This window comes from Polynucleobacter sp. AP-Melu-500A-A1 (assembly GCF_018882125.1).
Lineage (GTDB): Bacteria > Pseudomonadota > Gammaproteobacteria > Burkholderiales > Burkholderiaceae > Polynucleobacter.
Genome location: NZ_JACVOZ010000004.1, coordinates 57672 through 173014, shown reverse-complemented (window position 1 = coordinate 173014; position 115343 = coordinate 57672). Strand labels below are relative to the sequence as shown.

116 protein-coding genes (2 of these 116 cut by a window edge) are annotated in these 115343 nt (G+C 43.5%); 27 read left to right on the top strand and 89 right to left on the bottom strand.

What is annotated here, in order from left to right:
• The 8 genes from ICN38_RS10430 to ICN38_RS10395 form a co-directional block, all read right to left on the bottom strand.
• A protein-coding gene (locus tag ICN38_RS10430; RefSeq protein ID WP_216257030.1) for a cytochrome c precursor crosses the window boundary here: on the bottom strand, positions 1-298 show its 5' portion. The gene continues 221 nt to the left of window position 1, outside the view; the window shows 298 of its 519 coding nt (coding positions 1-298); it begins with the start codon at positions 296-298; its stop codon lies off the left edge, out of view.
• Positions 299-341: 43 nt separating this feature from the next.
• Positions 342-1022: a hypothetical protein gene (locus ICN38_RS10425; protein WP_216257029.1), complete on the bottom strand. Its 681-nt coding sequence runs from the start codon at positions 1020-1022 to the stop codon at positions 342-344.
• Positions 1023-1115: 93 nt separating this feature from the next.
• Entirely contained in the window at positions 1116-2618 is a 1503-nt protein-coding gene (gene mqo / locus ICN38_RS10420) for a malate dehydrogenase (quinone) (RefSeq protein WP_216862749.1), read from the bottom strand.
• A gap of 31 nt (positions 2619-2649) precedes the next feature.
• A complete protein-coding gene (locus ICN38_RS11620; RefSeq protein WP_370624396.1) occupies positions 2650-3078 on the bottom strand; it encodes a hypothetical protein in 429 nt (142 codons plus the stop codon).
• A gap of 479 nt (positions 3079-3557) precedes the next feature.
• Complete coding sequence (locus ICN38_RS10410; RefSeq protein WP_216257027.1) at positions 3558-4298, bottom strand: outer membrane protein; 741 nt, start codon at positions 4296-4298, stop codon at positions 3558-3560.
• Between the two features lie 61 nt (positions 4299-4359).
• Positions 4360-4746 carry a hypothetical protein gene (locus ICN38_RS10405; RefSeq protein ID WP_216257026.1) on the bottom strand — a complete coding sequence of 129 codons (387 nt, stop codon included), beginning with the start codon at positions 4744-4746 and terminating at the stop codon, positions 4360-4362.
• A gap of 23 nt (positions 4747-4769) precedes the next feature.
• Positions 4770-6458: a thiamine pyrophosphate-binding protein gene (locus tag ICN38_RS10400; protein ID WP_216257025.1), complete on the bottom strand. Its 1689-nt coding sequence runs from the start codon at positions 6456-6458 to the stop codon at positions 4770-4772.
• A gap of 97 nt (positions 6459-6555) precedes the next feature.
• Complete coding sequence (locus ICN38_RS10395) at positions 6556-6984, bottom strand: hypothetical protein (RefSeq protein ID WP_216257024.1); 429 nt, start codon at positions 6982-6984, stop codon at positions 6556-6558.
• Positions 6985-7321: 337 nt separating this feature from the next.
• On the opposite strand from ICN38_RS10395, the gene ICN38_RS10390 reads away from it, so the two are divergent.
• Positions 7322-7948: a TetR/AcrR family transcriptional regulator gene (locus tag ICN38_RS10390; RefSeq protein WP_216257023.1), complete on the top strand. Its 627-nt coding sequence runs from the start codon at positions 7322-7324 to the stop codon at positions 7946-7948.
• Between the two features lie 13 nt (positions 7949-7961).
• Here ICN38_RS10390 and ICN38_RS10385 read toward each other — a convergent pair whose 3' ends face one another.
• From ICN38_RS10385 to ICN38_RS10355, 7 genes are all read right to left on the bottom strand, one after another.
• Positions 7962-8429, bottom strand: a complete 468-nt coding sequence (locus tag ICN38_RS10385; RefSeq protein WP_216257022.1) for a DUF2127 domain-containing protein — start codon at positions 8427-8429, stop codon at positions 7962-7964.
• 20 nt (positions 8430-8449) lie between these two features.
• Entirely contained in the window at positions 8450-10843 is a 2394-nt protein-coding gene (locus ICN38_RS10380; RefSeq protein WP_216257021.1) for a bifunctional diguanylate cyclase/phosphodiesterase, read from the bottom strand.
• Positions 10844-10877: 34 nt separating this feature from the next.
• Positions 10878-11768 carry a DUF4434 domain-containing protein gene (locus ICN38_RS10375; RefSeq protein ID WP_216257020.1) on the bottom strand — a complete coding sequence of 297 codons (891 nt, stop codon included), beginning with the start codon at positions 11766-11768 and terminating at the stop codon, positions 10878-10880.
• The gene (locus ICN38_RS10370; protein ID WP_255562824.1) at positions 11768-14332 is read right to left on the bottom strand and encodes a tetratricopeptide repeat protein; all 2565 of its coding nucleotides are present in this window, start codon (positions 14330-14332) and stop codon (positions 11768-11770) included. Before ICN38_RS10370 ends, ICN38_RS10375 begins: the two co-directional genes overlap by 1 nt.
• Entirely contained in the window at positions 14332-16542 is a 2211-nt protein-coding gene (locus ICN38_RS10365) for a glycosyl transferase family protein (RefSeq protein ID WP_216257018.1), read from the bottom strand. Before ICN38_RS10365 ends, ICN38_RS10370 begins: the two co-directional genes overlap by 1 nt.
• Before the next feature lie 2 nt (positions 16543-16544).
• Entirely contained in the window at positions 16545-17645 is a 1101-nt protein-coding gene (gene wecB, locus ICN38_RS10360) for a non-hydrolyzing UDP-N-acetylglucosamine 2-epimerase (protein ID WP_216257017.1), read from the bottom strand.
• A gap of 179 nt (positions 17646-17824) precedes the next feature.
• Positions 17825-18433 carry a glutathione S-transferase gene (locus tag ICN38_RS10355; protein WP_216257016.1) on the bottom strand — a complete coding sequence of 203 codons (609 nt, stop codon included), beginning with the start codon at positions 18431-18433 and terminating at the stop codon, positions 17825-17827.
• 91 nt (positions 18434-18524) lie between these two features.
• Here ICN38_RS10355 and ICN38_RS10350 point away from each other — a divergent pair, with 91 nt between their 5' ends.
• Positions 18525-19622, top strand: coding sequence for an amidohydrolase family protein (locus tag ICN38_RS10350; RefSeq protein ID WP_216257015.1), 1098 nt, complete (start codon positions 18525-18527; stop codon positions 19620-19622).
• Positions 19623-19649: 27 nt separating this feature from the next.
• Here ICN38_RS10350 and ICN38_RS10345 read toward each other — a convergent pair whose 3' ends face one another.
• The 7 genes from ICN38_RS10345 to ICN38_RS10315 all read right to left on the bottom strand — a co-directional run bounded on the left by ICN38_RS10345 (position 19650) and on the right by ICN38_RS10315 (position 27156).
• A complete protein-coding gene (locus tag ICN38_RS10345) occupies positions 19650-20636 on the bottom strand; it encodes a tripartite tricarboxylate transporter substrate binding protein (protein ID WP_216257014.1) in 987 nt (328 codons plus the stop codon).
• A 1-nt stretch (position 20637) separates the two neighbouring features.
• A complete protein-coding gene (locus tag ICN38_RS10340; protein WP_216257013.1) occupies positions 20638-21633 on the bottom strand; it encodes a tripartite tricarboxylate transporter substrate binding protein in 996 nt (331 codons plus the stop codon).
• A gap of 30 nt (positions 21634-21663) precedes the next feature.
• On the bottom strand, positions 21664-22893 hold the full coding sequence (locus tag ICN38_RS10335; protein WP_216257012.1) for a CaiB/BaiF CoA-transferase family protein: 1230 nt from the start codon (positions 22891-22893) through the stop codon (positions 21664-21666).
• An 11-nt stretch (positions 22894-22904) separates the two neighbouring features.
• On the bottom strand, positions 22905-23783 hold the full coding sequence (locus ICN38_RS10330; protein WP_216257011.1) for an enoyl-CoA hydratase-related protein: 879 nt from the start codon (positions 23781-23783) through the stop codon (positions 22905-22907).
• A 146-nt stretch (positions 23784-23929) separates the two neighbouring features.
• On the bottom strand, positions 23930-24658 hold the full coding sequence (locus ICN38_RS10325) for an SDR family oxidoreductase (protein ID WP_216257010.1): 729 nt from the start codon (positions 24656-24658) through the stop codon (positions 23930-23932).
• A gap of 44 nt (positions 24659-24702) precedes the next feature.
• Entirely contained in the window at positions 24703-25671 is a 969-nt protein-coding gene (locus tag ICN38_RS10320; RefSeq protein ID WP_216257009.1) for a tripartite tricarboxylate transporter substrate binding protein, read from the bottom strand.
• Positions 25672-25734: 63 nt separating this feature from the next.
• Positions 25735-27156: an amidase gene (locus tag ICN38_RS10315; RefSeq protein ID WP_216257008.1), complete on the bottom strand. Its 1422-nt coding sequence runs from the start codon at positions 27154-27156 to the stop codon at positions 25735-25737.
• Between the two features lie 234 nt (positions 27157-27390).
• Here ICN38_RS10315 and ICN38_RS10310 point away from each other — a divergent pair, with 234 nt between their 5' ends.
• A complete protein-coding gene (locus tag ICN38_RS10310; protein ID WP_216257007.1) occupies positions 27391-28281 on the top strand; it encodes a TrmB family transcriptional regulator in 891 nt (296 codons plus the stop codon).
• Between the two features lie 6 nt (positions 28282-28287).
• Here ICN38_RS10310 and tcuA read toward each other — a convergent pair whose 3' ends face one another.
• The 12 genes from tcuA to ICN38_RS10250 all read right to left on the bottom strand — a co-directional run bounded on the left by tcuA (position 28288) and on the right by ICN38_RS10250 (position 41154).
• Positions 28288-29784 carry an FAD-dependent tricarballylate dehydrogenase TcuA gene (gene tcuA / locus ICN38_RS10305; protein WP_216257006.1) on the bottom strand — a complete coding sequence of 499 codons (1497 nt, stop codon included), beginning with the start codon at positions 29782-29784 and terminating at the stop codon, positions 28288-28290.
• Positions 29785-29798: 14 nt separating this feature from the next.
• Positions 29799-31214, bottom strand: coding sequence for an MmgE/PrpD family protein (locus ICN38_RS10300; RefSeq protein WP_216257005.1), 1416 nt, complete (start codon positions 31212-31214; stop codon positions 29799-29801).
• Positions 31215-31276: 62 nt separating this feature from the next.
• Entirely contained in the window at positions 31277-32068 is a 792-nt protein-coding gene (locus ICN38_RS10295) for a phosphosulfolactate synthase (RefSeq protein WP_216257004.1), read from the bottom strand.
• 2 nt (positions 32069-32070) lie between these two features.
• On the bottom strand, positions 32071-33276 hold the full coding sequence (locus ICN38_RS10290; protein ID WP_255562819.1) for a 2-methylaconitate cis-trans isomerase PrpF family protein: 1206 nt from the start codon (positions 33274-33276) through the stop codon (positions 32071-32073).
• Between the two features lie 7 nt (positions 33277-33283).
• On the bottom strand, positions 33284-34243 hold the full coding sequence (locus ICN38_RS10285) for a tripartite tricarboxylate transporter substrate binding protein (RefSeq protein ID WP_216257003.1): 960 nt from the start codon (positions 34241-34243) through the stop codon (positions 33284-33286).
• Between the two features lie 146 nt (positions 34244-34389).
• Positions 34390-35052: an RraA family protein gene (locus ICN38_RS10280; protein ID WP_216257002.1), complete on the bottom strand. Its 663-nt coding sequence runs from the start codon at positions 35050-35052 to the stop codon at positions 34390-34392.
• A gap of 126 nt (positions 35053-35178) precedes the next feature.
• The gene (locus ICN38_RS10275; protein ID WP_216257001.1) at positions 35179-35955 is read right to left on the bottom strand and encodes an enoyl-CoA hydratase/isomerase family protein; all 777 of its coding nucleotides are present in this window, start codon (positions 35953-35955) and stop codon (positions 35179-35181) included.
• A gap of 15 nt (positions 35956-35970) precedes the next feature.
• The gene (locus ICN38_RS10270; RefSeq protein WP_255562818.1) at positions 35971-36414 is read right to left on the bottom strand and encodes a MaoC family dehydratase; all 444 of its coding nucleotides are present in this window, start codon (positions 36412-36414) and stop codon (positions 35971-35973) included.
• 26 nt (positions 36415-36440) lie between these two features.
• Positions 36441-37640, bottom strand: a complete 1200-nt coding sequence (locus ICN38_RS10265; RefSeq protein WP_216257000.1) for a CaiB/BaiF CoA-transferase family protein — start codon at positions 37638-37640, stop codon at positions 36441-36443.
• A gap of 31 nt (positions 37641-37671) precedes the next feature.
• A complete protein-coding gene (locus tag ICN38_RS10260) occupies positions 37672-39330 on the bottom strand; it encodes an FAD-binding protein (RefSeq protein ID WP_216256999.1) in 1659 nt (552 codons plus the stop codon).
• Between the two features lie 16 nt (positions 39331-39346).
• Positions 39347-40345, bottom strand: a complete 999-nt coding sequence (locus ICN38_RS10255) for a tripartite tricarboxylate transporter substrate binding protein (RefSeq protein WP_216256998.1) — start codon at positions 40343-40345, stop codon at positions 39347-39349.
• Between the two features lie 113 nt (positions 40346-40458).
• Positions 40459-41154 (bottom strand): nitroreductase, encoded by a 696-nt coding sequence (locus ICN38_RS10250; protein ID WP_216256997.1) that lies wholly within the window; start codon positions 41152-41154, stop codon positions 40459-40461.
• Positions 41155-41333: 179 nt separating this feature from the next.
• Between ICN38_RS10250 and ICN38_RS10245 the strand changes: the two genes are divergently transcribed.
• Together ICN38_RS10245 and ICN38_RS10240 are read left to right on the top strand one after the other, a co-directional pair.
• A complete protein-coding gene (locus tag ICN38_RS10245; RefSeq protein ID WP_216256996.1) occupies positions 41334-42062 on the top strand; it encodes a hypothetical protein in 729 nt (242 codons plus the stop codon).
• A gap of 40 nt (positions 42063-42102) precedes the next feature.
• Complete coding sequence (locus ICN38_RS10240; protein WP_216256995.1) at positions 42103-43038, top strand: tripartite tricarboxylate transporter substrate binding protein; 936 nt, start codon at positions 42103-42105, stop codon at positions 43036-43038.
• A gap of 45 nt (positions 43039-43083) precedes the next feature.
• Here ICN38_RS10240 and cynS read toward each other — a convergent pair whose 3' ends face one another.
• Genes cynS through ICN38_RS10220 form a run of 4 tightly spaced genes read right to left on the bottom strand, consistent with a single transcriptional unit; the run spans position 43084 to position 46659 of the window.
• Positions 43084-43527: a cyanase gene (gene cynS, locus ICN38_RS10235; protein ID WP_216256994.1), complete on the bottom strand. Its 444-nt coding sequence runs from the start codon at positions 43525-43527 to the stop codon at positions 43084-43086.
• A 27-nt stretch (positions 43528-43554) separates the two neighbouring features.
• Positions 43555-44421, bottom strand: a complete 867-nt coding sequence (locus ICN38_RS10230; protein ID WP_216256993.1) for an ABC transporter ATP-binding protein — start codon at positions 44419-44421, stop codon at positions 43555-43557.
• Positions 44411-45274 carry a nitrate ABC transporter permease gene (ntrB, locus tag ICN38_RS10225; protein ID WP_216256992.1) on the bottom strand — a complete coding sequence of 288 codons (864 nt, stop codon included), beginning with the start codon at positions 45272-45274 and terminating at the stop codon, positions 44411-44413. The genes ICN38_RS10230 and ntrB overlap by 11 nt, the downstream gene beginning before the upstream one ends.
• Before the next feature lie 11 nt (positions 45275-45285).
• A complete protein-coding gene (locus ICN38_RS10220; protein WP_216256991.1) occupies positions 45286-46659 on the bottom strand; it encodes a CmpA/NrtA family ABC transporter substrate-binding protein in 1374 nt (457 codons plus the stop codon).
• 332 nt (positions 46660-46991) lie between these two features.
• Between ICN38_RS10220 and ICN38_RS10215 the strand changes: the two genes are divergently transcribed.
• Positions 46992-47459 (top strand): nuclear transport factor 2 family protein, encoded by a 468-nt coding sequence (locus tag ICN38_RS10215; protein WP_216256990.1) that lies wholly within the window; start codon positions 46992-46994, stop codon positions 47457-47459.
• Between the two features lie 27 nt (positions 47460-47486).
• Here ICN38_RS10215 and ICN38_RS10210 read toward each other — a convergent pair whose 3' ends face one another.
• From ICN38_RS10210 to ICN38_RS10200, 3 genes are read right to left on the bottom strand one after another with little or no spacing between them, the layout of a single operon-like run.
• On the bottom strand, positions 47487-47993 hold the full coding sequence (locus ICN38_RS10210; protein WP_216256989.1) for an HPP family protein: 507 nt from the start codon (positions 47991-47993) through the stop codon (positions 47487-47489).
• Complete coding sequence (locus ICN38_RS10205) at positions 47990-48421, bottom strand: DUF2452 domain-containing protein (protein ID WP_216256988.1); 432 nt, start codon at positions 48419-48421, stop codon at positions 47990-47992. Before ICN38_RS10205 ends, ICN38_RS10210 begins: the two co-directional genes overlap by 4 nt.
• Positions 48422-48459: 38 nt before the next feature.
• Positions 48460-48873, bottom strand: a complete 414-nt coding sequence (locus ICN38_RS10200) for a DCC1-like thiol-disulfide oxidoreductase family protein (protein WP_216256987.1) — start codon at positions 48871-48873, stop codon at positions 48460-48462.
• Between the two features lie 62 nt (positions 48874-48935).
• Between ICN38_RS10200 and ICN38_RS10195 the strand changes: the two genes are divergently transcribed.
• Positions 48936-49631, top strand: a complete 696-nt coding sequence (locus ICN38_RS10195; protein WP_216256986.1) for an SDR family oxidoreductase — start codon at positions 48936-48938, stop codon at positions 49629-49631.
• Positions 49632-49643: 12 nt separating this feature from the next.
• Here the strand turns inward: ICN38_RS10195 and ICN38_RS10190 are convergent, their stop codons facing one another.
• The 3 genes from ICN38_RS10190 to ICN38_RS10180 are packed head-to-tail and all read right to left on the bottom strand — an operon-like array spanning position 49644 to position 51619.
• Positions 49644-49814: a DUF2256 domain-containing protein gene (locus tag ICN38_RS10190; RefSeq protein ID WP_216256985.1), complete on the bottom strand. Its 171-nt coding sequence runs from the start codon at positions 49812-49814 to the stop codon at positions 49644-49646.
• Positions 49815-51353, bottom strand: a complete 1539-nt coding sequence (locus ICN38_RS10185) for a cryptochrome/photolyase family protein (protein WP_216256984.1) — start codon at positions 51351-51353, stop codon at positions 49815-49817. It abuts the gene before it with no gap.
• Complete coding sequence (locus tag ICN38_RS10180; protein ID WP_216256983.1) at positions 51350-51619, bottom strand: TIGR03643 family protein; 270 nt, start codon at positions 51617-51619, stop codon at positions 51350-51352. The genes ICN38_RS10185 and ICN38_RS10180 overlap by 4 nt, the downstream gene beginning before the upstream one ends.
• A 62-nt stretch (positions 51620-51681) precedes the next feature.
• Here ICN38_RS10180 and ICN38_RS10175 point away from each other — a divergent pair, with 62 nt between their 5' ends.
• On the top strand, positions 51682-52029 hold the full coding sequence (locus tag ICN38_RS10175) for an HNH endonuclease (RefSeq protein WP_216256982.1): 348 nt from the start codon (positions 51682-51684) through the stop codon (positions 52027-52029).
• Between the two features lie 6 nt (positions 52030-52035).
• Here the strand turns inward: ICN38_RS10175 and ICN38_RS10170 are convergent, their stop codons facing one another.
• The 21 genes from ICN38_RS10170 to ICN38_RS10070 form a co-directional block, all read right to left on the bottom strand.
• A complete protein-coding gene (locus ICN38_RS10170; protein ID WP_216256981.1) occupies positions 52036-52716 on the bottom strand; it encodes an RraA family protein in 681 nt (226 codons plus the stop codon).
• Between the two features lie 27 nt (positions 52717-52743).
• The gene (locus tag ICN38_RS10165; protein WP_255562817.1) at positions 52744-53703 is read right to left on the bottom strand and encodes a tripartite tricarboxylate transporter substrate binding protein; all 960 of its coding nucleotides are present in this window, start codon (positions 53701-53703) and stop codon (positions 52744-52746) included.
• A gap of 29 nt (positions 53704-53732) precedes the next feature.
• A complete protein-coding gene (locus ICN38_RS10160; protein ID WP_216256979.1) occupies positions 53733-54698 on the bottom strand; it encodes a tripartite tricarboxylate transporter substrate binding protein in 966 nt (321 codons plus the stop codon).
• A complete protein-coding gene (locus tag ICN38_RS10155) occupies positions 54698-55684 on the bottom strand; it encodes a zinc-binding dehydrogenase (protein ID WP_216256978.1) in 987 nt (328 codons plus the stop codon). Before ICN38_RS10155 ends, ICN38_RS10160 begins: the two co-directional genes overlap by 1 nt.
• A gap of 36 nt (positions 55685-55720) precedes the next feature.
• Entirely contained in the window at positions 55721-56536 is an 816-nt protein-coding gene (locus ICN38_RS10150) for an enoyl-CoA hydratase (protein ID WP_216256977.1), read from the bottom strand.
• Positions 56536-57726: a CaiB/BaiF CoA-transferase family protein gene (locus tag ICN38_RS10145; protein ID WP_216256976.1), complete on the bottom strand. Its 1191-nt coding sequence runs from the start codon at positions 57724-57726 to the stop codon at positions 56536-56538. Before ICN38_RS10145 ends, ICN38_RS10150 begins: the two co-directional genes overlap by 1 nt.
• 41 nt (positions 57727-57767) lie before the next feature.
• A complete protein-coding gene (locus tag ICN38_RS10140) occupies positions 57768-58781 on the bottom strand; it encodes a D-2-hydroxyacid dehydrogenase (RefSeq protein WP_216256975.1) in 1014 nt (337 codons plus the stop codon).
• Positions 58762-59658 (bottom strand): amidohydrolase, encoded by an 897-nt coding sequence (locus tag ICN38_RS10135; RefSeq protein WP_216256974.1) that lies wholly within the window; start codon positions 59656-59658, stop codon positions 58762-58764. Before ICN38_RS10135 ends, ICN38_RS10140 begins: the two co-directional genes overlap by 20 nt.
• Before the next feature lie 4 nt (positions 59659-59662).
• Complete coding sequence (locus tag ICN38_RS10130; RefSeq protein ID WP_216256973.1) at positions 59663-60637, bottom strand: tripartite tricarboxylate transporter substrate binding protein; 975 nt, start codon at positions 60635-60637, stop codon at positions 59663-59665.
• 125 nt (positions 60638-60762) lie between these two features.
• Positions 60763-61548: a class II aldolase/adducin family protein gene (locus ICN38_RS10125; RefSeq protein WP_216862747.1), complete on the bottom strand. Its 786-nt coding sequence runs from the start codon at positions 61546-61548 to the stop codon at positions 60763-60765.
• A 58-nt stretch (positions 61549-61606) separates the two neighbouring features.
• Positions 61607-62965 (bottom strand): MmgE/PrpD family protein, encoded by a 1359-nt coding sequence (locus ICN38_RS10120; RefSeq protein ID WP_216256972.1) that lies wholly within the window; start codon positions 62963-62965, stop codon positions 61607-61609.
• A gap of 3 nt (positions 62966-62968) precedes the next feature.
• A complete protein-coding gene (locus ICN38_RS10115; protein WP_216256971.1) occupies positions 62969-63943 on the bottom strand; it encodes a tripartite tricarboxylate transporter substrate binding protein in 975 nt (324 codons plus the stop codon).
• Between the two features lie 46 nt (positions 63944-63989).
• Positions 63990-65135 carry an acyl-CoA dehydrogenase family protein gene (locus ICN38_RS10110; RefSeq protein ID WP_216256970.1) on the bottom strand — a complete coding sequence of 382 codons (1146 nt, stop codon included), beginning with the start codon at positions 65133-65135 and terminating at the stop codon, positions 63990-63992.
• A gap of 44 nt (positions 65136-65179) precedes the next feature.
• Positions 65180-66130, bottom strand: a complete 951-nt coding sequence (locus ICN38_RS10105; RefSeq protein WP_216256969.1) for a D-2-hydroxyacid dehydrogenase family protein — start codon at positions 66128-66130, stop codon at positions 65180-65182.
• A 30-nt stretch (positions 66131-66160) separates the two neighbouring features.
• A complete protein-coding gene (locus ICN38_RS10100; RefSeq protein WP_216256968.1) occupies positions 66161-66949 on the bottom strand; it encodes an alpha/beta fold hydrolase in 789 nt (262 codons plus the stop codon).
• A gap of 9 nt (positions 66950-66958) precedes the next feature.
• Positions 66959-67984, bottom strand: coding sequence for a tripartite tricarboxylate transporter substrate binding protein (locus ICN38_RS10095; protein ID WP_216256967.1), 1026 nt, complete (start codon positions 67982-67984; stop codon positions 66959-66961).
• A gap of 15 nt (positions 67985-67999) precedes the next feature.
• A complete protein-coding gene (locus tag ICN38_RS10090) occupies positions 68000-70051 on the bottom strand; it encodes a 3-hydroxyacyl-CoA dehydrogenase NAD-binding domain-containing protein (protein ID WP_216256966.1) in 2052 nt (683 codons plus the stop codon).
• 9 nt (positions 70052-70060) lie between these two features.
• Positions 70061-70879 (bottom strand): alpha/beta fold hydrolase, encoded by an 819-nt coding sequence (locus ICN38_RS10085; protein WP_216256965.1) that lies wholly within the window; start codon positions 70877-70879, stop codon positions 70061-70063.
• A 20-nt stretch (positions 70880-70899) separates the two neighbouring features.
• Positions 70900-72996, bottom strand: coding sequence for an acetate--CoA ligase family protein (locus ICN38_RS10080; protein ID WP_216256964.1), 2097 nt, complete (start codon positions 72994-72996; stop codon positions 70900-70902).
• Between the two features lie 9 nt (positions 72997-73005).
• Positions 73006-73803 (bottom strand): enoyl-CoA hydratase/isomerase family protein, encoded by a 798-nt coding sequence (locus tag ICN38_RS10075; RefSeq protein WP_216256963.1) that lies wholly within the window; start codon positions 73801-73803, stop codon positions 73006-73008.
• Between the two features lie 22 nt (positions 73804-73825).
• On the bottom strand, positions 73826-74773 hold the full coding sequence (locus tag ICN38_RS10070; RefSeq protein ID WP_216256962.1) for a tripartite tricarboxylate transporter substrate binding protein: 948 nt from the start codon (positions 74771-74773) through the stop codon (positions 73826-73828).
• Between the two features lie 115 nt (positions 74774-74888).
• Between ICN38_RS10070 and ICN38_RS10065 the strand changes: the two genes are divergently transcribed.
• From ICN38_RS10065 to ICN38_RS10055, 3 genes are read left to right on the top strand one after another with little or no spacing between them, the layout of a single operon-like run.
• Complete coding sequence (locus tag ICN38_RS10065) at positions 74889-75665, top strand: IclR family transcriptional regulator (RefSeq protein ID WP_216256961.1); 777 nt, start codon at positions 74889-74891, stop codon at positions 75663-75665.
• 5 nt (positions 75666-75670) lie between these two features.
• A complete protein-coding gene (gene pcaF, locus ICN38_RS10060) occupies positions 75671-76873 on the top strand; it encodes a 3-oxoadipyl-CoA thiolase (protein WP_216256960.1) in 1203 nt (400 codons plus the stop codon).
• A 12-nt stretch (positions 76874-76885) separates the two neighbouring features.
• Complete coding sequence (locus ICN38_RS10055) at positions 76886-78493, top strand: MFS transporter (RefSeq protein ID WP_216256959.1); 1608 nt, start codon at positions 76886-76888, stop codon at positions 78491-78493.
• Here the strand turns inward: ICN38_RS10055 and ICN38_RS10050 are convergent.
• From ICN38_RS10050 to ICN38_RS10040, 3 genes are read right to left on the bottom strand one after another with little or no spacing between them, the layout of a single operon-like run.
• Positions 78490-79458: a tripartite tricarboxylate transporter substrate binding protein gene (locus ICN38_RS10050; RefSeq protein WP_216256958.1), complete on the bottom strand. Its 969-nt coding sequence runs from the start codon at positions 79456-79458 to the stop codon at positions 78490-78492. The genes ICN38_RS10055 and ICN38_RS10050 overlap by 4 nt on opposite strands.
• Complete coding sequence (locus ICN38_RS10045; RefSeq protein ID WP_216256957.1) at positions 79455-80666, bottom strand: CaiB/BaiF CoA-transferase family protein; 1212 nt, start codon at positions 80664-80666, stop codon at positions 79455-79457. The genes ICN38_RS10050 and ICN38_RS10045 overlap by 4 nt, the downstream gene beginning before the upstream one ends.
• Positions 80663-81607, bottom strand: coding sequence for a hydroxymethylglutaryl-CoA lyase (locus ICN38_RS10040; protein WP_216256956.1), 945 nt, complete (start codon positions 81605-81607; stop codon positions 80663-80665). Before ICN38_RS10040 ends, ICN38_RS10045 begins: the two co-directional genes overlap by 4 nt.
• 59 nt (positions 81608-81666) lie before the next feature.
• Between ICN38_RS10040 and ICN38_RS10035 the strand changes: the two genes are divergently transcribed.
• The 6 genes from ICN38_RS10035 to ICN38_RS10010 all read left to right on the top strand — a co-directional run bounded on the left by ICN38_RS10035 (position 81667) and on the right by ICN38_RS10010 (position 86496).
• Positions 81667-82383 carry an IclR family transcriptional regulator gene (locus tag ICN38_RS10035; protein ID WP_216256955.1) on the top strand — a complete coding sequence of 239 codons (717 nt, stop codon included), beginning with the start codon at positions 81667-81669 and terminating at the stop codon, positions 82381-82383.
• 53 nt (positions 82384-82436) lie between these two features.
• Positions 82437-83309: a CoA ester lyase gene (locus ICN38_RS10030; protein WP_216256954.1), complete on the top strand. Its 873-nt coding sequence runs from the start codon at positions 82437-82439 to the stop codon at positions 83307-83309.
• Positions 83310-83327: 18 nt separating this feature from the next.
• Positions 83328-84584: a U32 family peptidase gene (locus ICN38_RS10025; protein ID WP_370624395.1), complete on the top strand. Its 1257-nt coding sequence runs from the start codon at positions 83328-83330 to the stop codon at positions 84582-84584.
• Positions 84585-84886: 302 nt separating this feature from the next.
• Positions 84887-85105, top strand: a complete 219-nt coding sequence (locus ICN38_RS10020; RefSeq protein WP_216256953.1) for a hypothetical protein — start codon at positions 84887-84889, stop codon at positions 85103-85105.
• 69 nt (positions 85106-85174) lie between these two features.
• On the top strand, positions 85175-85846 hold the full coding sequence (locus ICN38_RS10015) for an alpha/beta hydrolase (RefSeq protein WP_255562816.1): 672 nt from the start codon (positions 85175-85177) through the stop codon (positions 85844-85846).
• Positions 85847-85878: 32 nt separating this feature from the next.
• A complete protein-coding gene (locus ICN38_RS10010) occupies positions 85879-86496 on the top strand; it encodes an SOS response-associated peptidase (protein WP_216256951.1) in 618 nt (205 codons plus the stop codon).
• Here the strand turns inward: ICN38_RS10010 and msrQ are convergent.
• From msrQ to ICN38_RS09975, 7 genes are all read right to left on the bottom strand, one after another.
• Positions 86493-87038 carry a protein-methionine-sulfoxide reductase heme-binding subunit MsrQ gene (msrQ, locus tag ICN38_RS10005; RefSeq protein ID WP_255562815.1) on the bottom strand — a complete coding sequence of 182 codons (546 nt, stop codon included), beginning with the start codon at positions 87036-87038 and terminating at the stop codon, positions 86493-86495. The genes ICN38_RS10010 and msrQ overlap by 4 nt on opposite strands.
• Before the next feature lie 130 nt (positions 87039-87168).
• Positions 87169-89394, bottom strand: a complete 2226-nt coding sequence (locus ICN38_RS10000) for a xanthine dehydrogenase family protein molybdopterin-binding subunit (protein ID WP_216256949.1) — start codon at positions 89392-89394, stop codon at positions 87169-87171.
• A gap of 10 nt (positions 89395-89404) precedes the next feature.
• Positions 89405-89902, bottom strand: a complete 498-nt coding sequence (locus ICN38_RS09995; RefSeq protein ID WP_216256948.1) for a (2Fe-2S)-binding protein — start codon at positions 89900-89902, stop codon at positions 89405-89407.
• Positions 89903-89992: 90 nt separating this feature from the next.
• Positions 89993-90760 (bottom strand): substrate-binding domain-containing protein, encoded by a 768-nt coding sequence (locus tag ICN38_RS09990; RefSeq protein WP_216256947.1) that lies wholly within the window; start codon positions 90758-90760, stop codon positions 89993-89995.
• A complete protein-coding gene (locus tag ICN38_RS09985) occupies positions 90757-92223 on the bottom strand; it encodes a hypothetical protein (protein ID WP_216256946.1) in 1467 nt (488 codons plus the stop codon). The genes ICN38_RS09990 and ICN38_RS09985 overlap by 4 nt, the downstream gene beginning before the upstream one ends.
• Entirely contained in the window at positions 92223-92606 is a 384-nt protein-coding gene (locus ICN38_RS09980; RefSeq protein ID WP_216256945.1) for a hypothetical protein, read from the bottom strand. Before ICN38_RS09980 ends, ICN38_RS09985 begins: the two co-directional genes overlap by 1 nt.
• 2 nt (positions 92607-92608) lie before the next feature.
• A complete protein-coding gene (locus ICN38_RS09975) occupies positions 92609-94054 on the bottom strand; it encodes an LVIVD repeat-containing protein (protein ID WP_216256944.1) in 1446 nt (481 codons plus the stop codon).
• A 362-nt stretch (positions 94055-94416) separates the two neighbouring features.
• Between ICN38_RS09975 and ICN38_RS09970 the strand changes: the two genes are divergently transcribed.
• Entirely contained in the window at positions 94417-94632 is a 216-nt protein-coding gene (locus ICN38_RS09970) for a hypothetical protein (protein WP_216256943.1), read from the top strand.
• Here the strand turns inward: ICN38_RS09970 and ICN38_RS09965 are convergent.
• Both ICN38_RS09965 and ICN38_RS09960 read right to left on the bottom strand, forming a co-directional pair.
• A complete protein-coding gene (locus ICN38_RS09965; protein ID WP_216256942.1) occupies positions 94598-94921 on the bottom strand; it encodes a 4a-hydroxytetrahydrobiopterin dehydratase in 324 nt (107 codons plus the stop codon). The two genes, ICN38_RS09970 and ICN38_RS09965, sit on opposite strands and share 35 nt — an antisense overlap.
• Positions 94922-95647: a pseudouridine synthase gene (locus ICN38_RS09960; protein WP_216256941.1), complete on the bottom strand. Its 726-nt coding sequence runs from the start codon at positions 95645-95647 to the stop codon at positions 94922-94924. It abuts the gene before it with no gap.
• A gap of 107 nt (positions 95648-95754) precedes the next feature.
• Between ICN38_RS09960 and ICN38_RS09955 the strand changes: the two genes are divergently transcribed.
• The gene (locus tag ICN38_RS09955; RefSeq protein ID WP_216256940.1) at positions 95755-96303 is read left to right on the top strand and encodes a DUF2889 domain-containing protein; all 549 of its coding nucleotides are present in this window, start codon (positions 95755-95757) and stop codon (positions 96301-96303) included.
• On the opposite strand, the gene ICN38_RS09950 is transcribed toward ICN38_RS09955, so the two are convergent.
• The 4 genes from ICN38_RS09950 to ICN38_RS09935 form a co-directional block, all read right to left on the bottom strand.
• Positions 96300-97070, bottom strand: coding sequence for an SDR family NAD(P)-dependent oxidoreductase (locus ICN38_RS09950; protein WP_216256939.1), 771 nt, complete (start codon positions 97068-97070; stop codon positions 96300-96302). The genes ICN38_RS09955 and ICN38_RS09950 overlap by 4 nt on opposite strands.
• A gap of 24 nt (positions 97071-97094) precedes the next feature.
• The gene (locus ICN38_RS09945; protein WP_216256938.1) at positions 97095-98024 is read right to left on the bottom strand and encodes an MBL fold metallo-hydrolase; all 930 of its coding nucleotides are present in this window, start codon (positions 98022-98024) and stop codon (positions 97095-97097) included.
• 33 nt (positions 98025-98057) lie between these two features.
• On the bottom strand, positions 98058-99020 hold the full coding sequence (msrP, locus tag ICN38_RS09940) for a protein-methionine-sulfoxide reductase catalytic subunit MsrP (RefSeq protein ID WP_216256937.1): 963 nt from the start codon (positions 99018-99020) through the stop codon (positions 98058-98060).
• Positions 99021-99151: 131 nt separating this feature from the next.
• A complete protein-coding gene (locus ICN38_RS09935; RefSeq protein WP_216256936.1) occupies positions 99152-101386 on the bottom strand; it encodes an NADP-dependent isocitrate dehydrogenase in 2235 nt (744 codons plus the stop codon).
• Between the two features lie 258 nt (positions 101387-101644).
• On the opposite strand from ICN38_RS09935, the gene ICN38_RS09930 reads away from it, so the two are divergent.
• Entirely contained in the window at positions 101645-102817 is a 1173-nt protein-coding gene (locus ICN38_RS09930; RefSeq protein WP_216257069.1) for an MFS transporter, read from the top strand.
• Here the strand turns inward: ICN38_RS09930 and ICN38_RS09925 are convergent.
• Positions 102814-103830, bottom strand: a complete 1017-nt coding sequence (locus ICN38_RS09925) for a DUF6352 family protein (RefSeq protein ID WP_216256935.1) — start codon at positions 103828-103830, stop codon at positions 102814-102816. The two genes, ICN38_RS09930 and ICN38_RS09925, sit on opposite strands and share 4 nt — an antisense overlap.
• Before the next feature lie 81 nt (positions 103831-103911).
• Here ICN38_RS09925 and ICN38_RS09920 point away from each other — a divergent pair, with 81 nt between their 5' ends.
• Positions 103912-104259: an FKBP-type peptidyl-prolyl cis-trans isomerase gene (locus tag ICN38_RS09920; protein WP_216256934.1), complete on the top strand. Its 348-nt coding sequence runs from the start codon at positions 103912-103914 to the stop codon at positions 104257-104259.
• A 74-nt stretch (positions 104260-104333) separates the two neighbouring features.
• Here ICN38_RS09920 and ICN38_RS09915 read toward each other — a convergent pair whose 3' ends face one another.
• Positions 104334-105284 carry a transglycosylase SLT domain-containing protein gene (locus tag ICN38_RS09915; RefSeq protein WP_255562814.1) on the bottom strand — a complete coding sequence of 317 codons (951 nt, stop codon included), beginning with the start codon at positions 105282-105284 and terminating at the stop codon, positions 104334-104336.
• Between the two features lie 573 nt (positions 105285-105857).
• Here ICN38_RS09915 and ICN38_RS09910 point away from each other — a divergent pair.
• Complete coding sequence (locus tag ICN38_RS09910; protein WP_216256932.1) at positions 105858-106874, top strand: DNA/RNA non-specific endonuclease; 1017 nt, start codon at positions 105858-105860, stop codon at positions 106872-106874.
• Here ICN38_RS09910 and ICN38_RS09905 read toward each other — a convergent pair.
• Entirely contained in the window at positions 106866-107108 is a 243-nt protein-coding gene (locus tag ICN38_RS09905; RefSeq protein WP_216256931.1) for a DUF3820 family protein, read from the bottom strand. The two genes, ICN38_RS09910 and ICN38_RS09905, sit on opposite strands and share 9 nt — an antisense overlap.
• A gap of 153 nt (positions 107109-107261) precedes the next feature.
• Between ICN38_RS09905 and ICN38_RS09900 the strand changes: the two genes are divergently transcribed.
• The 4 genes from ICN38_RS09900 to ICN38_RS09885 are packed head-to-tail and all read left to right on the top strand — an operon-like array spanning position 107262 to position 110003.
• Entirely contained in the window at positions 107262-108176 is a 915-nt protein-coding gene (locus ICN38_RS09900) for a DUF6662 family protein (protein WP_216256930.1), read from the top strand.
• Positions 108177-108196: 20 nt separating this feature from the next.
• Positions 108197-108751, top strand: a complete 555-nt coding sequence (locus ICN38_RS09895; RefSeq protein WP_216256929.1) for an FMN-binding protein — start codon at positions 108197-108199, stop codon at positions 108749-108751.
• The gene (locus ICN38_RS09890; protein ID WP_216256928.1) at positions 108748-109569 is read left to right on the top strand and encodes an FAD:protein FMN transferase; all 822 of its coding nucleotides are present in this window, start codon (positions 108748-108750) and stop codon (positions 109567-109569) included. The genes ICN38_RS09895 and ICN38_RS09890 overlap by 4 nt, the downstream gene beginning before the upstream one ends.
• A 14-nt stretch (positions 109570-109583) precedes the next feature.
• Positions 109584-110003 carry a hypothetical protein gene (locus ICN38_RS09885; RefSeq protein WP_216256927.1) on the top strand — a complete coding sequence of 140 codons (420 nt, stop codon included), beginning with the start codon at positions 109584-109586 and terminating at the stop codon, positions 110001-110003.
• 84 nt (positions 110004-110087) lie between these two features.
• Here ICN38_RS09885 and ICN38_RS09880 read toward each other — a convergent pair whose 3' ends face one another.
• Together ICN38_RS09880 and ICN38_RS09875 are read right to left on the bottom strand one after the other, a co-directional pair.
• The gene (locus ICN38_RS09880; protein ID WP_370624399.1) at positions 110088-110405 is read right to left on the bottom strand and encodes a metalloregulator ArsR/SmtB family transcription factor; all 318 of its coding nucleotides are present in this window, start codon (positions 110403-110405) and stop codon (positions 110088-110090) included.
• A gap of 1 nt (position 110406) precedes the next feature.
• Positions 110407-111279, bottom strand: a complete 873-nt coding sequence (locus ICN38_RS09875; RefSeq protein WP_216256925.1) for an MBL fold metallo-hydrolase — start codon at positions 111277-111279, stop codon at positions 110407-110409.
• Between the two features lie 79 nt (positions 111280-111358).
• On the opposite strand from ICN38_RS09875, the gene ICN38_RS09870 reads away from it, so the two are divergent.
• Positions 111359-112174, top strand: a complete 816-nt coding sequence (locus ICN38_RS09870) for a sulfite exporter TauE/SafE family protein (protein ID WP_216256924.1) — start codon at positions 111359-111361, stop codon at positions 112172-112174.
• Positions 112175-112248: 74 nt separating this feature from the next.
• Here the strand turns inward: ICN38_RS09870 and ICN38_RS09865 are convergent, their stop codons facing one another.
• The 3 genes in view from ICN38_RS09865 to ICN38_RS09855 are tightly spaced (at most 30 nt apart) and all read right to left on the bottom strand, a layout consistent with a single transcriptional unit that may run on beyond the window.
• Positions 112249-112977, bottom strand: coding sequence for an ABC transporter ATP-binding protein (locus ICN38_RS09865; RefSeq protein ID WP_216256923.1), 729 nt, complete (start codon positions 112975-112977; stop codon positions 112249-112251).
• A 30-nt stretch (positions 112978-113007) separates the two neighbouring features.
• Positions 113008-114936 carry an ATP-binding cassette domain-containing protein gene (locus ICN38_RS09860; RefSeq protein ID WP_216256922.1) on the bottom strand — a complete coding sequence of 643 codons (1929 nt, stop codon included), beginning with the start codon at positions 114934-114936 and terminating at the stop codon, positions 113008-113010.
• 2 nt (positions 114937-114938) lie between these two features.
• Positions 114939-115343 carry the final stretch of a branched-chain amino acid ABC transporter permease gene (locus ICN38_RS09855; RefSeq protein ID WP_216256921.1) on the bottom strand. 474 nt of this gene lie beyond the right edge of the window, so only the last 405 of its 879 coding nucleotides appear in the window; its start codon lies beyond the right edge, outside the window — the gene reads right to left on this strand; it ends in the stop codon at positions 114939-114941.

Genomic DNA, 115343 nt, shown 5'->3' with positions numbered 1-115343 from the left:
TAGCAAAATTAACCCATTGATCCTCAGTTAAATTCTGCATTAATAAGCGTAAGTTCGCAGGATAAGAAACTCCCCAGGGACCCTTAAAGCCAATTGCATTACCAGTGAGCCATTGACTAGTTGGAACATTTCCACCCTTCTCTGCATATCCAGGCGTATGACAATCATTGCAGCCTGTAATCCTAACAATGTATTCCCCATTGGCCACGGCATCCTGCGATGCATATACGTTACATTGCAATCCAAAAAAGATTGCAATCATCAAAAAGAGTTTGTTTAAGGTGGAATATTTAATCATTAGGAATTATGGCATGGGAGGAAGGTTGATATATCAAGCAGCACTATTTTCTAAAGTCAGTCACTGGAAATGCGAATATCTCTTTTGTGTAAGTTTCTATGACATAACTAAATGGCACATTTTGATCGGTAAATAAAATTGCTTGATGCTGTAAAACCGAATCTGGAATGGTTATATTGCTCTGTTGATAGGTCAACATGCGTCCCTGTTGCTCCCAATTTTTTGGTAATGGCTGCCAGAGTAAGTCCACTTTTTCAGTCTGGCGGTGAAAATTTAAATCACGAACAGCTACCCCAAAAGGAGTATCAGTATCAGTCAATAAAGCGTTCATTTCAGGTGTTAAACGTGCAGGTAAATACCAGTTATCTGCTTCGGATAAAACATGCTTTCCACAATAGAGCTTAACCCGGCGGTATGCGATGGAATCGCTAGCCGTTGCTTGTAACATCTTACGTATTTCTGGGCTAACTTCTTTACTGAGACCTGTATCCCGTATTGCAATAATTTTTGGGTTATCTGCCATTTGGTGATCTTCACACCAAGCTTGAAGTGTCCGTGTAGCGCTTTTACTTCCAAGAAGATTTGCATTTAACGTTTGTAGAATTGCATAGGCCTCAAGCTCAACCCGAGAATACTCGCTTGAACTTAGTTCTTCGCTTGTTTTTGAATTAACTACACCACTAAGAATTACCGATAGCAATACCAGAATACGAAATAAGTTCATTAACTACCTTCTTCAATTTAAAAACCTAACCTAAGCGTATCTTATTTCACTGGCAAGAATATGAGACTCACCCTCAATCACTTGCAATGTGCACTATTCAATATTATGCAGACCCAAAACTGCTGCTGTTTCAGCCCTCACTTTATTGCACAGAGCTTCATTAGTAGTCAAGGAATCTCCATACGACTGAATGATAGTCTGCATTTTTTGCTTCCAATTATCTGGGAGCAAGCCTGTTGGCCCCATCTTCTCAATCACATTGATCATGATGTAAACCGCAGTAGAAGCTCCAGGCGATGCGCCAAGTAAGGCAACCATAGAAGAATCTGCAGACTCTACAATTTCTGTACCAAACTCCAGTATTCCTATCTTCTTCGGGTCTTTTTTGATAATTTGCACCCGTTGACCTGCGGTTTCTTCATACCAATTCTTTGAATCAACATGAGGATAAAAATCTCTTAGGCTATCAAAGCGTGCATTTTTGCTTTGGAGTACTTGTTTTACTAAATACGTCACTAGAGAAAAATTGCTGAGTCCAACAGCCACAAGTGGAATGATATTTCCCAAGCGAATCGATTTGAATAAATCGAGATAGGAACCTTGCTTAAGAAACTTGGTAGAAAAACCAGCATAGGGCCCAAAAAGAAGGGATCGCTTTCCATCAATAATTCGTGTATCCAGATGGGGAACAGACATTGGGGGAGATCCTACGGATGCCATGCCATAGACTTTAGCTTCGTGCTGGCTGACAATCGCCTGATCATCACATCGTAACCAGATTCCCCCCACTGGAAAACCAGCATAACCAACTGCCTCCGGAATTTCTGACTTCTGCAACAAGGTTAATGCTGCCCCACCGGCACCTAAGAATACAAATTTCGCTTTAATAAGCCGCGTATTTCCGGTACCTTGGTTTCTAATAGTGAGATACCATCGACCATCGGGGTTGCGATTTAAATGAGTCACCTTCTCCAAAAAAGAAACTTTAAACCCACTAAGCGTTTTTAAGTACATCAATAATTTCGATGTTAATGAGCTATAGCTCATATCAGCGCCACTAATAATTCGAGTAGCTGCGATCTTTTCCTTAGGATTTCTGCCCCGCATTACCAGCGGTGTCCACTGTGCAATTTGAGCAGGATCCTCCGAATACTCCATCCCTCGAAAACAATGGTGTGCACTCATTGCAGCATGGCGTTTTTTTAGAAAACTGACATGTTCATCACCCTGCACAAAGCTCATATGGGGCACTGGATGAATAAAAGTACTGGGATCTTTAATTGCACCTTTTTGGATAAGATAGGACCAAAATTGTCTTGAAAGATCAAACTCGGTATTTACCTCTAGAGCCTTAGAGATATCGACACTCCCATCCGGCTGCAAGGGGGTGTAATTCAGTTCACAGTTTGCTGCGTGACCAGTACCAGCATTATTCCAGCTGTTTGAACTTTCTAGTGCTTCATGCTCTAGTGTTTCTATTAACTCAATTGTGAGATCTGGAGCAAGCTCCTTCAAGAAGACGCCTAAAGTAGTGCTCATAATTCCTGCGCCAACCAATGCGCAATCCACTTCAGTGATGTCTTGCTGATTACTCAATTAAAGTCCCTTACTAAAGTTTTAGTAAAGCTTAGCGCAGCGGCACAGCTGAATCAATCTGCCATAACTCAAGTGCCTTACTTAATGCCTCTGGAGAAATGGCATTGGGACCCGAAAATGGAGTGTTGTAACTAAGAATTAAAAAGAAAATTAATCCAATAGATATGGAGAGTAAAGAAATCATTACTAGATGCTGACGCTTTCCTGGCATGGCATGAAGACATTGATAAAAAATAAAGATGAGGGCGCCGAGCCCTAAAGTCAACATCATGGAGTGATCTAAGGCTGACTTTGCGCTGGTAATACGCTCTAAGCGCAGTGCGTAATATTCCGATATTAATCTGAGCTCCTCCTGCTGCGCAGCCATCTCGGCATTATTCAGTGGGATATGGTGAAGTAAGCGAATCTGAAACTGATGGAAATCATTGTAAGCATCGTGATCAAATTGGCTTTTTGACATCAACGGCCACTCTTGCGTAATGACTTTTTTTGCATATCCAGTCAGAAGCTTAGCACTGGGATCTCTAAATTCTGGCTTGAAAGCATCCAATGTTCTGTAAATAGTAGTAAGCGTTGTAGCCTCTTTTGAAACTACAGAATCGATGTGATTGTAATTTTGCCATGTAGAGACGCAAATAAAAGCTAAGGTCAATCCAAAAGTCGTGCCAATTGCGAATGAAAAAATTGCTGGGTAACCATTATTTTCAAATTTAAAAAAGGATAAATATTTTTGAACTATAAAAAATAGAACTAAAGTACTCACCAGAAAGATTACTAATACTAATAGGAGGGTACTTAGAATTGTAGGCATGACTTTGAATTGAAGCTTTTTAATTGAAATGATTGCTATCAGTATAGCGACCTGATATCAATTTAGTCCTAATACTAAATAGAATTTTTCTCTGAATAATGCCCTTAGGCAATTAATCGTAAAACATATTAGAACTTGTATCCTATACCAAGGAGCGCTTGATAGGTGTTTAGACTAGGGCTATTGCTCACGGTGTAACTAAGTCCGTTAGTAGCTGAAAAACTAGGCTTACCATAACTCATGTAGTTTGCCTCAGCAAAACCATAAAAACCATTGGCAATCATTTGCTTATAACCGAGACCAAGAACATAACCACTAACAGTTGCACTAGGATTTTTACTCCATGCAGTAAGCGGATCTGTGCCAGTAGATTTAGTGATGGTATTTGGATAGGTTTCTTTCATGGAAACTGAGCTATATCCTGCCTTTAAATAAACCAGCTTATCTTTATCAATGACATATCCTGGTGTAACAAAAATATTAAATCGGTTAGAAGTCTGTAATTGATATCCATTAATTGTGGCAGGAACGTTGTTAACACCACCGGTAGGACTGTATGAACTAAAGGTAGATGTTTGTTGACTAAGTGCAGAATAATCAGCACCTAGGCCTAATAGCCAATTTGGTGATGCAGACAAGTAGTAGCCCAACCCAATGATGAGTGGCGTACCACTTGAGCTCTGATTACCCGTCGACCATGCATCTGGAGTTTTTTGAGTTGTATTTGATCCTGAACTATTTAAGTTAGAGTAAGAATTACTCTCATAGCCAGTCCCCACTTGACCATAAGCACCCTCAAACGCTGATTGAGCCATTACTGATGAAGTGATAAAGCTTGTAGCAATCATTGCTACTAGTTGTTTATTCATTTTTATATCCTTATCAATAGCTTGTGCCAAAAACTATTGTATAAAAGTTAAGGTTGTTTTCTTATTGCCTAGTAATTCCGTGACAATCTGCTACTGGCCCTGCTGATTTATCGTAACGATCGGTAGTTGTGGATGCAAAACAGACTGACATTTCATTTGGACCAGCCATCTTAAAGGTATAAGTACCATCTTTATCGGCCATCGTGCCGCTGACTAAATCACTACTAAAAGATCCAACGATCTGAACTGTATGCCCAGCAATAGTGAATACACCAGCAAATGCACGATTAGACTGTTTGTCAAATTTATAGGTGACTGTTATGCCAAGGAAACGAACTTCACCTGGCTCGCCGTTTGGATAGTGACTGCCACCTCCAATAACGGCATCATTTGTCTGGCCTACCCATGTGCCGATTACATTAGGTGCTTGTTTTGTTGTTTCAGACATACTTACCCTTTCAATGAGAAAAATTAAACTCTTGCGTTTGCTTTTGCGACATGACTACCCCACTCTGCCAATTCTTTAGAGCAATCATCACGAGAAAGTGGGCACTCAATTAAAACAGGCCCTGCTTTGTGTGTAATTGCTTGACTAATAGCAGCAGATAGATCGCCTGCTGTTTTTACCTTAATCCCCAGACCTTTACCCTCACCAGCATTAAACATATTCATTAGGCCCGCATAGTCCCAATTTTTAATCTTGTTATAAGGTCCATCGTGCAATTCCACCTCGATGGTATATCCACCGTTATTCATCAGAAAAATAATAGGATTGACTTGATAGCGAATCATGGTTGATAGCTCTTGTGCCGTCATTTGAAAGGAACCATCCCCTATCAAACTAATCACTCTTGTATCTAGTTTGCTAGCTAAGGCAACTCCTAGAGTTGCCCCAGTAGACCAACCAATGGAGCCATACTGCATTTGCACATGGTAGCTTGCCCCTTTTGGTAAATGCATTGCTTGTCCATTAAACCAAGAATCACCCGTCTCTAGAATTAAACTCGTCTCTGGATTAATTATTCCTTGTATTTGCCTTCTCAACTCTCGTAGGTTTAATACGTCAGTGGGTGCGGCAATCATCTCTGGGGCAATAGGTTCTTTATAACGTTGCCACTCAATCATTGAGGCATCTTTTTTAGACACCTTAGTTGCCAAGGCATTTAAAAAATCTGCCATATACACCTGAGAAAATACACCCTCAGGCATGCTCACTTGATCAATGCCTATATTGATTGCGCTATCCATCTTATAGAGCGCAGTCCATCCAGTCGTTGTGTAATCAGTTTGCTGTACTCCAAGCAATACTTGGCAGTCACTTGACTCAATGATTTCTGAGCAGTCAGGGCTGCTTACCTCAGACCAGTATGTCCCAATAAAGTTGGGATGATCCTCTGAAAAGATACCTTTAGCATCAGGGGTTGTGGCTACAGCAGCACCTACCGCATTCACCAAGGCTAGAACCGCATCACCTGCTTGAGCTGGGCGAACCTTCACGCCAACTACCAATGCTGGCTTAACAGCATTATTGATGCACTTTGCAGCTGCTTCTACTGCAGCTGCTAATGCGGCCGGATTACTTTTGGAAGCCGGAATCGGAAATAGCATTGAAGTAGGCGCTGGAATATTTAAGCCCGTAAGATTGCAAGCAATCTCCAGATAAACAGGTTTTTTCTTAGTCAAGCAAGTAACAATTGCTTCATCAATCATTCTTGCTGCATCTTCTAAATGGCGAATATTAAAAACTGCTGCTACTACAGGGGCATAGCATCGCTCAGCTTGATAGAGATCTAATTCACCGATCGTATGATGAATTCTGTGGTGATCGTGGGCATCATTTGAATTAGGGCCGCCTGATACCGCTAATAAAGATAAATCGTCGCCATAAGCCCCTGCAACAGCATTAATTAAACTGAGGCCACCAACAGTGTAGGTAACAACCGCCGCTGAAAAGCCCGAGGTGCGAGCATAGCCATCTGCAGCATATCCAGCATTGAGCTCATTGCAACAACTTATCATACGTAGACCGGGTGTGGCCAATAATTGATCTAATAAAACCAAAGTAAAGTCACCTGGCACGGTGAAGAAATCTCGTAGACCAGCTTCAACCAATCGCTGCCCAAGATAGGAGCCGACCGTGACTTGTTTTATATCATTCATTACGAGATGCTTTCAATATTGGAAGTGAACTTTTGCAGCCATACTAGCAAGCTTTTACTGCAAACATGTAATAAAAGCTTGCCGGCTTCAATGGATACTATTTTCTAGTGATCTCATGACAATCTGCAACAGGTCCAGCGTTCTTATTTGCAGGATTAATGGTGGTAGTTACAAAGCAGAGAGCAATTTTGTTGGGGTCAACAATCTTAAATGATGTGGTTCCCTGTGTTGTAGCAAGAGCGCCACTAGCGAGATCTCCAGACAAAGAGCCAACAAATGGAATGGTGCTGCTTTTAATTGTAGCGGCGCCTGAGAAAGCTCGACCCTCTTGCTTGTCAATCTTATAACTTATTTTTTCTTTCAAAAAGCGAACCTGTCCTGAAGTGCCTCCAGGATAAATTCGTCCCTCACCAATAACAGCATCATTTGTTTCGCCGTTCCACGTACCAATTAAATTTGGCGCCTGTTGTGCAAATGCATTCATTGAAAAACCAAGGGTAGCAAGAAGAATTGTTAATAGTTTCATTGTGAGGCTTTCTTTCATTAACTTTAGAGTTGAAAATCAGCGCCCAAAGAAGTTGTAAAGCAAATATCTAAGGGCTACGGTAACACTTCAAGAATATCTCCTATGGCGAGCTCTAAATTACTATAAATGCCAATATTTGGTGCATTAGATTCCGCATAAAATTCATAGGAAATCTAAAATAACATGAACCATAAATTCTTCTTGCTCTTTTTTTATTCTACCTAACCCCCCTTATTTATTGACTCCCAAGGAAGGTTTCAGGCTCTGCTCGGTTTTGGAGAACAATAATTTAACTATTCGCTTAAAATTATTTAATTGACTAAATAGAGTGTATTGAATGCCAAGTAATTTTGACGCCTACTTTAACTATCCATCCAAACAAAAGAGGGGTGAGGAGCGCGTTGAAAAAATTTTGGACTCTATTGAAAATGCATTAGAAGAAAATCCCGACTGGGAATTCAATACTCGAAACATCGCCCAAAGGGCTAAGATCTCTTCAGGGGCGATTTATCATCACTTTCCTTCAGTAGGAAGTCTTTTTGCTAGCCTCTTTATCCGTAAAGTTAAAAAGACGCAGTTAATCACAATTGACCTTATTAATTCACTGGGACCGAAAGTAACTCTAGACGAAGTTTCGGATCTCCTAGTTGACCATACATTTATGGTGTGGAGTAAGGGAAGTCTGCAAATTAAGAAAATCGTAATTGAATATTTCTATCGGAATGCAAAGGAGCCCGAGCTTTTGTATTCTTTTATAGATGTCCTAGTGCCACACTTTCAAGCTTTTGTAGCCCGTAACACTACCAACACCATTAGAAATATTGCCAAGGAAGAGTGGCCTCTGATTTTAAGAACTACTCAAACTGCAGTATCAAGTCCTTTTATTGAAAGACAGGCAATTGCTGGTACCGAAGCCCACAGACAGTTTGCTAAAGACTGCTTACGTAGACTATTAGCAAAATAAATTGGCAGAAACACTAATTTCGCCTTCGTTTAATGATGAGTACCGCTACTAAATAGATCAATACTGCAATATTGACTAGGGCAATAATCATCAGCGCTCCAGAATATTGTGAAAGGAATTGGCGGCCTATAGCGGCGAGGCTTATGAGGCCGGTAAGGACCGCTAGATACTCCGCCCACGTTTTATCCAGAAATATTCCTACAGCCTCTATAAAACGAATTGCTGAGTATGCCAAAGCGGCTGTAATAAGCCCAAAGACAGTCGATTGACTAAAGCTATTGAGCCATTCTGACGCTGATAATAAAAGCGGCGCTATGACATTGCTATTACTTAAGAAATGAGCTCCAGCTTGACATGCAGGCCATTGACTTGCGGTAGAGCAATATAAGGAAAAAGCCAGCAATAATGCCCCAATACCTCTAATCAATTTAAAACAAGCAATCACTTTGAGACCTAAAAAATACTTTGCGCTATACATCATATAAAAAATCTTTAATGCAACTAAAGTAATTGTAGGGTTTGGCTTGGCCTACCAAAATACCAGCCCTGGAAGTATCCGCACCCTTTGGCGTGCAGAATTTCAAATTGCTCCTGGGTTTCCACTCCTTCGGCAATTACTTTCATATTAAGGCCTTTTGCAAGATCTAAAATAGCATCAACGATCACTTCATTCGCCTTAAGATCACCTAGACCAGAAACAAATTGCTTATCAATCTTGAGATATTGAAATGGTAGGTCGGCCAGATATTTAAGAGAAGCATAGCCAGTTCCAAAATCATCTAGCGCAAATTGGACACCGTGATTTTGTAGTTGAGCCATCACTTCACCAGCTAAACGTACATCCGAAACGAAAACATTCTCAGTCAATTCCAGGCTTAGACGGGCTATTGGAATATGATGAATTTCACACAGGTTAATCAACTGGTCTGCAAAGCCTGGGCTGAGGAGCTGATATGCACTGACATTTATCATAATCGAGAAGTTGCGTGAACTTTCTGCAGCGCTCCATAGCTCATGATTATTTACTACTTGTCTAAAAATAGATTGGCCAACCTTAACAATTAATCCATTATCTTTTGCGAAGGGAATGAAATCATCCGGCATAACCACACCGCGAGTGGGATGATTCCACCTCGCTAAGGCCTCAAATGCAATACATTCTTGATTGCGATCAACTATTGGTTGATATTCCATATAAAACTGATCTAACTCAGATGCCTCATTCAACTCATCAACTAAATTGATTGACTGATTAAATTCCGCTTGCATATTTTCATCAAAGAAACGATGGCTCACACCACTATCCTTCTTAGCGGAATACATTGCTAAATCTGCAAATTTAAGAATGTCATCAAACTTTGCAACCTCCTCCCCAAAAATTACCAGGCCGCTGCTAACTTTAATAGCTGCCTGTATTCCATCATTCAATTGCAGTGGCTCTATTAAATTAGCCTCAATACGAGCAATGATTTGTTCCAACATTTGGGTGGCGTTACTTTTTGATGAGCCAACCTGCTCTAGGAGAACTAAGAACTCATCACCGCCAATTCTGGCAACAATGTCTTTTGGACGTACAGCATGCTGTATGCGCTTACCAAATTCCATGAGCAATACATCCCCGACGTAATGCCCATAACGATCATTAATATTTTTAAAGTTATCTAAATCTAAATAAATTAAACCTGAATATGTTTTATTTCGAATTGACTCCTGTATTGCTCGGAAGATTCGGTCCTTAATATAGTTACGATTGGGTAAATTAGTTAACTGGTCAAAGAATGCCAGATCTTTAATCTGATCCTGATCTCTTTTTCTGCTGCTAATGTCACTAATAGCGCCAATCATTCTGAGAGGATCCCCGCCACTAGATCTTTCTACTACTTGGCCGCGATCCTGAACCCATATCACTTCATTATCAGCTCTAATCATCCTATATTGAAGGTGATATGGCACATCGTTTATTAGCGCAGATTCAAGATGGTTGAGCACCATTGCAAGATCATCTGGATGAATGTGTATCTTAAAGTCTTTGTTCGTAAAAATCATATCGTTCGGTTTTTCACCTAAGATACTCATCCAGCGATCATTGTGCTTAACTTCTCCTGTACTTACATTCCAGTCCCAAATTCCATCGCCCGTGATATTTAATACGTGGCGAAGCTGTTGTTCTGATTTAGCGATTTTTTGATTTGCCACATCCAGTTTTAGTTGGTTAAATTCTTGAGTAATCAGACCTCTTTTACGCTCTAAAATTTCCATTATTAATCCGCCGAAAATTAAAAATCGTAGGATTGATAAAATTAACAAGGCGATAAAAATGACACCATTAATAGTGCCGCCCTCATAGGCAAAGCCAACCTGATAATTGGTAACGGCAATCATTCGAACTGCCCAGACCAAGGCGGTGATCAGAAAAGTGATACTGAGAGCGCTAGCTAGAGTGAATTTACTCTCGCGAAAGTATTTTAAAGATAGTCTAAAGCCTATAAAACTGATTGTGGCCATAAAAGCAGCAACCACAGCAGGTTTATATTGAGTTCCTGCATAATCGCCGATTTCGTATAAACAGAGCAGAAATACAAGCGCCAGCCCAATGATATAAACACCAAAATGCCCTAAGCTTATTTTTTTACCTAAAAGTGTAGAAATAGAGTGATTGAAAAAGAGGGATCCCAACACCGCACAGGTAACGCTGATCTCGTAACTGGGAATATCGGGCATCTTGGGGGTATAGGCGCCAAATATGGCGCCTATACCAATTAACACACTGGCTATAACCCAATACATTACATAGCTTCGCTGCTCTTTTTGGTGATACATACCCAATAAAGCAGCACTAGCAAATGAAAATAAGCTAAAAAATATGAGGAGGGATTGGGCCTGATTGGATTGCAAGATAGTTAAGCGAGTAGATGGCTCATATTTTGTATTACTTAGGGTTAGTTAAATCAATCAAATAATTAAGCGCAAAAAATACATTATCACCTTGACACGGACTCTTTTGATCTAATGCCTTGCTCATCTCAGGGGGGCTAAGCGGCTTTGCTGCAAAATTACTATCCACCTGTGTTTGCTTAAATAACTCAAAAATCAAACCAGAAATAGCGAAGCCGGCGCAGTTAGTAGTTGCGCCTATATATAAGTCCCGTTCTAGGGGCATTAACTTAGCTGTTCCACTCCCATTTTGAATCCAAAAATGTACCTTAGATTGAGACTCTATGCTTTCTAGCATTGCGGCATAGCGCTCAGGAGTCATATTGCCTGTAAAGAAACTAGAGATATAGACAGGCAATGGACTCAACGAATCTAAATCTATGACTTGACGCTCTAAGTACTTAATCAATTCCGCTCTTGCAGACAGCTCTCTCCATTGGCGATCATCGATCTCTAATGGAAGATACCAGGCAGAAATCGCGCCCTTTGGAAGCGCGTCTAACCAATGTTGCGCTAGATGTAAATTCGCCTCATTCATCTTCCTAAAATAGCTTCCCACAATTGAAGTGGGCTGCTTTAATCGCTCAAAGACCTCTGGATCGCTCGCTAGACCCACGATCAACTTTAGCTCCGCATGAGAAGCTTCAAGCATACGATCTCTTAACCATGCTTGGTTTTTGGATGATGAAAAAGTCTCTCCAAATCCAGTCCATTGAATAACGAGAGTATTAAATCCTTTTTTCTTCGCAAGAGCAAAAATAGTAGGCCAGTTTTCTACAGGAATAGCTAGATCAGATTCTCGAGGTTGAAAAATGATGCCTCTAATATCGCCAGCAGAAGCAATACTAGATAACGCACAAAATAAAATTGCCAGCAATATTCGCATTACCAACGTCCTCCCAAACTTAATAAGACCGCACTCTTGTCGTTCAGATAAGTTTTGAAGGCATACTGGTACTCTAACCCTATTAATATTTTGCTGGGGTATGCATTGTATTTACTTTGACCTTGCCAAATATTCCAACGAGCACCAATACCTACCCGTTCATCAACTCCGTTGGCCTGATTTAGGCTGGCCCATTGCACATGAACATAGGGTTCAACCGTCTGACCCTCTGCAATTTTACGGTGATAACTGACGCGATAATCTGATACTAAAGAGGTCACAGAGTTTGATAAATAGTGTGCAGCATCTAAATACAGATTTTGTGCTATCCACCCAGGACCAACAGGATGCCAATCATCACTATATTTACCTGAATTTAAAAATGAGGCGCTTGCTCTTAACATCATTGAAGTTTGGGTATATTGACCTCGATCTAAAGGCGTCTGCTCCTCAACAGCCAAATTCAGCACGTAATCAGACAAGGGTTTCCATCGTAAGCCTGCTGCAATCATTGGAGCGTAAATAGGAGCAGCTGAGTTATTCACCCCTCCTCCTGCAAAAATACGAGTGTATGCAGAAAGGGTCTTACCATTATCAATTGCCGGATTCCCCAATCGATAAGCAGCCTCTGCCTGTGAGTAGCTACGGTAATTACTCCCAGGTTGGCCAACGTTAGGGGCAGCCGTTACCTGGTTACCACTCATAGCATCCGCTGTAAATGACCAACGACGCTCTAAATCTTCATGCATTCTTCTCATGCCAAACTGCTGGTTTTCAATATCCGGCGTTCTTTCAGATGGGCTATAGCGATTAAAGCTATCAATTGCTTCTTCTGAATACTGAATGGCTTGCTTATTTTTACCAAGCTTCTGAGTGGTATAGGCCAACTGCTTCACGAGCTCTTCATCGTCAGGACGCGTTTTTAATGAAGCCTTTAAAAAGTTTTCTGCCCGTAAATATTGTTTCTGTTGGTAATAAGCATAGCCCAAGGAAGCCTGTGTAGCACTGTCATAGGGATTTAATACCAAAGCCTTATTTAAATACACAATTGCCTCGCTCACTTTTCCCTCAAGGAGCAAAAGAGAAGCAATTTGAGAATAGTAGGTAACCGATGGCTCAAGAGTGGCGGCTTTAATTAAATCCAATAATGCTGATTTAGGATCAGACTTTAGCTTAGTCTGTGCTTGTAACCACCAATAGCGACCACTCTTTACGCCGTTCTGTTTGTCATATACCTCTAGCCACTTATTTAATTCCTTAATATCTCCAAGCGTTTGTGCAGTAGTGGCGGCACTCAATGCGTCTTCTGGCGTGATCAAATTCATCGGAATTGAATTCCATGCCGTTAGAGCGCGTAAATAATTCTTAGCAGTAAATGCTTGATAGGCTACCGTCCTCTCCTTTTCAGGACCCGGTGCTAACTCTTCTGCACGCTCAAATGCAAGCACACCTAAACCAGGAACTTTATCTCCATAACAGTAACCCAGACGAGTCCAATCATCTGCTGTATAAAAGGCGGATTGATCAGCCAAAACATTTCTTATCCCAGAGCAATCCTTCAGAGCGGAAAGTAATTTCACCTGAAGTGAACGTAACTCAGGAGTAGGAAGCGGCTCACTCAACTTTGTGGGAATGCTAGCTAAGGCATCGCTGTGATTCCCCAACAATAGAAGTAGTCTACTGACTAATTCAATCTTTTCAGCTTCAGTAGCACCCTCGTACGGAAAGCCCTCTACAAGGAGCTCAATAGCTTGATGTTCGCCATTTTCGTTGAGCAATTGATAGCTTAAGTGATCCAAAAAAATAGGATCATGTCTAATGGCATTGGGAAGATGTCCTATATACGCATCAGCCTCAGATTGGCGGCCTGACATCAATAATTTCTGTAGAACCTTTTCAGCCTGATAAATCTTATTCGATTCAAACTCTGGCTGGTAACTTAAAAGTAATTCAGGCTGCTTAACGAAGTCCGTCAGCAAAAGATTAATCCAATTTCGCTCTTCAAAGGCATTCCCAAACTTCACCTTCTTTTCTTTTAAGTCTTCTAAAAATTGAGTCGGGTCTTCTTCTTGCAAAATCTTTAAGCGCTCCAGTTCTTCATTGACCAACTCTTGATTAACCACGTTTAACTTTTCTTGAGCAATGGCATTATTCTTGTTGAGCCTAAGCTCTTCCTTTAAAGAATTTGAGGCAGCGATATAGTCTTTTTCCAGTATCAAGGTATTTGAGAGTCTTATGAGTAGCTGCTGGTCTTTTGGGGTAAGGTGTAGTTGTTGCTCCAAGACCTCCACAGCACCCCGATAATCATCACTCTGAATATAGGCATTCGCAAGATATAAAGCTGTTGCAGGACTTTTAGGCGCTCTTTTTCGTGCCCACTGAAATTCTTCAATCGCTCTCTGCTTATCACCGCTATCTAAGGCACTTAAGCCCTTTTCAATATGGGGATAGATTAGGAACTTTTGATAGGAATTAACGCCGGGACCCAAATCTATCTGAGCAGCCTGCTCAGCAAAGACGCAGGAACTCAATACAAATAAGCTGATAAACCAGATCAATTTCATCAATGGGTACGCGCCATTGGAATACCAGATGAAATTAGCTGATTTATATCAGGTTGTATCTTTTGTTGAAGAGCGAGTGCTTTTTCTAAGGTCTCTTGGGTAATAATATTCTTATCAACCAAAAAGTCACCCAGGTATAAATTAGTGACTGAATGTTGTAATAGTAATGCGCGTAATGCAGCTTCATTAATATGCCCTAGCGAAACCAAAATTTCTGCTAGTAATACCTGCCTCGAGACATAGAAATTCCAAATAGCATCAACCTGCTTAGGTTTGATCTTTCCCTCTGTAAGCGCATCATCTAATACCTTCCGTGGATCAACGGATTTATTTCGGGCATACCATTTTCTCAGGCCAATAGTGACCTGCCCTTTTGGCACAATCACATACAGTATTTGATGATGTACTTTTCTACTGATGGCAGCTAATGAAATCGGATCTAATGCTGACTCACTTGCTACCACCAAACAACTATCCTCAAACCGAATAGGCAAAATTGCATAATGCAATGCAATGGAAGGGCGAATACTTTGGATTAAATCTTCATTGATTGAGTAAGGGTCAATAGATTCTGATGAGACACCTGCCTGGATTGCAAGTGCATCAGCCAATTCTTCTGTGTTCAAAATACCCTCGTGTACTAATGCACTGCCAATCCTCATTCCAGATTGCTTATGCAATAAAACCAAATCCAATTGTTTTTGTGTAATGATTTCGCGATCTATTAGGATCTGCCCAAGCTTTTTTCGCTCTGCATTTTCAAGTCCAATAGTTGGAAAGTCATGGGTAGTTTTATCCCAGGCGATACGTCGCACATCACTATGTTCGATGACCTGCTTCACTGCTTTCCAATTGGCCATAAAGTTAATGTAATTCCCCCAAAACAAGCGAGGAACAGAAAGCAAACCCTCTAATAAACCGTAATAGGATGAGACGAAAAAGATTCGTTGTGCAATACGGTTCATCATCAAGAAAAAATTGAGCCATAAGAACCCCATCAACCATTCGCTCGATTCAAAAATGGATAGGAAATGATAAGCATCAGGCCATAGGTTTTGATAAAGCCAGAGTAATACCAATTGAAAAAGGATGATGGTCGCAATAAAACTAATAAAGTTCGTAATCGCCCCTTTGCGATCTCTCCAAAGAAAATAATTCAGAATAGGATTGGGAGTCCAACGATGGGTTTTATAACCCTGAAATACAATCCCAGTAATCCAGCGAGACTTTTGGCGAATGGCTGTTGCTAAGGTATCTGGAAAATACTCACGCACACAAATCACATTCGAATCCCGAATACTTTGCCCTGTTAGTAGTTTTTTTCTAGCCGCCTCAGAGTCATCCAAGATAACTGGAAAGCGAACAAAAATTTCCTTAAGGCCTTTTTCCTTCAGGCGAAAGCCAATGTCATAGTCCTCAGTTAAGCTCTGTGCATCAAATGCAATACCATCACCATCTTCCAATAGAGCAAGAACCGCTTTACGACTAAAGCAGGTTCCTACTCCAGCGCTTGGAACTTGACCCGCTAGCGCTTCTCTCACCACAACATCCTTGCCATGTAATTCTGCAAACTCATCTAAGTAGTGCATACAGGTAAAGTTTTGCCAGCTTCTTTCAAAGGGGTATACCGGAATTTGAATGAGATCATTCTTAGGGAGCAAGTAATTAAACAGACGTAACTCCAATGGAGACACAACATCTTCGGAGTCATGTAATATAAATCCAGAAAATTCCAAACTGGCTTGTATCTCAAACTGTAAGATGGCATCCAGGATATTATTTAAGCAGTCTGCCTTACTAGTAGGCCCAGGCCTTGCGCAAACTACCTTGTGGACATTAGGAAATACCGCGCATACCTTATCCACATCTAATTGTGTTTCAGGATCGTTTGGGTAGGTGCCAACGAAGATATGGTAATTCTCATAATCAAGCGTGATCGCTGCTAACTCGGCCATCTTCCCAATCACGCCAGTCTCTTGCCAAGCAGGGACCATAATTGCTAGTGGTTTCTCTGGAACTGAAAACAATGCTGAATACAGCATGTGGGGATGTTTGCGATAAACCGTCAGCGAACGTACTAAGCGCCTAGCCCAATAAACCACATCAATCACCAAATCATCAAGACTACTTATAGAAATAATGATGGCAACGGTAATGGCTACATACTTCAGTACAAAAAGATAGCTTGCAACAATATCGATCCAATACATAACTACTGACTGAGGTGACTCTTGAGAACATTGCTAATACGCTCACTTGCACAGCCATCACCAAAGGGGTTAACAATCGGTTTCATTGATTCATATAGAGATGGGTCATTCCATAATGCATTCACTTCATGAATCACGGCAGCTCCACTGGTACCGATAATCTTGGCGCATCCCGCTTGAACTGCCTCAGGCCTTTCGGTCTCTCGACGAAGTACTAATACAGGAACATGAAAAGTTGGCGCCTCCTCTTGGATTCCTCCAGAGTCAGTCAAGATTAACCATGCATCTGCAATGGCCTGCTGCATCTCCAAGTAGCCCAGGGGATCAGTTAAGGTGACATTCGGTAAAGCACCTAAGATAGGGTCTACTGATTTTTTAACGACCGGATTAAGGTGGACTGGAAACAGTACATTGAGATCGGGATGCTCCCTGGCTAAGCTAGCAATAGCAGAGCATGCCTCTTCAATATCACTACCCCAATTCTCACGCCGATGCATGGTGACTAGGATATTTCTGCCAGAAGTCTCTTCCTTATGAATATCGTATTTCTGAATTACCCATTTCTGAGCGTCCACTACCGTATTGCCTGTAATGAAAATATTTTTCTCTGGAATAGCTTCTTTAATTAAGGCAATTCTTCCGCCCTCAGTAGGCGGAAAATGAAATTGCGTAATACGAGACAACATTTGTCGTAGGCCTTCTTCTGGGAATGGCCTAGTTAAGTCATAGGTTCGAAGTCCTGCTTCAACGTGGGCTACGGGAATGCGCTGATAAAAAGCGGATAAGCCTCCCAAAAATGCGCTTTCAGTATCCCCCTGAACAATAACAGTGCTCCATTTGGTAACTTCCATAACCACATCTAGTTGCTGCCTACAGCCAATGCTAAATTCTGAAAGTGAGCTTCCCGCTCTTCTTAAAATAATGTCAGGAGTGATATCAAAGCAAGCCAGAATTTGATCAGCCATCTCTTGATGTTGACCAGTATGTAACCATTTCACTTCGCACCAATCTTGGGTGCGCAAAAAATGGTAAACGGGGGCCAATTTGATAATTTCGGGACGCGTCCCACAGACAATCAGAATTTTCCATTGAATCAATGACATAGCAACCTAAAAGAGATATTTATCAATAAAAATCTCTAAAAGAACATCCAAAAAATAAGCCTAAGGGATTGAATTAATGTCACTATTGTAATGATAACTAGCTCTAGGGACAGATTATATCGATATAATAGCCCTTTTTTGGTGCATGAATATTAGTCACAGCACCTACATCTACTTACTTACTCTTTCCAAGTTGGATGCTTTTGCATCACCGAATTAAATAAGTCTGATTCAAGAAATTGATTTAACCATCGCTTCATTGATGGATATGGCAATTGCTCAAACCTTTGTTGATTCACCATAGAGAACTGTCTGATAAATGGAAAGATGGCAACATCCACCCAAGTCATCTTGTTTCCTAATAAATATTGACTCGACTGCAATGCAGTTTCCATGGGCTTGAGCATTAAATCTTCTATGGCACTCAAAATATTTTCTTGGATGAGTTCGGGATAACGATTGGGATACTTGTATTGATCAAGTAATTTTTTAAATGGGTCATCATTTTTATCAATCCAAATCTGGCCTATGCTCTCATCGATATCCCCCCACTTGTCCGGATCCGATTGCGCTATTGCCCAATGCATGATGTCTAAACTCTGATCAATCACTTTTCCATCAACACACAAGACAGGAACTGTTCCCTTGGGCGATGCCAGTAGCATTGATTGCGGCTTATTTTTTAACTCAATCTCTCGGTGCTCAAGCTCAATTCCAGAATATTGCAGTGCCATACGCGCCCGCATTGCATAGGGGCATCGACGGTAGGAATACAAAATAGGTAGCATGATTTCGCTATTAGATCACCACTCTTAGGGTATCCCCAAATCTATTAAAAATCGTGTAATGTAGAGATTCGAACTTCATTTGGAGCCGCATATGAATCAACGTAGATCGTTCCTAAAAACATCGGGTAAAGCACTTGGTGGATTATTTTTTTGCGGATGCGGCTTAGCCCATTCGGCAGACCTCAAGGATGGCAAACCCAAGCGCATGACCCCTATTTTCATTAATGGTAAACGTATCAAAACCATTGATGTTCATGCGCACTGTATGTTTCAGGATGCGATCGATTTAATGGGAGAGGATGCTAAGTCAGTTCCACCGCCCACCAAGGGAGTGCCAGAACACTTTATTAAAATTGATGAACGTATTAAAGCCATGGAAGCCCAAGGCATTGATATGCAAGTGCTCAGTATTAATCCCTTCTGGTATCGCAAAGATAAAGATACGGCCGCAGAGATCTGCCGCCTCAATAATATTCACCTTGCCGAGCTCTGCGCAATGCGGCCTGATAAGTTTGCAGCCTTTGCCTCGCTCACAATGCAAGATCCTGCCTTAGCAGTAGAGCAACTAGATAACGCTGTTAGAAACTTAGGTCTGCGTGGAGCTGCTATTGGCGGCAGTGTCTCAGGACAAGATTTTTCAGACCCTAAATATCACCCCGTGCTTGCAAAAGCCCAAGAACTCAATGTCACCTTATTCATTCATCCACAAAGTACTCCTCAGCTAGCACAGCGCTTCAAAGGAAATGGCTGGATGTCTAATGTGATCGGTAATCCACTAGATACTACGATCGCATTACAGCACCTTATCTATGAGGGTGTTCTCGATAAATATCCTAAATTAAAAATATTAGCTGCCCATGGCGGGGGATTCCTAGGTTCGTATGCACCGCGCATGGACCATAGCTGTTTTGTGTCACCGCAGAACTGTGATCCTAATATTGTGCTCAAGAAAAAACCTACAGAATATTTGAATCAGTTGTACTTCGATTCGCTAGTATTTACACCGGAGGCACTGCGACATCTCGTGGCACAGGTTGGCGCAAGCCAAATTGTGATTGGAACCGATCATCCCATCCCTTGGGAAGAGTATCCAGTAGAGCATGTGATGGCTACGCCAGGCTTAAGCAATGCTGACCGCGTTGCAATCCTGGGTGGCAACGCTGCCAAGTTACTCAATCTGAAGGCTTAATAACATTACGACTAGAGTAAGCGCTGCTTACTCTAGTTGAATATTGTTGTCCTTGATGACCTTAGCCCATTTAACAGACTCTTGATTCAGAAATACGCCAAACTGAGCGGGTGAGCTGGCAACCACTTCATTGCCCTGCTCAGCCATACGCGCCTGAACAGCCGGACTTTTTAGAGCTTGCGCAAATGCATTATTGATCTTGTCGATAATTGGCGCTGGTGTACCTGCTGGAACTAATACCCCAACCCAAGAACTCACATCAAAATTGCTTAAACCCTGCTCGCTTGCTGTTGGAACTTGCGGTAAAGCGGGAGTGCGTTTTTTTCCAAGCACTGCTAAGGCCTTTAAATTGCCACCCTTAATTTGAGGCACTGTAATTACTGCGCCCAAAATCGTAATATCAGTCTCACCACTAATCGTTGCAGTCATTGCTGGACCACCCCCCTTGTAAGGAACATGGGTCATATCAATACCGAGATTGGTTTTGAGTAACTCGGCAGCTAGATGACCTGAACTGCCCGCACCACCGCTTGAGAAATTAATACCATTTGTCTTCGTTTTAGATAAATCCGTTAACTCACGCAAATTGTTGGCAGGTAACTTATTACCGGCAACTACTACCAAAGGAATCTTCACGAGTTCAGTCACTGGTGCAAGATCTTTAAACGAATCAAAGGGTAAATTTTTATAGACGTGGGGGTTTACAGCAAAAGTGTCATACACCATCAGGATGGTGTAACCATCTGGGGGTGACTTAGCAACAAAGTTCGAGCCAATCGTGCCACCAGCACCAGGCTTGCTTTCAATCACAATGGTTTGACCCAAAATTTCTTGAAGGGCTGGAGCAAGCATACGGGCCATCGTATCTACAGCGCCACCAACAGCCAGAGGATTAATTATCCGTATGGGTTTATTGGGATAGGAGCTCACTTCCTTGCTTTGCGCGTTTGCTAAACCCATTGCGCAAACCAAAATCAGTGGCGCACCTATTACTTTTTGAAATATACGGTTCATATTAGTCTGCCTTTATATTGCCATCTTTGACGATCTTGCTTAAACGTTGCATTTCTTTTTGGAAGTAAATATTGCTCTCTGCTGGATCTGCTATGGTCATCACTTCGCCTCCATCACTCGCCACTTTTTCTTTAAAGGCGCTAGATGCCACCACTTGCTCTAATGCTTTATCGAGCTTATTAAGGATAGGTGCAGGCACACCCGTTGGAGCCCATACCGCATACACGATAGACATTTCATATCCCTTGAGATTACCTGCCTCTTCAATAGTAGGAACATTTGGCAAAAGTTTGGCACGAGCAGGTCCTGTTGTTCCCAAGGCAATGAGCTTGCCGGATTTGACGTGAGGTAAAGCCACACCAAATGCAGAAAAACTCATTGGGGTTTGGCCACTTAAGGTATCGGTAATCGCTGGGGCGCCACCTTTATAGGGAATGTGCGTCATTTTGATACCAGCTTGATTGGTAAAGAGCGCACCTGCTAAATGACTAGCACTACCATTGCCAAATGTTGCATAAGCCAATGCGTCTGGCTCCTTCTTAGCCAAAGCAATGAGCTCAGCAATATTTTTCGCTGGCAAGTTCGGATTGGCTACTAAGAGCATGGGGACTGACGCCACCACCGCTAAAGGAATAATGTCCTTCTCAGTGGAATAAGGAGTCTTGCCATACATCGTTGGATTAATCGCATGCGATGTGACCGATTGAAACATCAAGGTATAGCCATCTGGTGCCGCTTTAGCTACTGCATCCGCTCCAATCATGCCATTCGCACCACCGCGGTTTTCTACCACGACCTGTTGTCCCAAAATTGTGCTGAGCTGATTCGCCACTGTGCGCCCGAGCGTATCCGCAAAACCACCCACTGGCCAAGTAATAATCAGTTTAATGGGTCTATTAGGATAGTTATCCGCTTGAGCCCACGCTGTTGCTTGAAAGATTCCAAGCAAAGCAAGAACAAGCAAGGATTTACATCTTTTGTTTAAGACATTTTGCATATTGACCCCTCCATCCCTTTGAAAAGGAATTTATTGAATAACTTTTTTATTTTTTAAATCACTTAATTCTGCATCACTTAAACCTAAATATTGCTTCAAGATTACATCAGTATGTTCGCCGAGCAAAGGGGGTGCCTGCTTCTTTGCATTATGAGAACCATGCATCTTTAATGGGGAAGCTAAGGATCGGAACTTTCCAGCCTTGGAATGATCCATCTCCAGAACCATTTCTTTTGCAGCAGTCTGCTCTGAGGCTAGTGCCTGACTCACTGTATTAACCCTACCAATGGGAATGCCATTTGATCGGCACAATTCAATGAGCTCATTACTGGCAAAGGTAATCAGTTTTTTTGCTAACAAGTCATCAATCAGTGCGCGATGATGGATTCGGGCTGAATTGGTTTTTAGTCGCTCATCATCCGCCCACTCAGGCTGACCTAAAATCTTAGAGAGCTGAGCAAATTGCTTATCGTTACCTACTGCGAGCGCAACCATGCCATCAGCACAATGGTATGTTGTGTAAGGAACAATGGTTGGGTGTCCATTACCATAGCGCCCAGAATCCTTTCCAGTGGCAAGATGACTATTACCTACGTTAGCCAACAAAGCAATGGAGGTATCAAATAAGGAGACTTCAACTGCCTGACCTTTACCAGTTCTATAGCGCGCCAGTAAGGCAGCTTGAATGGCATTGGCAGCCATCATGCCAGTAGCTAAATCCACAATTGCTACACCATACTTTGTAGGGTCACCATCTACCGGTCCAGCAATACTCATCAATCCAGACTCTGCTTGCAAAATAAAGTCGTAGCCCGGTAAACCTGATTGGGAGCCGGCACTGCCATATCCAGTAATTGAGCAACGCACTAAGGCAGGAGCATTTTTCTCAAACCAAGCAGAATCAAATCCCCATTTATCTAAGGTGCCGCTTTTAAAGTTCTCAATCAGCACATCAAACTGGGGAATAAGCTGCGCAAGCAATTGCTTTCCATCAGCACTAGAGAAATCTATTGCAATACCTTGCTTATTACGATTGCAGCCCAAGAAATAGGCAGACTCACCCTCCAAAAATGGAGGGCCCCAGCCGCGCGTGTCATCACCCCCTGCTGGCGATTCCACTTTAATTACATCTGCGCCAAGATCACCTAGTAGTTGCCCACACCATGGACCAGCCAAGACGCGACTGAGATCAAGTACTTTTAATCCCGCTAGCGCGCCTTCGCTTTGTGTCGAAGCACTAGATTGAGCACTTGGGTTCAAGATGCTGACCTTTAGTCCCGCATATCAGGCGGTGCGTTCAAATTCTTTCTAAATCCATCCATGTAATCTTCGAGGGCAGCTTTGTTCTTCATTCTAAATTGTTGGAAGTCTGGTTTACGACCTTCGAGGAAGGCATTCATACCCTCAAGACTTTCTTCTGAACCCCAAACATAAGCCAGTAATTCCATACCATGCTGCCATGAAGCATACAGTTGATCTGATTCAAAGTTCAAGCTCTTCTTAGTCATACGAATCGTTTGCGAACTATTACTCTTAATACTTTCGCACCAAGCCAATGTTTCAGCTAGCAAATCTGCCTCTGGTACGCACTTATTAATGAGGCCAATTCTTTCAGCATCTTTTGCATCAAAGCGTTTTGCCAAGAAAATCATTTCGCGGGCGATACGTTCGCCAACAATGCGTGGCAGATATTGGGTCGCACCTACTGTTGGGCAAGCACCTACTTTTGCACCAGTTTGACCAAAGACTGATTTTTCTGAGCCAATGACCAAGTCACACCATAGTGCCAGCTCATGACCACCACCAACACACCAACCATTAACCATCGCAATTGCAGGAATTGGAACACCCCGAATAGCCATTGCTAAACCCAACATCCGATCATTCCACATCGATCCATTGGTAAAGGTGAGGCGCTTCATCGCATAAAAGTCACCACCGGCTGAAAAGGCCTTATCGCCTGCCCCGGTAAAAACGATACAGGCAATAGAAGGATCTTCTCTGGTCAACTTAACCGCATCAATCATCTCATCTAAGGTTTGCTCTCTAAAAGCATTTAACACTCTTGGGCGATTAATGGTGATCCATGCTACCTGATCTTTAACTTCAAAAAGAATATCCTTGTAAGGCTTTTCTGGCTTGATGCTCATCATGTCTCCGTTGTATTTTTAAATAAATCTTTTATCAATAAATATCAAGAAATTGATTCTTCTGTGTAAATAATACCCAAAAAAAATTAGCCTAGGGTTTATTTAAATGTACGGATAAGTTGGTGTCAGGAGAACTGCAGATTTACTTAACTGGCGTTACTCAAACCCACCGTCATACCGCCACAAACATAGAGTGTTTGCCCCGTAACAAAGCCTGCACGATCATCCATGAGATAAGCGGCAGCATGCGCAATATCTTCTGGCTGCCCCATTCTTTTTACCGGAATGCTCTCGATAATCTTGATAGTTTTTGGCGCTCCAGGAGGATTGCCTGAAGTAAATAGCTCAGTTGCGATTGGGCCTGGGCCTATGGCATTTACGGTGATACCAAATTGCGCTAACTCCAGCGCCCAAGTTCTGGTCATTCCAATAATGCCCGCCTTGGTAGCGGCATAAGATGTCCGCTCCTCCTTACCAAGCGCTGCACGGCTAGCAATATTGACGATTCTTCCAAAATTGGCTTTACGCATATGCGGCAGTAAACACTGCGCTACTAGCATTGGCGCTTTTAGATTAAGAGCGTAAACAGCATCAAAGTCTTTCTCGGTCACATCCTCGAGCGCACCGGGTTTTATCATGCCCGCGTTATTGACCAGCCGAACTACCTCGATACGACTAGTAATCTCTTGGATCAGCTGGCCAAGGGCTTTGCTATCGGTAACATCAATACAATGAAATTCTTCACCATCTAATAAGCTAGATGGCGCCGACTTATCTAGATTAATCACGCGATAACCATCATGCGTCAAGCGCGTTGCAATGGCTCTACCTATGCCACGGCCAGCACCAGTAATCAATACATTTTTCTTGTTCACGGAAACGATACTTTAAATCATTTATTCTATTAAATAGTGACGTACTAATCGACTGTCGCGCCTGAAGTTTTCACAACCTTTTCCCATTTTTGGGTGTCGTTAGAAATCAGCTTGCCAAAATCTTCAGGAGTGCCAGGAATTGGAGTTCCGCCGAGTTCAGATAAACGTTTCTGAATTTTTGGATCGGCGAGTAATTGATTAACCGCCACATTCAGTTTTTCCACAATCTCACGCGGCGTCCCTTTAGGGGCACTCACCCCAAACCAAGCACTTGCTTCAAATCCAGGAACTGTCTCGGCAACTGTTGGGACGCCTGGCAATGATGCTTCACGCGTTGACGTTGTGACTGCCAAAGCACGAATACGGCCATCCTTAATAAAGCCAGATGACGATGGCAAGTTATCGAACATGACTTGTACTTGTCCTGCAATTAAGTCATTTAAGGCAGGTCCCGCTCCTTTATAAGGGATATGGGCCATCTTGCAACCCGTCATGATCTTAAATAATTCACCAGACAAATGTATAGAAGATCCACTACCCGATGAAGCCATATTCACCTTAGTTGGATTGGCTTTGCAGTAGGCAATAAACTCATCAACGTTCTTCACTGGCAAAGCAGCAGTTACCACCATCACATTGGGAGTCCGTACTACGCCAGCAACCGGAACAGTATCGTTAATAAAATTAAAGGACAGCCCTTTATACAAAGAGGCATTAATAGCATTGGCTGGATTGGTCATATTGAGGGTATAGCCATCTGGCGCTGAACGAATCACGTATTCAGTACCGATATTGTTTCCACCGCCTGGCTTATTTTCAACGAGTACGGTTTGCCCTAACTTTTCAGATAAACCTTGCGCAATGATGCGCGCCAAGATATCGGTAGTGCCACCTGGCGACCAAGCAACGATTAATTTAATCGGCTTCTCGGGATAAGGCGCCGCTGTAGCAGTACCAGCAACAATTAGGGTGGTACTCAAGAAGGCCAAAAAGACACGGGAGAATCTCAACATTTTTTAATACTCCTTTGCATTACTAAAGTTTGTTGCATTCAGAAATGAATTTAAACCTGTGTACTACGCACTACACATTGGCGGACGTCTTTGAGCAAAATGGGTTTTTTGTTCAAAGGCATAAGCTAACTGCAAAATTCCAAAATCATCACGATGCCGTCCGACGATCTGTATACCTACCGGTAAGTTATCGCTTGTGAAGCCTGCCGGTACTGAGATTGCCGGGTTACCCATGGCACTAATGTGATAAGCAGACTTCTGCCAATCAATATAGGTATCCATTTTTACCCCATTAATTTGCGTGGGATATTCTTGATCAATGGAGAATGGGGCAACTTGAGAAACTGGAAGCACCAGGAAGTCATATTTTTTGAAGAACTCCCGCATGCGGTGATAGAGCTCAGTGCGCTTGGCTTCGGCACGGACTAATTGTGGGCCTGTAATCGATAAACCTTGCTCAGCGTTCCAGATCACCGTCGCTTTAATATTGGCGCGATGGTCTTTTAGTAAAGGGGTAATACTTAACTCAGTTCTCCATGCACGCCAAAGCATAAAAATTTCGTCTGCTTCAGAAATATTTGGTTCATCATTAATCACCTCACAACCTAGATCCTGAAAAACGGCTCGAGTAGATTCAACCACCTTGGCTACTTCTGGCTCGACTGGCAATCCACCTAAGTTAGCACTAAAGGCTATCTTGCAGCCCTTAAAAGATCGAGACAAGGGATTCAAAAACATCTCCCCTGGTGCCTCTAAAGAAATGGGAGAGCGATCATCGGGACCCGCCATCGCAGCCATTGCTAAAGCAAGATCTTGAACCGTACGCGCCATAGGGCCCGGAACACTAAAAGGATACCAAGCTAAAGAATCGGGCCATGATGGCACTCTTCCTGCCGAAGGCCTGATACCAACGAGGTTACAAAAGCTAGCGGGGTTGCGCAATGAACCACCCAAATCAGTACCATCTGCAATCGCAATCATGCCGCTCGCTAAAGCAACGGCACCTCCACCCGAAGAGCCACCGCAGGTTTTGCTCAGATCATATGGATTGGGGGTTGATCCAAATACTGCATTAAATGTTTGACTACCAGCACCAAATTCAGGGGTATTGGTTTTACCTAAACTGATCGCACCCGCTTGTTTGAGGCGCTCAACAGGCAATGAGTCAACTTCTGGCACAAAGTCTTTAAAGGCTAAGGAGCCAAAAGTCGTTCGAACGCCTTTGGTTAAAAATAAATCCTTATGCGCTACAGGTAAGCCATGTAATACACCCAAAGGTTCATTGCTGGCAGTTTTTTTATCCGCTAGCACAGCTTCAGCCATAGCTGACTCTGCCGTTAAGGTAACAATCGCATTCAGGACAGGATTAAAACGCTCGATTTGATCGAGATGCGCGCGAATCAGTTGTACTGCAGAAATTTTCTGAGTACGAATTAACTCAGCTTGTTCAGTTGCTGATAGAAAGCATAAATCGTCGTTTTGCATTTTTAATCTGTCTCAATTTTTATTATTTTTTACTATTATTTTTTTATAGTATAGGCGACTAATTTGCCGATGGTATTGGTGCAATACAACATATTTCCCGATCCATTTGACCTCTGAATAACTTCTAGTAAAGACAAAATATGAGGGTTTAACCTATTACTGGATCCGGCAGAAGTTAGCTGTTCTTTTATCAAAGTGATTACCGAGTTTAGGCTTCCGTTATAAAATCACCTGATGCATTTATCAACAAAAACCGTTACTAAATTTTCAAAAGAGCTACAAGAGCTAGGCTTTACCGACTATGAGGCAAAGATATATATCTCTCTACTTCAAAACTCGCCTGTAACTGCTTATGAGATCAGTAAAAATAATGCGCTTCCAAGGCCAAACGTCTATAGCGCCTTAGATAGCCTAGAAAAGAAACAAGCCGTCCAAAGGGTTAGTCTAGAGCCGGTCCGCTTTGTTCCAGTAAGTCCATCCACTCTCTTTAGCAGAATTTCTAAGGCAGTGCAGGACCGCTGCTCAGCCCTTGAGATGGGACTTGAAAAATTACAGCCTGAAGAGAAAATCCATTACGTTTGGAATATTGATGGGCCTGATGAGGCCCGCTTGAAGATAAGTCAATTAATCCTAGCTGCGAAATCTCACATTTGGATCAAGGCACACTTTGAAGAGCTACTTCCGCATCTTGATGAGCTAAAACTTGCTTCCAAAAGAGGGGTTTCATTACTGTTTATTTTATTTGGAGATGCCAATCAAATAAAAGAGTTCAATTTCTCAAAAAATTGCAGCGTATTTGCTCATGAAGGCGATGGCACAGTTGTTGGACTAGGAAGACATCTCATCACACTCTCGATTGATTTTAAAGAAGCGTTGATTGTCAATATGAAAGAGCATACTGGCGCGTTTACACAAAGCGAACCCATTGTGAATCTAGCAGATAGCCTCATTCGTCATGAAATTTATTTAGCGGAGATTTTTAAACACTTTAGCCACCTGCTAGAAGAGAAGTTTCACCCAGGACTTTTTGAATTGCGAAAAAACTATCTGCCAAAAGATCAAGTCATTGATCTTAAGCAACGCATTCAGAAAACGAAGCCAGCAGTAAAGACCAAAACTAAGTAAGCAAGCTTAATTCTGGGTTACAGCAAGTCCAGCAGAATCCCCTGCTAGCTTGCCAAATACGGCTCCTGAAGTCAGTCCTGTACCTCCAGGGTAGTTGTAATAAAACAATCCGCCCACCATTTCTCCTGCAGCATATAAGCCTGGAATGGGTTTGCCAGCCTCATTTTCGACTTGGCCATGATTATTAATCTTCACACCGCCAAATGTAAAAGTCACTCCACAAGTTACCCCATAAGCTTCATAGGGTGGAGTATCGAGCGTATTTGCCCAATTGGATTTCGGTATGGATAAGCCCTTAGTACCACGGCCATCTTTGACTGCTAGATTCAAGGGCACATCGGTCATCACTGATTGATTGAATTCTTTAACAGTCTCAATAAAAGCCTTGGGATCAACACCCTCTAACTTTTCTGCCAACTCTTCAATAGTATTCGCTTGAACTTTAGTAACCTGACGAATCCTATATTCGTCACGAAGTTTGGGACTGATTTTTGCATCGAAAACCTGCCAAGCAAACATGTTCGGCTGTTCTAGTACGACTTTCCCATATTTTGCATACGTATAGTTACGAATATCAGCGCCTTCATCTACAAAGCGTTCGCCCCGTGCATTAATCATGATCCCATGTGGGTAGCTGTGTTTTTGGTAACTATCTCCAACAACAAGATCCCCAAACGGAGGAGCATTCATATCCCAGGATACAGAGTGACAACCAGACCATTGGCCATATGGCATCGCGCCGGCCTTCAGTGCCATGTTAATACCGCCACCAGTATTAAAGCGGGTACCTCTAACTTTTGCTAAATCCCAGTTAGGGCCTAAATATCTTGCTCGCATCTCTGCGTTACTCTCAAATCCACCGGAAGCGAGAATCACAGCCTTACAGTGAATATCTACCTTTTTATTACCAATACGAACCTTTACGCCAATAATGCCATCATCACCTTCTAATAAATCAATGACAGGTGTTTCATAAAATATCTGTATGCCGTCTCTGATTGCGGCCTTATGTTCCAGTTCTACTAAACCCTCTCCTCCACCCCATGTTTCGCAAGCTAATCCACCGAAAAATTTAAACTTTCCATCGATCTTGTGAGCTTGCCTACCAAAACTTGCTTGAAACTTGACACCTTTCTTACGCATCCAAATTAAAGTTTCCAAACTCTTAGTAATGAGAATTTCAGCTAAATCTGGGTCTGTCTTATATTCAGTTAAGCGTCCCATATCATCATAAAACTGCTCTATGGTGTAAGAGCCGAAATCTGCGCTAGCAATCTCTTCATCCGTTAAATCAGGAATGATTTGCTTTAAATCCTCTGGGCCATTAAAAACCACGCGCATTGCTCCAGCCGTATAACGACTATTGCCACCCGCCTCCTCTAAGGGAGCAGATTCAAGCATGATGACTGAAGCACCATGCTCACGCGCTGCCAATGCTGCGCATGCAGCAGCATTTCCAGCACCAACCACAATCACATCCGGACTACCGAATTGACTTTCCATCTTTCCAGCCTCGATCAAGCTTCTGCCAATACAGGGATCTCATCTTGCGCTTTGAGGCTAGCGATGATCTCTTTTACTGAAGCTTGGTTTTCTAGATTCATGAGTTTCTCTGAAAGAGCAGGGCCTAAATTTCCAGCACCCTTCACCATTTTTACTAAGCCAGTAAATTTGTCAGACAATTCTTGATCAGTGAGGGGGTTAGCAGGCTCTCCTTTTGGTTCAGGCTGCTCACGACGCAAGACTCTTCCATCTTTCAGGGTTAACTCAACCGCAGCCTGTCTACCAGTAACACCATAGGCAGGCTCACAGATTAAGGTAGTTTGTGTAGAGGAGGCATCATGAATTGTTTGATTCTTAAATCCATCCCAATACTCACGCAATCCATTACGCCCAATCTCTAGAGCTAATGCAACGCTAAATTGTGTACTGCCCATAGCTGCATTTAAATTCGGTGGCTTAGGTTTCGAAGCCTGGCGAATAGAAAGCTCACACATATTGACCCTGATAGAGTCAACATCCCCAAGACGCACATTGTCTTCATGGAAAAATTGTTGCGCCAAGTCAATGGGACCATGGGCATACCGACAGGCAGCATGTGGCTTAAAGCCTACTTCCATAATGGCAAAATTTTGACCAAGTCCATCAAATATGTCGCTGACACGAATTTCATCACAGTACGCATTGAAGAATCCCTCGCGACCCTCAAGCGCCTTCTTAGGCCCTGTAAAACCACGACTTACCATGATTGCTGCCATAGTGCCGTTCAATGCTGACTTCCCTGGACTAAACGGTTTAGCCATGCATGGATCATCTAAATAGGATTGAATGCCAGCTGACTGCATCGCTGCTAAACCAATCGCAGATGCAATTCCATTCACATCACAACCCAAGAGCTTTGCACCAGCCGCTGCTACACCGATAGCGGAAACGGTTCCCGTAGTGTGAAAGCCGCGCTGCCTATGCCCAGGATTGATTGCTTTAGCAATCCGAATAGCAACCTCATATCCAGCAATGAGTGCAGTGACTACTTCTTTGCCGCTCTTATTATTGGCTTCAGCTAATGCCATGAGAGAGGGAACCATCACTGATCCTGCTTTGATCAAGCCTGAGCCGTGAGCATCATCTAGTTCGACACCATGACCCATCATGGCATTACACATAGCGGCCATTGGTGCAGGGACTTTAAAGCCATAACCCACTACTGTGCTTTCTGGTTTACCGCCCCACTCTTTTACCATCTCAATGACCTTGCGAGCTGGCTCACTAATAGCAGACGCAGCAATCTGATTTCCTAAACCATCTCGAATAATAAATTTAGCCTTCTTAGTCACCTCATCAGGGATGGCCTCATATTTCAAAGCATGAACTAGCTCAGCAAACTTTAAGGTTAAACCTTCTAATGCTGCAGCTGTATCGGTATTCATTGTCATCACGCGCCCCTAGCAATCAAATTAAGTTGTTGTAACTACTACTACTATATATCAAACCCGACTTAGATACCAAATTGCTTAAAAATGGAGTAGTCCACCGCTCGACCAATACCCTGTCGATAACCCTCAAGACGCAAGGCCTGCCCAGGAGCAATATTGGCTAAGTTCACTTGAGTACCAAAATCCTGAAATAGACTCAAATGATTCTGAGGAAATCTAAAAGGATCCGCTTCGACAAATATCTCTTTGAACCATTCTTTTTTGGCGAGCTCTTTTAATACATTAGGATTCTTCTTGGCAGTCATTGTGATTTCCGACTCCTCAAGAATGATATGTTCAATACCTTGATCTAATACCGCTGTTATTAAAGACTCCAACTCATCTAAGCTGATTTCAGTTTCAGGATTCTTGCGACCAAATTCATAAATAACGGATATGCCCGCTTTTTTACACTGATCAAAATACCGATTACGTTCATCTGCACTTAAGGAGACATAGTTTTCAGATAGCTCCATTGCTTCAAACCCTAACTCTACTAAGAACTTCAACATTCCTGCTACATCACCTTTGCAGTGTGCGTACTCAAATAAAATCCCACCGGAATAACAAACTACGTCAGCATTGTTGTAGAGGGTAACGATTCTTTTTAACGATTGTGGTGGGATGATTAAACTATTAAGTGCATAAATTTTTGCAAAATCAATATAACTTCCTGCGCAAGCTAATAAATCTGCAACTCCATTCTCACCAGTCCATCCCATGTTATCGGGACCATAATCGATGATGGAGGTGCGACCCGTTTTACGGGGCTTGCTTTGTACTGGCAAACTCAATGAACTTGGTACTGTGGTCATGATTATTTTTTCATTTCTTGTAAAAGATTCTCGATTTTGCTGTTGCGTACATAGACAAATCCATCCATGAGTAAACGGCAGGTACGCTCTATTTGCGCGCTTTGGATCGTTAAATTACCCTTAATCAATGTGGATTTAGCGGCAACTCTTAATACCCCGCTTGGGTGACCAAGTCTTACAACTGCCTTATCACCTCCTACTAATTGCTGCAGAAGAGAGCCCGGAACTGCACTGGCCACAGCAGCACACGCAGCACCAGTAACTGCTAATGCTTTATGCGGTTTTTGCATGCTGAGTTGTCGAACACAAACATCAGCGTCATCTTTTAAAACCATCTTCCCTTGCACTGTCTCATAATCCGCTATCGGCGCAATCATCATGACCCGGGGAACGTTAGGAGACTTGGCTAAGGCTTCTTCAGGCTTACTCACTATTCCCAGTTGAACCGCTGCCCAACCCCTTACCTGCTCTAATGTTGCCATGAGTGAAGCGTTACTTCGCATTTCCTCTGGTGTCTCATAGCCTGTAGCACCAATATCATTGGCTCGTACAAAAACAAAAGGAGTGGCAGCATCAATCAATGACAAAGGAATTTCTTGATTGTTTATAAAGACCTGGTCTATTGAATGCCCTGTAGGTAGTAATTTTCCTGAAACAGCCCCACTACAATCACCAAAATCCAAGCGTATAGTAGCCCCGGTTCCCGGTACACCAGCAATAGAGCAATCACCATCCCAAACAGGCATTCCATCATGAGTAGGTATAGAGGCAATCACGACTTGTTGGGTGTTTGTTGTGAAAATACGCACTGTAGTAAGTGGCTCAACTGCCTTCACCAAGCCGCGTAAGATGGCAAATGCGCCCACCCCTGAGAGCATATTGCCGCAATTGCCACCAGTAGAAACTGCAGCATCTTCAATACCGACCTGACAAAAAGTATATTCAACATCAGCATCATCACGCTGGGATAGATTAACGATTGCCGCTTTGCTCGTCAAAGGATCTGCCCCACCAACACCATCCACCTGTCGTGTATCGGGAGATCCATAACTTGCTAAAAGAATGGCATCTCTCATCGCTTTATCAGCGGGGAGATCTGAGCCAAGGAAATAAAGACCCTTGCTGGAGCCGCCCCGCATCAATGTGGCTCTTATTGGGGTGAGCTCTACGGAATTGACTGTTGTTACATCTAAAAGTGAATGCGCCATATCAATTCTATTGAGTCATCTTGGCATCGAGTACAACCGCCTTTAAGCGTTCACGCTCTTTTTGCAAATATTCAGCAAAACTCGCTCTTGAGCCTCCAACAACAATAGTTCCAGCATTATTAAAAACACTCTTTACCTCGGGTGACTGCAAGGCCTTTTGATTGGCTTGACTCATCTTCTCTAAAATAGCAACAGGAGTACCTGCAGGTGCCATCATCCCAACAAAATGAGTGATAAAAATACTGGGATAACCCAATTCTTTAGTGGTTGGAACATCTGGCAGACTTGAAGAACGCTGATCGTAAGTCACTGCTAACGCCTTTACCATGCCCGCCTTAATCTTCGGAGTGACCACTTGAGTAGACTCAGCAGCCAGTTGAACTTGATTACCCACTAATGCAGTAACTGTATCAATACCACTCTTGTATGGAATAGGCTCAACTTCAATATCAGAGGCTATCTTAAAAAGTGCTGAAACAAAGTGAGGTGTCGTCCCCACCCCTGCTGTAGCGAATACAACACGATTATCTTTACTGGCTTTTACGTTAGCAATAAATTCTTTTAAATTGGCAGCTGGATTATTGTTATTAGCAATAATGACAGAAGGGGCTATTGTTAGCAGAGTAATCGGAACCAATTCCTCATCCTTATGCTGCTGATCATTCCGAATCAGGGTAGTTGTCACTAACCCGTTGCTGCTTACCAAGAAGGTATATCCATCAGGCTTACTTTTAGCGACGTAAGTGGCCCCTACCATACCACCTGCGCCAGGTTTGTTTTCAATAATGACGGTTTGTTGCAAAATTTTGGAAAGCTCTTTACCAACAGTCCTGCCTACAATATCAATATTGCCACCGGGAGCAAAAGGAACAACAATAGTGATTTGTTTGGCAGGCCACGCTTGGGCATAAACGCCATTTGCACTGATTACACATGCAATTAAAAATAATCTACTGAGAAGCGTCATGCAGCGTACCTTTTCCCTAAATAAAGAGGCCACTAAAATTTAGTAGTAGCTAGTTTTACTCCTAAATATACACTTGTCAACACAATGCCATATTTTAAGGTTACTAAGCTAATACCCTTTTAACCTACAACAATGATGTAGATACTTTAGCAACCCTTTTGCTTAAGAACGCCATCAATCCATGAGTCGTTGTAACTGCCATCTCTAATAGACTTTAAGGTAGCAGTTTCTTGAGCTAGCTTTTTTTCACCCAGCTGCGCAACTTCTAAGGCCAAACTAGGATGGAAAGCCACGATCCCATCAGAGTCACCTAGGACAATATCTCCAGGATTAATAATGAGACCGCCAATGGACACAGGAATATTCAGTGCTCCGGGACCTTCTTTATATGGTCCCCTTAAATTAATGCCTCTCGCCCAGCATGGAAACTGAGCGTTTTCAAAAGCATTCACATCACGAATAGCGCCATCAATGACCGCTGCAACTGCACCCTTAGCTTTAGCAACGCTCATCATAATTTCACCAAAAAGAGCACGAGTAAGATCTCCCTCACCATCAACTACCAGTACATCTCCAGGTTGCAGCATTCGAAGGGCAAGATGAATTAGTAAGTTGTCGCCGGAACGAACCTTCACTGTGACTGCATTTCCGCAAGCAGTAACTGGAGACTTATTTACTGGCAATAATCCATTTGTACCAATCATGCGGCCAGTAGCGTCACACAAAATAGAGGTGGGAAATTGTGCTAAAGCTTTTATTCCCTCTAAGGATGGTGGTACGCGATCGTTAATCTCAAATCCATTAGACATATTCATTCCTTTAATAAGTAAATCATCATAAAGCGCTTTTGCTAAAGATAGCACTCAATAAAATAGTCGGATACAAGTAAGTGAATAGAAAAACTCGTTAAAGAAAAGAGTGAGTTGGTGCAAAACTTATTTACCCTTAAAAATTGCTCGTCTTTTTTCAAAATGTGCGAGCAAGCCCTCGCTATAGTCTTCTGTAGATTCGAGCGGCCTACGCATCATCTGGTCAACTTTTACCGCTTCGTCAAAAGGAGTGTCTGCACCATCATTGATTGATTTTTTAATGGCCGCCAAGCCTAATGGGCTGGTTGTTTCTATTCCACTAACAAATTCTTTGGCCTTGTCCATTAATTTCTCTTTGGGAACAAGTGCATTAAGAATACCTAAATCTAATGCTTCAATTCCATCAATTCGTCTTGCAGTAAAGAATAACTCCTTAGCTTTGGCTTGCCCAATAATTCTCGGCAACATTACCGCTCCACCGCCCCCTGGATAGGCTCCCAAGGTCATCTCTGGCCAGCCAAATTTTGATTCAGGCGTTGCAATTCTTAAATCACAATATAGTGCTAGCTCAAATCCACCACCTAGACACCAGCCATTAATAGCCGCGATTACAGGTAGCGAAGAGTTTCTAATTGCCTCATTAAGATGAAATAACGATCTGCTTTGCTCCCATTTCTGGTCAGCACTTAAATGTCGCCGCTCTTTTAAATCAGTTCCAGCACAAAATGCTCTATCGCCTGCGCCGGTAATGATAATGGCACGTATTTTTTTATTTTCGCCAGCTGCTAATACAGCAGATAAAAGAGATTTTGCAAGATCACTCGACATAGCATTCATCGACTCAGGACGATTCATCTCTAATACTAGCGAGCTACCGTCAATAGCGCTTAACAAAACAGTCATGTTGAAACTTTCACTTTATCCAATGTGGACTCTAATATTAGTCGCCACAGCTACTAACTCACCGCGCTGATTAGTGCATGTTACATCCGCAATAATTTTCTTTTTTACGCTGTCTATAGAGCTCACTTTATATATGGTGGTAATCGTGTCACCAAAACGAACTGGCTTTAAGAAGCGAACACGATCATACCCCTGAGAAACAGTCCGCCCTAGATACATTCGAGCAGAGGCCGCTGACATAAAGCCAAGCATGAGTGTGCCATGAGCTACTCGCTCTCCATATGCACCTTTTTCCATGAACTCAGCATCTACATGATTGGGAGAAAAATCTCCAGTAATTCCTGCATATAAATATACATCTGACTCACTCACTGTTTTAATGAAGCTCGAGCTCATTCCAACCTCTGCCTTAGAAAAAGGGTCCATATCCTTAAGGTCGATATTATTATTCTCTGGCATAAATCCTCTATGAAATTTAATTAAAACTAACCAAATACTTTCTTCTCTCTAAGACTGGCAATATCTTCTTCACTACATCCCAACCAAGCCTCTAATACATGCTGTGTATGCTCACCTAATAATGGAGGTGCTATCCAGCCACCAGCAGATTCAAAAGCAGAATACTTTACTGCAGGTCCAATTGTTGGAATCTTTCCATAACTTGGATGCTCAAGATTACCAAGCATTTTTCTATGTAAAACCTGGCTATTTTCAAAAACTTCTTTAATGTTATTCACAGGTGCGCAAGGAACTCCAGCTTTTTCCAATTTTTGCATTAATGCGTGAGTGCTATATTTTTTTACCTCACCATCAAGAATTTCATATAGCTCCAGACGATTTTGTGTTCTAGCGGCTAAATTAGAGAAATTAGCATTGACTACCAAATCACTCCTATCTATTGCATGCATAAATTTTTCATACAGATTTTGAATTGCTGCCCCAATAACTAACCACCCATCATTTGTTTCAAATGCTTTGTAAGGAACCGCTTGCGGATGTTCAGAACCCCATTTTTGCGGAATATTCCCAAACATTAAGTAATCCAGGCCTACATTTGCTAAAAAGGCAACCTCACCCTCTAGTAAGCTAGTTTCAATTTTCTGACCTTTACCTGTATTGCTTCGATGAAATAAAGCAGCCAGAATTCCAGAATGAGCATTCATGCCAGCAACAATGTCAAAAGCTGAAGTCCCAAGCTTTACTGGGGCACCTCCATGCTCACCGGTAATGCTCATATATCCACCAACAGCTTGAATGGTTAAATCAAATGCACCTTTTTCACTTTCCGGCCCATCTGCACCATATCCAGAAAGTGCTGCATAAATAAGTCTGGGATTTTCTTTGCTTAATGAGTCGTAATCCAACCCTAGCTTCCTCATTACCTCTGGACGGAAGTTTTCAACAATAATATCGGCCTTTGTTGCTAACTTTTGTACAAGTAGTTTACCTTCAGGGGTACGCATATCAATTGCACAGGAATACTTATTTCGATTGGTTGCATAAAAAGTAACTCCACTATCCTGAAAGAATGGTGGGCCTTGTGTACGAATTGGATCCCCTTCATTAGGGCCCTCAATTTTAATCACTTCTGCACCAAGATCCCCCAAAAGCATAGTGCAATAGGGACCAGCTAGCATCCTAGTAAAGTCGAGAACCTTAATTCCGCTAAGCGGCTTGTTGTTCATTGTTGTAGTCTCACTTATTTTTTAATTAATATTACTCAAGAGGAAGCTTAAGACGATCAAGCTTTTGTTCATAGTTCATCTTAAAGCCAATATGATGCAACCAATGGGAATCATCGCTATTAGGATAATCACTTCGGCGATGCGCCCCTCTACTTTCGGATCTCTCCAAAGCCGACTCAACAACCACTATGGCAGTTAATACCATATGTTCGGCCTCTAAAGCTCGCAGAGCATCGGGAAGGCTCTTAGACTGAACTCCTTGATTTAGAAGAGACTGGAGGTCTATTAGCTTTTTCCTACCGCGTTTCAAGCTAGCCTCATCTCGTATAAGTCCAGCGGAAGAAAGCATAGTGTCACATAGTGCCTTTTTGATTTCTTCAGCCTTGATTCCTTTTTCTTTATTGGAGAGTGATTTAATTTTTTCTAAGGCTGTATGGTGGATTTGATTCCAATTTCGCTTAGCTCCACTCTTTTTTAAACTAGCAGCTGAACGCCCAGCAACGCCTCCTGAAACAATGACATCACTTGCTCCATTGCCGGCCAAACGACTTGCCCCATGTACGCCCCCACTTGCTTCCCCTGCAGCATATAAACCTGCAATACCTGTCCAATAATTTTTATCAACCTTAATCCCACCCATATGGCTATGAGCTGCCGGCCTAATCCTTGGAAGATTTGTTAAAGGCTCTAATCCTGAATTGCGTAATCGTTTGCAATGATTGACATATGATTCCAGTTTTTCTGGTGGAACCTTAGTGGTATCAAACAAGACAGTTCCATCAGAAAGCCCTCTCCCTTCATCGATCTCACGCTGTATACAGAGTGCCATCTTTGCTTTTTCAATCTTCGTCTCACCAAATTCAGGGTTGTAATTAAACATAAAACGCTCACCCAGAGAATTTAGTAAGTGAGCGCCATCACCCAACATTGCCGTTGGCATTTCCATACCCTTAGCACCTTCTGGGTATACGACTACAGTTGGCTCAAACTGAACAAACTCCATATCAATTAATGTTGCTCCGGCATGTAAAGCTAAAGCATAAGAATCTGAAGCAACATCAGCGGGATAAGTACTATCTGAATAAATAGCTCCTATCCCACCCATTGCCATGACAACTGCATTTGCATGCACAGCAATAAATTCACCAGTATGTTTTTTTGCAAGGATAGCTCCAACAACCTCGTCACCATCCTTTAGTAGGTTGATGACCTTAACACCTGAATATTCTTTGACCCCAATATTTTTGCTGTGCTCAATCAATCCCTTAAGAGCAAGGTGTCCAATTCCATTAGGATGAAATACAGAGCGAGGATATGAATTGCCGGATAGATGACGTTGAACAAATTTATTTGCCTTCCGCTCAAAAGGAATACCGATCGATACCAATTCATTTAGGGCATCTATAGCCCCATTAGCAATAACAGATACTAATTGACGATCATTAAGACCGTACCCACCTTTAACTATATCGTCGAAGTAAACTTGGGGATTATCCCTTGAATCAGAATCACCCAAGGGCGCATTGAAGCCAATAATATATTGGGATGCGCCATGCGCCTGGAATGCAATAATTACTTCAGCGCCAGAATTCTTTGCGCTAACTGCAGCCCGAAATCCCGCAAGACCACCCCCTAAGACTAGTACATCGGTTTCTACAACTTGAATTGAAAAATCTTGATCTATTTTCAATTATTTATAACAAAAATTATTCACCACGGATATTGGCTTCCTTGATAACACCAAGCCACTTAATGGATTCAGATTGAAGAATAGATTGAAATGCCTCTGGCGTCACACTGCGAGGATCGGTCCCCTGAGCATTTAGCTTTGCGGTAATTTCTGGAGACTTTGTGATTTTATTAAAAGCACTATTTAATTTTAAAAGGACGTCATTAGGAGTACCAGCAGGCGCAACAAAACCAAACTGGCCAATAATTTCAAAATTGGGATAACCAGACTCTGCGATTGTTGGTGTATCAGGCAATATAGAGGATCGCTTTAGACCGGTCACAGCAATAGGGCGAAGTTGACCTGCTTTGAAGTATGGAGCCATTAAAAAAACGTTTTCAACTGTCATCTGAACCTGGCCACCCAATAAATCTGCAATGGCAGGTCCACCTCCTTTATAGGGTACATGGATAAGATCCGCCTTAACAGCAGTCTTAAATAATTCAGCATTCAAATGAGTTACGCTTCCGGTACCTGCTGATCCATAGTAAATAGTTCCAGGCTGAGATTTAGCCAGCGCTATGAACTCAGTAATATTTTTGGCAGGTAAATTTGGATTGACAGCAATAACATAAGGATTGGAGGCAACAAGTGCAACGCCAGCAAAATCTTTTACCGGATCATACCCAAGTTTTGGATAGATTCCAGCAGAAGCTGTATGAGGAACGGTATTGATGATAAGAAGCGTGTATCCGTCTGGAGCTGATTTCGCAACACTTGCAGACCCCATTGAACCTCCTGCGCCAGGACGATTCTCAACTATTACTGACTGACCTAATGCCTTAGATAATTCAGGCGCAAACATTCTAGCTAAAACATCATTACCACCACCTGGAGGATAAGGCACGATAATGCGTATTGGTTTGCTTGGGAAAGAATCTGCTAGGACAACTCCAAAGCTAGAAAAAGATAAAAAAAGACCAAGAAATATATAAGATATTTTTTTATAAAGCTTTAATTCCCAAAAGTTAGCCATCGATTAACCTTTCATTTAAGCCCAGTGATTGAGTCTATGATGACAATAGCACAGGAGATTAGGGTGCAAAGTGATATATCGGGAAATCCCTAACCCTCAATAAGTCCATCAACTCATTTCACCCATGTTATAAATTCTTCAGCTTTTGAGCGTGGGGTCTTGAAGGTGTTTACCTTTTGAGCCCGGTCTGCATAGCCAATGGCCATTCCGCAAACGAGCATCTCGTCTTCTCCAGCACCAATTATTGGAGTGATGATCTTGCTAAATTTATTCCATGCAGCCTGAGGGCATGTTGCTAATCCATGACTTTGAGCCGAGATCATGATGCTTTGCAAAAACATTCCATAGTCGAGGATTGATCCAGTGCCCAAGTCTTTGTGAATGGTAAAAAATAGTCCTACTGGTGCATCAAAGAATCGGAAATTTCGCTGATGCTGTAAAAACATCTTCTCTTTTTCACCTTTCTCGATACCTAGTAAGCCATATAGACTCCAACCGTTTTCACGACGACGGTCGATATAGGGACTAAACCATTTTTCTGGATAGTAGCTATAGGTCTCTTTGTATTCATTTGCTAATTCAGGATTTTTAGAAACCTCTGCATAGGCTTGACATACCTTTTCACAAAGCTTATCCCTCAATTTTCCCTCAAGGACATAAACCTTCCAAGGTTGGGTATTTACTCCGGATGGAGCCCTACTGGCGACCCCCAAAATATGGTCTATCAATTCACGAGAAGGTAATTCTTGCGTGAATGCCCTTGCAGACATCCTTACGTTAATGACTTCATCTACCACGGAATTATCCATCACAGAATCTTTCTTATCTTTATTGATGAACTTAGAAAATAAAGCTTCTATAAGTACTTTGGCAATTATTCAAGCCTACCATTTTTTTAAAGCATAGCCATAATTCTTCTATCGACATTCCCAATAGCATGTTCAAATACTGCTAAAGTAGCTTAAAAAATATATTGGAGACAGTATTAATGCAGAGCCTTGCGCGCCTTGGATTTTTAATCCCCCCAGGAAACCCTAACACCGAGGGCGAGGTTATCAAAATGGCACGCCCTGAGTTTTCTGTGCACTTCACCAGAATGGTCGCCTTTGGTGAAACTGGTAGCCTGTTAGGGCAAGATGAGCGCAACCAATCTCAAATCGACCACCTTGATGAAAATCTAGCACTAATGAAATTAGTGAATCCCAGTGTAGTAGCTATGGCTCATACAGCAAATAGCTACACCTTAGGCAAAGATGGCGAGGCCAAATTGGTCGATTGCCTTCAGAAAACATTTGAAGTTCCCTTTATTACCGCTTTTGGAAGTGTGGTGACTGCGCTCAGACAAATCGGAGTAAACAATATCGCCTTTGGCACACCCTATAGCGAGCAAAACACCTTGCGCTGTAAAAATTTATTGGAGGAATACGGCTTCAATATTATTAGCTTTGGAAATTTACCAGGCGTCAAAAATATTTATGACGAAACACCCGAAAGAGCTGGGCAACTCATGAAGCAAGTAGATCTCTCAGGGGCCGATGCCATCTTTATCAGTGGCGTTGGAATGCCGACAATTGATGCCCTAGAAAAAGCAGAAGCTAGTTTAGGCAAGCCAATTATTTCCAGTATTGCCGCGACGATGTGGAACGCTATCAGAGTCGCCGGAATTAAATCAGACATTCGGGGCTATGGCTCCCTGTTAGCCGGAAAATATAACTAAGGTACTCTTCATGAAACTATTAAAGCTTATAAGCATATCTTTGTTACTAGTCGCAAGTATTGGATCAAGTCATGCAGCGCCTTTCCCCGACCATGCCATTCGCTTAATCGTGCCCTTTACGGCTGGCGGTAATGTCGATATATCTGCTCGCACAATTGCCCAAGGATTAACAGAACAATTAGGGCAATCTATCATTGTGGAAAATAAGCCTGGGGCTAATACTATGATTGGCACAGACTTTGTCGCCAAATCTCCTGCCGATGGCTACACCCTCCTTCTAGCAGGAGCGGAAGGATTGGCCATCAATCCGCATGTATACAAAAAAGTAAATTACGATGCGCTCAAAGATTTTTCAGCCGTTGGATTGTTAGGCAGTTTTCCGTTTGCTTTAGTAATCAATCCTAAATTGCCAGTCAATAACCTTGGAGAGTTCATTGAGTATGCAAAAGCGCGCTCTGGAAAATTAAATTACTCATCGTGGGGAATTGGCAGTACTTCACAGATTGCATTTGAGAAACTTAAACAAACTAGCGGTATTGATTTAGTACACGTTCCTTTTCAGGGAGCTGCGCCAGCCATTACCGCTGTAGCAGCTGGAGATGTCGATGCCATGATGGTTCCACTATCAGTAGCACTCCCCCAAGCCAGTAGTGGTCGCATCAAAATATTAGGCATTAGCACTGAGAAACGTATTTCATCCGCCGATTCCATTCCGACACTTTCAGAGCAAGGTGTTCCCGTGGTGATTAGTGGCTGGCAGATACTGGTCGCACCTAAAAATACGCCCGCAGCCGTAATACAAACGCTGAATCAAAGCTTGAATAAAGTCATCAATAGCGAGGCAACACGTTCTAGTCTGATCAAGGGCGGAATCAATCCCTCACCAGGTACTCCAGCACAAGCGAATGCCTTAATCGAATCCGAATGGTCGCGTTGGGGCAAGGTAGCAAAAGACGCTAAGATCAGTTTAGATTAATAAAAAAGCCACCAGAAGGTGGCTTTTGTTTAAGTATCACCAAAATTAATAAGTCTTATAGGCCAAATACTTTCCTGAGAGCACTACCTGAACACGATCCCCCTTAGGGTCTGGTTCTCGCTGAATATCCATTGAAAAATCAATCGCACTCATAATCCCATCCCCAAACTCTTCATGAATGAGTTCTTTAATCGTTGTTCCATAAACACTCACAATTTCGTACCAGCGATAGATTAATGGATCAGTTGGAACAGCTGTCGGTAATGAACCTTTATAAGGAACGATTTGCAACCAAGCCATTTCTTCATCAGTCAAATCAAATAGTTTACCTGCTGCCTCTGCTTGAGGCTTCGTAAAAGTCATTTGGCCTAAGCAACCAGCGGTAACCCACTCTTTTGACTCGCCAATTGCATGAGCAATATCGCCCCACTTCATGCCTTTACGCACTTTAGCTTCGATAATTTTTTGTGTAACTACTGAACGGTCCATTTCATTCTCCTTATTTGAATTCGTAATTTATTGGGTAATTGGTGTATCTATACCAGGGCGAACTACAGTGGGTTGATATCCGTCAAGCCCTCCAGTAGCTCCTTTTGCTTGTAGATCTTTTGAGCGATTAACCAGAAAATCTACTAAATGGTTGCGCATGGGGTAATACATTTGGTCATGATGTAAATTAGCGCGTTTGCGATCTTTAGGTAAGGTATTGACAACAATCTCAGCAATGCGAGCATTGGGCCCATTACTCATCAACATGATCTTATCTGCTAATAAGATAGCTTCGTCAACATCGTGCGTAATCATAAATACCGTTTGTTGGGTTTCACTACAAATCTTTAGAAGCTCATCCTGAATCACTCCGCGCGTTAATGCATCGAGCGCCCCAAAAGGCTCATCAAGCAATAACATCTTTGGCTCGATTGCAAATGCACGAGCGATGCCTACCCTTTGTTTCATACCACCAGATAACTCTGATGGCTTCTTGTTTTCAGCATTTACAAGACCCACCATCGCTAGATATTTTTTGGAATGCTCAGTAATTTTTTCTTTAGACCAATCAGGAAATTTCGATTTCACGGCAAAAGCAACGTTTTGAAGTGCTGTCATCCAAGGCATTAAAGCGTGACCTTGAAACACTACTCCTCTATCTAGGCTTGGCCCCTTAATTTCACGACCAGTCATATAAGCATAGCCACCGGAAGCATCCTCAAGGCCAGCAAGCACATTCAAAATAGTGGTCTTACCGCAACCTGAATGGCCAATGATGCAAACAAACTCACCTCGTTCAATTTCAAAGTTGATGCCTTCAAATACGGGAGGAGCATCAGCCTTGTATGATTTGCTGAGATTCTCTATCTTTAAAAATGTTTTTTCAGTCTGCATAGGACACCATCTTTTGTAATTTAGCAAAAGCCAAATCAAGCAACATACCTACCACCCCAATGAGGATGATGGCAAAAATAACGCTTGATAAAGACAAGTTATTCCATTCATTCCATAAGAAGTAACCAATACCGGTGCCGCCTACTAACATTTCAGCAGCAACAATCACTAACCATGCAATTCCCATGGAGATCCGCATGCCTGTGAGAATAGTGGGAGCAGCGGCTGGCAAAATCACCAAGAAAGCCTTGCGTAATGGAGAAACTTCTAAAGTTTTCGTTACGTTTAATAATTCTTTTCGGACATTAGCAACACCAAATGCAGTGTTGAGCAACATTGGCCATACAGAGCAAATAAAGATTACAAAAATGCCTGATATCGAAGAATCTTTAATCGTATAGAGCGCAATTGGCATCCAAGCTAGAGGCGAGATTGGCTTGAGTATTTGAATAAACGGATTAAATGCCTCGTAAGCCAAAGGAGACATGCCGATCAAGAACCCTAAAGGTATTGCTACCAGCATGGCTAACAAGAATCCAAGTCCCACACGGGCTAATGAGTAGGCCAGCTGTATTCCAATACCTTTGTCGTTGGGCCCATTATCATAAAAAGGATGTGAGAGTTGTTTATAGAAAGTCTCGCCCATTTGAGTCAGTGTTGGAAATCCTGATTTTTGTGCAGTTTCTCCAACACTACTCTGCCCCATTAAGGCTTGATACTCACTAGATCCCGAAGCAGTTACTGGATTAATCACCACTTTAGGAACAGTTGCGATATGCCACATTAATAGAGCAACGAGCAAGATCACTAGCGAGAGGATTGCGCCTCGCGCTTTTACGGATAACTTTTTCATAGATGACCTTGTTAAGCTTTGCTTCCCGGGAAAGACTTGAGGTAGGCAACTGGCTGACTTGGATCAAACTCCTTACCCATGATTTTGTCTTTTTTGTAACCTGCCTTAGCTAATGGAGGAATGGCAATGCCAGTTTCACCCATATATTTCTTAGCATCAGTCAACAGGAATACCTTTTCAGAAATGTCCTTATAGTTGACATCGCCCTTCACATAACCCCAACGTTGCATCTGTGTCAGCATCCAAGTGGCCATTGAGTACCAAGGAATTGGGTTGAAATCGATCCGATCAGGAACGTTTTGCACATTACCTAAGCCATCGGCAAACTTACCAGTTAACACTTGCATCACTACCGTCTCTGGTTGGTTGAGATAATTAGGCGCTGAAATTACCTTAGCAATGAGTGGACGATTGGCGGGATCACGAGCCATCGTAGAAGCATTAAGTACTGCCCGATATAAAGCGGCGAAGGTATTGGGGTTCTTCTTAATAAATTCCTCAGAAGTACCAAATGCACAGCATGGATGTCCGTCCCAAATCTGTTTTGTCAGAATATGAATGAAGCCAACTTCGTCATAGACTGCGCGCTGATTAAATGGATCAGGCCCTAAGAAACCATCAATATTGCCAGCACGTAGATTAGCAACCATTTCAGGTGGAGGTGTCACACGGATTTGGATATCCTTATCTGGATCTAAGCCTGCTTGTGCTACGTAATAACGTAACAAGAAATTGTGCATTGAGTATTCAAATGGGACTGCAAACTTCATACCCTTCCAATTTTTGGGATCACGATTATCTTTGTGTTTATTCGCCAGAGTAATTGCTTGACCGTTCACGTTTTGAATAGTGGCCACACGCATTTGAGATGGATCAGAGCCTAGACCCATAGACATTGACAATGGCATTGGTGAGAGGAAGTGAGAAGCGTCATGCTCTTTATTGAGCATCTTGTCTCTGATCAAAGCCCAGCCAGCGGTTTTATTCAAGGTGACATTTAAACCCTGCTTTTTATAAAAGCCTAATGGGTCAGACATGATCAGTGGGGTTGCACAAGTAATCGCAATAAAACCAATCTTCAAGTCAGGTTTTTCAAGCGGTGCTTTTTCTTGAGCCATAGCTTGTAGAGATCCTATTGGCAGAAATCCTGATAAAGCACTCATGGCACCACCAGCGCCCACTGCCTTCAAAAATGCACGCCTGCGATCTTCTTGAGGAAACAAGGCTTTTACTAAGCTTGCCTCAACAAAATCGGCACTCATTTTTTCTTCATCGATCTTTGCAGATAAATCGAGCGCATGATCGGCATCGGATGCATGTCGACCGCAACTGCAACGACTACTAAATAAGGGTCTATCGGGATCAAAGGGGCGATATGAATTCATTTGCATCTCCAAGTAGTTTTAATGGGTTGATTCAAGTCTCAAAATCTATGCACCATTGTTATCAGGCAGGCTAGGGCAATTCCTATGGGTATGCACCAAAGCCTATCGAGCAACATATCTACGCACCAAAATAGTGAACATCAATTTTCGCAATCAAAATTCCATCAAAGTGAGTTTGAGTGCTTGCAACGCAGAATATTGGCTAGATAGATCCCCTTAATTTCGCCCCAAATTAGTGCGCTGTCGGATGATGAGCGCCTATAAGCCGTCATTTAGTAGTTAAGCTTAGCGTTCAATAAACCCCCAATGACAGCAGAAAACATAGGTGCACAATGGAGCAAAAATTACCACTTCCCCCATTTACCAAAGAGACAGCGATACAAAAGATACGTATGGCTGAAGATGCTTGGAATACAAGAGATCCGGAAAAAGTTTCTTTGGTTTATACCGAAGATACTATTTGGCGAAACCGTTCGGAATTTCCCAGAGGACGAGAACAAGTAAAAGAATTTCTGCGACGTAAATGGGATAAGGAATTAGATTACAGACTCATTAAAGAGCTTTGGGCTTTCACGGATAATCGTATCGCTGTTCGCTTTGCTTACGAGTGCCATGATGACTCAGGTAATTGGAGCCGAAGTTTTGGTAATGAAAATTGGGAATTTAATGAGAATGGATTTATGATGCGACGCTTTGCCAGCATCAATGATTTACCCATTAAAGAATCAGATAGAAAATTCTTTTGGCCTCTTGGTAGAAGACCAGATGATCACCCTTCTCTCAGTGACTTTGGCTTTTAACCCATTAGATTGGGACAGATACTGAAATTACCGCTCCCAAATACTCCAATTTAAGGATGGTGGTGAGGGTTGATTCCAAGAAACAGGATATTTTCTAGATCCAATACCCAATCTACTCCAGATATAGGCAACTGCAAAAATAATAGACACACCAACCAGCACTGTTACCCCTAGATGTATAAAACTTGCATGCGCCTGAATCATAATGAGTGGATTAGCGCCAGCTGGTGGATGTACACATCTCACCAATAGCAATACACCAATGGTTACCACCAGGGCAAAAACGTAAACCCAAAAAGCATCTCCAAATAATTGGTAAGCGATGATTCCAATGAGGGCCCCGATTAAATGCGCGCCAAATACTGCTCTTGGTTGTGCAGCAGGAGCCGTCGATAGTACAAATAGAAAAAGAGTTGTACCACCAAGAGAAGCCAGCAGTAATGGTGAATTTGCCTGGGTTACCCATAAAGCCAAGCTAATTGCTATCGTTGATCCAAGAAGTACCCACAACAAACGCAAAAATAAAATTTTCACAAGGGCTGGTCTTCTTCGATGATGGCCCAAGTACTATCACCCAACTTCTTAACAGCCATCAAGTAGTTCCAACCATCCGGAATTCCACAGCTCCAATTATTTGGGGCATTTTGGATCAAGACATTCACTTGATTGCGTTCATCATAATAGAGGTGATAAATTTTTCCATGAATTGGATTAAAGCCAAATTTAGCACAATGAACCATTTCCGTAGCATCTAATCTAGCTTGCAGGGCTCTTGCTTGCTTCATGAGCACTTCTGCCTGCTCCATGATGCGATCGTATTCGAGCTTCGCATTTTGTCTGGCGACATTGACTGCTTTATCTTTTTCCTCAACCACTTTAATCGGCGCAAAGACTGGCGCACCCACTTCCATTGGGTATTCAATGCCAGCATGTCTGGCTGGATCTTTATCTTCTAATCTCACATTGACTCCTAATTCCTTAATTCGCTATTCATTTATTTTTAAGCATGCGTCTTTTGTCTTGAAGACTTCACTAGCCAAAGTGCTCCCGGCCCTAATAAGCCAGAAATTGCATGTCTATTTTTCGCAAAGAATCGATAGCCTATTTGCAATGCTGGTTGCAAAGATTTTCTTGAGAAGAACCAAGCCAGTTTTGGCAAGTTAGCCCTTTGATAGGCTGCTGGGAAAACAGCAGGTCCGCTTATTAGGGTGCCATCGGCATATTGCCCATACATCGCTGCCAAGGCTTCTTCACATGAAATACCAACCTTGATAGGATCATATCTCTCTGAATTGATGTCAATAAATTCTAATAAGCCTGCTTGATTACGGCCAGACAAAAATAGAATCTCTGCCTGACATAAGGGACAGGCGCCATCATAAAAGAGGCTTAGTTTTTGTAATTTGGGGTTCACCAAGTAATTTTAAGACTTATTCAATAAACTAGCTGAGGACACCCTATTTATTAAAAGAGCTTATGGCACTGCTACCCCAACCCTTTAAAGCCCTCATTATTGGCTCTTCCGGCACTATCGGATCAGCCTTTATGGAGCTGTTGCAAAGCAATCCCCTATGTACAAGCGCTATTGGTCTTCACCGAAATTCTGAAATTCCGATTGATTACCAGCGGCCTGAGTCAATAGAAGCAGCTGCCAAAGCACTTGCTCCAGAAGGGCCCTTTCAGCTCATCATTAATACGATTGGTGTATTACATACCTCTGAATGGATGCCTGAAAAAAGATTAGAAGACATCAACTCAGATCAGTTAGTAGATCTCATGCAGATTAATGCAATTGGCCCAGCTTTAACTATCAAATATTTTTCAAAACTACTTGATACCAATCACAGTGTGATGGCTACCCTTTCAGCAAAAGTAGGAAGCATTGAAGATAATCGTCTTGGAGGTTGGTATAGCTACCGCGCCTCTAAGGCAGCACTCAACATGCTAATTAAAACTGCCGCTATTGAATTTGCACGAACAAAACCGAATACTGCTCTAGTTGCCATTCATCCTGGCACTGTGAACTCCAGATTGTCACAACCCTTTTGCGGAGAGCAGATTGGTAGACCACCATGGGATGCTGCAGGCGATATGTTCAAGGTCATTGAAAGTCTTGAGAAGCAAGACTCTGGTACTTTTATCTCCTACTCAGGCGAGCGATTGCCTTGGTAGTTCATATTCGCTTTAGGTAGACGCCTTAGGAGCCTTTTTTCTGCAAGCATCTGAGCAGTACTTTACTGATTCCCAATTTTTTTCCCAAGACTTTCTCCAGGTCATTTCTTTGTTACAAACAACACAGATCTTGCTTGGTAAAAAGCTTTTGTTACCTTTAAAACTAACTGATTTTTCCTTCACTTAAAGATCATCCAAATTATTAAGCAATACTTTTGCGTGCTCTTGAATGGATAACTGATCGGAATCGCTAATTCTCTTTAAATTTGCAGTCATCAATCGAGTGCGTGGACTAGCCTCAAATTGGGCGCGATGCTTGATTAAGAAATTCCAATATAGCGTAGTAATAGGACAGGCAGATTCACCAAAACGAACATCGGGCTTATATTTACAGGTGCCGCAATAATTACTCATACGCTTGATATAAGCACCACTGGCAATATAGGGCTTGCTGGTAAAACGTCCGCCATTCGCAAATAAAGCCATGCCGGCTGTATTGGGTAACTCTACCCATTCGATAGCATCTACATAGACTGCTAAATACCAGTCACACACCTGACTGGGCAAGATTTCAGCTAGAAGTGCAAAGTTTCCAGTCACCATTAGGCGTTGGATATGGTGAGCGTACCCATACTGCAGTGTTTGACCAATCGCATCTTGCATACAAGCCATCTGGGTTTGACCGGTCCAATACCATTTTGGCAGAGCACGCTGATGCTCATAAAAGTTATCTTGCGCCATTTGAGGCATATCAAGGTAATACATCCCCCTCACAAACTCTCTCCAGCCTAAGATTTGCCGAGTAAATCCCTCGATATTTGAAAGCTCAAGGGATGGATCCTTTTTCCAGGCAAGCATGACTGCTGCAATCACTTCTCGCGGATTCAAAAGCTTGAGATTGAGCGCGGACGAGATGACAGAGTGCCAACCAAAAGGAGTATTTGTCCACATGGCGTCTTGATACATGCCAAAGTGACGCAATCGATAGTCAATAAAATACTGAAGCGACTCTAAAGCTTGTTCTCTCGTAACCGCCCAATTGAAGTGGTCCAATGAGCCTGGATGTTCTTTGTAGGTTTTACTGACAAAATCTAATACCTCTTGAGTAATCTCATCAGGCTCAAAACTTTTAGGGGCATCAATCAGTCCAGGACCCTTCTTGGGATAAGGCTTACGATTATCTTGATCAAAGTTCCATTGCCCTCCTTCGGGATTGCCGTCAGCATCGATCAAAATCTGGTGAGTCTTGCGCATGAGGCGATAAAAATATTCCAGTCTGATTTCTTTTTTATCTGCCACCCAATTCTTAAACTCTTGAGGGCTGCAATAAAAATGTTCATCCTCCAGAATTTCAAGTTCTATATTTAATTCAGTGGCTAGAGCCTCGATGGATTTTCTGAGCCGCCACTCGCCAGGCTCAATACACACCAAGTGACTGATATTCTTTTGCAGAATCTGCTGCCTTAACACCTCAATAATCGATAAAGGGGATTCTTTAATATAAGTAAGTGGATATTTTTGATCTTCGAGTGTCTTTGCAAAGTGACGCATGGACGATAGAAATAAAGCAATCTTAGCTTTATGGGTCCAGACATATTGAGCCTCATTTGCTGACTCAATCATGATGATTTCATCAGTCTCATGCTTAAAATTTCTCAAAGCAGCACCCTGCAGATCTAACTGATCCCCAAGAATCAATACGAGCCTATTAGCTAGCTTCATTTATTTTTGTATTGTGTAGGGCAAAAAGCCCGTTGAACTTCTTTGCTGCGTAGAGCGATATGCTTGGTCGCCCTGCCTGTCACTCTTTTTCTCCAAAGCTCAAAAGAGGATCGCTTTAGCTGACTGCGCATCAGTTCAATGACTTGAGGTTCAGATAAACCAAAGGATTTTTCAATGGCATCAAATGGGGTACGGTCCTCCCAGGCCATTTCTATAAGGCGGGATATATCTGACTCTGACAGAGAATTGATAAAGGGCTTTGGCATCCAGCAAGTTTAAGGCTTATTTACTAAACTAGCAGGGTACGTTACACGATGGATTAATAGAAATGATTGGGAAAATTCGGCAAAAACTGATTGCGCTTCAACCGCCAGTAGTCAAAAAGGATGCTGTCCTGATTTGTCCAATATGCGATCGTGTTATTCCAGATTCTCAAAAGGATGCGCACCATCTCGTACCAAAGTCCAAAGGTGGCAAAGCTACTGAATATCTACATCGTATTTGCCATAAGCAAATCCATGCCTTATTTACAGAAACAGAATTGGCCACACAATTAAATCATGCAGCCATTCTCAGAGAACATGCTGAAATGCAGAAATTTATTCAATGGGTTAAAACAAAGCCCAATAGTTTTTATGAACGGGTACGCAAAAGCGCCCGCCTACGAAGTAATTAAGAAAATTTATTTCTTCTCGTAGTCCTGGCTCTGTAAGAAATGATACTTTTGGAGCTTTCTTGCTTCGTCCATTCTCATGCCTTCTCGAATGCTTTTTCTGACTTGATTTTCTCTAGAAAAAATCTCTTCGGCATAGTTCAGCACTTGCTCTTGCATCTGGCTCGGTACGACAACAACGCCATCTGGGTCACCACACACTAAGTCTCCAGGATTTACTGATACGCCGCCAATCTTTACTGAAACCTGTAAACCAGCCAACTGAATTCTGCCTTTACCAGTTCTCATCCAGTAGCCACTGCTATAGATTGGGTAATTCAATTCGCGGCATAAAGAGACATCGCGATTAATACCGTCAATGACAGTACCAGCCACTTTTCTTTGGTGCGCCATCTCGGTCAAAATATTGCCCCAAGTAGTCATTTCATCGCGCCCTTGATTGTCGATCACAATCACATTACCTGGCGGTACATCATCAATATACTCACCTACATTACCTTCTTCATCAGGATTGGCTAAGCGATATAAGACGGTATATGCATGACCAACCATCCGAAACTTAGGATCACAGGCAGCAATCTTATAGCACTGCCCCACAACCCCCGAGCGATCGAGTGCATCACTAATGGCGGCACAATCAAGCTTTTTGGCTCGGTCTATAAATTGGTTTGATTTAGTGGTGTCAGTCATTTTTGCATTCTTCAGATTCTTTTAAATTCAATCTACAGTGATATTGGCAGTCTTAATGACCTTAGACCAATATTGAATATCTTTACGAATGGTGGCATCGAACTGTGTTGGGTTCATATATCGCAACTCAACTCCAGACTTTTCAAGAGCCTGCTTTACCTGTGGGTTATTGAGCGTAGTTCTAGCAGCATCGTTCAGGGTTGCAATCACGGCTGGGGGCGTTCCAGCTGGAGCCAAAATACCAATCCAGGCTTCTAATTCAAAACCGGGGAAGCCGGCTTCTGCTGAAGTCGGAACATCTGGCATTTGGGGGATACGCTTCTTGGCCGCAACAGCTAAAGCCTTCATCTTTCCTTGCTGCACAAACTGCATTAAAGATGGGGGCGTTGCTACAGTCATCTGCACATTACCTGCAATCACATCTAGCATGGCAGGGCCAGCACCGCGGTAAGGCACATGGGTAATATTTAACTGATTTTGTTGTTTAAAAAGCTCTACCCCAATGTGAGGCACAGAACCATTTCCAGAAGTTGCGTAATTGAGCTTTCCTGGATTGGCTTTTGCATAATTTACTAACTCCTGCAAAGTATTTGCTGGTACCGCAGGATTGACTGCAAGTACATGCGGCGAAACTACCAACATACTTACTGGAGCAAAGTCTCGTATTGGGTCCCATGCTAAGTTGGCATACATTGATGGATTGGCCACATGAAACATGGAGTAGCCCAAAAGTAATGTGTAACCATCGGGCGCTGATTTGGCAACGGCAGTTGCGGCAATATTTCCACCAGCACCCGTTTTATTCTCAATCACAATCGGTTGACCCAAAATTTTGGTCATTTCTGGAGCAATCATTCTTGCAACTGCATCCAATATTCCACCAGGAGGGACAGGCACTACGAGTGTAATGGGTTTATCGGGATATGCTGCGAAGGCATTGATTGCGATACTACTTAATACGAGCATCACTAGCTTATGGATTTTCATTGCCATCTCTTTTATCTCTTTATATATGTCTAATCAACACTAACATCTGCAGACTTTACTAACTTGACCCAGAATTTTTCATCCTCAGTGAGGAATTTTGCAAACTGTGCCGGAGAGCTCGATAGTGAAACATCGGTACCCTCACGTGCTAAAGCAGCTTTAACATTGGGTTGCTTTAATGCTGCTTGAGTTGCCTCAAATAACTTCTGCACAATCGCTGGTGGTGTTCCAGCAGGAACAAATAAACCATACCAAAACTCAATGGCGTAATCAGGCAGGCCGGATTCTTTCATACCAGGAATGTTTGGAGCTAAAGGGGAGCGTTCCTTTGCAGAAATTGCTAGGCCTTTTAAGCGCCCTGCTTGAACCATTGGCAATACTGATGGAGGAGTACCAAAGGTAAGTTGTGTATCACCAGCGATTACCGATTGAATCGCTAGAGATCCACCACGAAAAGGAATGTGGGTCATTTTGACATCGGCCACTTGACCAAATAAAGCAGCTGCCAAGTGTGGTGCAGAACCATTACCTGAAGTCGCGTAGTTCAAGGCGCCCGGATCTTGCTTCGCTTTTGCAATCAACTCCTTAATAGAATTAATTCCAGTGCCTGGATAAACCGCAATCACAACGGGGGAACTTGTAATCTTACTGATTGGCTGAAAATCACTCGGCTTATATCCCAACTTAGGGCTTAAAGCAGGATTTACAGAAATACTACTAGGACTTGCAATCAGAATGGTGTAACCATCTGGTGGTGATTTAGCAACTTGTTCAGCAGCAATACTAGAGCCAGCTCCAGGCTTGTTTTCAATCACAATGGTTTGACCCAAAGCTTGACCTAAGGGAACACTAATATTGCGCGCCACATAATCTGCTGCGCCACCAGGTGCAAAGCCCACAATTAACTTAATTGGCTTATTGGGATAGGGTTGCGCTTGGATACTAAAAGTACCTATTCCAATAAATATGGGCAGTAGAAATTTCAAATAACGCATTAGGCTTCCTCCGGGGTTCCTGCCAATACAATTTTTCCAAGATGTTGATTGGAGTCCATGATCTCCTTAGCTTCTAGCAACTTCTCAAATGGAAGGGTTTGATAAACCATAGGCACAATTTTTCCCGTTTCAATCAAGGGCAAAATTAATTTTTTAAACTCTATCATTGCAGCTGAACGCTGCGCTGCAGTTCGAAACTTATTGGATACGCCAAATAAGTTTAAGCGTTTAGCGTGCATAGCTTCGATATCGACTTCTGCTTTAAGAACACCATCAACATAACCCACTGTAGCAAGACGACCCTGAAAAGCCATCGATCGGATGCATTCCGCAAATACAGATCCGCCAACGGCATTGATCACTAAATCCACGCCTTTGCCATCTGTCGCCTTCATTACCGCATCATAGAAATTAGGTTCACGAGTACAAATACCCACATCCAAACCTAAAGCTTTTAACTGATCGAGTTTTTCTTGAGAACCAGAGGTACCAATGACTTTTGCTCCCAAAGCTTTTGCCATTGTTAAAGCAGAGACGCCAACACCAGAACTCACTCCAGTGATAAAGACCCATTCGCCTGGCTTTAAGTGGCCTTGTACTAACAACATATCAAATACCACCAATGAAGTCAGCGGTAGTGCTGCAGCCTGCTCCCAATTTAAGGATGCTGGTATGTGCATGGTTTCTGGTGCAGACAGTAAGGCATATTCAGCAAATGCCCCTGGACAACGACCCATCACTCGATCTCCAGGCTTAAAGTCTGTCACGCCTTCCCCGCATGAGACTACTTCGCCAGAAGCCTCCAGACCGAATTGCTTTGCAGACCCCACTTTATGAAGGCCATGACCAAGGATAAATTCCCCGCGATTTAAGCCTGCCGCCTTCACACGAATCAACATTTGTCCAGGACCCGGTACTGGACGATCCGTTTCTTGTAATGTGATGTCGGCATTAATGCCATCGCTCTGCATCCAATATGACTTCATGATTTACTTTCTTTTATCTTTTATCTTTTATCTTTTTTATTTACCACGGAAGACTGGCTTACGTTTTTCCATAAAGGCGCGTCGGCCTTCGGAGTAATCTTCACTATCAAAGCAATCCCGAATTAATTGACGGCAATTTTCGTGATCAATTTCAGGCGATGCTTTTAGAATTTCAGCAATGATCGCCTTGCCAGCACGAACTGTAATCGGCGCATTAGCAGCCAAGGCTTGCTTGTACTCTGCTTGCAATGCAGCTAAGTCACCTGGTTCACATACCCGCGTGATCAGGCCAATATCTCGGGCTTCTTTGGCATCAATACGTCTAGCAGTAAAAAATAAATCTTTTGCCATGGCAGGACCCACTAAATCAACTAAGTTCTTCAAGGCTGAATAGCGATAACCCAAACCTAAGCGAGCAGCTGGAATCGAAAAGACGGAATCAGTACTGGCAATCCGAATATCGCAACTCATAGAGACATTGACTCCGCCACCGATACAGTAGCCCTGAATACAAGCAAGCGTAGGTTTACTAAAGTTATAAATACCCATCAGCGCCTGTTCTGCCATCTGCTCATAACGAGATACTGCCTCTTGAGCAGCACGCATATCCTCAAACTGAGTAATATCTGCCCCAGAAACAAAAGCCTTCTCACCTGCCCCAGTAAAGACCACCAAGCGTATACGATCATCGCTCTCTGCAGTATTTAATAAAGGCGCTACTGCCTCCCACATATCGACTGAAAGGGCATTATGACGATCAGGATTATTAAATTGAATTTGTAAAGTACTACCATCCTCATCTAACCAAACCTTCACCCGCTCAGTGATGGATTTATAAACTACTGTGTTCATTAATACACTCCTTTAGATTTGAGGCTAGCAAGTTCGGCAGCTTCTAAGCCGAGCTCTTTTAAGATTTCTTCACTATGCTCGCCACGTTTAGGCGCTGAACGCACTATCGTACTTGGAGTGCGCCCAAGTTGCATAGGCTGACCGACCATCTTTTGTGGTCCGTGATGGAGTGAGACAACATCTTTGACGATTCCTAGGTGCTGAACTTGAGGTTCCTCAAATACGCCCTTGACATCATTGATCAGACCACAAGCAACACCTCCTGCATTAAAGCGCTCAACCCAGTAAGCACGATCTTGTGAAGCCAAGCGACGATTAATCTCTGCATTAATCGAATCGCGATTAACTGATCTACCCTGCTTATCTTTATAGCGCTCATCTGTTACCCATTCAGGCGCACCTAGAATGTCGCAAAAGCGTTCCCAAATCTTGGATCCAAAAACAGCAATATTCATATAGCCATCTTTGGCCTTGTAGACCCCAGTCGGAATACTAGTAGGATGATAATTACCAGCTTGCGTTGGAATATCGCCATCAATTAACCAGCGAGAATTCTGAAAATCCATCATGTAAATCACGGACTCTAATAAAGAAGTTTGTATCCATTGACCCTTGCCAGAAACATCTCGCTCTAACAATGCAACCAAGACACCTTGGGCAGCAAAGATTCCGGCACAAAGATCAGCAATCGGAATACCTACACGCATAGGACCATCGCCCGCTTTACCAGTTACTGACATCAAACCACTCACCCCTTGAGCGATTTGATCAAAACCTGGGCGCTCAGCTAGAGGTCCACTTTGCCCAAAGCCAGAAATACTGGCATAGACCAAGCCCGGATGATCCTTACTCAAGGTTTCATAATCAATACCTAAACGAAATTTCACATCAGGACGAAAGTTCTCTACGACCACATCAGCACTAGCTATCAAGCGCTTCAAGATAGCAATACCCTCAGGCTCCTTGAGATTAAGAGTAATAGATCGTTTGTTGCGATGGGTGTACTGATAGTCAGATCCATCTTGACCACCCAAGGTGTCGTCACCACGCATGTGATCAGGCATCTGCACCTGAATAACATCAGCCCCCCAATCTGACAGCTGGCGGCAAGCAGTAGGGCCAGCACGAACTTGGGTGAGATCAATGATACGAAAACGCGCTAAGGCAGCGGAGGCAGGCATATGAGGCATAAGAATTACTCGTTTAGTAAATAGATTAGAAAAGGGATTGGTTAACTTGCGATTTGGTTTTTTAATACTTGCCCTTGAGCAAATAGGTGAAGATTTTTGACGAACAACTCGAGTACTCTTTGCTCATTTCCAGCTGAATGACCGGCAGAATGGGGGGTCACAATCACATTCTCCATATCCCACAGCGGTGAAGCTGGATCTAAAGGCTCTGAAACAAATACATCTAAATAAGCACCACCCAATTTTTTACTATGCAATGCCGTAATTAAATCGGGTTCATGAATGATTTCTCCGCGCGCTATATTGATGATATAGGCGCCATTAGGCAAGAGATTTATTGCTGAGTGATCGATAAGTCCTCGAGTGAGATCGCTCAATGGACAAGCTAATACAAGCCATTGCCCTTGGGGGAGCACTTGATGCAGCTGTGAAATGTGAATTGCATCACCCACTGACTGCTGCTTTTCTTTGAGCGCTGCATTAAATCCAACGGAGATTGTTTTAACACCAAATACTTGTAATGTTTTCGCTATCGAATCACCAATCGGACCTCTACCCACAATGACAGCAGTCTGATCACTCAGATCTTGAGGCAATGGATAGTGAATAAGTGGATCCCAGCGATGCTCAGTTTGTGCTTTTTGCATTTGTGGAAACTTCCGAGCCAGCATCAGAATTCCAGCAATGGCATTTTGCATCACGATAGCCGCATTGACACCTGAAGATCCCGAGATCGTCACACCTCGCTTCATTAGGTCCAAATAAATTTGGCGATCAGCGCCAGCAGAATGTATCTGCACCCACTTTAACTCTGAAGAATTCAATAACAAATCATAAAAAGCTTGTGTCGCAGGAATAATCTTTTGCTTAGTCGAGGTGGCTGTCACGTCTCTTGAAATTAAAGCGACATCAAATTGAGCGCCGGGGTTTTGCTCCGCACTATTCATTAATTGCACAGATAACTTCGCCTCTTGGCTAAGAAGACTCTCTAATTCAGGGAGTGCTTTTGGACTTACCAATACTCGAAGTGGCATATTAGGCTTTAGGGAAGTCATAGAGACGCGCAGGATTAGATACTAAAACTCGCTCTAGGGTAGCAGGCTGATCGATCCAGTGTGATAACAAGTTTACCAAGCCCCCATCATCAGGAACCAAGGATGATTCAAAGTAATTGATGTGTGGCCAATCGGTTCCCCAAACAATATTATCTGGATTAGCTGCCAATAAAGCCTTAGCAAATGGGTCTACATCCGCGTATTCCTTACTCAGATCTCCAATGCGATCAGCGCCAGAGATTTTGACCCAGCCCTTGCCCTCTGCGAGCAATTGGCAAAGAAACTGGAAGCCTGGATTATTCAGGCCATGACTAGTGTTCATCCGCCCCATGTGATCAATCACTAATGGCAGGCCTAAGGGTAATAGCTTTGGTGCTAGCTCAGGTAAATCTGGCGCATGTGCCCAAATCTGGGCGTGCCATCCTCGCTCAGCAAACTTTGGTGCTAATTTTTGTAATACCTCGAGACCTACTCCATTGCGATACATGGGCTTGCCATCAATTTGCAATAAATTAAAACGTGCACCACGCACACCTAAATCATGCCAACGATCCAGTTCTTTATCAGTCACATTGACATCAGGAACTACGATCCCCCTAAATCGATCAGGGTACTGCTCAAGCCCTTCTAATAAAGAACCGTTATTCGTTCCACAAACATTCGCTGTTACCAGCACGCCCCGAGCAAAACCAATTCGATCAAGGTGTGCAGCAAATTGAGCTGGTGAAAATTCTTGAGGAGTGTAGCTACGGTCATCAGCTAACGGATACTTTGCAAAAGGTCCAAAGATATGAACATGGCTATCGCATGCATTAGCGGGAACCGCAAAATTAATCGGGGTGTAATCAGACTTTGGAGGTAAACAAGTGCGAGACATTTATTTATTCAGCCTTTATTTTTCCAGATTGCAATAAAGCCTGAGAATTAATCGACTCTTGATTTAACATAGTCGCCCACTCTTGGGGAGAAGAGGAGCGTGCCGTACCCCCCAATACTCTTAAGCGCCCACGTACACCACTGTCATCAATTGCTTTTCTGAGAGAGGCATTCAGTGACTTCACCACATTGGGTGGAGTTCCTAAAGGCGCCAAGATACCTGCAGTAGTACTGGCATCTAAGTCCACGCCCATTGCCTCACGTAATGTAGGTGAATCTGGCAAACCAGGATCTCGATCTTTTGATAAGACCGCCAAGATCCTTAAGTTTCCCGAATCAACAAATGGTTTTGAGCTAGTAATTTGATCTATAACAAAATCAATTTGCCCACCCATTAAATCCGTTAAGGCCGGAGCTGCACCTTTATATGGAATGATATTGAAACTTGCTTTGGTGGCATCTTCCAAGCGTAAGATTGCGATATGGTTAGAAGTCCCTTGCCCAGCATGTCCCACTGAGACTGAGCCAGGCGCACTTTTTGCTGCTTGTAACACTGCTTTTGCATTCGGAAAGCGCTTGTCATCTTTGCGCACCACCAATACCAAGGGAGAAACTGCTGCGAGACCCACTGGCTCAAAACTATCCGGCTTATAAGGTGGAGACTTGAGCATATAAGGTAATACCGAAATCGTATTAGTAGTAGCAACCAACAAAGTATGGCCATCAGGCTCAGCGCGTGCAACATAACTGGATCCAATTGCACCACCAGCCCCAGCTTTATTCTCAACAACTACCGACTGACCAGTCACCTTGGCAAGAGAAGGCGCTATTGATCTAGCAATCACATCGATATTGCCACCCGGTGCAAATGGCACGATCAAAGTAATGGTTTTACTTGGGTAAGTTTGTGCTGCGGCCCAAAAAGAGCAACAGAATATCAAGATGCCAAAAATCCATCTTTGGAAATAAATTCGCCACATGTTTGTCTCCAGCGTTTTTCGCTTTTGTGTTTTTTATTTTTTGCTGCTTATTTACTGCTTCACTGTTAAGAACTTATTCCTTAATTCTCAACAGACCATGCTACCTCATATTCCATATATCTCACTTAATCCTTGAAACTCGGATCCATGCGATCCACAAACCTTAACAATCCTGGCCACTCCATCAAACCATAGGGCCTGCGTGTTTGTGGCTGATAGTTCATATATGTTTCTTCCAGGACAGCAGGCGACACCTCCTGAAACGGAGTATTGCAAGCCATTGCTGCAAGTTGTGCTCGACAAGAGGTTTCAAGACGATGCATCCAGTTAAATGCTTCGCCAATGGATCTGCCAACCGTCAACAAACCATGATTACGTAAAATCATCGCCTCTGCATTACCAAGATCACGAACCAATACTTCTTGCTCTGCCATATCCAGTACTACACCCATATAGTCGTGATAACTAATCTTCAAGAAGCGCATTGCGGTTTGATTGATTGGTAGCAGGCCGCACTTTAAGGAAGAGATTGCCATTCCCGCTGGTGTATGCGTATGAATAACACAATCTACTTCTGGACGAGCCTGATGCACTGCACTATGCAAAATATAACCAGGCTTGTTAAAGCCATAGTTCAACTCACCAAAATCCGGCTTAAATAACACTTCACCATCATGATTAATCTTCAGAAAACAAGAGGCAGTCATTTCTTCATACATCATGCCGTAAGGATTCGTTAGGAAAGCACCCTCCTCCCCAGGAACGCGAAGCGTAATGTGATTGGCCATCATGTCTGACATACCGAAATGAGCAATCAAGCGATAGCATGCCGCTAAATCTACGCGGGCTTTCCACTCTTCAGGAGTCACTTTATCTTTAAGAGAGGGTAATTCCAAACGACCAAATTTCATGATTCTCACCTTATTATTTGCTATCTAGCTACTTGTACTATTTTAAGTATTTATGGAATCAATAACTCATTTTTGACCACAATTTAGCCAAACTTCTAACCGATAATCCTCTGCCCCCTAATACTTCCCCTGAGATTGTCTGGGCTAGCTGTAACCCAATCCTAGGTTCGGCTAGCTCATGAAATTTATCCACTAATTCTTGATCAGTCAGCGGTTCATCTGGGTCACCATGCCTGGTGTATTGATGATGTGCATAGACCGAGCCGTCATTCATTTCAATTTCGACCTTAGCAGAGCGGTGCAGCGGAAACTTAGCAGCGCATTCTGGATCAACTGATAACTCAACCTTGTCTTCCATGGCGTAAATCTTGGGATTATTTAATGCGGTCTCTAAGAATGCTCGCTCCCGAACGCGACCCAAAATAATTCTGGCTGACACGGTATAGGTCAAACTAAACTTTGCTTCGAATGGTGTTTTTGGGTGGACATATCGACATACATCATTGGTGGCCTTATAAGCACCCACCCGAATTTTTTTAATTTGCTCAATATCAATTGGATGATCATTTAATAAATGTGATATCGCATCAATTGCCGGAAAGTTATGTCCACAGCAGCCATGATTCTTAAAAGTCATTTGCTCAATATTCCAACGAGAGCCTAAGCCCTCAAGCAACTCCTCCCACCGTGGATTTTCGCAAAGCGCCGCACCAAATCCAGCATCTCCCTCCAAAAGATCGGGGGTACCGGTCATACCTACCTTTGCAGTTAGTGCGGCATTGAGGCCAACCTCTGCTGCATGTCCAGGATGCATTGGCTTGGTCATAGAGTCAGATCGAAACGCCTGCTGCAAGCCACTTGCAAAAGTCCCCGCAGTAGCTAATGCATCGCAAGCTTGGGATGCATTGAGCTTTAGCAAATATGAACAAGCTGCTGCAGAGCCAAATACGCCTGCTGTTCCCGTAGTATGAAAGTACTTATAGTGACTTGGCTGAATGACTTTACTAATACGTGTGGAAACTTCGTAACCAATGATGATGGCTGCTAATAAATCTTCAACGGAATCATTGCGAGACTCTGCCAATGCAAATGCAGCAGAAATCGTTGGGCATGCTGGATGATAAGCACCGTCTCTAAAGATATCGTCAAACTCAGCAATATGGGAGATAGTCCCATTCATAAAAGCAGCTGCTCTTGAGAAGGCTTTCTTCTGAGTTCCAGCAACAGAGCAATGCCCTACTCCAAGTTCTTCAACATAAGCTTCCCTTAACTTGGAAGCAGCTTCGGTGTCGGCGCCAGCAATTAAAGCCCCATGCCAATCTAGAAGCGCGCGGCGTGCACTATGGAGGGTCAATGTGGAGAAGGTAGTTTGATAGCTACCTTCAATAAACTGCCCAAATTCTTGTAATAAGGTCATAAATTACTCGGGCTTAGCGCCAGACGCTTTCACAATTGGTGCCCACAAGGCAAAATCACCACGCACAAACTTTGTAAATTCTTGAACATTCATCAGAACAGGGTCAGCACCCAGACCAAGTAATTTTTGACGAATGACAGGCTCCTCCAAAATACTCACTACAGTTTCATTGAGTTTTTTCACAATGGCTGAATTTGTACCTGCTGGTGCAAACAAACCAAACCATGCGCCAGTAGCAATATCGACCCCTAGCTCATTAAGTGTAGGTAAATCTGGCATCGCACTGATTCTCTTTTTCGATGAGACCGCTATAGCATTTAGTTGTCCAGCTTTAATCAGCGGGATCACCGAAGGCGCAGTGGCGAACATAAACTGCAAACGACCTGCAACAAGGTCTCGTGTTGCTTCAGCACCCTTATAGGGAATGTGGGTAGCCTCTATACCAGTCTTTTGTGAAAACAGAAAGCTGATCAAATGGGCAGTAGTACCAATACCAGTAGAGCCATAATTCAAATTACCAGAATTAGACTTTGTATAGGCCTGAAACTCCTTCCATGTCTTCACGCCTGAACTTGCTGGAACTACCAAGATGTTGGGAACATCGCCCAATAGCGCAACAGGCTGTAAAGCCTTTTGTGGGTTGACTGCGAGGTTACCAAACAGAGTTGGATTAATAGAAATGGGGCCAATCGAGTTAGCTAATAATAGATAGCCATCTGGTGCTGCTCTACCAACAATCTCCGTACCCAAGTTACCAGCTGCACCAGGTTTATTTTCTACAATCACTGGAACTTTCCAACGGATACTCATCTGGTTAGCAACTTCCCGTGCCAAGATATCGGTTGTTCCCCCAGCAGTGAAGGAAACAATAATTTTGATTGGCTTGTCAGGATAGTTAGCGGCACCCTGAGAGAACGCATTAGATACTAAAACGAATGCACAACCGAAAGATATTGCTATTTGCTTGATGTATTTCATATGAGTGTCTCTTTAATTTTGTATTTTCAATAAATTACTGCTACTACTATGCTCGTTGATTAAAACGTCGATCAAATACCTCTTCAGCAATTCTATTCTTCAAAATCTCAATAGACCCACCCGCAATCATCCAGCCCCGAGTACGTCTTACACAATATTCCACTAAAGTTTCTTGGCTATACCCTGTAGCTCCCATAATTTGCAGTGCCTCATTAGCAACTTCAAAACCGGTGTTATTGCAGATCAGCTTTGCAGCAGTAGTCTCATAAGCTGATGGTAATCCAGCCTGCGCATTGACAGCAGCCCGATAGAGCATTAATTGCGCAGCATCTAACTTGACCGCCATATCTGCAAACTTCCATTGAATTCCCTGAAATTCACAAATCTGTTTGCCAAATTGCTCACGTATAGAAGCGTATTCCTTGGCTTTATTAAATGCATAGCGGCCTAGTGCAAGAGCGCGGGATGAGTTACCAATACGCTCTACATTAAATCCACTGATTTGTTTTTTAAATCCACCTGGCCCTAATAAAAGCCCATCATCAGAAATAAAGCAATCCTCAAAATACAGTTGTGACCACTCTTCACCGCTCATAAAGCTATTAGGCTGCCCTACTGTGAGTCCAGGGGCATCTCTCTCAACTAATACAGACCCAATACCATCTAATCCAGGACCAAAACGCACATAGACCAGAAATAGGCCTGCCTCAGGACTATGAGTTGAAAATACCTTAGAGCCATTGATTAAATAACCACCATCTACTTTTTTAGCTGATGTTGCTAGCTCAGTCACTGCTGAACCAGCCCCTGGCTCGCTCATACCCAAGCCAAGAATTTTTTTTCCAGCCAGTAAGTCAGGTAAATACTTTTCTTTTTGAGCATCACTTGCATACTCCACAAAGGTTCTGATGGCACCAAAGTTACCGGCCTGCACGACATCGGCAGATTTAGGACAATGCAAGGCAACCTCTTGTATGGCGATCACCGCATCCATGAGTGTGCCGCCCATACCACCATCTTTTTCTGAGAAAGTAATTCCCAATAAACCTTGCGCGCTAATCTTCTGTGCAATTGCCCAAGGATATTCAGGACTATGCGCACGCTCTAATGCGCCGGGAGCCAATTCCTTTTCAGCAAACTTCCCTACTGCATCAGCAAAAGCCTTTTGCTCACTGTTTAAATGAAAATCCATTTTTTACTTTCCGTGTTGAATGTTATGTCTCGTTTTTTACTTTGTTAGTTCACACAATTTTGGGGCGAACCGGCTAAATAAGAATTAATGTTGTCAAAAGCAATCCCAAAATATGCCTCGTAGTTGTCTCTTTCTACAAAGCCAATGTGAGGAGTGCATAAACAGTTAGATAAATGTAGTAGTGGATGATCAGCGCCTAAAACGGGTTCTGATTCATAGGTATCGATAGCAGCATAAGCTGGACGCCCTTGCTTGAGCCCTGCTTCTAAAGCTCCAGGCGCAATCAACTCGGCACGACTTGCATTAACCAGCAAGGAGGTAGGTTTCATCATGGCCAAATCTTGAGGTCCAATAATATGACGTGTTGCATCATTTAACCTCAGCTGCAAACAGACAATATCACTAGTACGAAAGAAATCCTCTTTGGAGGACGCCAGTGCAAATCCCTCTTGAGCTGCTTTTTGAAGAGTACTATCACGACCCCATACCAATGGCTTAGCGCCAAATGCTTTCCCCAGATGACAGACTTGCTTGCCAATACGGCCAAATCCATAAACTCCCAGTACTTTGCCTGCTAATTGATCGCCGAGATAACCTTGCCATTGACCATCCTTCAATCTAGCAACTTCTTCAACTAGCTTTCGTAAGGACGCCAGAATTAACAGCATATTTAGTTCGGCTGTGGCTGAGCCTGAGCCTCTCCCATCCATCACCACAATACCCTTTTCTTTGCAGGCTTGTAAGTCAACATGGGATGCCATTTTCCCCGTTTGGGAGATGAGTTTTAAATTTGGAAGACGATCTAGCAATTCTTTAGTAATAGCCGTTCTCTCACGAATCAACACAATGGCATCCGCATTTTGATATCGCTGTGCAAGTACATCAACATCACTCACACTATCGTTAAAGATCTCAACGGTATGAGCTTTGAGTTTTTCAAAACAAGCAAGGCTTCGAATGCAGTCTTGATGGTCATCAGATATGACTATGTGCATCTACATTCCTTTTTATTCAACTGAACTAAATTATTTAAAGGCATTGAAGAAAAGTGTCAATGCTCGATTAAATTGTGTGGGCTGCTCAATATTCGTCATATGCGCAGCATTAGAAATCAATACTAAAACTGACTTTTTTAAATTCTTATGCATTTCAAGAGCTGCTGATAGTGGGGTTCCAACATCAAATTCTCCAACAATGACCATTGCAGGACACTCAATTTCACTTAATCTATCGGTAGTATGGATGGAAGCAATAGCTGCACAACAACCTGCCCATCCATCAACTGATGTAGATCGAATCATGGAAGCTACTGGCTCCACTATCTCTGGACTTGAATTTCTGAAGGTCTCTGTAAACCAACGATTAATTGCTGGTTGAACCAAGGGATCCATACCCTGAGTCTTTGCAATACGAATTCGCTCATCCCACATTGAAACTGGTGTTGCAGTATGTGCACTGGTTGTATCCGCCAAAACAATAGATGCAATTCGCTCGGGGTAGCGCAAAGCAAAAGTTTGTCCAATCATGCCGCCCATAGAAAATCCAAGCCAGTGCACCTTATCTACGCCCAGATGATCTAGCAAACCAAGGGCATCATCGGCTAATAAATCTAAGGTATAGGTACCGCCCTCTGAACCTGAATCTCCATGCCCCCTAGTGTCATACGCAATTACCCTAAAGTTTTTCTGAAGCATCTCAAGTTGAGGTTCCCACATTGCTTTTGTGCATCCAAGTGAGTGAGATAAGATAATCCAAGGACCTTTCTCTCCATATACTGAGTAATCAACATCAATATTATTAATTTTGAATTTCATTTTGATTTTTTATTCTGGTTGAATATTGGCAGCTTTGGCAATTTTTTGAAACTTCACCATTTCAAAGGCAATTAATTTCTTAAATTCTTCTGGAGAACTTGGGGTAACAGAAACACCCATTTGGTTTAACTGCTTTTGAATATCCGGCGCTCTTAAAATTGATGTAATTTGCTTGTTTAAAAAGGTGATTGTTTCAGGTGGTGTTTTCGCTGATGCTAATAAGCCATACCAAAAAACCCAATCATATTGAGGCGCACCAGATTCAGAAACTGTAGGGAGATTTGGCAATTCTGCTATTCGCTTTTTAGATGTCACTGCCAAAGCTTTTACCTTACCGTCCTTAACTAAACCAATTGCAGTCGCATAGGGCGTTATATGAAACTGCACTCGGCCAGCAACTACCTCTGTCAAAGCCTCAGAGACCCCTTTATATGGTATGTGAACAACATCTATTCCAGTTTGCATTTTGAGTAATTCAACAGCAAAGTGTGAACTACTCCCGATTCCTGCTGATGAATAATTCAACTTACCTGGATTGGCTTTAGCAAGAGCAATTAAATCTGCCACACTATTTACATTGAGGTCATTTGGCACAACCAATAATGCTGGTCCCTCGCCAATTAAGGTAATGGGAGCAAAGTCGCTTAAAGTGTCATAAGGCAATTTTTTGTAAATTGCAGGAGCGGTTGCATGTGCAGGTGAGACGCTCAATAGGGTTGAGCCATCTGCAGGAGCTCCAAGAAGTGCTATGGCAGCAAGGGTTCCGCCAGCACCAAGCTTACTTTCTACAATTGCAGTTGACTTCATTTTTTCAGCCAATTTCGGGGCAATCATCCTAGAAGATGAATCAGGAATCCCCCCAGCACCGAACCCAACAATAATCTTATAGTTTTTTGAGTCAGCCTTAGCAACAGATGCATCCTGCGGCTGCGCCATAGATAGATTGGGCAAAATGACACCACATCCTAGCGCCAATAAAAGGGCATAAGTCACCTTTTGTAATAACAGCTGATCCTTTAATCTCAATAAGCTCATAAGAAGTTCCTTGATTTACTGTAAGTGAAATAATGCATCTGTATTCGCAATTACAAAGCCAGGGCCGCTTAGCTCTGCCAATTCACGCAACTCAAAATTTAATTTCTCTCTACCCATCTCTTGCGCAATAAATACAGGACCACCACGCCAACGGGGAAAGCCATAACCATTGACCAGTACCACATCACAATCCGTGACATCACTCACCACTTTTTCAGATGCTAAATGAGCAATTTCGTTGATCATAGCTAGCAATATTCGATTCACGATTTCTTCAGAAGAAAATTCTCGGCGAATAATACCTTTCGCAGCGCTCGCTTCATCAATCACTTTTTTCACAAAAGGATCGACTGCTCCAGATTTCATGCCATCAACATATTGGTAATAACCTGATCCTGTTTTACGCCCAAAACGCCCCGCCAAACATAGAGTGTCCGCAATATTGACGTAGCGATGCTCTGGGTTTCTGGTACTCGCCTGGTTCTTACGCATTGCCCAAGCAATATCTAAGCCAGATAGATCTCCCACAGCAAAAGGGCCCATGGCAAATCCATAATCTTCTAGAGCTTTGTCGATTTGTTCGGGATAAGCGCCCTCTTCAAGCATAAATTCACATTGACGACGGTAAGCTGTATAAATACGGTTACCAATAAAACCAAAAGAGTTAGCACTAATGACTGGCGTTTTACCTAATCGCTTAGCAAATTGCAGGCCTACCGTAATAGCATTTGGAGCGGTTAATTTACAGCGGACGATTTCAATTAACTTCATTACCTGAGCCGGACTGAAGAAATGCAAGCCAAATATACGAGACGGATTTCTGGTTTTGGCAGCAATTGCATCGATATCTAAATAAGAAGTATTAGATGCAAGTAAGGCCTCGGGGTGTGCATACTCCTCAATCTTCTGAAATACCGCATGCTTTACTTCCATATCTTCAAATACCGCTTCAATTACCAAATCTGCGGAAGTAATATCACCCCATTGAGCGGAAGAGGTAAAGCTCATCAATATTGCGCTGGCATTTTCTGCAGCCATCTTGCCAGACTTGACGCGAGAATCATAAAAGTCTAAAACTTTTTTAGTCCCATGTGCCAAGGCTGCTTCATTTTGATCTAGCATCAATACCGTATAGCCAGCTGATAGGCAAGCTATAGCAATCCCAGAGCCCATGGTTCCAGCTCCAATCACCGCAACTCGCTCAATACTCTTTGGCTTTTGCGCATCACCAGCTAATGGTTTAAATAATTTACGCTCAGCAAAAAATTGATGGCGTAGTGCTTTCGCTTCAGTACCAATTCGCAAATTTTGAAATACCTCCCGCTCAATTGCGAGGCCTTGATCTATTGGCAGTGTCAGGGTATTGGTAATCATCTCAATGGCTTTATGAACATTGGGACGATTTTTCCCGACCTTTAGAGCCTTTTGCGTTGCCGCTAAAACATCAGAAGCATCAACACTTGGAGTAGTAATATCGCGAATACGATTTTTTTGACCAATTAAAGATCTTGCCAAACTAATTGCATTACCCAAGAGGTCTTCTTTAACCAGCTTATTAATAATCCCAAGCTTCAAAGCTTCATCAGCTTTAATGCGAGTGCCAGCACAAATATACTCAATCGATTTTTCAACCCCAATGAGTCTAGGCAGGCGTTGAGTTCCACCAGCGCCAGGAATAATTCCTAATGTTACTTCTGGTAAGCCTACTAGAGTCCCCTCCAATGCAATGCGCGCATCACAAGCTAGGGATAACTCAAAGCCACCACCCAAGGCAGCGCCATGCAAGGCGCAGACTACGGGTTTTGGGCAATTCTCTATAGCACTGATTACTGTTGGTAAGTGTGGCTCGGCCAAGGGCTGAGAAAACTCTTTCATATCAGACCCAGCAATAAACGTATTACCGGCACCAATGATGACTGCTGCAGAGGATTTAGAATCGCTCTGAAGAACTTGGATAGCATCCAATAAACCCTGACGAACCTCAGTGGAACCAGCGTTAATTGGCGGATTGTTCACGGCAATCACCATGACATCAGCTTCGTTGTGAATATTAATTTTGCTTGTCATATTTTTAGCTCACTCAAACCATCGAATCAAGCTAGCATTAATTTGATCTGGTCTTTCATATTGAACCCAATGCCCGGCATCAATAACGAGCTCTTGCGATCTATTACTCCATCCACTCACTAAATTTTCAATGAGATATTCTGGGGTACAAGTAATATCGTGTTCTCCCCATATTAAAAGAATGGGGCCGGAAAATTGCTCAAGCTGTTCTGCTAAGCCGCCTGGTCTGGCAATCGGTTTACTTTTAAAGCTGGTGGCAATACAAGCATCTTGATGAATACGAATTGCTTCAGAATCTATCCTGTCATAAGTACTGATCATTTGCAGATATAGATTCTCACGCATGACTTCACTCAATCTTTGGGTGTCGCCACTAGCCTGAATTTCTCTCCAAGCCAGTAACTCACCTCTTGGGCGGCGCGGGCCGCCATGACCCGCACTTCCTAAGAGAGCTAATTTTGAAATCTGTTTTCGCTGATTAGCCAAATGGGCTGCCACAAATCCACCAAACGAAAAACCAGCAATATTAATTAATTGATTTTCACCAAGCAAAGTATTCATGGTGGCTATCATCGGTTCTATCATCCCAGGCTGGAATTGACTATCAAAGTATGTCGACTCTCCAAAGCCTGGCATATCCGGCACAAATACATGAAAGTGTTCTGCTAACACTTCAACATTGCGCGCCCAATGCTCCCAACTACCGTGACCTCCATGCAAGAGAATTAATGGCAAGCGATTTGATATAGGTTGACCGAATTCGTGCCATGCGACAAACCCATCCCGGTAAGGAATGTGCTGAGTTTTATTGGCTAGTGCTTGTGTCATTTCAATCAATTGGATATGGTTTAAGTTAAAACAGCGATACCATCAGCGGCCTTAACCCCTTGTCCCTGAGCAAATACAAAGATGGGATTAATCTCACACTCAATCAGGCGCTCGCCTAAGACAGCAACCATTTCTGAAAATTGTACGATCGCTTTGACAAGAGCATTGAGGTCACACTGCACTCTGCCACGATACCCATTTAATAAGGGCCAAGTTTTGAGCTCTTGTAACATTTCCAAAACCTCTTCTTTACTCAAAGCTTTACCTGGAGAAATCAAACGCATACTGGTATCTTTAAAGAGTTCTGCTGTTACACCTCCCATACCGACCAAAATAGCTGTTCCCAAGGGGTCTTGATGCATGCCCACCATGAGTTCTTGTCCACCAGCAGCCATTTCTTGTACCAGGAACTCTTTAATACTTGAACCTGAATTGGTCTTTACCTCTGCAGCCATAGTAAGGAGCTTGCTTGGGATGTCGGTGATAGCTATATTTAGCGCTACTCCACCAACTTCAGTTTTATGCGTAATCTCATTAGACAAAATCTTGAGAACGCATTTATCACCAAGGCCTTTCAAGGATTCTAAATTTGGGTTAGCGGCATCTACCACCACCTCACGCACACCCGGAATATCAAAAGTGGAGAATAGATTCTTAGCTTGATACTCATTCAATAAACCATGCAAAGAGGCAATATCAAGACCTACTGGCATAGTTGCTACAGCACCTGTCTGTGCAATAACACCACGTAAGCCACTAGCATGCAACATGCTTGACAAAGCGACGCTACAACTCTCAGGTTGAGAGAATGCAGGCACACCAAGCTTCGTCATCAGCGCACCTGCAATCGGTGCATGGGGGCTAACATACGCAATGACAGGTTTGTCGCTAGACTGCATACAGTCGCGTACTGCACTAGCCATTAAATCTGGCATTGAAAGACTAGAAGACCCTAAAATCAAAATCAAAGCGTCATAGCTAGGACTATCTAACAAAGCACTGATTGCACCACGCAATAAATCCGGTTGCAATCCTGCTAGGGTGACATCAATTGGATTGCGATCTAATACTGCCTGATCTCCTGACTGCAAAGCACGTAGGCGCTCAGCAGTTTTCTCATCCGGAACCGGTGTTTCAAAACCCCATTCACCCAGGCTATCTGCAACTAAAGTCCCTGCGCCACCTGTTGAAGTCAGAATAGCAACGCGCTTACCTTTTAAAACCCTGCCAGATGACAGTGCCGCTGGGATATCTAAAAAATCGGAGAACTTGTTCGCGCGAATAATCCCAGTTTGCTTAAACAAAGCGTCATACATTTTGTCGCTACCCGCTAAAGCGCCTGTATGTGAAACCGCTGCTTTAATACCGGCTTCCGATTTTCCAACCTTGTAAACCACAATCGGCTTACCAGCTAGTCTTGCTCTTAATGCAGCAGCACGAAATTTTTCGGGATGGCGAATACTTTCTATATAAAGAACAATAACCTTAGTACTAGGATCATCCGTTAAATAATCAACAAAATCGGCCATACCCAAATCTGCTTCATTACTTGTAGAAACTAATTTAGAAAGCCCTAGGCCAGAGGCTGCAGCACGAGATAGTAATGATCCCAAAATACCGCCGCTCTGTGAAATGACGCTCACTCCGCCCTTTGGAAACTCATCCATCTCCAAAGCACTACTGGGTGACAAAGGGATATCGTCCGTGACATTAACCATCCCAATCGTATTGGGACCCAGAATTCGCATCGCACCTGCAGCAGCAATTAATTCTTCTTGCTTCTTCAGACCCTCGGGTCCATGCTCGGCAAACCCACTAGTCAGCACGATAGCTGCTGGTGTTCCTAACTGGGATAGCTCTTGCACTGCGCTAAGCGCCTTATCAGTCCCCACCATAATGATGGCTACGTCTGGCGTCTCTGGCAAAGAGCTGATGTCGGGATAACACTTCAAGCCAGCAATCTCTTCCACCCTTGGATTAACAGGATAAATTTTTCCTTTGAAGTGATGCTTTTGTAAGTAGGCTATCGGCCTACCAGCAGTTTTCTTAGGATCTGTTGAAGCCCCAATGACCGCAATACTGCGTGGCTCCATTAAATTCAAAATTGCATTGCCCATCTTTCAGTCCTATTTATTTTTTGCAGCAGCCGCTTTATCCAGAAAGGCCATGACAGATTCGCGATGCTCTGTACTGGTATAGCAAATGCCTTGCGCCTGACTGCCTTGAGCAAATATTTGCGCTGCAGTCATTTCAAATGTTTGATTTAGGATGGTTTTACCTAAGGCAAGCGCAGTAGCAGAACCTTTGCTCAGTTCCTTAGCCCAAGCTTGCGCATCCGAAACCAAAGAATCTGTCTTGCTAACGCGATCGACAATACCAATCTGAGTAGCTTCTTCTAGATCTACTTTTCTACCGCTAAATATCAATTCTTTGGCCTTTACCAAGCCTACGCGTCTAGGTAGAAAATACATCCCTCCGCCATCAGGAATAATGCCGCGATTGATATAGGACCAAGTAAAGTTTGCCCCCTCAGAAGCCATAATAAAATCGCATGCCAAGGCAGTATCTGCCCCCAAACCAGAAGCAGGTCCATTCACGGCGGCTATCGTAGGTTTTGGCATCGTATGCAAGAGGGATACTGCGCGGTGAACACCTTGTTGGCGATGCCAACCATTAAAGCCAACTTCACCTGCCGGCGCTTTCATACGCTTTTCCATACCAGCAATATCGCCACCAGCACAAAATCCTTTGCCATTGCCAGTTAAAACCAGCGCACGAATCGCTTTATCTGCTGCAACCATCTCTAAGGCTTCGATAAATTCTGTGCGCATAGCATCGCTCATCGCATTGCGTTTTTCGGGACGATTTAAACGTAGTGTCGCAATACTATTTTCTACACTGAGTTCAATCAATTGAAAAGTCATCTTATTTCCTTGCTGAATATTTTTAATCTGCGCTGATATTGGCATCTTTAATTACTTTTTGCCAACGCAACTCTTCTGCTTTTACAAACTTCGCAAACTCTTCTGGTGAGCCTGCTTTAATAATCAGACCCTCACTCTCGACTCGAGTTTTAAATGCCGAGGTTTGAGTCCCCTTTTTGATGGAAACATTGAGTTTATTAATCACATCAGGCGGGGTTCCTGCTGGAGCAAAGTAGCCATACCAACTGCCAGCCGAATATCCTGGAACACCACTTTCTGCAACCGTTGGAAGCATTGATAATTGGGGCGAAGGCGAGCGTGCTGGAGTTGTAACGGCAAGCGCACGCAATTTACCGCTATCTACAAGACTGCCAACAGCAGATGCAGTAGCAAACATCACATCCACCTGGCCACCAATGACATCTGTTAAGGCTGGTCCTGCACCTTTGTAAGGAATATGTGTCAGCTTAGTACCAGCAATCGAATTAAAAAGTTCACCGGCAAGATGCGCGGAAGTACCGCCACCTTGTGAGGCATAAGAAAGTTTTCCGGGATTTGCTTTTGCTGCAGCAAAAAATTCTTTAAATGTTTTGTATGGACTATCCGCTGAAACCACTACAACATTTGGAGAGATGCCAACTAAAATCACTGGAGCAAAATCTTTGTCTTGTGAGTAGGGCAACTTTGCTTTCAGGCTTGGGTTAACAGCATGGGCCAATGTAGCTACTACCAAGGTATACCCATCTGCCGGACTTTTAGCCAATGCATCTGTTCCAATGATGGTGCTACCGCCTGGTTTGTTATCGATGACGATGGACTGCTTTAAGTCATCAGCCATCGGCACACTCAATGTTCTAGCCACTAAGTCTGTTCCTCCGCCTGGTGCAAATGGAACAATCACTTTGATAGGGCGATCAGGATATGCCGCGAATGCGGAAGAAAATCCCAAAATAGCAAAAACCAGAGCCATTCTTCCATATGAGATCCTTAAAGAATTCAATCCAATCTCCTACTTTTATCTATTTAATGCGGTGCAAAAGAGTATGCGACAACTCGCAGTAAAAATTATGGTTTAATTCCACTAGATGGAATTAGCTAAACCCAGCTCCAAAACCAACCGCTCCCTCATCAGGGGGATAGAGATCCTGCGTTGCTTTAAGCCAGGAATGGGCTTGCTAGGAAATAGTGAGATAGCAGAGCGGACGGGTTTACCCCCCTCCACCATTAGCCGTTTAACCCAGACCCTAGTTCTTTCTGGGTTTTTAGAACACGATCCAAGCCGCCAAGCCTATCGCTTGGCTCCCACTGTTCTGTGTTTAAGTCACGCCTTCAAGACGGGCTCTGCTGAAATCAAGATTGCGGAACCCTTAATGCGTAAAGCTTCAGAAAAATTAAAGCTCAATGTTGGCCTTGCCGTGGCAGATAGACTAGAAATGGTCTATCTTGAATCTATCCGTTATACAAAGAATATTGCCTTGAGAACAGTAGCAGCAGGGCAAAGAGTGCCCATTGAACGAACCTCCTTGGGCAGAGCCTGGATTGCAAAATTAGACCCTGATAGCAGAACGCAGATTCTTCTGGAATTAAAAAAACAGAAAATCAAAAATTGGGCTCAAATAGAGCAAGAGATTCATGAGGCAATAGAATCAATGTCAGAGAAGGGGTATTGTGTTGCTAATTGGCTCCCGGAAATTTCAGCAATCTCGACGTCTGTTCAACTACTCAATGGAAGCTATGCTTCTCTCAATTTAAGTACGCCAGCAGAAAGTAAATTGGTTGATCACTCGGAAAACTATAGCCCTGCACTTTTTGAATTAAAAAATAAGATCGAATTCGAACTCCACAAACTAAAACTAAGTTAATCAATATGAACCCTGTATACATCTGCGATGCAATAAGAACTCCGATTGGCCGTTATGCTGGCTCATTATCTAGCGTGCGTGCTGATGACTTGGGTGCTATTCCAATCAAGGCATTGATGCAAAGAAACCCGCAAGTCAAATGGGATGAAGTAGACGAAGTCATTTATGGCTGCGCGAATCAAGCGGGAGAAGACAATCGCAATGTTGCTCGAATGAGCGCCTTGTTAGCAGGTCTCTCACCTCAGATTCCAGGCGCCACTATTAACCGCTTATGCGGTTCTGGTATGGATGCAGTCGGCACGGCTGCAAGAGCAATTGCTGCTGGTGAGATTGGCTTAGCGATTGCCGGAGGTGTTGAAAGTATGAGTCGCGCACCTTTTGTTATGGGCAAAGCAGATACGGCATTTTTAAGAAGTCAGTCTCTTCAAGATACCACAATCGGTTGGCGCTTTATCAATCCGCTGATGAAGAGCGCTCATGGCGTAGATTCCATGCCTGAAACTGCAGAAAATGTTGCCGATGATTACAAGATCAATCGAGCCGATCAGGATCAAATGGCTTTGAGAAGTCAAAATAAAGCAGCGGCATCACAAGTAAGTGGTCGCCTAGCAAAAGAAATTACACCAGTAATCATTCCCCAGAAAAAAGGGGATCCTATTGTTGTTTCTCAAGACGAGCATCCGCGCGCCACCACCATTGACGCCCTGAGCAAACTCAAGCCCATTGTTCGACCTGATGGCACAGTCACCGCAGGCAATGCATCTGGCGTCAATGATGGCGCATGTGCTCTATTGCTTGCTAGCGAAGATGCTGTAAAAAAGTATGGGCTTAAACCAAGAGCGAAGATTATCGGTATGGGGACTGCTGGAGTGCCCCCACGCATTATGGGCATTGGTCCTGCACCAGCCTCCCAAAAATTACTGAAGCGCTTAGGGATGAGCATCGATCAAATTGATGTCATCGAACTGAACGAAGCTTTCGCAGCGCAAGGCCTTGCAACCCTACGTGAGTTAGGCGTAGCCGATGATGATGCCCGGGTAAATCCAAACGGTGGCGCAATTGCATTGGGACATCCCTTAGGTATGAGTGGTGCACGCCTCATCACAACAGCCTTAGTCGAGTTAGAAGAAAAGCAAAAACGCTTTGCACTTTGCACTATGTGTATTGGCGTGGGTCAAGGTATTGCAATGGTGATAGAGCGCGTTTAAGCAGCATTCGTCATGAAGCCATTACCTACCCAATCCTTAATATCTGAGGGATGGCTTGCGCCTTTAAGGCATACAGTATTTCGGTCTCTCTGGTTGGTTTGGTTAACAGCCAATATTTGCATGTGGATGAACGATGTGGCCGCAGCATGGACCATGACTTCATTAACTACTTCTGCAACTTTGATTGCTTTGGTTCAAACCGCATCGAGCTTGCCTGTTTTGCTGCTTGGTGTACCTAGCGGCGCGATGGCAGACATCATTAACCGCAAGCACTACTTTGTATTTGCGCAAATTTGGTTAGCTACCAATGCAACCGCTTTGATGCTGTCTTTAGCATTTGGAGTGTTAAGCCCTTATCTATTGCTCTTTCTAACATTTACCAATGGTATCGGTTTGGCAATGCGTTGGCCAATCTTTGCAGCAATCGTTCCTGAAATTGTTCCGCGTGAGTCACTCTCTTCAGCATTAGCACTCAATGCCATTGCAATGAATACCTCTAGGATTGTTGGCCCATTAACCGCTGGAGCCATTATTGCCACTGCCGGTAGTACTTATGTGTTTGCATTAAATATGGTTTTATCCCTCATCACCACAGTGGTTGTGATGCGTTGGAAATATCAAAACTATGTCAGCACATTGCCTGGTGAGCGCTTTGTAGGAGCCATGCGGGTAGGTATGCAATATGCATGGCAGTCTAATCGGATGCGCACGATTATTGGTCGTGCTTTTTTATTCTTCTTTCAGTCCACTGGCCTGATTGCCTTATTGCCAGTGATAGCTAAAACGCATTTTCAAGGGGATGCGCATACCTTCACCCTCTTACTTGCTTCTCTTGGTCTGGGGGCAATCATCGCAGGCTCGCAATTGCCACGTTTGAGAAAATATCTCAAATCAAGCGACCTGATTACCTATGGCTTAATCACCCTCACAATTGCCTCTACCGGAGTAGTGCTGGCACCAGACTTATGGCTTGGATCACTACTCATGATGGTCTGTGGTGTCGCATGGATTAGTGTTGCCAACTCTTTAACCACCTCAGCCCAACTTACTCTACCTGGCTGGGTCAGAGCAAGAGGAATGTCGATTTATCAAATGGGTCTAATGGGAGGAAGTGCCTTAGGCGCAGCTGTCTGGGGAAAGTTAGCCGATGAGTATGGCGTTGTCACTAGCGTTTTTCTTAGCTCTGTTTTTGGATTGATTGCGCTATTTTTGATTCGCAAGCATCGTATTGACAAACATCCCTTAGAAGATTTCACACCCGTTTGTCCAATCGAGCGCCCCCATCCTGTGGCTGATGTTGATTTGCAAGCAGGGCCTGTCATGATCTCGATTACTTATCAAATCCTCCCCGAAAAATCTGAGGAATTTAAAAAGCTCATGGGGCAAGCGAGAAAATCACGCTTAAGGCAAGGTGCTCTTTCGTGGAGTCTCTTTGAAGATGCTGAACAGCCTGGAAGATTTGTAGAAGACTTTGTATTTGAAACATGGGCTGACTACTTAAGAAGATTTGATCGATTTACGGCTGAAGACCTGAAGATGCAAGAGGAGCGTCACCATTATCATATTGACGAACACCCCCCGAAAATTACCAGGCGTGTTGCATCTGTAATTCAGGATTAATCTAATTTAATCCCTGCGGCCTTCACTGCAGCATCCCATTCCTGCTGCTCAGCCCGAATGTATTTCATGACTGTTGCTGGGTCTCCATACATCGGTGAACTTGCTTCATCTTGAAGCTTGCTAATGAGCATTGGATTCTTGAGCGCTTTTTGTACTGCCTCATTGATTTTTTTAATCACCTCTTGAGGTGTGCCCGCTGGAGCGACAACGATTTTCCAATCAGTTGCCTCAAACCCTTTGTAACCCTCTTCACTGATCGATGGAACTTTAGAGAGTATTGCAACTCGATTAGCTGAGGTGACAGCTAATGCTCTAAGCTTCCCTCCAGAAATCATTCCCAATACTGACTGAGGTGTTGCAAACATAAAGTCAGTTTGCCCACCAATGAGATCGGTAATGGCAGGTGCAGCTCCCTTATAAGGAATATAGGAAACGATATAGCCTGCTTTATTTGCCAACATCTCACCACCAATATGCCCTACTGTGCCAGCCCCCGCAGTTGCCTGCTTATAAAAATCAGGTTTCGCTTTTGCTGCTTTAATCAAATCTCCTAGCGACTTCCAGGGAGAATTTGCAGTCACCACTAGCACCATCGGCACCTCAGCTACAAATGCCACCGGCACAAGATCATTGACTGCATCAAAGGGCATCTTGGACATTAAAGCGGGATTGATTGCTAGGTTAGAGGTTTGACCCATGCCCAAGGTATAGCCATCAGACTTTGCTTTTGCCACCAAGCCCATCCCAATATTGCCACCCGCACCAGGCTTGTTATCTACTAAGATCGTCCACTTTAAATCGGTGGATATTTTATCAGCAAGCATCCGCCCTACGGTGTCAGTTCCTCCGCCAGGAGTATAGGGAATAATGAGTTTGATGGGCTTATCAGGGTAGCTTTGAGCGAAGCTGGAAGCAGATAGCGCACAAAATATATATGCGATAAATAGCGCACATATTTTTCTCATGCAATTGCTCCGTCAGATGACAGTTTCCTAATGTCATCCTCGCTATACCCAAGTTCCTTCAGAATTTCTTGGGTTTGCTCACCAGACTTTGGTGGATTTAGGCGTATACCCAATCTTTTGCCGTTCATCATGAGGGGCATTAAAGGAGTTGATGTTTGTGTTCCTGCTTTTGGACCATCCGTTAAGGTAATGGGAGCCAATCCTCCAGTAGCGATGAGATGAGGATCTTCAAATAATTGCTCTGGTCTAGTAATGGGCGCAAACGGTAAGCCATTCTCTTCAAAAATGGTGGTGATTTCTTTTGCAGTCAATTGCGCCAGTCGATTCTTAATGTCGGGAATCAAAGTAGATCTTGCCTGAACACGTTGATTATTGAGCTTTAAGGCCGGATCCTGATATAAATCTGCAAAACCAAATGCCTCGCAGAAAATTTTCCACTGGGTATCAGTCACAACTGCCAAAAAGATCTTTTCTCCATTGGCCACTTCAAAAACATCATAAATAGCCCAAGCAGAAATGCGGCTTGGCATTGGTTTGGCTGCCTTACCCGTCACTGCATATTGCATCATGTGCTGCCCAACCAAAAATACATTGTTCTCAAATAATGAACTTTGAATTTCCTGACCCTCGTCAGTCAGCTCTCGCTGTCTTAATGCCGCCATCACACCGATTGCCCCAAAGACACCGCCCATAATGTCGTTAACTGATGAGCCTGCGCGCAGAGGGCGATCCTCGGGTCCCGTCATATAAGCAAGGCCACCCATCATCTGCACCACCTCATCCAACGCAGTGCGATGATCATAGGGTCCTGGTAAAAAACCTTTATGAGATACGTAGATCAACTTTGGATTTATCTTTTTGAGCGTCTCATAATCTAAACCCAACTTCGCCATCGTGCCAGGTTTAAAGTTCTCACTCAATACATCCGCAGTAGAAACTAATTTTCTGACTAACTCCATGCCTGCGGGAGTCTTCATGTCCACTGCAATACTTTTCTTATTACGATTAAACATCGGAAAAAATCCTGCACCAGAACCGATTAAATTTCTGGTTTTATCACCATCAATCGGTTCAACCTTAATTACCTCTGCCCCTAAGTCAGCCAAAATCATTCCGCAGGTAGGTCCCATCACCATATGCGTAAACTCGACTACCCGAATCCCTGCATAGGGAAGATCATTTTGGGAAAGTGGTTTGTTCACACTCATGAGTAGACGGACTGGCTAGCAGGTACAAATCCTTTGGGCGTCCCCGCTTCAGGAACCATGCCATAAATTGACTCATTAGGAAGGCCCGCCTGTAATGGTTGGCGCGCTTCAAATAAGAGATCTAGATTGATGCCCGTCTTAATTCCCATTGCCTCAAACATAAATACCAAATCCTCAGTCACGACATTGCCAGAAGCGCCGGGAGCATATGGACACCCACCCAGACCTCCCATGGAGGAATCAAAAGAAGTGACACCCTCTTCATAGGCCGCCAAGCAATTTGCTAAACCAAGTCCACGCGTATTGTGCAAATGTGCTGCGCCAGCTTTATTACCGATGGCCGCTTTTAAACGCTTAAATAATCTTTTGATTTGTGCAGGGTTGGCATAACCTGTTGTATCCGAAAGACCAGATTCGTCCGCGCCCGCTGCGATGACTTGCTCTGCCAACCAAATGACATCATCCTCGGGCACTAATCCTTGCAATGTACATCCAAAAGCCGTGGCAATGCCAGCTTCTAACTTTACTTGAGGTGCATACTCATTTCGGAATGCAGCAATTTTTTTAACCTCTTCAATCATTTCTTCACGAGTCTTGCGAACATTTGCTAAAGAATGAGCGGCGCTGGCAGATACGGGTAGAGTGATCTTATGTACTCCAGCTGTAATGGCTGATTGAGCACCTTTTAAATTGGGCACTAATGCCATGACCGTTAAGCCCGGCAAAGTCTTTGCATGCTCGACTACTTGGGCAGCATCAGCCATTTGGGGCAGTAGCTTGGCTGGGACGAATGAGGCAACCTCAATTTCTCGAATGCCTGCTCTGTACAGAGCATCAATCCATACCTTTTTTTGGGCTGTAGGCATGATGGATTTGATGGATTGCAAACCATCTCTTGGCCCTACTTCACTGATCAAAACATCGGTTGACGCGGAATTCATTAAGTTCTATCCTATAGAATATAGTTCTATTATTAAAACATAATCAGCGAAGACTGTCGATGCCCAAAAAATCTAACAAGCAAGGCGAAGATAAAATCGCACTCGCTGTATCTGGAGTGGCTGCCGTAGATAAAGCCTTAGCGGTATTGCGTCTGTTTTCTTCCAAAAATCTGGAGCTTTCTTTAAATGAAATCTCTGAAGCTACAGGTTTATACAAAAGCACTGCTATAAGAATGCTCGCTTCCTTAAGTAATGCCATGTTGGTATTAAAACGTTCCGATGGTCTTTATGTATTAGGGCCTGCGATCGCTTCTCTCAATGCAGGCTATCAACATCAACAATCCCTCGAGACCGTAGTCACCCCCATCTTAGAGTCCCTCATGAAATCTACTCATGAGAGTGCGGCATTTCATGTACGGCAAGGGGAGAAACGACTCTGCCTATACCGCGTAGACTCCAAGCAAGCCTTGAGAGACCATGTCAAAGTCGGTGATCTATTGCCAATTGATAAAGGTGCTGGAGGTAAGGTGTTAAGAGCATTTGAGGGTGCCCCTGGTAAAGCATTTACTCAGATACGCGATGACATGGGGATCGCCATTTCAGGAGACAGGATCAAAGAAATTTCCGGGATCTCTTCCCCAGTATTTAGTGCAGAGGGATTCATCGGGGTTATTACGCTCACGATGCCAACGTATCGCTTTGACCCAAAACAGATGTCCATTGTTAAAGCAAGTGCCAAAAAATTGACCGAGCTTCTCGGTGGCAAATTTAATTAGCCCTTTCCGTTATGATGCCCTTTCTTCTTTCACTCCTCTCTCGCTAAATTTTGATGATGAATTCCAGTCGACCTAGACGCTCAGTGCTGTATATGCCTGGCGCCAATACCAGGGCCCTTGAAAAAGCCAAATCGCTTGCAGCAGATTCGCTGATTTTAGATTTAGAGGATGCTGTTGCACCCGATGCAAAAGCAGCAGCACGCAATAATATTCATGCAGCTCTCGAGTCTGGATTTGGCTATCGTGAAGCCGTTGTCAGAATCAATGGCTTAAATACCCAATGGGGTATAGATGACTTAAAATTTTTTGCACACAGTAAAGCGGATGCAATTTTGCTACCTAAGGTTGAGTCAGCCGCGCAAATTCAAGAGCTAGTAAACCTGCTGAAGCAAATGAATCCATCACACAAGCTCACTATCTGGGCCATGATTGAAACCCCTATGGCGATATTGAAGCTTCCTGAAATTTGTAGTGCCCACCCCTTACTAGAAACTTTAGTTCTGGGAACTTCTGATCTTGTAAAAGATTTGCATGCTCGGCACACACCAGGAAGGGTTGAGTCATTAACCGCGCTTTCCCTTGCTGTTTTAGCTGCAAGAGCCCATCAACTATGTGTGCTCGATGGCGTTCATCTTTCCCTAGATGATGAGTCCGATCTCATCGCCTCCTGCATCCAAGGGCGCGATATGGGCTTTGATGGCAAAACCCTGATTCATCCAAATCAAATCAAGGCTGCTAATGAGCACTTTGGCCCCTCCCCACTAGAAATAGATGAAGCCAAGCAAAGAATTGCAGCTTATGAAGCAGCAATTAGCTCGGGCGCAGGCATAGCAGTTTTAAACGGTAAATTGATAGAAGAGCTTCATATCCAGGATGCCAAGCGGATTCTGACCCTAGCAGAGGCTATCGATTCATTTAATCGCTAAAACTCATAAAATAAGCAGATGATGAAAATACCAGAACTTCTTGCCCCTGCCGGTAGCCTCAATATGCTCCAGACCGCCTTTCATTTTGGCGCTGATGCCATCTATGCAGGTCAACCCCGCTACTCCCTTCGCGTTCGCAATAACGATTTTGGAAAGATGGAAGTTCTCCAAGAGGGTATTGATACTGCCCATGCACTTGGTAAAAAGTTTTACCTCGTTTCAAATGTGCTACCTCATGGCGGCAAGACTCGCACATATATTAAAGATATGTCTTCAGTCATTGACTTAAAGCCAGATGCTTTAATCATGTCCGACCCCGGACTCATCATGATGGCAAGAGAAGCTTGGCCAGATATGCCAATTCATTTATCGGTTCAAGCCAATACCGTGAATGGTGCTGCTGCCAAATTTTGGCGGTCTGTTGGAATTTCTAGAGTGATCCTATCTCGCGAACTTTCTTTTGATGAAATCGAAGAAGTCAGGCAGGACTGTCCAGAAATGGAATTAGAAGTCTTTGTCCATGGCGCTTTATGCATGGCTTACTCAGGACGTTGCCTTCTCTCAGGCTATATGTCTCATCGCGATCCCAATCAAGGCGCATGTACGAATGCCTGTCGTTGGGATTACAAAGTACTTCCCGCAGAAGAAGCGGCAAGCGGGGATGTCTTTCTATTAGAAGAAAGTGGCAAGCCTGGTGAACTCATGCCAATCGAAGAGGATGAGCATGGTACCTACATCATGAATTCCAAAGATCTGCGTGCGATTGAACATATTGAACGACTCACCAAAATGGGAGTGGACTCTTTCAAAATTGAGGGTCGTACTAAATCTCCATACTATGTCGCCCGTACTAGCCAAGCTTATCGCGCTGCCATTGATGATGCTGTTGCCGGTCGCCCACTGAACCCTGCCCTCTTAGGAAACCTTGAAGGTCTTGCTAACCGAGGTTATACCGATGGGTTCTATGAACGCCATCACGATAAAGAGTATCAACTCTATATGAGAGGTCACTCACTCTCTGGCCGCAGCATGTATGTGGGTGAAGTAATTGAAATAGATCCTGTATTGGGACGAGTAAAAATAGATGTCAAAAATCGCTTTGCTGTTGGCGATAAGTTAGAAATTTTGGAATCTACTGAAAATCAAGACATTACTCTTGAGGCAATGTGGAATACAAAAGGTGAGCCAATTGAAGTAGCCCCTGGATCGGGGCATTTTGTCTGGATTGAACTCAAACCCAAAGGCGACAAAATATTTATTGCTCGCTATATCTAAGGATTTGAGATCAGGTTGCAAGCTTAATATCGGCAGCATCAAGTTTCACATTTGCTAGCCCTCTTAAATGATGCATTGCACAATATTTTTATTGATTTGATCAAACGATAAATTTTTGTATCAAACGCTAGAAATTGCACTAATACAGTGCCTAAAAATATACTTCCTATGTATCTCTCTGCACCAAGCCTTTTGCTTAAAGGTCTAGCAGTGTAGTGATGCCATTACCCAGGATGGTGCGCATCATTTCCAAATTGTGCAAGGGAAAAAGTAGCATCAATTTTTAGAACCTATGATGAGCCATGCTTATCAAAATCACCAAAAATCAGGCAGCCGATGCCCAAGAGTACATCCCTAATGAAGGTTCGGTGACACTTTTTCCTGCTGGCGAGTATCTAGCTAATCTAACGCCTGATGGAAAAATTGAGATCCTCGTCACGAGGCAACTCAAAGCCTTATTCTCTTTCTCTCAATTCAGAGAAAAGGTTTCTCAGGGAGACTTCGTGGTTCTGGAGAACTAATCTATCGCAGTATTAGGCCTACTCCTAATACAATGATCAATCCATAATCACTAGCGGATGATCACCAGCATGCTGCCTTGCATTGAACTTGAAACTGCACCCAATCCCACTTGCTCAGTCATTTGGCTGCATGGCCTAGGGGCTGATGGTAACGATTTTGTACCCATCATTCCTGAGTTGCATCTCCCTGAGAATCCTGCAATTCGTTTTATCTTTCCAAGCGCTCCAAGCATACCTGTGACTGTGAATGGCGGCTATGTCATGCCAGCCTGGTATGACATCATTGGCAGAAATCTCATGGATCAAGAAGATAGTGAAGGCATCAAACGTTCAGCTAAATCTATTGTAGAACTCATTGAGAGGGAAGTTCAGCGTGGCATTGCTTATCAAAATATTGTCCTTGTGGGATTTTCTCAAGGCTGCGCGATGGCGCTTTATATTGGCTTGCGCTTACCCCATCCACTTGCCGGCATTATTGCCCTTTCAGGTTACCTGCCGCTAGCTATGTCGCTAAATCTTGAAAAGCACCCAGCCAACCAAAGTACTCCCATCTTTATGGCACATGGCACTTATGATCCTGTTGTAGCCTTAGACCGTGCTCAAGCCTCCCATGCTCTATTAGAAAAATTAGGCTACCAGGTAGACTGGAATGAATATCCAATGGAGCATTCTGTGAATCACGAAGAGCTTGGTGATATCTCTCGATTTTTACAAACAGTGCTACCTAAAAGTACTACCTAAAGCGTAAAACATCAGGCAGAATATTTTTAGCGATGTGCGTTCAATACCTCACTAGCGTTAACGTTGAATGGGTCAAGAGCCACTTTGACTTGGAACTTCCAAGCTCAGCAGTACATGATGTTTTTCCCACTTATCCTGGACCGATCGTTCTGAAAAGTCATAACACCGAACGCACTGCAATTGGACTGGCACGCTTTGGCTTAATTCCCTCATGGGCAAAGGATGGGAATTTCGGCAGAAAAACTTATAACGCAAGGGCAGAAACGGTTTCTGAGAAACCATCCTATAAAAATGCTTGGCTTAAGCGACATTACGCATTAGCAATAGCCGATGCATTTTATGAGCCCAATTATGAAATCGGTAAAGCAGTTCGTACCAGAATTAGACAAACGAATGGTGAGCCGATGGGAATTGCCTCTATCTGGGATACCTGGACCGAACCCGAAACGGGAGAATTAATAGTGACATTTTCTATGCTCACTATCAATGCTGATGAACACCCCCTCATGAATCGTTTTCATAAACCGGAAGAGGAAAAACGAACTATCGTGCCCCTAAAGCCCGAGTTATTTCATGATTGGTTAAATGCCACTCCAGATACAGCAAGAGACCTTCTCAGTCTTTCCTCAATACCGGAACTGACGTTCTAAGTAGATTTTTTAAAATACTGCTTAATCTTAGGTACTCTCAAGGTAAGAAGTAGTAATAGGACGAGGGCATAAATTGCCACAGTTCCAACATCATTCTTGCCTGCTTTATGCCACCAGTAATGCGCAATAACTGTGCAAGCGATGACATACACTAATTTGTGTAACACGCTCCAATATTTACCTAGGCTACGAACAGCCCAATGATTGGAGGTCAGCGCTAATGGTATTAACAAAACAAAGCTGATAAAGCCCATTGTAATAAATGGCCTATCCATGACATCCTTTAACATCGCATGCAAATCAAAGTTCTGATCAAGCCAAAGCCAAATTAAAAAATGGATAGATGCATAAAAAAAGCAAAAGAGGCCAAACATCCGCCGCATCTTGATCCATATTGTCCAAGTAGTCAGGAGGCGTAATGGGGTCATTGCCAAAGTAATGCATAAAAATACTAAGGCCCAGGTTCCTGTCGAGCGTGTTATCCACTCCACCGGATTGGCACCTAAGTCATCGTGCATCCCAAGCCAAACAAGACGAATCATGGGCAACAACGAAAGGATAAAGAAACTAGGCTTTAAATAAGACATGAGACATATTAGACGACTTACGTTTAAAGATATCGGAATAAGAAAAAGCCACCTTGCGGTGGCTTTCACAGAAATCAAACTACGATTAAGCTAAACTCAATCCCTCTTTATACAGCGGGAAGTTTCGTACTGGCCTGCCAATTGCTGCAGAAATAGCATTTGCCACGGCGGGACCGACCACACAAATCGTCGGCTCTCCTACACCACCCCAAAAATCATAAGTAGATACGAGCACAGTTTCGATGCGTGGCGTAGATGCAAGCTTGAGCAAAGGATAAGAATCTAGGTTTTGCTCCTTGATGCGGCCATTCTCAACGGTAATCTCGGGATTAAAAATTGCCCCTAAGGCCATAGCAACTGAGCCTTCAATTTGCTCACGTGTGAGATAAGGATTCACGATGTGGCCAGCATTTAATGCAAATACCAATCGATTGATCTTCACGATATTGTTTTGTACTGATACTTCTGCAACGCATGCGGAGTAGCTGGCATAACCCATAAACTGAGCCACACCTCTAAAGTGACCAGCAGGCAATGGTTTTTCCCAGTTCGCTTTTTTGGCCGCAGCATTTAAGACGCCTAAATGCTTGGGATGACTTTGCATTAAGGCTTGTCTAAATTGGACAGGGTCTTTGCCCGCAGCTTTGGCACACTCATCCATAAAGCACTCCATGAAGATGCCATTTTGGTTTGTGTTTACGCCGCGCCATGGCCCAACAGGCACATGGGTGTTCTTCATAACGTATTCCGTTAGTAAAGTGGGGAAGGTGTATCCCAACTGAGCATCCGGACCTTTTTCATAAAAGCCCTGAAGTTGGCGCTCATCCTTACCGTCTTTGATAGATTGAGGTGATGCTAGCGCATTAATGGATTGACCAGCTACTTTAATATGCATACCCGTAACATTACCGGAGCCATCAAGACCAGCAGTCATTTTTGCCATCGCTATCGGATGGTAAAAATCGTGCGTCATATCTTCCTCACGGCTCCACAGGACTTTGACAGGTACTCCAGGATAGGCTTGGGCTACCTTAGCGGCATATCTGACAAAGTCTTGCGTAGAACCACGACGACCTAGACCACAACCTGAATCTAATTTATAGACTTCACACTTTTCCAGCGGGAAACCAGTGGCCTCAGATAGCGCAGCAAAAGATCCTTCCCCATTTTGCGTTGGGACCCATGCTTCTGCGCGATCACCTGTAATCTTCACAGTGGCATTCATCGGCTCCATGGTGACGTGAGCACGAAATGGTGTGTAGTAAATGGCCTCTACTTTTTTGGCAGATCCAGAAATCGCTGCAGGTGCGTTCCCCTCTTTACGTTGCCAGAAATCACCTTGCTCATCTAATCCATCGCGCATTAATGTATAGATGTCAGCTTGCGAAACATTCGCACCCTTACCTTCATTCCATACAATAGGTAAAACATCTAAGGCAGTCTTGGCACGCCACCAGGTATCTGCAACCAATGCCACAGTATCGTCATTGATCCTAACAACGCCTTTAACGCCGCGAAGGTTTTTGACTTTAGACTCGTCATAACTTACTAACTTTCCACCAAATACAGGGCATGATTTCACAGCGGCGCAAAGCATGCCAGGGAGCTGTAAATCTGCACCGTATACCTTTGTGCCATTAACCTTATTGGCTGTATCGATACGTGCATATGGCTGTCCAGCCACCTTCCACGCTCTAGGATCTTTTAAGGTGATGGATTTTGGATCAGGCGGAGTTAAAGTTGAAGCCAGCTCAGCCACTTTTCCATAAGTAGTTTTACGTCCTGTTGGAACATGAGTGATCACACCCTTATCAACCACTAATTCACTAACGGGAACATTCCACTGATTGGCAGCAGCCTGAACGAGCATGATGCGTGCAGCTGCTGCACCACGACGAACGTAGTCTTCAGAAATCCGGATTCCACGGCTACCACCGGTGCCATGCTCGCCCCAAACGCGCTTGCGTACCAAGCTTTGCCCTGGGGTAGCAGATTGTGTTTTAACTTTTTTCCAGTTGCACTCCAACTCTTCGGTCACTAACTGCGCCAGACCAGTACGCGTGCCTTGGCCCATTTCGGAGCGGGCGATTCTGATAAATACAGTCTCATCTGGTTTAATGCTGACCCATGCATTGACCTCGGCTTCACCAAATTGTGTTGGTGTATTGGGATCATATTTACTATCTGCTTGTGCAAAAGCGAGCTCAGGTAATGCGCCTATTCCCAGCATCAAGCCGCCACCTACCACGGTACCCTTGATAATAAAATCGCGACGAGAAACGTTTTCTAAAGTCTTGTTCTGTATGTTCATGATCTTTCCCTTAACCACGGGTCGCTAGAGAAGCGTCGTATTGTGCGAGGACATCTGCTAATTTTTTCTGCCCAGATGCCACATGTATACCATCCCGTATCTTTTGATAAGTACCGCAACGACATACATTGGACATTGCATTATCAATATCAGCATCGGTTGGCTTCGGATTTTTCTTGAGTAAGGCGGCGGCTGCCATTACTTGACCTGATTGGCAATATCCACACTGAGGAACATCCAATGCAATCCAAGCTTTTTGAACTGGATGAGAATTATCTTTAGAGAGCGCTTCAATCGTAGTAATTTTAGCTGCTCCAACAGAGGACACTGGCACCGAACAGGAGCGCACTGGCTCACCATTCATATAAACAGTGCAGGCACCGCATTGAGCAACGCCGCATCCATACTTTGTTCCTGTTAAGCCAACGACCTCGCGAATTGCCCAAAGTAAAGGCATATTCGGCTCTACATCAATATTATGAATTTGACCATTAATGGTTAATTGCATTCCTATCTCCTTTGTCTATTTTGAATATGTTTTTATTGTTTTAGATGACTATAAATCATTATTGGCGCAAAGATCAGACCCTCGAATTCATCAAGGCTTTCCGACTGGACGCAGGCCGTTATCAGTAAAAACCCTAGAACCCCAAGCCGATTGCATCAAGGCAATCAATGGAGCCAGTTGTGCCTGATCCGGATCTTTACACCATAGAGAATAGCGAGTGGCGAGCTCAATATCCCTTGGAAAAGGGCCCAATAAACTTTCGGGCCAGGCTTGCATGATTTCGCTCACCTGAGTAATGCCCAGCTCCACCTTTTTTGCTTTGACCAACTTCATTGTCTCTACACCATCAGGAGCCAAAATTGCTTTCGCCATCACTTCTTTTTCAATACCGAGCTGCTGTATTAAGGATTGAAAATATCGGCCAACTGTCGCGCCTCTGGCTGGATCTGAGAACGCAATACTGCGCGCATTTAATAGTACAGTTCTTAACTGCTCGCTAGTATTGATGGCTTGCTTTACCCTGCCAGAAGTTGCAATACCAGCAACAGTATCTGCAAGCGCAATAAGATCTGAAGCTTTCAATCTTCCCGTCTTTAATGCTTCATTCATTCTAGATTCAGTGGTGATCAAGCATGTACTGTTGGCATCCTCGAAAAAATGCTTCTCTGCCGCACCAGCAGTATCAAAAGAATTGATCACTCGATCACCGGTATTTAAGCCATTGAAGGCGGCAGCAAATTGCAACATGGGGAGCTTTACACCAGCAGCTGAATAGATCCGAAATTCTTTTGACCAGGCTGCGGATGAAAATAGACAAGTCCAAAAAAGAGCTAGTAATAGTAATTTTTTGGCCGTCATTTACCAATCCATATATTCAACAAAGAAAACTCAGACGAGGTCAGTGGCTCAGCGAGAATGATAAGACTCATCATCGTCAGCAAAATCATAAAAATGGTTTGTGGGATAGTCATGAAGGTCGCAGATTTTGCCGATGGGCTAATACGCATAGCATATGCATGCGTTAATACCAAAGCAATCACATGCCCAAGAATAATTGAACATACTGCCAGATACCAAATCTGACTAACATCAATTAGGCCAATAACCGGTCGATATTGGGCACCTCCAAAAAGATTCCAGCCGAGTCCAAGGGGATCAGAGATTAAAAAAATGATACTTTGACCTTGATTCAATAGGCTTGAGAAATTATGGGCAAAGAGATAGGCAATCGCTATGGGAATGAGTGGGCGTGAAAAAAGTTGAATGATCTGATTAATGGAGATCGATGACACAATTTGATGTGATACCCAGCAGGCGAAATAGTAAGCGCCAAAAAAAGCAAACCAAAGAGCGATCAAGCCAATAGTTCCTTCTAGGTAACCATTGCCTAGACTGGGGTCAAGCCCAATATTACTTAAAGCTTCTTGAAAAAATGGCCATGCACCACTCCCATGAATACCATCAAACAATACGATGATTAACATCGCAATAATGAAAGCTGTCAATCCCTTAGGTGCGTAATAGTGGTCCTCAGACAATAAAATTCCGCGTCCTGGCAGCCTTATAGTCACTCTTGATGGGTCCGCTTGAAAACCCAATACTCCGAACTCCCCGAGCAAATTAAAACAGATCGAGAAAAAATCAAATTGCTTAATCCATGCCGTTTTTCCAAATGCTGACATACCCAACATACTGACAATGGTCCAAATCAGAGCGAAGGTAGTAATCTTTTGAGGCACGAATGCAATTGGATAAACGACCTCCATCCACCCCCACGCTAACAGAAAGACAGTTGCGGGATAGACCCCCACTGCATCTGGTAAAGCAAGGATTGGAAAGCGTCTTTTTAAGCCGAGGTATTGCAAGACCTTATGAAGGTAATCAAACAATATGCTCCATGGATTTACGAGAGGCCAAAAATTTCCCACAAGTGAAATGCACAAGGAGAATCCAACCCACCAATTGATCCAAATAAAAGTTGGGGCTAAATTCATCAAGGGATTTTGGGGGCCGAAATATCCTGCTGCGATTACTACTACCAGTAGCAATAAACTCATTGCCTGAAAAAAATAGACTGGCCAACCAAGCAAAGTACTTTTAGGGATGGAAAAGGTGCGCTGCCCCTTCCACGTATCAAAGTAACTCCAATACTGTGTAGATATCAAAATGAGCAAAAAACTCAATCCCAGTATCATGGCACTACCAATGAGAAAAAATTCTAAGGGAATTGGCAGGTCATAGCGCTCATCAAAACTATGGGCACCCACGCCAAGTGGGATAAATAAAATACTGAATACTGAGCTAACGAGTAAGAAACGCACTAGTTCGGATAGACCTCTAGTAAAGCTAAGGGCTCAGAATGATGAATTCCTTTACCACGCTCACTCTCAGGATGCCACTCCACTCGATAACGGCCAGTAGCAGTGGCAGTAAATGAATACATAGTAGGTTTCTGCGCTTTAATGATCTGATCGATATGGTAGGCATGAATGTGGAGTTCACCATCTGCATCACTGAGAACTTTCCAGCGAATCTGATCACCCTTTTGCACTTTCATTAAGTAAGATCCTTTTGGAACCTTACCATTTTGAATATTCAACTCAAACTCCTTCTCTGCGGCCTGGCAAGTGAGCGCAGCGAGTATGAAGATACCCGCTAGCGCTAACCTCAGCAAATTCAGAGACTGTGAAGCGAAAGACCTCATTACTACCGATCAGCCTCTTTCCAATTGGCGATTGCTTTAGCGGGACCGGTAAGGGAAAGAATATGCATCCCCGTATTAGCACGATCAACGATATAAATGTAACCCCGTGAATCTACTTCTACGTTGTTTGTTTGAATCACTTTCTTATCGGATGCTGCAGTGAATGGTAACTTGCCTCTTTGAGTTACGGGTGTCTCCAGCACTACAGTATTTGCGTTCATTGCAGGAATGAAATAGCCCACCTCTTTTGGCATAAATGGATCTCTGATATCTACCGCTCTCACCCCAGCATTAAAGTAGGAGAAGAACATCAATTTACGATAGAAGACATCCGTCATATTTTCATTTGAAGAATGCGTACCAAAGCGACCGCCCTTAGAACAGTAATTCGCAGTTTTCTCAGGCACTCCCCAATTCGATACACCAAATGGCTTCTTCTCATTACTGATATCGACAACCCAGACCATTTGGCGACCCTCTAGGCACTCCTTCTGAATCGCCTCATTGGTAACCACTAAGAAGTCTCGTTTAGAACCTAGTAAATTTTTCGAGAATTCTTCAATCTTGACATCCATTAATGGAAATGTCGTGTGCGCCCCGTGCATGACTGGCATATCCACTCTAGAAACCTGAGGGGAGAGTAGGTTCTCTGGAGTTGGGTCTTTAGGACCATTTAACAATTTGTCACGATCAACAATCTGAATAATGCCGTTTGTATTTGTGCCATATCCAAAGTACACACGATTGCCTTTAGGGCCGGTAGACATTGCACCATGCAGTTGCACTGGAACATCTCCTGATGCACCAGGCTGTTGACCAACCAAACCAAAATCTCGAATGAATACTGGCTTCTCAGGATCAGAGAGATCGTAGATTTGGGTCATGCGATTGGTGCGCCATTGAGGATTGCCTGATACGAGATAAGCAATGCCGGTATCGCATTCCCAAAAGCTCTTATGAGTCCCTTTCAAGCCCTTGACCACTGTTGTCAAGAGAACAGGATCTTCCGGCTTAGTCACGTCCCAAATCTCATGCGCTTGGTTACCAAAGACCCGCAGCATATAAAACTTATTCTTATTGGCCTTTGGGAGAGTATCACCGCCACAAACTCGAACCATTTGGGCCCCGCCCTGCTCAGCCTTACCTTCTTCTCCAGGTATATGCGCTAAATACTTAGGACGCTTTACATCGGTGACATCTACAATCGAGGTACCGTTCTCCTCCATTTTTCCATTCAGGGGATTGAGCTTGTTATCACCATGATGACCAATATAAGCAATCCATCGATTACCTTGTTTCTGAATAGTTGGCTGATAGGCAGTTCTTCCCTGCAAATCGTTGTAGCCCTCTAAGGCCATATTCTTGGCAGAGTCAACACCCTGTGCATTTGCATAACTGCTCAGCACGCAGAAAAAAAACGCAATAGATGAGATGCTCAATACTTTCATACCGTCTCCAGTTTATGGATATCAATCAAAGATATTTCAAGACATTATTAAAGACTAATGTTCCATTGAAACTCCTGGCCATTTTAATACCAATATCTCAATAACCCTCAACCTGAATACTGCATGCCTTTCACATTCAGGGTTGTATCGAATTAATTGCATCGCAGCAATCTGGCCTAGAAAAGCGATATACCTTAGGCGAGGAATTAATCCGTATCACTTTAGGTATTAGGAATGATTTTAGAAAAAAGCCGATGCAAATCTCAATATTAGATTGGGTTTAAAGAATAATCATTTAGGTATAGATTAATCACTCTCAGCCCCTTTTATTTGCTATTCTCAAGACTCAATTAAGGATATCTATGACAAACGAAGATCAAACCCAAAACGACGAAGATTTTGACTATGGTTGTGAGTGCGCCATGACCTTATTAAATGAGCCCACTGAAGACTGTCTAAATGACCTCATTGATGAACTAGATGAGGATGGCATGATTGCCACAGAGGTAGTCTACGGCTTGTTGGCTACTATCCTCATGAGCATTAATGAAGAGGATCACGAAGGGGACGAGCATTAATATTCTGGGCTAAGATATCCATCCTCTTAGCTAGCTGAATATCCAACTCCGTCAATCCTTTGGCAGAGTGCGTGCTTAATTGAACTAGCACTTTATTCCAGGAATTTGACCAATCGGGATGATGGCCTATCTCCTCTGCAAACTGAGCACATTGCGTCATAAACTCAAATGCCAATCTAAAATCAGCAAATATAAATTCCCTGAAAATCGTTTGCGCCTGCAGATCGACTTTCCATTGCGGTATCGCGCTCTGAAAATCAAAATCCTGAGATAGTACTGAAGTATTCATTTAAATGTCCATATTCTGAGAAAGTAATTGAAGATCATTAGGATAAAGCCAACGCCATTCACCTGGTGCTAAATCTTGCGGCATTACATAGGCACCAATCTGCTTACGATGTAGTTGTTCTACATGATTACCGACTGCAGCTATCATGCGCTTAACTTGATGATAGCGCCCTTCTACGATCGTCATTGCCAAGGTTTTTTCCGATAGCAAGTCGCAGGCTTTAGCAAAGCATGGCTTTGGATCATCCTCTAATACAACCCCCTTTAGCAGATGATCCATTTGCGACCCAGTGATAGGATCCGGCGTTGTAATTTCATATACCTTGCCAATATTTTTCTTCGGTGTAGTCATCTTGTGAATAAATTGACCATCATCAGAGATCAAGAGTAAGCCTGTGGTGTCATAGTCCAAGCGCCCCACACATTGCAATCCGCGCTCTACAAACGGACTAGGCAATAAACTGTAGACACTAGGATGATGAGTCGTTTTATGTGAACACTCATAATTGAGTGGCTTATGAAAAGCGATATAGGCCTTCTCGTGATATTCCCAATCCGTTCCCTCCACATTAAGCACTAGGCCATCTGGCGAGATGCACTCATCTGGATCACTGGCCAAGACGCCATTCACCTTGACTAGATCTGCATATACGAGATCTGCACAATACCTACGCGTACCAAAGCCTTGGCTAAAGAGGATTTTTTCGAGAGAAATGGGTTTTGCCATATATGCCGCAAAGGATACTACAGAGAACCCTTAAAACGACTTACCGCGCGGCCTTAAACGGAATTCATTATTATCAAAGGTATTGCTTTTAACTACCTCCCAATATTATGCTCTCATCACCTGTGACCCGTAAACCACTCCATACTCGAGAAATTCGTTTTCAAGGCTTTGCTCGTGAAGATGGGCTCTGGGATATCGAGGCACACCTCAAAGATACTAAGTCTCATCCATTTACCACTGGCGTCAAAACCTGGATACCAGGTGAGCCTATTCATGACATGTGGATTCGGGCAACTGTTGATAGTCAATTAGTCATTCGCAATATTGAAGTAGCAATGGATAGTCACCCGCATGCAGAATGTCCTGCAGTGATTCCACCCATGGATGCACTGATTGGAGCGCGAATGGGCAAAGGCTGGCGCAAAACCATTGAATCCCATTTGGGTGGGATTAAAGGATGCACGCATTTACGCGAGCTTCTCAATAATATTGCTACGGCAGCCTACCAATCTATTCCAGGCGCCCTGTTTGATGCCGATGAGAACAAGCCGCCGCTTTATTTGGGTAAATGTAAATCTTGGGACTTTGATGGCCCAGTTGTGATGCGCATTTATCCCAAGTTTTATCAATGGAAGAATGGGGAAGTGAAGTCTTAAAGCTCTCCACGGTGGATATTCAATGCATTAAAAGTTTGTTGTATTGGCATGACTTCTAAAACATTGATGTTCATATGCGCCGGTAATGTAGCTGACCAATATACTGCCTCAGCAATATCATCCGCACTCAGAAATTGCACGCCGCTATAAACCTTTTGCGCTTTCTCATCATCCCCCTTAAAGCGCACATTAGAAAATTCGGTTCCGCCACACATACCAGGCTCAATACAACTCACGCGCACTGGGGTGCCAACAAGATCGGCCCGCATATTTAAACTAAATTGCTTTACAAAGGCTTTGGTACCACCGTATACATTGCCACCAGGATAGGGGTAGTTAGCGGCTACCGATCCAATATTAATAATATGTCCCCGCTTGCGATCAACCATACCAGGTAGAAATGCGCGACTCATATGAACTAAGCCTTTGATATTGGTATCGATCATTCGATCCCAATCTTCTAAAAAAGCTTTAGGGGCAGGTTCCAAGCCCAAGGCTAGGCCAGCGTTATTCACTAAAATCGTGACCTTAGAAAAATCTGTGGGCAAAGTGGCCGGAAAAACATCGACCGTCTCGCTATCGCAAACATCGAGCGCCACTGTCAACAGCTTTTTCTGCTGCTCTAGAGGAAGTGATGCCTTCAAGGCATCTAAGCGCTCTACCCTTCTACCAGCAGCAATCACCTTATGACCATTGGCTAAAAATCGACGTGCAATAGCCTCTCCAAATCCAGCTGTAGCGCCAGTGACTAAGACGATGTGTTCCATGTTGCGATTTACCTTTTGAAAAATTTATCCGTGATCTACTAAGTATGCACCGTCTATTTTGGCTGCACCTGATTTCACCAGTGCCTGGGCTAGCCATTGAGGAAATTCATCCATATCCATATGTAATTGCTGCGCGGCATCTCTGAGAGCAGGAGTCTTTGCTATCCACGCATTTACCAATGGGATTTCTTTACTCTGCCACTCTAATAATTTGTACTTCAAAAGGACTTTGGCGCCATGTCGAGCATTGCGATCAGGACTGGAGGCCAAGTAATCTAAACGGGAGCGCGCTGTCTCAATAGATTTTGCAAGTTCTGTGAATGGCTTACCATGCCCGGGAATGACTAAAGCTACTGGCAATGATTCAATTAGATCCAGAGTTTGCGCCACTTCTTCAAACCCAGATTCACCCCAAAGCTCAGGAAAAATGACCCCAAAGCCATCTTCCCACAGGGCATCTGCAGAAATCAAAATACGATGATCGGCTTGATACAGCATGACGGAATGTGGGTCATGTCCTGGCGCAGCTAATATGCTCCATTGATATCGTCCAAGCAATATTTCTTGGCCAGGCAGCAATACTCCATGGTGGCTAAATTCTGGGCATTCTTGTCCAAGATTTTCATAGCTCAGAAGATTTGTGTCCCAATCCTTGACTGCAAGCTCTTCAGCCGCAGGGATATAAACCTCGCACCTAAAATGCTTTTGTAAAGCTGCATTGCCGCCACAGTGGTCTGAGTGCAGATGGGTATTGACCACTTTATTTAAACCTGACAGTCCATGTTTTTGAATGGCATTAGAAACCAAATCCACAGTCATTTTAGAATGCGCGTAATACCCAGTATCTACAACTGAAACATCACTCTCCCCAAAATGGAAAATATTATTCGCTGAAAGCCAGCCTCTCTCATAGACCTCAATACCAGGCGGTAGCAATAACGCGTTCTTCTGCATTTTTACTAGAAACTATTTCTTCATTTTGATAGCTTAATAAAACTTTTTCAAATCCATACCAGCGTACATGCTGGCAACTTGATCGCTGTAACCATTAAACATCTGGGTCTTGATCTTGGGAGCAAAGGCGCCCTTTGGATCTCCAATTCTTCGTTCACTAGCTTGACTCCAACGAGGATGATCTACCTGTGGATTAACGTTGGAATAAAAGCCATACTCACGAGCATCAAACTGGCTCCAGCTCGTTTTAGGCATCTCTTCAGTAAAACGAATTTTTACAATCGATTTGGCGCTCTTAAAGCCGTACTTCCAAGGAACTACGATACGCACTGGAGCACCGTTTTGCTTTGGCAGAACTTCGCCATATAAGCCAAAGGTGAGTAGGGTCAAAGGGTTCATCGCTTCATCCATACGTAAACCCTCGCGATACGGCCAATCAATAATGTTGCTCTTGACCCCAGGCATTTGTTTACGGTCAGCTAGAGAAATGAATTCCACATACTTAGCAGACCCTAAAGGCTCTACCTTACTAATTAACTTGGATAATGAATACCCATCCCATGGAATAACCATGGACCAGCCCTCAACACAACGCATGCGATAGATGCGCTCTTCCATTGGCGCTAACTTTAATAGGTCGCCAATATCAAGAGTCAGCGGCTTTTTTACTAAACCCTCTATTGACACAGTCCAAGGTCTCGTTTGTAAAGTATTGGCGTAAGCTGCTGGATCAGACTTATCTGTACCGAACTCATAAAAGTTGTTGTAACTCGTTACATATTTCAGGGGGGTAAGTTCGTCCTTAGCTGCATAACTAGAATTGAGTGTAGCAGCGAGTTTTTCTGGAGCTGCAGCTAAAGCTTGCCTTGAAAACCAAGGGGCGAGTGCCATACCAAAGCTACCAGCAGCGGCAGCCTTAATCAACTCACGGCGATGCTCAAAAACCGCTTGAGGGGTAATTTCACTGGCAAGAATTTTGGGGTCGAAATAGCGCATACAAATCCCTCAATAAAAGTAATAAGGCTATTTTGCTACTGATGGCAATTTATTGCTGATCTTCGATTAATCTATAAAGAAAAAGGCAAACCCAGGGGTTTGCCTTTTCAATGGAAAGCCTAAGCTAGAAATTAAGCATTGGCAGCTTTTAAAAGAGCATTAAAGGTAGCGCTTGGACGCATTACCGCCTCGTATTTCACTGGATCCACCATATAGTACCCACCAATGTCAGCCGGCTTACCTTGAACAGATTTAAGCTCGTCGATAATCTTTTTCTCATTCTCAGCCAAGGACTTCGCTAAGGGAGCAAAGTGAGCTTGTAATTCCTTATCCTCTGATTGATCTGCCAATGCTTGGGCCCAATACATTGCCAAGTAGAATTGACTACCACGGTTATCTAATTCACCAGTACGTGGTGAAGGTGACTTATTATTTTCTAATAATTTACCAGTAGCCTCATCCAAAGTGCGGGCCAAGAGCTTCACTTTAGCATTACCGGTCTTATCACTAATATCTTCTAAAGATACTGCTAATGCCAAGAACTCACCAAGAGAGTCCCAACGTAAATGGTTTTCTTCTAATAGCTGTTGAACGTGCTTAGGAGCCGAACCACCGGCACCTGTTTCAAACAGACCGCCGCCAGCCATCAAGGGCACGATAGACAACATCTTTGCGCTGGTCCCTAATTCCATAATGGGGAACAAGTCCGTGAGATAGTCGCGCAAGATATTGCCCGTTACTGAAATAGTATCTTTGCCACGAATCACGCGCTCTAAGGTGTAACGCATTGCACGTGTTTGAGACATGATCTGCACATCTACATCTTTAAGGTCGTAATCCTTCAGATAGGTATTCACCTTCTTAATTAACTCTGCTTCATGTGGGCGGTACTCATCCAACCAGAATACGGCTGGAGTATTAGAGAGGCGCGCACGATTGACGGCCAATTTAACCCAGTCACGAATTGGAGCATCTTTCACTTGGCACATACGCCAGAGATCACCTTCTTCAACATTTTGCTCTAGTAACACAGTACCGTCATCAGCAACGATACGAGCTATACCCGCTTCTGAAATCTCGAAAGTCTTATCATGTGACCCATATTCTTCAGCCTGTTGCGCCATTAAGCCTACGTTAGGTACGGTGCCCATCGTAGTTGGATCAAAGTTCCCATGAGTCTTACAGAAATTGATGATTTCTTGATAGATACGGGCAAAGGTACTCTCTGGAATGACAGCCTTGGTGTCATGTAAACGACCATCAGCCCCCCACATTTTTCCACCCACCCGAATCATGGCAGGCATTGAAGCGTCCACAATCACGTCGCTTGGGGAATGTAAATTAGTAATGCCTTTTGCTGAATCCACCATAGCTAATGCAGGGCGATGCTCATGGCAAGCATGCAAGTCATGAATAATTTCTTCGCGCTTTGATTCTGGCAAAGTTTTTATCTTTTCATACAAGCTGCTCATGCCGTTATTGGCATTCACACCCAACTCTTCAAATAACTTGGCGTGCTTCTCAAATGCATCTTTGTAAAAAATCTTGACAGCATGACCGAACACAATTGGGTGAGACACCTTCATCATGGTGGCCTTCACATGCAAGGACAGCATCATTCCGGTTTTATATGCATCTTCGATCTCTTTTTCATAGAATTCGCACAAAGCTTTTTTGCTCATGAACATGCTGTCGATGATTTCACCAGCCAATAAGGAGACCTTTGGCTTGAGAACGATGGTGTTGCCGCTCTTCGTGACCAAATCCATCCTTACATCGCATGCTTTAGTCATGGTCATTGACTTTTCACCAGCGTAGAAGTCGCCGCCGTGCATATGAGAAACGTGGGTGCGAGATGCCTGACTCCACTCACCCATGGAGTGAGGATGCTTCCGGGCAAATTGCTTCACAGCATTGGGTGCACGACGATCTGAATTGCCTTCGCGCAATACTGGATTTACCGCACTACCGAGGCATTTCGAGTAGCGAGTACGAATGGACTTCTCTTCATCAGTCTTAGGATCATCAGGAAAATTCGGGATCTTGTAACCTTTGGACTGCAACTCTTTAATGGCAGCCAATAATTGCGGAATAGAAGCGCTAATATTGGGTAACTTGATAATATTGGTATCAGGCATCAAGGTCATTTTGCCCAGCTCAGCTAAATTGTCTGGAACTTTTTGCTCATCGCTTAAACACTCAGGAAACTCAGCAAGGATGCGAGCAGCAACAGAGATATCACTCGAAACAATTTCTACTCCAACAGGCGCTGTAAACGTACGAATGATTGGCAGAAATGCAAAGGTTGCCAAAAGTGGCGCCTCATCTGTCAGCGTATAAATAATCTTTGATTTCTCTGAAGCCATTAATTTTTCCTCGATGTTGATAAATTCACAGAGTCAGGTTATTACCCTGCCACTCTCACGCTCCGCATTTTGTCGGTCACTTTTAACGACCCTTTTTGCCAAGGAGGCGAGTCTATTATTTTAAATCATAGGGTTTGGCAAAATTGCCATATTTGTAGCTCAGGACCTCCAAAGCACTCAATTTAAGGGAATCTACCAAGACATACAGATTGCTCATTTCAACGTAAACTCAAGCCAATGACCAGCAAGCACCCCCTACTGAATAAAAATCTGGTCTTACTTATTGTCTGCCAAGGTCTATTTCTCATCAATAATGTGACCTTCATCGCCATAAATGGTCTGGTTGGCTTTAGCCTTGCGCCTTTCAGTTGGATGGCAACCTTACCGGTGATGGGCTACGTAGTTGGTGGTGCATTCGCAACCTCGATTGTTGCTAAGTCACAGAATTATTTTGGGCGAAAAATCTCCTTTCAAATTGGCCTGCTGGTGGCCATGCTCTCAGCCCTTCTCTGCGCCTATGCTGCAATGACCAGAAACTTTTGGCTGCTCACTACGGGTACCTTTATAGCGGGCTATTACAGCGCTAATGGCCAACTCTACCGGTTTGCCGCTGCGGAACTCACCGAGGCCAGCCAGAGGGACAAAGCAGTGTCTTGGGTCTTAGCTGGTGGAATTTTGGGTGCCGTGATTGGGCCTAATTTAGCCTCCTGGACGAGAGATTTATTTGATACCGCATTTCTAGGGGCTTATCTCACACTTGCGATTGCAGGCTTCATCGGCATAGGCGTGATGCAATTGATTCACTTTCCTGAAGAATTTAAAACTGCGCACCATCTTTCTGATGGCAGAAGTCTGAAAACCATTCTTGCTCAACCCGTATTTATGGTGGCAGTAATTGGCGCCGCCCTGGGCTATGGAGTGATGAATCTGCTGATGGCTGCCACACCTTTGGCGATGCAAATCTGTGGCCTCCCGTTTTCCGATACCGCCCTAGTGCTCGAATGGCATGTGATTGGGATGTTTGCTCCAGGATTTTTTACTGGCTCACTCATTCAACGTTTTGGCGCACTGAAAATGATGGGTGTAGGCGTAGTCCTGAATTTTGTGTGCATCGCAATTGCGCTCACAGGTACAGACCTGCATCAATTTTTTATTGCCCTCTTCTTGCTGGGAGTGGGTTGGAATTTCTTGTTCACTGGCTCCACCTCATTGGCAATGACAGCCTACAAACCTAATGAACGGGATAAGGCACAAGCTGCTATCAACTTTTTTGTTTTTGGAACAATGGCCTTTACATCTTTTGGCTCAGGCGCGCTGATCACCTCACAAGGATGGAACATTCTCAATCTGGGCTCCCTCATCCCCGTCTTCGTTACTGCCGCAGCCTTAATTTGGCTAGGTAACTTCCATCGAAAAGAAGCGTTGCGCTAAGACGTTTTTGCTAGCGGTAAATTGAATAATAGGTTCTGGGGTTTAAGCTTGAGCTGCTGTAGCTCATTCATGGCAATCGCCATATAGACTGGCTTGCCTGCTTGCACCTTCGTTACAGCAGCCTCATCAATAAAGTCTAGACGAAACAAGCAAATGATCTTTTCCAGCTCATCCGCGTCAAGAACATCTTTGTTGTATAGCTTATTGAGTATCACTGTTGCGCAAGCATCTAAGCCTACATGCCAGGACCATCTGGGGTCTTGAATCTGTTGCATCGGCGTAATGCGTACTTGTACACCGAGGAAGTGCAAGATCCATTTTTCCAGTAGACGAGAAAATTGATTTATAGCCTCATGCCCGAAATTCAACTGCACCGCTAAATCAAAATCTTCATCTCTGGCCCAATACTCCTGCGCATTTTCCTCATGTAAAACATCTAAATCTGCAGACCTGCTTGTCATGGACTTCCCTTTAAGTAAATCCATAATATTTCCAGTCTCACCGCCCTGTGCATTGCGATCTACCACTTCATGATCCGCGCCCATCACAATGCCATCATCCAAAACACTAATTTTTTGGGTTCTAAAAAATAACTCCCCCATCCTTGCTTCTAGAGGATGAGCCTCTTCGCCCAAAATGTGTCTCACAAAAATCTGCGCAAGCTGCGAAACAAACAGAGGTGGCACGTCAACACCATCACCCTTAAACAAGCTCATATAAAAACTCTCTAAAGAGCTAGCGGCTAAAAGACGTGATCGGTAACGCAGCCAGACGCGATAGTTTTCCTGAATATCCTCATCGGCCATATTGGCGATTTCTTGATCGGTCAATTCGGAGCGAGGATTCTGGGTGAGGCGTTGATGTAATGCTTGCTCTACCGCACAAGACTCTGGCACCAAACTTAATTCTGGACTCTGGAGATAGGTTCGCAAAAAGTCATCCGTTACCAATAATTGCCCATCCGGGCTAATAGTTAAGGTTTTATAGGCAGAATGAGGCCAAAAATTTGTCATACGTTTATAAAGCTTGCACCTAGATAATCAATTAGTCTCAGAATATACTAGTCAATCATTTTTAGATGAAATAGGGAAATTATGAGCGAACTCCAAAAAATTGATACTGTTGTTGGCGAGGGTACAGAAGCTGCTGTGGGCAAACATGTCGATGTGCACTACACAGGCTGGTTATATGATGAAAATGCTGCGGATCACAAAGGTCAAAAGTTTGATAGCTCCTTAGACCGTGGACAACTGTTTAGCTTTCCTTTGGGTGCCGGTCATGTGATCAAGGGCTGGGACGAAGGTGTGGCTGGTATGAAGATTGGTGGCAAACGTACGCTCATCATCCCTTCCGAGATGGGTTATGGTGCCCGTGGTGCTGGTGGCGTTATTCCACCAAACGCGACTTTAGTATTTGATGTTGAACTCCATGGTGTGAACTAAGTAAGATTTTGCAGTTTTACTGCTCGTAATAAAAAAGCCACCCTCGGGTGGCTTTTGTTTTAGCAATCTTAATTTTATGAGCGCAAATCTTTACCGTTCAAAGTTAAACGATTATTAGAACGATCTTGGCAAATACCAATGAGTCGATTGCGTTCTGCTAATACCTTATCTGCATAGCCGCCATCATCTTCTGCATTGGCAGCACCAACATAAAACTTCAAACCGTTACGTAATGAACCTGCTGTGGCAATCAGGTATTTCAAGATATAGGCGCCGACTCGAATATTAACTTCTGGTTTTGCTGCAACAGAAGTGCCACCAAAGATCGCGTACTTGTCTTTGTGGACAGTAGTCATCACTTGCATCAAACCTTCAGCGCCAGCATGGCTTTTGGTATTGGGATTGAAATTGGATTCAATAGAGATCACTGCTAACAAAAGCACAGGATCAATATTGACCTCTTTGGCAATTAAGACTGTGTTCGAAACATACTCTTCAATCTTAGCGCGGTCTAAGCTGTATTTCTTTTCATAGAAATCTGCAATCGCACGCTGGTTATGTATTGAGCTCATCAAATTACTATCGAGCGCCTGAGGGTCCATCTTTGAACTTGGAATGCGATCAGCCAAATGGGAGATTGATTTCACCTCTAGCTGAGCTACAGAAGGCATTAGTAAGGCGATTGTTTGTTGTTTAGCACCTTTTAATCCCGCTGCTGAAGGCTGACTATAGAGAACAGAGGCAATATCTGAGCCGTTAGCCTGAGCATCAACTGCCTGGCGAGAATCTTTGTATTGGTCGAGCATGCCAAAACCATTCGCCCAAACCATGTGACGTGCTTCATCCGGAACCAAGAATCGGGCCAAATCAAATGGACCGGCATTAGTGCCGTTTCCAGAGAGCCACAGTCCGACTATGGTGAATACGGAGAGTACGAGGATGCCATTAATGACCCTGTAGACCGGAGCCATAGCATGGGCAAGCAGGTCTTTAGCGAGCAATCCTGCTGGCTGCTGGTTCTGCATTTCACTCAAATTGTTAGATAAACATTTATTCATTCATTGTTTGCAAAGCTCGACATAAACTAAAATAAGCATTTATGTTGCAGCGCAATATATATAAAACATGAGTCATCCTAAGAAGGTTCTTATATCTAGTCAAGAATAAAGAAAGTACTTTCAATAACTTTTTGATCTTGGTTTACCGTGAAACTCTGATAATACCCCCAGAATTTATATTTAATCCAATAAATTCAGTAACTTATAGAAGTTAGGACTCACTAATTTCACAGTATAAAAAACCGTTCAAATTTTGACTTTTTTACTATTTGGAATGAAGGTTGGGTCTGAAAACCCATACATCTAGTGTTTTTTGCTAACAATCTTTCTACCGGTAGTGGCTTTCGTCTAATGAATGCAAAGCATTATTGATATCGGTTTATTAACCAAATTAGGGTGGCTAAGCCTAAGATCCAGGCGATTTAGCTCCAATTATTACTAGCCCTAGAGCGAAGTTAAAGCTTTCTAATCGCGGGAGGATTTTCTAGGGAAAGGAAAATGAAAGATGAAAAACTACTCGAGCCCCTACACTTATAGAACATGAGATCGATCCGAAAACTCTTATTTGCTGTTCTGCTGCTTGCGCCCATTAGCGCCTTTGCCCTTTTTGATGACTGCAAAGACTTATTCCCAGGACAAGAAATTCCGACAAGTCCTCAAATGGGAAGAGATCTTTGCTTTGATAGTTTTGCAATCTACTACTCCCCCCAGGACAAAAAACCAATCTACACCTTAGAAAAACTGAGTCGCAATAGTCTGACAGGCCAACGCCCCCGAAGAAGCAATCAGTTCTACGAGGAGGCACGCTTGCCAATTGCAGAGCGTGCCCAGCTTTCAGACTACCGCGGGAGCGGCTTTGACCGCGGTCACAATGCCCCAGCTGGAGATATGAGTACCGATAGATCGATGGCCCAATCCTTCTCTTTGGCAAATATGATGCCGCAGGCTAGACAAAATAATCAAGGCATCTGGGCAAAGAATGTAGAGGAGCCAACGCGCCTCTATGCTAAAAGAATCCCTGGTGAAATTTACGTATACACAGGTTCAGTTGGAAATGCTGGCAGCATTGGCAGAGGTCGAGTCACTATTCCAACACATCTTTATAAATTAGTTTATGACCCCGCTAAAAATTCTGCGTGGGCTTATTGGATTGAAAATACCAATGAAGCAAATATGATGCCACCAATTTCTTATCAGGAATTAATACAAAAAACGGGGATTGATTTTCATCTTCCTATTAGTCAAAAGACTACTGCAACAAAGCCGATAGACGTAAAACCCAATGCCTATAAAGCCATGATAGGTACTTGGTATCCCCTCTTTTTTGACCAATACGATTTGGCAAAATTGAATGGGCTCATTACACAAATTAAAGAGGGGAAGGTCACGAGTGTACAGATTCAATATGATCGCAATCTGGGCTTAGCCCAAAAAGTGGCCTCACAGATTCAATCGCAAACATCCATTCAAACAATATTGATTCACAGCAGCCCTCCAGAATCTTTAGAAACTCAATATGAACAAGATCGCGTTACTGCAATAGTGAACTTAAAGTAATTTCGATTTTTGCTCTAAGCCATGGGCTCGCTGTATAGGAGCCAAGAGACCTCTTAAACCATTGTGGTCTAGGGTATGCATCAATTCAAGCAATTGTCCAAGCTCACCTTTAGGAAATCCTTCACGTGCAAACCAAGCCAAGTAATTGCCTGGTAAATCTGCAAGTGCACGGCCAGCATGTTTACCAAAGGGCATTTTCATGAGAACAAGTTTCTCTAGCGCTTGCGAATCCATAGAGAGAAATCTTACAAGCAAAACTGAAAAGCCCTATTGCTCTTGCCATTTATTCGGTAGTGGTCATTTTATCAAATGAGAATTATTCTCATTTGATATGCTATATTAAGAATCATTCTTATTTAGACTTCTCAACCACCACCCTCTTAAAACATGAAACTCACCATCAAAAGACTGCTCGCCTCTAGCCTTTTCATTGCCGCTACCTTTCACTTTTCATTTGCTTATGCAGGTGAAGGGGTATTTGGTTGGATATACAGTTTGGATCTTCAGCCCAAAGCTAGCCTTGAATTTGAGCAGCGCCTGCAACTCAACCAACAACAAGCTGCCGGCACCTATGAGGCATGGACGGCAAGAACCGAACTTGAATATGGCTTGACGAACGACTTGCAAATTGCCGGCTATATTAACTCCTACTTCACCAATGCCAATCAAAATTACACCAATCCGGAAGCTTGTGGAAATTCTGCGACTTGTACAGCAGGGTACGGCGTTCCAGAAAGCCATGACCCAGCTACCCCCTATAGAAAAAGTGGCATCGAAGGCGGATCACTAGAGGCCATCTATCGCATTACCAATCCCGTGACATCCCCAGTTGGTATTGGGCTCTACCTAGAGCCCACAATTGGAAAAAATAAAAATGAGATTGAGGCGCGTCTTTTATTGCAATCGAACTTTATTGATGATCGCCTGATCTTAGCGGGGAACGTGGTCGTGGCTAATGAGCAATTAAAGTTTATCGGCAATGGTAATGTTCCAGAGTCGATGCTCGATTTTTTAGTGGGGGCTAGCTATCGTTTTGCACCCAAATGGTCGGCTGGTGTTGAAGCGCGCTTTCATAACGATTACTCGAGCTACAACCTTCAGAACCAAGTTCAAAAGGCAAGCTTTGTTGGTCCCAATATTCACTACGCCTCTAAAGATTGGTGGATCACTGGTGCCTGGCGCTATCAACTCAATGGTAATACCTGCATGGGTGATGGCACTGCTGAATGCTCCAATGCACGAGTCTGGGATAGCCACTCTGTCAATGAATTCATCGTCAAAGTTGGATTTCCTTTGAGCTAAATGATAAAGAAAGATCGATGATGAACTGGAAACCTACTCCATTTGCTATTGCTGGACTAGCCATGGTGAGTGCACCATTGATGGTTCAGGCCAAAATTTATGTTTCTGCAGAACAAGCCCAAAAGATCTTGTTCCCCAATAAATCATTTATCAAAGCCCCCATACTCATTACTGAAGATCTTCAGGAAAAAATGCGCAGTGCATCAAGTATTCGCCATCCTTTTCAAGGGGATCGGATTTGGAGGGCTGCTGATGGAAGCTACTTCATCGTTGATGAAGTAGTCGGCAAGCATGAAATGATTAGCTACGCTGTGGGCATTAACCCGCAAGGTCATGTCACCGGCATTGAAATTTTGGAATATGTTGAGTCCTATGGATATGAAGTAGGTGATGCACAATGGCGCAAGCAATTCATTGGAAAAAATGCCAATGATCCTATTAAGCTGAACCAAGATATTCAAAATATTGGCGGGGCAACGCTTTCTTGTAAGCATATTACCGATGGTGTCAAACGGGTAGCGGTTTTATATGAGCTAGCCCTCAAGACTCCAGCATTGGCAGCAAGACCAAAATGAGGCGCTGCAAACCACTCCTTGGTACCTATGTTGAAATATCTATCCAACCTGAAAATGGCGCTGAGGCTATTAGCTTAGCTTTTTCTGCCATTGTAAAAGTACAAAACCTCATGAGTTTTCATGATCAATACAGTGAGCTTTCGATAATCAATCGTGAAGCCCACCTCCGCGCTATTGCGATTGACCCCTGGACTAGCCAAATTATTCGAATAGCGCAAGATATTCATCAGTATTCCGGGGGATTATTTAATTGCGGTATTGGTCATCGTCTAGTAGAGGCTAAATTATTACCTGGCAATATTGACATAGCTCATCACGACTTTGGTGGCATTGAAAATCTACAATTTGTCAGCCAAGACTGCGTTATTTCGTCACTCCCATTGTGTTTAGATCTTGGTGGTATTGCCAAGGGCTTTGCAGTGGATATGGCTGTAAATACCCTCAAATTCAATGGCATACATTCAGGCAGCGTTAATGCAGGGGGTGATATGCGGATTTTTGGAAATGAACCTCAGGCAATTCATATTCGCAATCCAAAAGTACCCAGCAATGTAATTGAGATAGGATCGCTCATGAATGGTGCGATAGCTACGAGCGGCCTGTACTTCTTTAATAGAGATCAACAGCAAAGCTACATCATTAACCCTCTAGCCGATAAAGATTTAGATACTCATCATGTATTTTCAGAATCCTTCTCCATTATTGCCAATGAATGTGTTTACGCGGATGCCCTTACTAAAGTACTCGCTCTCTCCAAACAGCAGAATCACCCCTGCTTTGAGCGCTATCAAGCACAAGCCATTCAGATTGCTGTATGAGGCGCCTTGGAAAAATGCCGAGCTGGCAAAAGTCGCTTGTGATGGTAGGAATGCTCTCGTGCTCGCTTACAGGCAGTCTCTATTTATTGGGGCATGAATGGCAAATAGAGCGTGTACTGTTCGCTAACCATACTGTTTTGGTAAGTCATGGGCTCAGTGCAATGCTAGCAACCTTAGCGCTTGGTTCAATTCTGCCATTTCATATCAAAGCAGGTTATCAATCTGGTCGAAAAGGGCTGAGCGGATTTAGCCAATTATTTTTTATGTTGATCCTACTAATAACGGGAGGTCTTTTATATTACGGGCCAGCAGAAACCCGAGACCTGGTGATCTATGTACATTGGGTAGTTGGTTTAGGCTTCTTTGCTACCTTCCTTTGCCATGTAGTCATTAAATGGGGGCTGCCAAACTTACAAAAATCGACCGTGAAATAAAAGAGGTGCATTCTAATATATACCTCTTGGATTGATACTGATGAATACTACCCAGTACTCAATTTATATCTACTTGCAGAAAATTCACTTCTTGCAATAGTGCTTATAGAGCAAGCCCATCACCGCAACTGCAACCTGGCTTGAAAGCGAGTAGTAGATCTGTTTACCTTCTCTGCGAGTCTTCACTAGTTTTTCTTTGCGAAGCACTGTCAATTGCTGAGATAGGCTTGGCTGATGCAAGTCTAGAGCGGCCTCTAGCTCACTGACACACTTCTCTCCTTGGGCGATTTCGCATAAAAGCATCATGCGGTCTCGATTGGATAGTACTTTCATGAGCTTGCAAGCATCGTCAGCTGATGCCTGCATCTTTTTCAATTCAGTTTTAGAAATCGTCATATTGATATCAGAGAACATTCAATGGAATTTTGAGATAGGCCCTACCGTTAGCTTCCGCTTCCGGAAAGTGCCCTGCCCGAATATTGACCTGTATCGATGGCAAGATTAAATGAGGCATTTCCAAGGTCTTGTCACGTGCGGTACGCATTTGTACAAATTGCTCTTCTGTAATGCCATCATGCACATGAATATTTGCAGCCTTTTCTGCACCAACGTCGCTGCAAAACTCGACCGGACGATCGCTGGGTGGATAGTCATGACACATATAGAGCTTGGTTTCTTTGGGATAAGACAGTATTTTCTGAATCGATTGGTAGAGAGTCCTTGCATCACCACCGGGGAAGTCGCAGCGAGCCGTACCAACATCAGGCATAAATAAAGTGTCCCCCACAAACAAAGCACCACTAATTTCATAGGCCATACAGGCTGGAGTATGTCCAGGAACCGATATTGCTTTGAGTGAAAGCTTGCCAAACTCCAGTGATTCACCATCGTGCAAGAGGTGGCTAAATTGAGAACCATCAGTTGCAAAGTGATCATCCAGATTGAAAACACCCTTGAATACCTCTTGGACATTGATGATGTGATTTCCAATTACCAGCTTGCCACCCAACTTCTCTTGGAGGAATGGTGCGGCAGTTAAGTGATCTGCATGAGCGTGGGTTTCTAAAATCCAAGCAAGCTTTAATTGTTCTGCCTGAATATAGTCAATCACTTGATCGGCTGAACGGGTTGATGTTCTGCCAGACTTAGGATCGTAGTTCAGCACTGAATCAATCACGACACAAGAACTTCCCTTTCCACCAGAGACTACATAGGTAAAAGTCGAGGTCTCAGGATCAAAAAACGATTTAATGTCAGCAGCTTCTTTTGGGTTCACAATAGCCTTTCTGGGCAGATATTAGGATGAGTAATTAATATATATAATTACATATTATATTAATATATAATAAATTGCAATGGACTACACAATTTTGATCAGCCCCGCTTTGGGCATCTTTGTAGGCATCCTGATGGGGCTGACTGGTGCTGGAGGAGGCATTCTGTCTGTGCCCCTTTTGGTCTTTGCCCTGCATTTGAGTGTGGCTGAAGCTGCACCCATTGCCCTATCTGCTATTGCACTTGCAGCTGGGATCGGCGCACTCTTGGGGCTACAGACCAAAATCTTGCGCTATAAAGCGGCTGGCTTCATGGCCATGTTTGGGCTACTGCTCTCTCCCATAGGTTTATGGCTTGCTCAACGCCTCCCCAACAATCCACTCTTGATTTTATTTAGCTGCACCTTGTTCTATGTTTCTACACGCCTATATATGCAAGCGCGCAATGAAATTTTGGGAATTAAGCCTGCTGTAAGAAAACCACCACCCTGTCTCCTCCATCCTGTTCACGGAAAGCTCGATTGGAATCTGCCCTGTGCCAAGGCATTGCTGCTTTCTGGAGGCTTAGCAGGATTTCTATCCGGTCTTCTTGGAGTTGGTGGTGGATTTGTAATTGTTCCAGCCTTAAAGCGCTATACAGACCTGCCAGTTAAATCCATTGTGGCAACCTCCTTAGGGGCCCTAGCCATCATCTCTGGCGGCGGCACTATTGTTTCCATGGCAACAGGAAACTTTGATTACCTTATTGCTGCTCCATTTGCTTTTGGAGCGCTAGGCGGCTTATTAATTGGTAGGGCATTTGGTAAAAAGTTGAGTGGTCCTAGGCTACAGCAAATCTTTGCGGTTCTTACGTTTGCAGTTGCCATCAGTCTGATGCTAAAGGGGCTTACAAACTGATGAATCCAAGAATTAGCCCCAAATAAAAAAGCCCTAGACTCCAGGGCTTTTTTTAAATATTAATTCAATATAACTTAATGACTGCCTGCACCACCTAAGTAGGCAGCCTTCACAGCAGGATCATCTTTCAGTTTGGCGGCTGGTCCATGGGTCGCTATCTTGCCGTTCTCAAGAACATAACCATAGTCAGCCACATTGAGGGCTGCAGCAGCAAACTGTTCAACCAACAGCATCGTTACACCTTGAGACTTCAAGTTTGAAATAATTCTAAAGACCTCTTCCACCAAAATTGGTGCAAGACCCATTGAAGGCTCATCCAAAAGGATGATTTCAGGGTTAAGCATCACAGCGCGAGCCATTGCCAGCATTTGCTGTTCGCCGCCAGATAAAGTACCAGCCAACTGATTGCGACGCTCTTTTAAGCGCGGAAACATTTCTAAAGACTTTTCAAGATCTTCCTTAATGTCACCTTTAGGACGGCTACCAGTAAAACGGGGGAAGGCGCCAAGTAATAAATTGTCGTTTACAGACATGGTTGTAAAAACACGGCGACCTTCTGGACTATGTGCCAAACCTAGACGAGCGATTTTATGAGAGTCGTAACCATCAATTTTTTCACCACTTAAGGTAACTTCGCCGCCCGTTGGCTTGATCATGCCAGTAATAGCACGCATCGTCGTTGTTTTGCCAGCACCGTTAGAGCCAATCAAAGTAATGACCTGTCCCCTAGGAACATCAATATTGATGCCATGGAGGACTTTAACTTTGCCGTAGCCTGCTTCAAGATTCTTAATAGATAACATGGTATTTACCGATTCAATATGTTCTAGTGATTAAGTACCCAAGTAGGCATGAATCACCTTCTCGTCTGCCTGAACTTCAGCTGGTTTACCTTCTGCAATCTTCTGACCGAAGTCCAAGACTGAAACGGTGTCGCAAACTGACATCACCACATCCATGTGATGCTCAATCAGGATGAAGGTAATACCGCTATCACGGATCTTACGAATAATGCGCAAGAGTTCTTTAATATCTGGGGAGGTTAAGCCGGCTGCTGGCTCATCGAGCAAGAGCAACTCAGGATCGAGCGCCAATGCACGGGCAATCTCCAGAAGACGCTGCTTACCATATGGCAAGTTACGTGCTTCTTCATTAGCCAGATCTTCCAGGCCAACAAATTTAAGAAGTGCCAATGCACGAGCATGCGCTTCTGCCTCTTCCTTCTTGTAGCGCGGCAGATGTAAGGCAATTTCGACAATGTTGGACTTGAAGGTATGGTGCAGGCCAACCAAAATATTTTGGATTGCTGTCATTTCACCGAAAAGCTGAACGTTTTGGAAAGTACGAGCAATGCCTGATAAAGCAATATCAGACGAAGTCTTACCGACTACGCTCTCACCTGCATATAAAACGCTACCAGCAGTTGGTATATAAATACCGGTCAAGACGTTCATCATGGTGCTCTTACCGGAACCGTTAGGGCCAATCAAACCATGAATCGTGCCACGCTTAACACTGAGATCAACATTATTCAATGCTTTCAAACCACCGAACTGCATTAACAATGAATCCACTTTAAGAAGTTCTGCGCCCGTGTTTTGTTTACCAACCGAGCTAATAAAGCTGATGGAGTCATCCACCACCTCAGCCTCTTCGCCACGACTGGTTTTTGCTTTCCCAACCATCGACTGGTAGAAGCTCTTGGTAAAGCCCACGATACCGTTTTGCAAGTAGTAGACCACCAACAAAATCATGAAGCCGAAAATACTTAAGCGCCAGTCAGAGATGCTATTGAGCCAGAAAGAAAATGCTGCTAAACCAACCACGCCTGCAATCGGAATCGCCACGCGTCTTGGAGTAGTGATTTTTTTGGATAAAGCCATTGCAGCACCAACCACCACTACGATCGCAATAATCGACGCAACGATACGGAATAAGAAGATGTCGTCTAATAGTTTTGGTAAGAGCACAATAATCGCCGCGCCAATTACCGCACCTAAGCGTGACTTACGTCCACCCATAATGATGCCAAGTAAGAACAGAACAGCGAGCTCATTGTTATAGGTGTTCGGTGAAATGTATTGCTCTGAATATGCATATAAGCAACCAGCCAAACCAGCAAAGCCAGCACTAATAACAAATGCGATCACCTTGAAGCGATAAACGGAGACGCCCATACAGTCACAAGCGATTGGGCTATCACGCAAAGCCTCGAAAGCGCGACCAATCTGAGACTTCACAAAACGGTCCACTATGATCATCGAAATGATTAGGATCGCAGAAACCAACCAGAAGTATTCTGCTTTGGTCATTGGTACGCCCATTAATTCAGGCTTAGGAATCTTGATGCCCAAAGGACCTTCGGTCAACCAAGTCATTTCATTAATCAAAATCTGAGCAATCGTACCGAATGCCAAGGTCACCATCGCAAGATAGGGTCCGATCACCTTTAAGGCTGGCAATGCCAAGATACCGCCGAAGATGGCAGTCACAACGATAGATGCCGGAATAGTTCCCCAAATTGTCCAACCCAGGTGGAAGTACAAAACACCAGCGGTATATGAACCGATTCCGAAAAGAGCTGCATGCCCTAACGAAACTTGACCGATATAACCTACAACGATATCTAAACCAAACAACAGGATGGTGTAGATCAGAATAGTTTCAACTAAGTGAATGTAATACGGGTTATGAATAAAGAGAGGCAAACAAACTAGCCCCGCAATGGCAATTAATAGTGGTAATAGAGACTTCAATTTCATCATTAAACTTTCTTAATTGCTGATTTACCGAAGAGGCCAGATGGTTTGTAGGCAAGTACGAGCAAGAGCAAGATCAAGCCTGGCACATCTTTATAGCCAGTGGAGATATAGAAACCAGTCGCAGTCTCCACAATTCCTAAAATCAAGCCGCCCACAATAATCCCCATTCCGCTAGACAAGCCGCCAATAATCGCAACTGCGAAAGCTTTTAAACCTAAGGCGCCACCCATCGTTGCACCAGTCAAAGTCAAAGGCGCAATCAATACACCAGCAAATGCTGCAGTAAGAGATGACAATGCATAAGAGAAGGTAATGACCATGCTGGTATTGATGCCCATCAGGCCAGCAGCATCACGATCATTTGCTGTTGCAACTACTGCTTTACCGTAAATTGTTTTGCGGTTAAA

Coding starts and splice junctions, on each gene's coding strand:
- ICN38_RS10425 (WP_216257029.1), bottom strand. CDS start 1,022: ATGAACTTATTTCGTATTCTGGTATTGCTATCGGTAATTCTTAGTGGT.
- ICN38_RS11620 (WP_370624396.1), bottom strand. CDS start 3,078: ATGTCAAAAAGCCAATTTGATCACGATGCTTACAATGATTTCCATCAG.
- ICN38_RS10410 (WP_216257027.1), bottom strand. CDS start 4,298: ATGAATAAACAACTAGTAGCAATGATTGCTACAAGCTTTATCACTTCA.
- ICN38_RS10405 (WP_216257026.1), bottom strand. CDS start 4,746: ATGTCTGAAACAACAAAACAAGCACCTAATGTAATCGGCACATGGGTA.
- ICN38_RS10400 (WP_216257025.1), bottom strand. CDS start 6,458: ATGAATGATATAAAACAAGTCACGGTCGGCTCCTATCTTGGGCAGCGA.
- ICN38_RS10395 (WP_216257024.1), bottom strand. CDS start 6,984: ATGAAACTATTAACAATTCTTCTTGCTACCCTTGGTTTTTCAATGAAT.
- ICN38_RS10390 (WP_216257023.1), top strand. CDS start 7,322: ATGCCAAGTAATTTTGACGCCTACTTTAACTATCCATCCAAACAAAAG.
- ICN38_RS10385 (WP_216257022.1), bottom strand. CDS start 8,429: ATGATGTATAGCGCAAAGTATTTTTTAGGTCTCAAAGTGATTGCTTGT.
- ICN38_RS10375 (WP_216257020.1), bottom strand. CDS start 11,768: ATGCGAATATTGCTGGCAATTTTATTTTGTGCGTTATCTAGTATTGCT.
- ICN38_RS10370 (WP_255562824.1), bottom strand. CDS start 14,332: ATGAAATTGATCTGGTTTATCAGCTTATTTGTATTGAGTTCCTGCGTC.
- ICN38_RS10365 (WP_216257018.1), bottom strand. CDS start 16,542: ATGTATTGGATCGATATTGTTGCAAGCTATCTTTTTGTACTGAAGTAT.
- wecB (WP_216257017.1), bottom strand. CDS start 17,645: ATGTCATTGATTCAATGGAAAATTCTGATTGTCTGTGGGACGCGTCCC.
- ICN38_RS10355 (WP_216257016.1), bottom strand. CDS start 18,433: ATGCTACCTATTTTGTATTCCTACCGTCGATGCCCCTATGCAATGCGG.
- ICN38_RS10350 (WP_216257015.1), top strand. CDS start 18,525: ATGAATCAACGTAGATCGTTCCTAAAAACATCGGGTAAAGCACTTGGT.
- ICN38_RS10345 (WP_216257014.1), bottom strand. CDS start 20,636: ATGAACCGTATATTTCAAAAAGTAATAGGTGCGCCACTGATTTTGGTT.
- ICN38_RS10340 (WP_216257013.1), bottom strand. CDS start 21,633: ATGCAAAATGTCTTAAACAAAAGATGTAAATCCTTGCTTGTTCTTGCT.
- ICN38_RS10330 (WP_216257011.1), bottom strand. CDS start 23,783: ATGAGCATCAAGCCAGAAAAGCCTTACAAGGATATTCTTTTTGAAGTT.
- ICN38_RS10320 (WP_216257009.1), bottom strand. CDS start 25,671: ATGTTGAGATTCTCCCGTGTCTTTTTGGCCTTCTTGAGTACCACCCTA.
- ICN38_RS10315 (WP_216257008.1), bottom strand. CDS start 27,156: ATGCAAAACGACGATTTATGCTTTCTATCAGCAACTGAACAAGCTGAG.
- ICN38_RS10310 (WP_216257007.1), top strand. CDS start 27,391: ATGCATTTATCAACAAAAACCGTTACTAAATTTTCAAAAGAGCTACAA.
- tcuA (WP_216257006.1), bottom strand. CDS start 29,784: ATGGAAAGTCAATTCGGTAGTCCGGATGTGATTGTGGTTGGTGCTGGA.
- ICN38_RS10300 (WP_216257005.1), bottom strand. CDS start 31,214: ATGACAATGAATACCGATACAGCTGCAGCATTAGAAGGTTTAACCTTA.
- ICN38_RS10295 (WP_216257004.1), bottom strand. CDS start 32,068: ATGACCACAGTACCAAGTTCATTGAGTTTGCCAGTACAAAGCAAGCCC.
- ICN38_RS10290 (WP_255562819.1), bottom strand. CDS start 33,276: ATGGCGCATTCACTTTTAGATGTAACAACAGTCAATTCCGTAGAGCTC.
- ICN38_RS10285 (WP_216257003.1), bottom strand. CDS start 34,243: ATGACGCTTCTCAGTAGATTATTTTTAATTGCATGTGTAATCAGTGCA.
- ICN38_RS10280 (WP_216257002.1), bottom strand. CDS start 35,052: ATGTCTAATGGATTTGAGATTAACGATCGCGTACCACCATCCTTAGAG.
- ICN38_RS10275 (WP_216257001.1), bottom strand. CDS start 35,955: ATGACTGTTTTGTTAAGCGCTATTGACGGTAGCTCGCTAGTATTAGAG.
- ICN38_RS10270 (WP_255562818.1), bottom strand. CDS start 36,414: ATGCCAGAGAATAATAATATCGACCTTAAGGATATGGACCCTTTTTCT.
- ICN38_RS10265 (WP_216257000.1), bottom strand. CDS start 37,640: ATGAACAACAAGCCGCTTAGCGGAATTAAGGTTCTCGACTTTACTAGG.
- ICN38_RS10255 (WP_216256998.1), bottom strand. CDS start 40,345: ATGGCTAACTTTTGGGAATTAAAGCTTTATAAAAAAATATCTTATATA.
- ICN38_RS10250 (WP_216256997.1), bottom strand. CDS start 41,154: ATGGATAATTCCGTGGTAGATGAAGTCATTAACGTAAGGATGTCTGCA.
- ICN38_RS10245 (WP_216256996.1), top strand. CDS start 41,334: ATGCAGAGCCTTGCGCGCCTTGGATTTTTAATCCCCCCAGGAAACCCT.
- cynS (WP_216256994.1), bottom strand. CDS start 43,527: ATGGACCGTTCAGTAGTTACACAAAAAATTATCGAAGCTAAAGTGCGT.
- ICN38_RS10230 (WP_216256993.1), bottom strand. CDS start 44,421: ATGCAGACTGAAAAAACATTTTTAAAGATAGAGAATCTCAGCAAATCA.
- ntrB (WP_216256992.1), bottom strand. CDS start 45,274: ATGAAAAAGTTATCCGTAAAAGCGCGAGGCGCAATCCTCTCGCTAGTG.
- ICN38_RS10220 (WP_216256991.1), bottom strand. CDS start 46,659: ATGAATTCATATCGCCCCTTTGATCCCGATAGACCCTTATTTAGTAGT.
- ICN38_RS10215 (WP_216256990.1), top strand. CDS start 46,992: ATGGAGCAAAAATTACCACTTCCCCCATTTACCAAAGAGACAGCGATA.
- ICN38_RS10195 (WP_216256986.1), top strand. CDS start 48,936: ATGGCACTGCTACCCCAACCCTTTAAAGCCCTCATTATTGGCTCTTCC.
- ICN38_RS10185 (WP_216256984.1), bottom strand. CDS start 51,353: ATGAAGCTAGCTAATAGGCTCGTATTGATTCTTGGGGATCAGTTAGAT.
- ICN38_RS10180 (WP_216256983.1), bottom strand. CDS start 51,619: ATGCCAAAGCCCTTTATCAATTCTCTGTCAGAGTCAGATATATCCCGC.
- ICN38_RS10175 (WP_216256982.1), top strand. CDS start 51,682: ATGATTGGGAAAATTCGGCAAAAACTGATTGCGCTTCAACCGCCAGTA.
- ICN38_RS10170 (WP_216256981.1), bottom strand. CDS start 52,716: ATGACTGACACCACTAAATCAAACCAATTTATAGACCGAGCCAAAAAG.
- ICN38_RS10165 (WP_255562817.1), bottom strand. CDS start 53,703: ATGAAAATCCATAAGCTAGTGATGCTCGTATTAAGTAGTATCGCAATC.
- ICN38_RS10160 (WP_216256979.1), bottom strand. CDS start 54,698: ATGCGTTATTTGAAATTTCTACTGCCCATATTTATTGGAATAGGTACT.
- ICN38_RS10155 (WP_216256978.1), bottom strand. CDS start 55,684: ATGAAGTCATATTGGATGCAGAGCGATGGCATTAATGCCGACATCACA.
- ICN38_RS10150 (WP_216256977.1), bottom strand. CDS start 56,536: ATGAACACAGTAGTTTATAAATCCATCACTGAGCGGGTGAAGGTTTGG.
- ICN38_RS10145 (WP_216256976.1), bottom strand. CDS start 57,726: ATGCCTCATATGCCTGCCTCCGCTGCCTTAGCGCGTTTTCGTATCATT.
- ICN38_RS10140 (WP_216256975.1), bottom strand. CDS start 58,781: ATGACTTCCCTAAAGCCTAATATGCCACTTCGAGTATTGGTAAGTCCA.
- ICN38_RS10135 (WP_216256974.1), bottom strand. CDS start 59,658: ATGTCTCGCACTTGTTTACCTCCAAAGTCTGATTACACCCCGATTAAT.
- ICN38_RS10130 (WP_216256973.1), bottom strand. CDS start 60,637: ATGTGGCGAATTTATTTCCAAAGATGGATTTTTGGCATCTTGATATTC.
- ICN38_RS10125 (WP_216862747.1), bottom strand. CDS start 61,548: ATGAAATTTGGTCGTTTGGAATTACCCTCTCTTAAAGATAAAGTGACT.
- ICN38_RS10120 (WP_216256972.1), bottom strand. CDS start 62,965: ATGACCTTATTACAAGAATTTGGGCAGTTTATTGAAGGTAGCTATCAA.
- ICN38_RS10115 (WP_216256971.1), bottom strand. CDS start 63,943: ATGAAATACATCAAGCAAATAGCAATATCTTTCGGTTGTGCATTCGTT.
- ICN38_RS10110 (WP_216256970.1), bottom strand. CDS start 65,135: ATGGATTTTCATTTAAACAGTGAGCAAAAGGCTTTTGCTGATGCAGTA.
- ICN38_RS10105 (WP_216256969.1), bottom strand. CDS start 66,130: ATGCACATAGTCATATCTGATGACCATCAAGACTGCATTCGAAGCCTT.
- ICN38_RS10100 (WP_216256968.1), bottom strand. CDS start 66,949: ATGAAATTCAAAATTAATAATATTGATGTTGATTACTCAGTATATGGA.
- ICN38_RS10095 (WP_216256967.1), bottom strand. CDS start 67,984: ATGAGCTTATTGAGATTAAAGGATCAGCTGTTATTACAAAAGGTGACT.
- ICN38_RS10090 (WP_216256966.1), bottom strand. CDS start 70,051: ATGACAAGCAAAATTAATATTCACAACGAAGCTGATGTCATGGTGATT.
- ICN38_RS10085 (WP_216256965.1), bottom strand. CDS start 70,879: ATGACACAAGCACTAGCCAATAAAACTCAGCACATTCCTTACCGGGAT.
- ICN38_RS10080 (WP_216256964.1), bottom strand. CDS start 72,996: ATGGGCAATGCAATTTTGAATTTAATGGAGCCACGCAGTATTGCGGTC.
- ICN38_RS10075 (WP_216256963.1), bottom strand. CDS start 73,803: ATGACTTTTCAATTGATTGAACTCAGTGTAGAAAATAGTATTGCGACA.
- ICN38_RS10070 (WP_216256962.1), bottom strand. CDS start 74,773: ATGGCTCTGGTTTTTGCTATTTTGGGATTTTCTTCCGCATTCGCGGCA.
- ICN38_RS10065 (WP_216256961.1), top strand. CDS start 74,889: ATGGAATTAGCTAAACCCAGCTCCAAAACCAACCGCTCCCTCATCAGG.
- pcaF (WP_216256960.1), top strand. CDS start 75,671: ATGAACCCTGTATACATCTGCGATGCAATAAGAACTCCGATTGGCCGT.
- ICN38_RS10055 (WP_216256959.1), top strand. CDS start 76,886: ATGAAGCCATTACCTACCCAATCCTTAATATCTGAGGGATGGCTTGCG.
- ICN38_RS10050 (WP_216256958.1), bottom strand. CDS start 79,458: ATGAGAAAAATATGTGCGCTATTTATCGCATATATATTTTGTGCGCTA.
- ICN38_RS10045 (WP_216256957.1), bottom strand. CDS start 80,666: ATGAGTGTGAACAAACCACTTTCCCAAAATGATCTTCCCTATGCAGGG.
- ICN38_RS10040 (WP_216256956.1), bottom strand. CDS start 81,607: ATGAATTCCGCGTCAACCGATGTTTTGATCAGTGAAGTAGGGCCAAGA.
- ICN38_RS10035 (WP_216256955.1), top strand. CDS start 81,667: ATGCCCAAAAAATCTAACAAGCAAGGCGAAGATAAAATCGCACTCGCT.
- ICN38_RS10030 (WP_216256954.1), top strand. CDS start 82,437: ATGATGAATTCCAGTCGACCTAGACGCTCAGTGCTGTATATGCCTGGC.
- ICN38_RS10025 (WP_370624395.1), top strand. CDS start 83,328: ATGATGAAAATACCAGAACTTCTTGCCCCTGCCGGTAGCCTCAATATG.
- ICN38_RS10020 (WP_216256953.1), top strand. CDS start 84,887: ATGCTTATCAAAATCACCAAAAATCAGGCAGCCGATGCCCAAGAGTAC.
- ICN38_RS10015 (WP_255562816.1), top strand. CDS start 85,175: ATGCTGCCTTGCATTGAACTTGAAACTGCACCCAATCCCACTTGCTCA.
- ICN38_RS10010 (WP_216256951.1), top strand. CDS start 85,879: ATGTGCGTTCAATACCTCACTAGCGTTAACGTTGAATGGGTCAAGAGC.
- msrQ (WP_255562815.1), bottom strand. CDS start 87,038: ATGATTCGTCTTGTTTGGCTTGGGATGCACGATGACTTAGGTGCCAAT.
- ICN38_RS10000 (WP_216256949.1), bottom strand. CDS start 89,394: ATGAACATACAGAACAAGACTTTAGAAAACGTTTCTCGTCGCGATTTT.
- ICN38_RS09995 (WP_216256948.1), bottom strand. CDS start 89,902: ATGCAATTAACCATTAATGGTCAAATTCATAATATTGATGTAGAGCCG.
- ICN38_RS09990 (WP_216256947.1), bottom strand. CDS start 90,760: ATGACGGCCAAAAAATTACTATTACTAGCTCTTTTTTGGACTTGTCTA.
- ICN38_RS09980 (WP_216256945.1), bottom strand. CDS start 92,606: ATGAGGTCTTTCGCTTCACAGTCTCTGAATTTGCTGAGGTTAGCGCTA.
- ICN38_RS09975 (WP_216256944.1), bottom strand. CDS start 94,054: ATGAAAGTATTGAGCATCTCATCTATTGCGTTTTTTTTCTGCGTGCTG.
- ICN38_RS09970 (WP_216256943.1), top strand. CDS start 94,417: ATGACAAACGAAGATCAAACCCAAAACGACGAAGATTTTGACTATGGT.
- ICN38_RS09965 (WP_216256942.1), bottom strand. CDS start 94,921: ATGAATACTTCAGTACTATCTCAGGATTTTGATTTTCAGAGCGCGATA.
- ICN38_RS09960 (WP_216256941.1), bottom strand. CDS start 95,647: ATGGCAAAACCCATTTCTCTCGAAAAAATCCTCTTTAGCCAAGGCTTT.
- ICN38_RS09955 (WP_216256940.1), top strand. CDS start 95,755: ATGCTCTCATCACCTGTGACCCGTAAACCACTCCATACTCGAGAAATT.
- ICN38_RS09950 (WP_216256939.1), bottom strand. CDS start 97,070: ATGGAACACATCGTCTTAGTCACTGGCGCTACAGCTGGATTTGGAGAG.
- ICN38_RS09945 (WP_216256938.1), bottom strand. CDS start 98,024: ATGCAGAAGAACGCGTTATTGCTACCGCCTGGTATTGAGGTCTATGAG.
- msrP (WP_216256937.1), bottom strand. CDS start 99,020: ATGCGCTATTTCGACCCCAAAATTCTTGCCAGTGAAATTACCCCTCAA.
- ICN38_RS09935 (WP_216256936.1), bottom strand. CDS start 101,386: ATGGCTTCAGAGAAATCAAAGATTATTTATACGCTGACAGATGAGGCG.
- ICN38_RS09925 (WP_216256935.1), bottom strand. CDS start 103,830: ATGACAAATTTTTGGCCTCATTCTGCCTATAAAACCTTAACTATTAGC.
- ICN38_RS09920 (WP_216256934.1), top strand. CDS start 103,912: ATGAGCGAACTCCAAAAAATTGATACTGTTGTTGGCGAGGGTACAGAA.
- ICN38_RS09915 (WP_255562814.1), bottom strand. CDS start 105,284: ATGCAGAACCAGCAGCCAGCAGGATTGCTCGCTAAAGACCTGCTTGCC.
- ICN38_RS09910 (WP_216256932.1), top strand. CDS start 105,858: ATGAGATCGATCCGAAAACTCTTATTTGCTGTTCTGCTGCTTGCGCCC.
- ICN38_RS09905 (WP_216256931.1), bottom strand. CDS start 107,108: ATGGATTCGCAAGCGCTAGAGAAACTTGTTCTCATGAAAATGCCCTTT.
- ICN38_RS09900 (WP_216256930.1), top strand. CDS start 107,262: ATGAAACTCACCATCAAAAGACTGCTCGCCTCTAGCCTTTTCATTGCC.
- ICN38_RS09895 (WP_216256929.1), top strand. CDS start 108,197: ATGAACTGGAAACCTACTCCATTTGCTATTGCTGGACTAGCCATGGTG.
- ICN38_RS09890 (WP_216256928.1), top strand. CDS start 108,748: ATGAGGCGCTGCAAACCACTCCTTGGTACCTATGTTGAAATATCTATC.
- ICN38_RS09885 (WP_216256927.1), top strand. CDS start 109,584: ATGCCGAGCTGGCAAAAGTCGCTTGTGATGGTAGGAATGCTCTCGTGC.
- ICN38_RS09870 (WP_216256924.1), top strand. CDS start 111,359: ATGGACTACACAATTTTGATCAGCCCCGCTTTGGGCATCTTTGTAGGC.
- ICN38_RS09865 (WP_216256923.1), bottom strand. CDS start 112,977: ATGTTATCTATTAAGAATCTTGAAGCAGGCTACGGCAAAGTTAAAGTC.
- ICN38_RS09860 (WP_216256922.1), bottom strand. CDS start 114,936: ATGAAATTGAAGTCTCTATTACCACTATTAATTGCCATTGCGGGGCTA.